Source organism: Lentzea aerocolonigenes (genome assembly GCF_000974445.1).
GTDB classification, from domain to species: domain Bacteria; phylum Actinomycetota; class Actinomycetes; order Mycobacteriales; family Pseudonocardiaceae; genus Lentzea; species Lentzea aerocolonigenes.
On record NZ_BBOJ01000030.1, the window covers coordinates 1 to 105,319 of the forward strand.

103 protein-coding genes and 3 pseudogenes are annotated in these 105,319 nt (G+C 70.1%); 39 read left to right on the top strand and 67 right to left on the bottom strand.

Annotated features, from left to right (window positions below; all coding sequences use genetic code 11):
• The 3 genes from AOM45_RS42535 to AOM45_RS42545 all read right to left on the bottom strand — a co-directional run.
• The coding region (locus AOM45_RS42535; protein WP_236704037.1) for an IS701 family transposase at positions 1–635 on the bottom strand (635 nt) is incomplete at its 3' end.
• A 229-nt stretch (positions 636–864) separates the two neighbouring features.
• A complete protein-coding gene (locus tag AOM45_RS42540; protein WP_059362978.1) occupies positions 865–2,379 on the bottom strand; it encodes a class I adenylate-forming enzyme family protein in 1,515 nt (504 codons plus the stop codon).
• A 9-nt stretch (positions 2,380–2,388) separates the two neighbouring features.
• Entirely contained in the window at positions 2,389–3,198 is an 810-nt protein-coding gene (locus AOM45_RS42545) for an SIR2 family NAD-dependent protein deacylase (RefSeq protein ID WP_051784364.1), read from the bottom strand.
• 17 nt (positions 3,199–3,215) lie between these two features.
• On the opposite strand from AOM45_RS42545, the gene AOM45_RS42550 reads away from it, so the two are divergent.
• From AOM45_RS42550 to AOM45_RS42560, 3 genes are all read left to right on the top strand, one after another.
• Positions 3,216–3,668, top strand: coding sequence for a hypothetical protein (locus tag AOM45_RS42550; RefSeq protein WP_156094221.1), 453 nt, complete (start codon positions 3,216–3,218; stop codon positions 3,666–3,668).
• Positions 3,665–5,188 (top strand): hypothetical protein, encoded by a 1,524-nt coding sequence (locus AOM45_RS52230; RefSeq protein WP_030471558.1) that lies wholly within the window; start codon positions 3,665–3,667, stop codon positions 5,186–5,188. The genes AOM45_RS42550 and AOM45_RS52230 overlap by 4 nt, the downstream gene beginning before the upstream one ends.
• An 84-nt stretch (positions 5,189–5,272) precedes the next feature.
• Positions 5,273–6,577: an FAD-dependent monooxygenase gene (locus AOM45_RS42560; RefSeq protein WP_051784366.1), complete on the top strand. Its 1,305-nt coding sequence runs from the start codon at positions 5,273–5,275 to the stop codon at positions 6,575–6,577.
• Here AOM45_RS42560 and AOM45_RS42565 read toward each other — a convergent pair.
• Genes AOM45_RS42565 through AOM45_RS42575 form a run of 3 tightly spaced genes read right to left on the bottom strand, consistent with a single transcriptional unit; the run spans position 6,497 to position 11,033 of the window.
• Positions 6,497–9,694: a BTAD domain-containing putative transcriptional regulator gene (locus tag AOM45_RS42565; RefSeq protein ID WP_051784367.1), complete on the bottom strand. Its 3,198-nt coding sequence runs from the start codon at positions 9,692–9,694 to the stop codon at positions 6,497–6,499. The two genes, AOM45_RS42560 and AOM45_RS42565, sit on opposite strands and share 81 nt — an antisense overlap.
• Positions 9,694–10,326 carry a hypothetical protein gene (locus AOM45_RS42570; RefSeq protein ID WP_030471561.1) on the bottom strand — a complete coding sequence of 211 codons (633 nt, stop codon included), beginning with the start codon at positions 10,324–10,326 and terminating at the stop codon, positions 9,694–9,696. Before AOM45_RS42570 ends, AOM45_RS42565 begins: the two co-directional genes overlap by 1 nt.
• Positions 10,323–11,033 carry an ATP-binding cassette domain-containing protein gene (locus AOM45_RS42575; RefSeq protein WP_030471562.1) on the bottom strand — a complete coding sequence of 237 codons (711 nt, stop codon included), beginning with the start codon at positions 11,031–11,033 and terminating at the stop codon, positions 10,323–10,325. The genes AOM45_RS42570 and AOM45_RS42575 overlap by 4 nt, the downstream gene beginning before the upstream one ends.
• A 19-nt stretch (positions 11,034–11,052) precedes the next feature.
• Between AOM45_RS42575 and AOM45_RS42580 the strand changes: the two genes are divergently transcribed.
• From AOM45_RS42580 to AOM45_RS42590, 3 genes are all read left to right on the top strand, one after another.
• Positions 11,053–11,466, top strand: a complete 414-nt coding sequence (locus AOM45_RS42580) for a hypothetical protein (RefSeq protein ID WP_030471563.1) — start codon at positions 11,053–11,055, stop codon at positions 11,464–11,466.
• 138 nt (positions 11,467–11,604) lie between these two features.
• Positions 11,605–12,339 carry a DUF4388 domain-containing protein gene (locus tag AOM45_RS42585; RefSeq protein WP_156094222.1) on the top strand — a complete coding sequence of 245 codons (735 nt, stop codon included), beginning with the start codon at positions 11,605–11,607 and terminating at the stop codon, positions 12,337–12,339.
• A 96-nt stretch (positions 12,340–12,435) separates the two neighbouring features.
• On the top strand, positions 12,436–12,861 hold the full coding sequence (locus tag AOM45_RS42590; RefSeq protein WP_030471565.1) for a hypothetical protein: 426 nt from the start codon (positions 12,436–12,438) through the stop codon (positions 12,859–12,861).
• A 51-nt stretch (positions 12,862–12,912) separates the two neighbouring features.
• Here the strand turns inward: AOM45_RS42590 and AOM45_RS42595 are convergent, their stop codons facing one another.
• The gene (locus AOM45_RS42595) at positions 12,913–13,563 is read right to left on the bottom strand and encodes an alpha/beta fold hydrolase (RefSeq protein WP_030471566.1); all 651 of its coding nucleotides are present in this window, start codon (positions 13,561–13,563) and stop codon (positions 12,913–12,915) included.
• 96 nt (positions 13,564–13,659) lie between these two features.
• Between AOM45_RS42595 and AOM45_RS42600 the strand changes: the two genes are divergently transcribed.
• The 4 genes from AOM45_RS42600 (at position 13,660) to AOM45_RS42615 (ending at position 19,633) form a co-directional block, all read left to right on the top strand.
• Positions 13,660–14,517 (top strand): AraC family transcriptional regulator, encoded by an 858-nt coding sequence (locus tag AOM45_RS42600; RefSeq protein ID WP_030471567.1) that lies wholly within the window; start codon positions 13,660–13,662, stop codon positions 14,515–14,517.
• Positions 14,518–14,648: 131 nt separating this feature from the next.
• Complete coding sequence (acnA, locus tag AOM45_RS42605; RefSeq protein WP_236704038.1) at positions 14,649–17,453, top strand: aconitate hydratase AcnA; 2,805 nt, start codon at positions 14,649–14,651, stop codon at positions 17,451–17,453.
• A gap of 170 nt (positions 17,454–17,623) precedes the next feature.
• Positions 17,624–19,078, top strand: coding sequence for a S8 family peptidase (locus AOM45_RS42610; protein ID WP_156094223.1), 1,455 nt, complete (start codon positions 17,624–17,626; stop codon positions 19,076–19,078).
• A 129-nt stretch (positions 19,079–19,207) separates the two neighbouring features.
• Positions 19,208–19,633: a DUF1761 domain-containing protein gene (locus tag AOM45_RS42615; protein ID WP_030471570.1), complete on the top strand. Its 426-nt coding sequence runs from the start codon at positions 19,208–19,210 to the stop codon at positions 19,631–19,633.
• Here the strand turns inward: AOM45_RS42615 and AOM45_RS42620 are convergent.
• Complete coding sequence (locus AOM45_RS42620; RefSeq protein ID WP_051784372.1) at positions 19,582–22,143, bottom strand: ATP-binding protein; 2,562 nt, start codon at positions 22,141–22,143, stop codon at positions 19,582–19,584. The genes AOM45_RS42615 and AOM45_RS42620 overlap by 52 nt on opposite strands.
• A 74-nt stretch (positions 22,144–22,217) precedes the next feature.
• Here AOM45_RS42620 and AOM45_RS42625 point away from each other — a divergent pair, with 74 nt between their 5' ends.
• Positions 22,218–23,423 carry an FAD-dependent oxidoreductase gene (locus AOM45_RS42625; protein WP_030471572.1) on the top strand — a complete coding sequence of 402 codons (1,206 nt, stop codon included), beginning with the start codon at positions 22,218–22,220 and terminating at the stop codon, positions 23,421–23,423.
• Here AOM45_RS42625 and AOM45_RS42630 read toward each other — a convergent pair.
• The 12 genes from AOM45_RS42630 to AOM45_RS51470 form a co-directional block, all read right to left on the bottom strand.
• Complete coding sequence (locus tag AOM45_RS42630) at positions 23,395–24,042, bottom strand: dihydrofolate reductase family protein (RefSeq protein WP_030471573.1); 648 nt, start codon at positions 24,040–24,042, stop codon at positions 23,395–23,397. The two genes, AOM45_RS42625 and AOM45_RS42630, sit on opposite strands and share 29 nt — an antisense overlap.
• Positions 24,043–24,071: 29 nt before the next feature.
• Positions 24,072–24,509, bottom strand: a complete 438-nt coding sequence (locus AOM45_RS42635) for a PH domain-containing protein (RefSeq protein WP_081902557.1) — start codon at positions 24,507–24,509, stop codon at positions 24,072–24,074.
• Entirely contained in the window at positions 24,506–25,003 is a 498-nt protein-coding gene (gene ribH / locus AOM45_RS42640; RefSeq protein WP_030471575.1) for a 6,7-dimethyl-8-ribityllumazine synthase, read from the bottom strand. Before ribH ends, AOM45_RS42635 begins: the two co-directional genes overlap by 4 nt.
• Positions 25,000–26,262: a bifunctional 3,4-dihydroxy-2-butanone-4-phosphate synthase/GTP cyclohydrolase II gene (locus AOM45_RS42645; RefSeq protein WP_030471576.1), complete on the bottom strand. Its 1,263-nt coding sequence runs from the start codon at positions 26,260–26,262 to the stop codon at positions 25,000–25,002. The genes ribH and AOM45_RS42645 overlap by 4 nt, the downstream gene beginning before the upstream one ends.
• Positions 26,259–26,879, bottom strand: a complete 621-nt coding sequence (locus AOM45_RS42650) for a riboflavin synthase (RefSeq protein WP_030471577.1) — start codon at positions 26,877–26,879, stop codon at positions 26,259–26,261. The genes AOM45_RS42645 and AOM45_RS42650 overlap by 4 nt, the downstream gene beginning before the upstream one ends.
• 8 nt (positions 26,880–26,887) lie before the next feature.
• The gene (gene ribD / locus AOM45_RS42655) at positions 26,888–27,871 is read right to left on the bottom strand and encodes a bifunctional diaminohydroxyphosphoribosylaminopyrimidine deaminase/5-amino-6-(5-phosphoribosylamino)uracil reductase RibD (protein ID WP_051784381.1); all 984 of its coding nucleotides are present in this window, start codon (positions 27,869–27,871) and stop codon (positions 26,888–26,890) included.
• Between the two features lie 14 nt (positions 27,872–27,885).
• The gene (rpe, locus tag AOM45_RS42660; RefSeq protein ID WP_174517963.1) at positions 27,886–28,551 is read right to left on the bottom strand and encodes a ribulose-phosphate 3-epimerase; all 666 of its coding nucleotides are present in this window, start codon (positions 28,549–28,551) and stop codon (positions 27,886–27,888) included.
• Between the two features lie 26 nt (positions 28,552–28,577).
• Positions 28,578–29,075 carry a flavoprotein gene (locus AOM45_RS42665; RefSeq protein WP_030471580.1) on the bottom strand — a complete coding sequence of 166 codons (498 nt, stop codon included), beginning with the start codon at positions 29,073–29,075 and terminating at the stop codon, positions 28,578–28,580.
• 698 nt (positions 29,076–29,773) lie between these two features.
• Positions 29,774–31,210, bottom strand: a complete 1,437-nt coding sequence (locus AOM45_RS42670; RefSeq protein WP_030471581.1) for an RsmB/NOP family class I SAM-dependent RNA methyltransferase — start codon at positions 31,208–31,210, stop codon at positions 29,774–29,776.
• Between the two features lie 109 nt (positions 31,211–31,319).
• Entirely contained in the window at positions 31,320–32,246 is a 927-nt protein-coding gene (gene fmt / locus AOM45_RS42675; RefSeq protein ID WP_030471582.1) for a methionyl-tRNA formyltransferase, read from the bottom strand.
• A 2-nt stretch (positions 32,247–32,248) separates the two neighbouring features.
• Positions 32,249–32,797, bottom strand: a complete 549-nt coding sequence (gene def, locus AOM45_RS42680; protein ID WP_030471583.1) for a peptide deformylase — start codon at positions 32,795–32,797, stop codon at positions 32,249–32,251.
• Between the two features lie 47 nt (positions 32,798–32,844).
• Positions 32,845–32,994: a hypothetical protein gene (locus AOM45_RS51470; protein ID WP_156094225.1), complete on the bottom strand. Its 150-nt coding sequence runs from the start codon at positions 32,992–32,994 to the stop codon at positions 32,845–32,847.
• Positions 32,995–33,114: 120 nt separating this feature from the next.
• Between AOM45_RS51470 and AOM45_RS42685 the strand changes: the two genes are divergently transcribed.
• From AOM45_RS42685 to AOM45_RS42695, 3 genes are read left to right on the top strand one after another with little or no spacing between them, the layout of a single operon-like run.
• The gene (locus tag AOM45_RS42685) at positions 33,115–33,717 is read left to right on the top strand and encodes an RNA polymerase sigma factor (RefSeq protein ID WP_236704039.1); all 603 of its coding nucleotides are present in this window, start codon (positions 33,115–33,117) and stop codon (positions 33,715–33,717) included.
• Positions 33,717–34,850, top strand: a complete 1,134-nt coding sequence (locus AOM45_RS42690) for a hypothetical protein (protein ID WP_030471585.1) — start codon at positions 33,717–33,719, stop codon at positions 34,848–34,850. The genes AOM45_RS42685 and AOM45_RS42690 overlap by 1 nt, the downstream gene beginning before the upstream one ends.
• Before the next feature lie 10 nt (positions 34,851–34,860).
• Positions 34,861–35,379, top strand: coding sequence for a DinB family protein (locus tag AOM45_RS42695; RefSeq protein WP_030471586.1), 519 nt, complete (start codon positions 34,861–34,863; stop codon positions 35,377–35,379).
• 46 nt (positions 35,380–35,425) lie between these two features.
• Here the strand turns inward: AOM45_RS42695 and AOM45_RS42700 are convergent, their stop codons facing one another.
• The 5 genes from AOM45_RS42700 to ggt all read right to left on the bottom strand — a co-directional run bounded on the left by AOM45_RS42700 (position 35,426) and on the right by ggt (position 40,953).
• Entirely contained in the window at positions 35,426–35,890 is a 465-nt protein-coding gene (locus AOM45_RS42700) for a GreA/GreB family elongation factor (RefSeq protein WP_030471587.1), read from the bottom strand.
• A gap of 122 nt (positions 35,891–36,012) precedes the next feature.
• Positions 36,013–36,183, bottom strand: coding sequence for a hypothetical protein (locus AOM45_RS52045; protein WP_169774288.1), 171 nt, complete (start codon positions 36,181–36,183; stop codon positions 36,013–36,015).
• Between the two features lie 7 nt (positions 36,184–36,190).
• Positions 36,191–37,450 (bottom strand): NAD(P)/FAD-dependent oxidoreductase, encoded by a 1,260-nt coding sequence (locus tag AOM45_RS42705; RefSeq protein ID WP_030471588.1) that lies wholly within the window; start codon positions 37,448–37,450, stop codon positions 36,191–36,193.
• A gap of 85 nt (positions 37,451–37,535) precedes the next feature.
• A complete protein-coding gene (locus tag AOM45_RS42710) occupies positions 37,536–39,083 on the bottom strand; it encodes a PucR family transcriptional regulator (protein ID WP_030471589.1) in 1,548 nt (515 codons plus the stop codon).
• A 100-nt stretch (positions 39,084–39,183) separates the two neighbouring features.
• Positions 39,184–40,953 (bottom strand): gamma-glutamyltransferase, encoded by a 1,770-nt coding sequence (gene ggt / locus AOM45_RS42715; RefSeq protein ID WP_030471590.1) that lies wholly within the window; start codon positions 40,951–40,953, stop codon positions 39,184–39,186.
• Positions 40,954–41,019: 66 nt separating this feature from the next.
• On the opposite strand from ggt, the gene AOM45_RS42720 reads away from it, so the two are divergent.
• On the top strand, positions 41,020–41,487 hold the full coding sequence (locus AOM45_RS42720) for a hypothetical protein (protein ID WP_030471591.1): 468 nt from the start codon (positions 41,020–41,022) through the stop codon (positions 41,485–41,487).
• A 15-nt stretch (positions 41,488–41,502) separates the two neighbouring features.
• Here the strand turns inward: AOM45_RS42720 and AOM45_RS53300 are convergent, their stop codons facing one another.
• From AOM45_RS53300 to AOM45_RS42735, 3 genes are all read right to left on the bottom strand, one after another.
• Complete coding sequence (locus tag AOM45_RS53300) at positions 41,503–44,025, bottom strand: primosomal protein N' (protein ID WP_236704040.1); 2,523 nt, start codon at positions 44,023–44,025, stop codon at positions 41,503–41,505.
• Between the two features lie 75 nt (positions 44,026–44,100).
• Positions 44,101–46,047 (bottom strand): phosphocholine-specific phospholipase C, encoded by a 1,947-nt coding sequence (locus AOM45_RS42730; RefSeq protein ID WP_030471593.1) that lies wholly within the window; start codon positions 46,045–46,047, stop codon positions 44,101–44,103.
• A 93-nt stretch (positions 46,048–46,140) separates the two neighbouring features.
• Positions 46,141–47,463, bottom strand: a complete 1,323-nt coding sequence (locus AOM45_RS42735; protein ID WP_051784373.1) for a S8 family serine peptidase — start codon at positions 47,461–47,463, stop codon at positions 46,141–46,143.
• Positions 47,464–47,600: 137 nt separating this feature from the next.
• Here AOM45_RS42735 and AOM45_RS51480 point away from each other — a divergent pair, with 137 nt between their 5' ends.
• From AOM45_RS51480 to AOM45_RS42750, 3 genes are all read left to right on the top strand, one after another.
• A complete protein-coding gene (locus AOM45_RS51480; RefSeq protein WP_030471595.1) occupies positions 47,601–48,344 on the top strand; it encodes a calcium-binding protein in 744 nt (247 codons plus the stop codon).
• A gap of 49 nt (positions 48,345–48,393) precedes the next feature.
• Entirely contained in the window at positions 48,394–50,919 is a 2,526-nt protein-coding gene (locus AOM45_RS42745; protein ID WP_030471596.1) for an AfsR/SARP family transcriptional regulator, read from the top strand.
• A 67-nt stretch (positions 50,920–50,986) separates the two neighbouring features.
• The gene (locus AOM45_RS42750) at positions 50,987–51,478 is read left to right on the top strand and encodes a calcium-binding protein (RefSeq protein WP_051784374.1); all 492 of its coding nucleotides are present in this window, start codon (positions 50,987–50,989) and stop codon (positions 51,476–51,478) included.
• Here AOM45_RS42750 and AOM45_RS42755 read toward each other — a convergent pair.
• The 13 genes from AOM45_RS42755 to pyrR form a co-directional block, all read right to left on the bottom strand.
• Positions 51,465–54,344 (bottom strand): AfsR/SARP family transcriptional regulator, encoded by a 2,880-nt coding sequence (locus AOM45_RS42755; RefSeq protein ID WP_030471598.1) that lies wholly within the window; start codon positions 54,342–54,344, stop codon positions 51,465–51,467. The two genes, AOM45_RS42750 and AOM45_RS42755, sit on opposite strands and share 14 nt — an antisense overlap.
• An 83-nt stretch (positions 54,345–54,427) precedes the next feature.
• Positions 54,428–55,630: a methionine adenosyltransferase gene (gene metK, locus AOM45_RS42760; protein ID WP_030471599.1), complete on the bottom strand. Its 1,203-nt coding sequence runs from the start codon at positions 55,628–55,630 to the stop codon at positions 54,428–54,430.
• Between the two features lie 37 nt (positions 55,631–55,667).
• Positions 55,668–56,918, bottom strand: a complete 1,251-nt coding sequence (coaBC, locus tag AOM45_RS42765) for a bifunctional phosphopantothenoylcysteine decarboxylase/phosphopantothenate--cysteine ligase CoaBC (RefSeq protein WP_236704041.1) — start codon at positions 56,916–56,918, stop codon at positions 55,668–55,670.
• Positions 56,915–57,193 (bottom strand): DNA-directed RNA polymerase subunit omega, encoded by a 279-nt coding sequence (gene rpoZ, locus AOM45_RS42770; protein ID WP_045313812.1) that lies wholly within the window; start codon positions 57,191–57,193, stop codon positions 56,915–56,917. Before rpoZ ends, coaBC begins: the two co-directional genes overlap by 4 nt.
• Before the next feature lie 3 nt (positions 57,194–57,196).
• Entirely contained in the window at positions 57,197–57,793 is a 597-nt protein-coding gene (gene gmk / locus AOM45_RS42775; RefSeq protein WP_081902560.1) for a guanylate kinase, read from the bottom strand.
• A complete protein-coding gene (mihF, locus tag AOM45_RS42780) occupies positions 57,790–58,107 on the bottom strand; it encodes an integration host factor, actinobacterial type (RefSeq protein ID WP_030471603.1) in 318 nt (105 codons plus the stop codon). Before mihF ends, gmk begins: the two co-directional genes overlap by 4 nt.
• Positions 58,108–58,403: 296 nt before the next feature.
• Positions 58,404–59,216: an orotidine-5'-phosphate decarboxylase gene (gene pyrF / locus AOM45_RS42785; protein ID WP_030471604.1), complete on the bottom strand. Its 813-nt coding sequence runs from the start codon at positions 59,214–59,216 to the stop codon at positions 58,404–58,406.
• A 100-nt stretch (positions 59,217–59,316) separates the two neighbouring features.
• Positions 59,317–62,619, bottom strand: a complete 3,303-nt coding sequence (carB, locus tag AOM45_RS42790) for a carbamoyl-phosphate synthase large subunit (RefSeq protein WP_030471605.1) — start codon at positions 62,617–62,619, stop codon at positions 59,317–59,319.
• Positions 62,619–63,731 carry a glutamine-hydrolyzing carbamoyl-phosphate synthase small subunit gene (gene carA, locus AOM45_RS42795; RefSeq protein ID WP_030471606.1) on the bottom strand — a complete coding sequence of 371 codons (1,113 nt, stop codon included), beginning with the start codon at positions 63,729–63,731 and terminating at the stop codon, positions 62,619–62,621. The genes carB and carA overlap by 1 nt, the downstream gene beginning before the upstream one ends.
• Positions 63,728–64,234, bottom strand: coding sequence for a PH-like domain-containing protein (locus AOM45_RS42800; protein WP_030471607.1), 507 nt, complete (start codon positions 64,232–64,234; stop codon positions 63,728–63,730). The genes carA and AOM45_RS42800 overlap by 4 nt, the downstream gene beginning before the upstream one ends.
• Entirely contained in the window at positions 64,231–65,511 is a 1,281-nt protein-coding gene (locus tag AOM45_RS42805) for a dihydroorotase (protein ID WP_030471608.1), read from the bottom strand. Before AOM45_RS42805 ends, AOM45_RS42800 begins: the two co-directional genes overlap by 4 nt.
• Entirely contained in the window at positions 65,508–66,440 is a 933-nt protein-coding gene (locus tag AOM45_RS42810) for an aspartate carbamoyltransferase catalytic subunit (RefSeq protein ID WP_030471609.1), read from the bottom strand. Before AOM45_RS42810 ends, AOM45_RS42805 begins: the two co-directional genes overlap by 4 nt.
• On the bottom strand, positions 66,437–67,009 hold the full coding sequence (gene pyrR / locus AOM45_RS42815) for a bifunctional pyr operon transcriptional regulator/uracil phosphoribosyltransferase PyrR (protein WP_030471610.1): 573 nt from the start codon (positions 67,007–67,009) through the stop codon (positions 66,437–66,439). Before pyrR ends, AOM45_RS42810 begins: the two co-directional genes overlap by 4 nt.
• A 257-nt stretch (positions 67,010–67,266) precedes the next feature.
• On the opposite strand from pyrR, the gene bldD reads away from it, so the two are divergent.
• Positions 67,267–67,755, top strand: coding sequence for a transcriptional regulator BldD (gene bldD / locus AOM45_RS42820; protein WP_030471611.1), 489 nt, complete (start codon positions 67,267–67,269; stop codon positions 67,753–67,755).
• Positions 67,756–67,974: 219 nt separating this feature from the next.
• Here bldD and AOM45_RS42825 read toward each other — a convergent pair whose 3' ends face one another.
• Positions 67,975–68,802: a sigma-70 family RNA polymerase sigma factor gene (locus tag AOM45_RS42825; RefSeq protein WP_030471612.1), complete on the bottom strand. Its 828-nt coding sequence runs from the start codon at positions 68,800–68,802 to the stop codon at positions 67,975–67,977.
• Between the two features lie 41 nt (positions 68,803–68,843).
• Between AOM45_RS42825 and AOM45_RS42830 the strand changes: the two genes are divergently transcribed.
• On the top strand, positions 68,844–69,494 hold the full coding sequence (locus tag AOM45_RS42830) for an HD domain-containing protein (RefSeq protein ID WP_030471613.1): 651 nt from the start codon (positions 68,844–68,846) through the stop codon (positions 69,492–69,494).
• On the opposite strand, the gene AOM45_RS42835 is transcribed toward AOM45_RS42830, so the two are convergent.
• From AOM45_RS42835 to AOM45_RS42850, 4 genes are all read right to left on the bottom strand, one after another.
• On the bottom strand, positions 69,475–70,077 hold the full coding sequence (locus AOM45_RS42835) for a dihydrofolate reductase family protein (protein ID WP_030471614.1): 603 nt from the start codon (positions 70,075–70,077) through the stop codon (positions 69,475–69,477). The two genes, AOM45_RS42830 and AOM45_RS42835, sit on opposite strands and share 20 nt — an antisense overlap.
• A gap of 126 nt (positions 70,078–70,203) precedes the next feature.
• Positions 70,204–70,623 (bottom strand): transcription antitermination factor NusB, encoded by a 420-nt coding sequence (gene nusB, locus AOM45_RS42840; protein ID WP_030471615.1) that lies wholly within the window; start codon positions 70,621–70,623, stop codon positions 70,204–70,206.
• A complete protein-coding gene (gene efp, locus AOM45_RS42845; RefSeq protein ID WP_030471616.1) occupies positions 70,623–71,189 on the bottom strand; it encodes an elongation factor P in 567 nt (188 codons plus the stop codon). Before efp ends, nusB begins: the two co-directional genes overlap by 1 nt.
• A gap of 31 nt (positions 71,190–71,220) precedes the next feature.
• A complete protein-coding gene (locus AOM45_RS42850; RefSeq protein ID WP_030471617.1) occupies positions 71,221–72,297 on the bottom strand; it encodes a M24 family metallopeptidase in 1,077 nt (358 codons plus the stop codon).
• Between the two features lie 35 nt (positions 72,298–72,332).
• Between AOM45_RS42850 and AOM45_RS42855 the strand changes: the two genes are divergently transcribed.
• Entirely contained in the window at positions 72,333–72,743 is a 411-nt protein-coding gene (locus AOM45_RS42855) for a B-4DMT family transporter (RefSeq protein ID WP_156094226.1), read from the top strand.
• On the opposite strand, the gene AOM45_RS42860 is transcribed toward AOM45_RS42855, so the two are convergent.
• The 9 genes from AOM45_RS42860 to AOM45_RS42900 form a co-directional block, all read right to left on the bottom strand.
• Positions 72,727–73,341, bottom strand: coding sequence for a hypothetical protein (locus tag AOM45_RS42860; protein WP_201780177.1), 615 nt, complete (start codon positions 73,339–73,341; stop codon positions 72,727–72,729). The genes AOM45_RS42855 and AOM45_RS42860 overlap by 17 nt on opposite strands.
• 25 nt (positions 73,342–73,366) lie before the next feature.
• The gene (locus AOM45_RS42865) at positions 73,367–73,759 is read right to left on the bottom strand and encodes a VOC family protein (protein WP_030471620.1); all 393 of its coding nucleotides are present in this window, start codon (positions 73,757–73,759) and stop codon (positions 73,367–73,369) included.
• Between the two features lie 10 nt (positions 73,760–73,769).
• A complete protein-coding gene (gene aroQ / locus AOM45_RS42870; RefSeq protein WP_030471621.1) occupies positions 73,770–74,198 on the bottom strand; it encodes a type II 3-dehydroquinate dehydratase in 429 nt (142 codons plus the stop codon).
• A complete protein-coding gene (gene aroB, locus AOM45_RS42875; protein WP_030471622.1) occupies positions 74,195–75,310 on the bottom strand; it encodes a 3-dehydroquinate synthase in 1,116 nt (371 codons plus the stop codon). Before aroB ends, aroQ begins: the two co-directional genes overlap by 4 nt.
• Positions 75,307–75,813, bottom strand: a complete 507-nt coding sequence (locus AOM45_RS42880; protein WP_030471623.1) for a shikimate kinase — start codon at positions 75,811–75,813, stop codon at positions 75,307–75,309. The genes aroB and AOM45_RS42880 overlap by 4 nt, the downstream gene beginning before the upstream one ends.
• Complete coding sequence (gene aroC, locus AOM45_RS42885; protein ID WP_030471624.1) at positions 75,810–77,009, bottom strand: chorismate synthase; 1,200 nt, start codon at positions 77,007–77,009, stop codon at positions 75,810–75,812. Before aroC ends, AOM45_RS42880 begins: the two co-directional genes overlap by 4 nt.
• 13 nt (positions 77,010–77,022) lie before the next feature.
• On the bottom strand, positions 77,023–77,475 hold the full coding sequence (locus tag AOM45_RS42890) for a prepilin peptidase (protein ID WP_035912727.1): 453 nt from the start codon (positions 77,473–77,475) through the stop codon (positions 77,023–77,025).
• Between the two features lie 143 nt (positions 77,476–77,618).
• Positions 77,619–78,074 (bottom strand): PTS sugar transporter subunit IIA, encoded by a 456-nt coding sequence (locus AOM45_RS42895; RefSeq protein WP_030471626.1) that lies wholly within the window; start codon positions 78,072–78,074, stop codon positions 77,619–77,621.
• Entirely contained in the window at positions 78,071–78,307 is a 237-nt protein-coding gene (locus AOM45_RS42900; protein ID WP_030471627.1) for a PTS sugar transporter subunit IIB, read from the bottom strand. The genes AOM45_RS42895 and AOM45_RS42900 overlap by 4 nt, the downstream gene beginning before the upstream one ends.
• A gap of 111 nt (positions 78,308–78,418) precedes the next feature.
• Between AOM45_RS42900 and AOM45_RS42905 the strand changes: the two genes are divergently transcribed.
• The 3 genes from AOM45_RS42905 to AOM45_RS52050 are packed head-to-tail and all read left to right on the top strand — an operon-like array spanning position 78,419 to position 80,752.
• On the top strand, positions 78,419–79,174 hold the full coding sequence (locus AOM45_RS42905) for a GntR family transcriptional regulator (protein ID WP_030471628.1): 756 nt from the start codon (positions 78,419–78,421) through the stop codon (positions 79,172–79,174).
• Positions 79,171–80,451 (top strand): PTS transporter subunit EIIC, encoded by a 1,281-nt coding sequence (locus AOM45_RS42910; protein WP_051784376.1) that lies wholly within the window; start codon positions 79,171–79,173, stop codon positions 80,449–80,451. The genes AOM45_RS42905 and AOM45_RS42910 overlap by 4 nt, the downstream gene beginning before the upstream one ends.
• A 34-nt stretch (positions 80,452–80,485) precedes the next feature.
• Entirely contained in the window at positions 80,486–80,752 is a 267-nt protein-coding gene (locus AOM45_RS52050; protein ID WP_162185735.1) for an HPr family phosphocarrier protein, read from the top strand.
• A 192-nt stretch (positions 80,753–80,944) separates the two neighbouring features.
• On the opposite strand, the pseudogene AOM45_RS53305 reads toward AOM45_RS52050, so the two are convergent.
• Positions 80,945–81,481, bottom strand: a pseudogene (locus tag AOM45_RS53305) (phosphatase PAP2 family protein); the annotation flags it as partial.
• Positions 81,482–81,538: 57 nt separating this feature from the next.
• Here AOM45_RS53305 and AOM45_RS42920 point away from each other — a divergent pair.
• The 3 genes from AOM45_RS42920 to AOM45_RS42930 are packed head-to-tail and all read left to right on the top strand — an operon-like array spanning position 81,539 to position 84,202.
• Positions 81,539–82,213, top strand: a complete 675-nt coding sequence (locus AOM45_RS42920) for a response regulator (RefSeq protein ID WP_035912729.1) — start codon at positions 81,539–81,541, stop codon at positions 82,211–82,213.
• A 10-nt stretch (positions 82,214–82,223) separates the two neighbouring features.
• On the top strand, positions 82,224–83,816 hold the full coding sequence (locus AOM45_RS42925) for a sensor histidine kinase (protein WP_035912691.1): 1,593 nt from the start codon (positions 82,224–82,226) through the stop codon (positions 83,814–83,816).
• Positions 83,813–84,202, top strand: a complete 390-nt coding sequence (locus AOM45_RS42930; protein WP_030471633.1) for a hypothetical protein — start codon at positions 83,813–83,815, stop codon at positions 84,200–84,202. The genes AOM45_RS42925 and AOM45_RS42930 overlap by 4 nt, the downstream gene beginning before the upstream one ends.
• Positions 84,203–84,490: 288 nt before the next feature.
• On the opposite strand, the gene AOM45_RS42935 is transcribed toward AOM45_RS42930, so the two are convergent.
• The 7 genes from AOM45_RS42935 to AOM45_RS42965 form a co-directional block, all read right to left on the bottom strand.
• The gene (locus AOM45_RS42935) at positions 84,491–85,309 is read right to left on the bottom strand and encodes a shikimate dehydrogenase (RefSeq protein ID WP_030471634.1); all 819 of its coding nucleotides are present in this window, start codon (positions 85,307–85,309) and stop codon (positions 84,491–84,493) included.
• Complete coding sequence (gene mltG / locus AOM45_RS42940; protein ID WP_030471635.1) at positions 85,309–86,529, bottom strand: endolytic transglycosylase MltG; 1,221 nt, start codon at positions 86,527–86,529, stop codon at positions 85,309–85,311. The genes AOM45_RS42935 and mltG overlap by 1 nt, the downstream gene beginning before the upstream one ends.
• Positions 86,526–87,014: a Holliday junction resolvase RuvX gene (gene ruvX, locus AOM45_RS42945; RefSeq protein WP_030471636.1), complete on the bottom strand. Its 489-nt coding sequence runs from the start codon at positions 87,012–87,014 to the stop codon at positions 86,526–86,528. Before ruvX ends, mltG begins: the two co-directional genes overlap by 4 nt.
• Complete coding sequence (alaS, locus tag AOM45_RS42950; RefSeq protein WP_030471637.1) at positions 87,001–89,670, bottom strand: alanine--tRNA ligase; 2,670 nt, start codon at positions 89,668–89,670, stop codon at positions 87,001–87,003. Before alaS ends, ruvX begins: the two co-directional genes overlap by 14 nt.
• A 58-nt stretch (positions 89,671–89,728) precedes the next feature.
• A complete protein-coding gene (locus AOM45_RS42955) occupies positions 89,729–89,998 on the bottom strand; it encodes a hypothetical protein (protein ID WP_030471638.1) in 270 nt (89 codons plus the stop codon).
• Positions 89,995–90,387 (bottom strand): DUF948 domain-containing protein, encoded by a 393-nt coding sequence (locus tag AOM45_RS42960; RefSeq protein ID WP_030471639.1) that lies wholly within the window; start codon positions 90,385–90,387, stop codon positions 89,995–89,997. The genes AOM45_RS42955 and AOM45_RS42960 overlap by 4 nt, the downstream gene beginning before the upstream one ends.
• 93 nt (positions 90,388–90,480) lie before the next feature.
• Positions 90,481–90,975, bottom strand: coding sequence for a DinB family protein (locus AOM45_RS42965; protein ID WP_030471640.1), 495 nt, complete (start codon positions 90,973–90,975; stop codon positions 90,481–90,483).
• A 153-nt stretch (positions 90,976–91,128) separates the two neighbouring features.
• On the opposite strand from AOM45_RS42965, the gene AOM45_RS42970 reads away from it, so the two are divergent.
• Positions 91,129–91,707: a GNAT family N-acetyltransferase gene (locus tag AOM45_RS42970; protein WP_162185734.1), complete on the top strand. Its 579-nt coding sequence runs from the start codon at positions 91,129–91,131 to the stop codon at positions 91,705–91,707.
• On the opposite strand, the gene AOM45_RS42975 is transcribed toward AOM45_RS42970, so the two are convergent.
• Genes AOM45_RS42975 through AOM45_RS42985 form a run of 3 tightly spaced genes read right to left on the bottom strand, consistent with a single transcriptional unit; the run spans position 91,704 to position 94,136 of the window.
• Complete coding sequence (locus tag AOM45_RS42975) at positions 91,704–92,339, bottom strand: maleylpyruvate isomerase N-terminal domain-containing protein (protein ID WP_030471642.1); 636 nt, start codon at positions 92,337–92,339, stop codon at positions 91,704–91,706. The two genes, AOM45_RS42970 and AOM45_RS42975, sit on opposite strands and share 4 nt — an antisense overlap.
• A 19-nt stretch (positions 92,340–92,358) precedes the next feature.
• Complete coding sequence (locus AOM45_RS42980; RefSeq protein WP_030471643.1) at positions 92,359–92,745, bottom strand: RidA family protein; 387 nt, start codon at positions 92,743–92,745, stop codon at positions 92,359–92,361.
• 41 nt (positions 92,746–92,786) lie between these two features.
• The gene (locus AOM45_RS42985) at positions 92,787–94,136 is read right to left on the bottom strand and encodes a replication-associated recombination protein A (RefSeq protein ID WP_030471644.1); all 1,350 of its coding nucleotides are present in this window, start codon (positions 94,134–94,136) and stop codon (positions 92,787–92,789) included.
• A 99-nt stretch (positions 94,137–94,235) separates the two neighbouring features.
• On the opposite strand from AOM45_RS42985, the gene AOM45_RS42990 reads away from it, so the two are divergent.
• The 4 genes and pseudogenes from AOM45_RS42990 (at position 94,236) to AOM45_RS43005 (ending at position 98,464) form a co-directional block, all read left to right on the top strand.
• Positions 94,236–94,814, top strand: coding sequence for a uridine kinase family protein (locus AOM45_RS42990; protein ID WP_236704042.1), 579 nt, complete (start codon positions 94,236–94,238; stop codon positions 94,812–94,814).
• Between the two features lie 48 nt (positions 94,815–94,862).
• On the top strand, positions 94,863–95,867 hold the full coding sequence (locus AOM45_RS42995; protein ID WP_030471646.1) for a chemotaxis protein CheB: 1,005 nt from the start codon (positions 94,863–94,865) through the stop codon (positions 95,865–95,867).
• A complete protein-coding gene (locus AOM45_RS43000) occupies positions 95,864–96,598 on the top strand; it encodes an ATP-binding protein (RefSeq protein ID WP_030471647.1) in 735 nt (244 codons plus the stop codon). The genes AOM45_RS42995 and AOM45_RS43000 overlap by 4 nt, the downstream gene beginning before the upstream one ends.
• An 11-nt stretch (positions 96,599–96,609) precedes the next feature.
• Positions 96,610–98,464 (top strand): annotated as a pseudogene (locus AOM45_RS43005) (CheR family methyltransferase).
• Here the strand turns inward: AOM45_RS43005 and AOM45_RS43010 are convergent.
• Positions 98,461–98,802 (bottom strand): STAS domain-containing protein, encoded by a 342-nt coding sequence (locus tag AOM45_RS43010; protein WP_051784379.1) that lies wholly within the window; start codon positions 98,800–98,802, stop codon positions 98,461–98,463. The pseudogene AOM45_RS43005 and the gene AOM45_RS43010 sit on opposite strands and share 4 nt — an antisense overlap.
• 102 nt (positions 98,803–98,904) lie before the next feature.
• Here AOM45_RS43010 and AOM45_RS43015 point away from each other — a divergent pair, with 102 nt between their 5' ends.
• From AOM45_RS43015 to AOM45_RS43045, 7 genes and pseudogenes are all read left to right on the top strand, one after another.
• Entirely contained in the window at positions 98,905–99,885 is a 981-nt protein-coding gene (locus AOM45_RS43015; protein WP_030471649.1) for a YciC family protein, read from the top strand.
• On the top strand, positions 99,872–100,471 hold the full coding sequence (locus AOM45_RS43020; protein WP_030471650.1) for a DUF4129 domain-containing protein: 600 nt from the start codon (positions 99,872–99,874) through the stop codon (positions 100,469–100,471). Before AOM45_RS43015 ends, AOM45_RS43020 begins: the two co-directional genes overlap by 14 nt.
• Entirely contained in the window at positions 100,468–101,499 is a 1,032-nt protein-coding gene (locus AOM45_RS43025; RefSeq protein ID WP_030471651.1) for a DUF4350 domain-containing protein, read from the top strand. The genes AOM45_RS43020 and AOM45_RS43025 overlap by 4 nt, the downstream gene beginning before the upstream one ends.
• On the top strand, positions 101,496–102,458 hold the full coding sequence (locus AOM45_RS43030; protein WP_030471652.1) for an AAA family ATPase: 963 nt from the start codon (positions 101,496–101,498) through the stop codon (positions 102,456–102,458). Before AOM45_RS43025 ends, AOM45_RS43030 begins: the two co-directional genes overlap by 4 nt.
• A gap of 1 nt (position 102,459) precedes the next feature.
• Positions 102,460–103,749, top strand: coding sequence for a DUF58 domain-containing protein (locus AOM45_RS43035; protein WP_030471653.1), 1,290 nt, complete (start codon positions 102,460–102,462; stop codon positions 103,747–103,749).
• Between the two features lie 114 nt (positions 103,750–103,863).
• Positions 103,864–104,421 carry a Scr1 family TA system antitoxin-like transcriptional regulator gene (locus AOM45_RS51485; protein WP_030471654.1) on the top strand — a complete coding sequence of 186 codons (558 nt, stop codon included), beginning with the start codon at positions 103,864–103,866 and terminating at the stop codon, positions 104,419–104,421.
• A gap of 473 nt (positions 104,422–104,894) precedes the next feature.
• Positions 104,895–105,319, top strand: a pseudogene (locus AOM45_RS43045) (hypothetical protein); the annotation flags it as partial.

The following is a 105,319-nucleotide window of genomic DNA, read 5'->3' on the forward strand; positions in this document are numbered from 1 at the left end:
TCCTCGTCGGGTATCCCGCACCGGTCGCGCCGCGTCCTGGCGGTCTCGGTGACCGCCTCCACGTCGACCTCGATCTCGGCCCGCTCGCCGGCCGCGGCGGCTCGTGGCGCGTTCTTCAGTGTCTTGCGTCGCTTGGCTTTAGCCGCCTTGACCGCAGCCGGACCGGCCTTGGAGGTGTCCCAGGACTCCGGCAGGAACAACCGCCAGCCCAGCGGACAGGAGGCGGTGTCGGTGACCGCGTGCACACTGACCCCGATCTGGCAGTTGGCGACCTTGCCCAGGGTCCCGGAGTACTGCCGGGCCACACCCGGTGAACTCGTGCCGTCTTTGGGGAAGCCGCTGTCGTCGACCGCCCAGGCCACCGGACCGATCGCCTCCACCGCACGCCGGGCCAGTCGCACTCGCACCGCGTCGGTGTCCCAGGTCGAGGTGGTCACGAACTGCTGCAGCCCTTGGTGATCCACTCCCAGACGTTCCGCCATCGGCTGCATCGACTTGCGCTGCCCGTCCAGCAGCAACCCACGCAGATACGTCTCACCCTTGGCCCGTTGATCGGACCGGGCCAAGGGCTCGAACACCTCCGCCGCGAAGGCCTCCAGGCGTTGCCGCACATGAGCAAGCTCATCAGGGGTCACCGGGACAGTGAATCGCCCAGCCTGTCCCGCGCCCCTACGACACGCCGAGACCTAACAAAGCACTACTAGCGCCTGTATCGAAGTCCGGTTCGATGAGAGTCGAGCTTGAGGTGGTTCCTGGTGGTGCGGCCGGACGGCCCGCATACCGGTGTTGTATGTGGGTCGTCCGGCCGTGCCGCCAGGGGCCGCCTCGGGCCCGGCTGTCGCGGATCGGACTTCGATACAGGCGCTAGTTGACGCCGCGCTCTCGCCCAGCCCAGTACGGTTCGCGGAGCTTGAACTTCTGGATCTTGCCCGTCGCGGTGCGCGGGATCGAGTCGCGGAACTCGATCGACGTCGGCGCCTTGTACCCGGCGAGCCGCTCCTTGCAGTGGGCGATCAGCTCGGCCTCCGAGACCTCCTCGGTGCGCACGACCAACGCCTTGATCGTTTCACCCCACTTCTCGTCCGGCACGCCGATGACCGCGACCTCGGCGACGGCCGGGTGCGAGAACAGGCAGTCCTCGACCTCGATGGACGAGACGTTCTCGCCGCCGGTGATGATCACGTCCTTCTTGCGGTCCGAGATCGTCAGGTAGCCCTCGTCGTCGAAGTGGCCGCCGTCGCCGGTGTGGAACCAGCCGTCCTCGATGGCGTCGGAGGTCGCCTCCGGGTTCTCCCAGTAGCCCTCCATGACCACGTTCGAGCGCGCGAGCACCTCGCCGGTGTCGGAGATCTTCAGCTGCGCGCCCAACGCCGGTGCGCCGGCCCGTGACTGCTTCTTCGCCTTCTCCTCACCGACGGGCCCCGGCTGGGCGCGGTTGAAGGTCAGCAGCGGTGCCGTCTCGGTCAGGCCGTAGATCTGCAGGAACTCCCAGCCGAGCTCCTCGGTCACGCGTTGGATCGTGCGTGAGGGCGGCGGCGCACCTGCGCACACGATCCGTACGCGGTCACGGCCGGGGATGTCGCCTTCCCACGACTGAGCGGCATCCAGTACGGCGTTCCACACGGCCGGTGCACCGCACATCAGCGTGACGCCGTGGTCGCGCACACGGCGCAGGATCTCGGCGCCGTCGACCTTGCGCAGCACCACCTGCGGCACACCCAGCCCGGCCAGGCCGAACGGCATGCCCCAGCCGTTGCAGTGGAACATCGGCAGGACGTGCATGTACACGTCGCCTTCCCACGCGCGTGTGTGCATGGCGAACGTGACCGCGTTCAGCCAGATGTTGCGGTGTGTGAGTTGCACGCCCTTGGGCCGTGCGGTGGTGCCGGACGTGTAGTTGATGGTCGCCGTCGCGTCCTCCGAGGGATCGCTCCACGGCCGTGGCTCCACATCGAACCGGAGCAGCGACTCAGACTCCTCGCCCAGCGTGAACCGGTGCCGCGCGGTGACGTCGTCCAGGGACAGCTCGGGGTCGACGAACAACGCCGACGCACCGCTGTGCTCGACGATGTACTTCACCTCGTCGGGCCGCAGGCGGAAGTTCACCGGCACGCAGATCCGCCCGCTGCCGGGCACCGCGTGCAGCAGTTCCAGCAGCCGCGCCGAGTTGTGGCTGACGACGGCGATCCGCTCGCCCTCGCCGATGCCCAGTGCGTCGAGCCCGGCCTGCCACGCGCGCACACGGGTCGCCATCTCCGCATACGTCGTCGTCTCGACCGGTTTCGCCGGCTGGTCGGGTTCGTCGATGGTCGCGGTCGTCGCCGAGAACGCGAACGACGCCCGGTCCAGGAAGTCCGTGGTGATCAGCGGTACGCGCATGAAACGACACTACGACCAGGTGCTCGGATCTCCCCAGGACGAGAACCGGCCTCCCCCGGATGGAGGAACGGAGCTGAGGTCGGGCAGCACCTCGCCGACCGGTTCGTGCAGGACGACGGCCGCCACGGAGTCGTACGGCGTCGGCTCGTCGTTGCAGATGATGACCTGGGCTCCGGCGCGGGCGGCCAGTGACACGAGGCCCGCGGCGGGTTGCACGGAGAGCGACGTTCCCGCCACCAGCAGCACGTCGCAGTCGAGTGCCGCGAGCCGGGCGCGGCGCAGCACCTCGCCGTCGAGCTCCTGTCCGAACGAGATGGTGGCCGACTTGAGGATTCCGCCGCAGCGCAGGCATTGCGGCTCGGGCTCGCCCTCGGCGACGCGTTTGAGCGCCTCCCGCATCGGGCCCGTGGCACCGCATCCCAGGCACACGGTCGCGTGCATCGTGCCGTGCAGCTCCAGCACCCGGTGCGGATCGGAGCCCGCCTTCTGGTGCAGGCCGTCGATGTTCTGGGTGACGACGGTGCGCAGCCGGCCGGACCGTTCGAGTTCCACCAGCGCCTTGTGCGCGGCGTTGGGCTTGGCCGTCCACACGGGACTGTCGAGCTTCGTCCGCCAGGACAGGCGGCGGAGCTCGGGATCGGCGAGGTAGGCGTCGAGGGAGGCGGCGCGTCCGGCGTCGGCGTCACGCGTCCACAGCCCTTCCGGACCGCGGAAGTCCGGGATGCCCGAGTCCGTGGAGACCCCGGCGCCCGTCAGGACCGTGATCCGGTGCGCGGACGCGACCAGCGCCCGTGCCGCTGCGCACGCCTGAGAAGCCACCGGTTCACACTAGTGCGGTGCGCAGCGCTGTGGGAGCCGCCATCGCGGCAGTGGGCTTGATCACTTCCATCACCGGAACCTTCTTGCCGTGGCTGAAATCCGGATCGACCACGAGGGACAGTTACGAGGTGCTTTCGCTGCGTAGTCTCGCCGGGTTGGACGGGGTGGCGGGCAGCGTCGTCACGGGGGTCTGGGTGAGTCTCACGCCCCTCGCCATGATCGCGGTGGCGCTGTACGTGGTCCGATTTCGACGGTTTGCCGCGTGCGTCGGCCTTCTCTTTGGCACGATCAGTGGAACCGTGGCCCTGTTAGCCACAGTCCAAGGGGATAGCAAGGGTGCATTGGTCGGAATCAGCATCGCCGGACCAGTCGTCACCCTTGCCGGTGCCGTGCTGACGATCGTGGGGGCGATCACGGTGCTCACCTCTACCAGGCGCAGCGCAGTGAGAACTCCAGGAGGGAAACCGTGAGCTACCCAGGTGGTGGCGGCGGCCAGTGGCAGCCGCAGAACAACCCGTACGGGCAGCAGCCCCAGCAGGGCGGCTATCCGCAGCAGCCTCAGCAGGGTGGCTACCAGCAGCAGCCGGGTGGTTACCCGCAGCAGGGCGGCTACCCGCAGACCGGGCCGCAGGGTTTCCCGCAGCAGGGCTACCCGCAGACGGGCCCGCAGGGCTTCCCGCAGCAGGGATTTCCGCAGCAGGGATTTCCGCAGCAGGGCTTCGAGCAGCAGCCGTACGGCTACGCCCCGATGGGTGGCGAGCCGCCGAAGAAGAAGCGCACCGGCCTGGTCATCACGGCCGTCGTCGCCGTGCTGCTGCTGATCGGTGGCGGTGTCACGTTCTTCGCGCTGAAGAAGTCCGACCCGGCGGCGAACGCGGGCCAGGACACCCCGGCCATCGCGGCGAAGAACCTCATCGAGCAGCTGGGCAGCGGTGACGTCGTCGGCATCATGGCCTCGCTGGCACCGGCGGAGGCCGCGCTGTCGAAGGACTACATGGACTCGATGACGAAGGAGATGAAGCGTCTCGAGATCCTCAAGCCCGACGCCGACCCGAACAAGCTCACCGGTGTCGAGTTCAAGAGCGAGAACATCAAGTTCGACGAGGCCAAGGCCGAGAAGATCAACGACCACCTCACGATCAACAAGCTGACCGAGGGCAAGATCACGATCACCTCGGACGTCTCGAAGATCCCGCTCACCGACAAGCTCGTCGACGCGCTCGGCGACAAGGTCAGCCTGACCACGTCGAAGTCCGAGACCTGGGACATCACCGCCGAGGTGCAGAAGCGCGGCCAGCCGATCGGCATCGCGTCGATCAAGGTCGGCGACAAGTGGTACCCGAGCGCGTTCTACACGATCGCCAACGCCGTTCTCGAGGACGAGAAGCTGAAGTGGCCGCAGCAGGGCTTCGCGCCGCAGGGTGCGGGCTCGCCGGAGGACGCCGCGAAGCAGCTGGTCAACGCCGCGCTGGACGCCGACCTGAAGAAGGTCGTCTCGCTGCTGCCGCCGGACGAGGCCGGTGTGCTGCAGGACCTCGGCCCGCTGCTGCTGGAGCAGGCCGGCACGCAGAAGCCGACCGGTGCCAAGCTGAACGCGCTGGAGACCGACGTCAAGGACGTCACCGGCGGCAAGCAGGTCACGGTCAAGAAGCTGTCGATCACCGCCGAGGGCGAGACGGTCACGATCACGCGCGAGGGTGACTGCTACTCGGCGGACATCCCCCGCGAGGGCACGCAGAAGCTGTGCGCGGACGACATCACGCAGCTGTTGCAGCAGCAGGGCGGCAAGAAGATCCCGTCCGAGGCCGTCGAGATCATCGGCCGCGTCGCCGGGTCGGTCATGAAGACCGGTGTCGGTGTCGTCACGACCAAGGTCGACGGCAAGTGGTACGTGAGCCCGGTCCGCTCGTACTACGAGCTGGCGCTGACGCTGTTCCGCGGCTTCGAACCCAAGGACGTCGACGCGCTGATCGAGCTGCTCAAGAAGTAAGTTTTCGCAGGTCGCCCACGGCCCTGTCATCCGCAACAGCGTGATGACAGGGCCGTGGCAGTTCCTGGGCCGACTGTTGGCGCCATGGAAACTCAGGTTCTGATCATCGGCGCCGGCCCGACCGGCCTCACCCTGGCCCTCGACCTCTCGCGCCGCGGTGTCGCGTTCCGGATCGTCGACGCCTCGCCCGCGCCGTTCGCCGGCTCGCGCGGCAAGGGCCTGCAGCCGCGCAGCATGGAGGTCTTCCACGACCTGGGCGTCATCGAGCCGGTCCTCGAGTCCGGCCGCTTCCACATGACGATGCGCACCTACAGCGGCCGCGAGGTGCTGCGGGAGTGGGACGTCCACGAAGGACGGCACCCGACGACCGAACGCCCGTACGCGAGCACGATGCTCATCCCGCAGTTCCGGGTCGAGCAGATCCTGCGCGACGCGTTGCCCGCCGGCACCGTCGAGTACGGCACGCCGCTGACGTCGTTCTCCCAGGACGACGACGGCGTCACGGCGGTAATCGGCTCGGAAACCGTGCGCGCCAAGTACCTCGTCGGGTGCGACGGCGGGAAGTCGTTCGTGCGCAAGCATCTCGGCGTGCAGTTCGTCGGAGAGACACGGGAGGACCAGCGGATGCTCGTCGGCGACGTCCGCGTGTCGGGTCTGGACCGCGACCACTGGCACAGCTGGGGCGGCGGCGTCGACCGGTGGCTCGCGCTGTGCCCGTTGCCCGGCACGGACCTCTTCCAGTTCCAGGCGACCGGTGACGGCGAACCGTCACTGGAGCTGTACCGGCAGATCGTCCGCGACCGCACCGGCCTGGACGACGTGGTCGTGCAGGACGCGACGTGGATGTCGTTGTACCGCACCAACATCCGCATGGTCGACAGGTTCCGCGTCGGCCGGGTGTTCCTCGCGGGCGACGCGGCGCACGTCCACTCCCCCGCCGGCGCGCAGGGCATGAACACCGGCATCCAGGACGCCTACAACCTCGGCTGGAAGCTCGCGATGGAGACGCTGCTCGACACCTACGAGTCCGAGCGCAAGCCCGTCGCGCAGTGGCTGCTCGGCATGACGACCGCGATCATGATGTCCGGCAACCCGTTCGAGCGGCGCGGCGACGAGACGCTCCAGCTCTCGCTCTCCTACCGGACGGCCGACGGCGAAGGTCTGCAGCCCGGCGACCGCATGCCCGACGGCCACACCGACCAGGGCCGGATCTTCGACCTGCTGCGCGGCCCCGACTTCGTGACGCTGGACTTCCCCGACGGCCCGGTGCTGGTCCGCCCGGACGGCTACGTCGCCGCGATCGGCCGGTCAGCGATCGACGCCTACTTCGGCGCGAACCCGGTCACGCAGCTTCACCACCGCCGGGTCGCTGCTCGGACCGCCGCGTAGCCGTTCCGCCTCGTCCAGGGCCTCCTCCGCACCGCGGGGGTCGCCCTGGGCGAGCAGCCAGTCCGCGTACTGCTCCAGCACCATCGCCCGCGCCGGCCCGTCCGCACTCCTGTTGACGGTGTCGAGCGCCTTCCGGTGTTCCTCACCCGCCTGGCTCAGGTGCCCGAGGCGGGTGAGCGCCAGCCCGAGTCCGGCGTGGACGGTCGCGCGGAACTGGTTCGCCCGCTCGTCCGTGGTGTCGAGCGCCTGCCGGTAAAGCCGCACGGCCTGCTCGAAGTCACCGCTGAAGTACGCCACCTCGCCGTGGGCCAGCGCGACCCGTGCCCGATCGAGGTCGAGCGGCGAGGCGGGCACGAGCTCCAGATCCGCGCGGGCCCCGGCGAGGTCACCGATCCTGACCTTGATGCGCGCCGCCTGCATGAGCACCGACATCGGCACCAGCACGCTCTCCGGTTCCCCCAGCTCGGCCGCCACCTGCCTGGCCTCGGACACCGCCTTGAACGCCTCGGCGAACGCCCCGCGGTTGACCAGAACCATGACCAGGCACGACAACCCGAACACGACGGCCCACCGGTCACCCACCGCCCGGAACCCGTCCAACGCCTCGCGGTACGCGGCCTCGGCCTTCGGCGCCGCCCCTTCGCTGAACTCGCCCGCCACGATCCCGCGGATGAGCACCGAGAACGCCCGCATCCACGCGTCGGGCGACCGAGCCAGCCGATCGGCCAGCACCTCGAGCCGCCCGCCCAGGTCGGTCTCGCCCCAGATCTGACCGCTGGTGAGCATCAACGCGCAGAACGCCGTCGGCAGGTCCTCCTGCCACAACCGCTCCGCCGCCACGACCGCTTCGGGCGTGCCGAGCGAGACCAGCACCTCCGACAACGGGTCGTCCGGCACGAGAGGCGCCCAGCGGCGGATCTCCTCGAACCGCTTGGTCATCACCAGCCAGTGCCACGTCCTCGCGGCCATCATCCGCCGCGCGATCCCGTTGTCGTGGTGGACGGCCCACGCCAGCGCCGCGTCGAGGTTGGACCGTTCCGCGTCGAACACCTTGAGGGCTTCGAGCTGCCGGGGACCGCGCAACAGCGGCTCGTTCTGCTCGGCGAGTGCCACGTAACAGGCAGCGTGTCGGGCGGGGTCGGTCTGGTGCTGCTCCAGCGCGTACTCGCGGACGGTCTCCAGGAGGCGGTAGCGCTCACCGGCACGTACGACCAACGACTTCTCGACGAGGGCGGCCAACAGGTCCTCGGTCTCCCAGAGGTCCTGATCTTGTCGGTGGTCCTGAGTACGTTGAGATGCAGGGGTTCCCGGCTCGGGGGTACCCCTGCGCGAGCCTGCCCCGCTCAGGTCTGGCGCGATGTAGCCGCTTGACGAGACCTGCTGGGGTGAGGTGTAGCTGGCCGACGCCACGTGGTGAGGTGAGGTGTAGTCGGCCGACGCGACCTGCTGGGGCGAGGTGTCCTGCTCCGCCGTTCCAGCCTGAGCACCGTGGTTGGGCGCCGCCTCCACTGCCTGAACACCAGGGCTGGGCGCCACCTCCCCAACCTGAACACGAGAACTCGGCGCCACCTGCCCAGCCACAACACCAGAACCGGGCGCCGCCTTCCTAGCCACAACACCAGAGCTGGACACTGCCTCCCCAGCCACAACAGCAGAGCTGGACACAGGAGCCCCGGCCGCGCCCTCCCGCTCCCCCTGAACCCGACCACCCCGATCCGCACGGGTTCCCGGCGCGGCGACACGCAACCCCGCCCCGCACACCTCGTGCACCGCCGCCGCCGTCGCCCCACCCACGAACACCGCCAGCCGCGCCAGCAGCAACCGCTCGGCGTCGTCCAGCAGCTCCCAGCTCCAGTCGATCACCGCCCGCAGCGTCCGGTGCCGCGCCGGTCCGGTGCGTGCGCCTCGGTCCAGCAGCCGCAGCCGGCTGTCCACACGGGACTCCAGTTGCGCGGCCGACAGCGAGCGGGCTCGGGCGGCCGCCAGTTCCAGTGCCAGCGGGATGCCGTCCAGCGCGCCGCACACCCGGCGCACCACGTCCCGGTCCAGCGCCGAACCCACCCGTGCCGCGAACAGCCGCACGGCGTGGTCGAGGTCCAGCGGCGCCACCGGATGCACCACCTCGCCCGGAATTCCCAGGGGCTCGCGCGATGTCGCCAGCACGCGTGCGTCCGGCGCCTCGGCCAGCAGGCGGACGCACAGCGCGGCGGCCGCGTCCACGACGTGTTCGCAGTTGTCGAGCACCACCAGCGACGACCCGAGGCGGGAGAACACCGGTGTGGCCAACGGGTTCGGGCCCAGCGCCGCGTCCAACGCCGCCAGCGGTTCCGCCGCCGAGTCCAGTTCCACGAACCACGCCTGCGGGACCGACGCCGCGTGGGTGAGCGCCAGGCGTGTCTTGCCCACGCCGCCGAAGCCGGTCAGCGTCACCAAACGGTTGTCCCGCAACAACTCGGCCAACGTCACCAAGTCGGCATCGCGACCGACGAACGACCCCACCGGTGCCGGGAGGTTCCCGCGTGAGACGCGCTCCCGCAGCACCGTGAGGTGTGCGGCGGCCAGCGTCTCGCCGGGGTCGACGCCCAGCTCGTCGGCCAGCGCGTCGCGGACTCGCGAGAACACCGCCAGCGCGTCCGAACGCCGGCCCGCCGCGTGCAGGGCCAGCATCAGGCGGGCCTGCACGTCCTCCCTCAACGGGTGCGCGGCCGCCAACGCCTCCAGCCCGGCCAGGTCGTCGCGCAGCAACGCCAGGCGCACGGCCTCGTCGACGGCGAACGGCGCCTCCTCGAACGCCGCCCCGCGCCACAACGCCGCGTCACGGGTGCGCGAGAACTCCTCGACGTCGGTCGACGCCTCCAAGCGGTAGCCCAGGGCGTGCGACGACACCGCGCCGGCACCCAGCGTCCGCCGCAGCCGTGACACCAGCGACTGCAACGCGGCGACGCCGTCGACGGGCGGTTCGTCCGGCCACAGGTCCGCGATCAGCCGGTCCGCGGGCACGACCCGGCCAGGCTCCATCGCGAGCCTGATCAGCAACCACCGCAGCCGCTTTCCGCGCACCTCGACGGGAGCGCCCTCCGCGACGACCTGGAGCGGCCCGAGAACGTTGACACGCATCAGGTTCGCCGCACGCCCACGACGACCGCGGCGGCCACCAGCGCGACGCCGACGACCCCGGCCCACAGCACCGACAGCGAGACCTGGTTGTGCCCCAGCGCGTCCAGCACCCACCCGAGCGGAGTCGCCCGCCCCAGCGGATACGTCAGCACCACCACCGAGAACACCGCCAGCACGGTGCGCCCGATCGAGTCGAACACAGGCCTCGCGAACATCAGTCCCACGCCGACACCCAGCAACGCACACACAGTATGCGCGCCGAGTCCGACAAAAAACTGACCTGCCGTGTACGGGTGGGGGTTCGTCACCACCGGCCACACCGCCGCCACCAGCGCCATGACGAGCGCGATCGACACCGCGACCAGCGCCGCCGCCGTCAGCACCCGCGACCAGCCGCCCGCCGACACCACCGTGATCTCACGCCGCACCACGTCCTCGGACGTCGCCACCACGACGGCCATCCAGGCCGTGACGGGGTAGAGCAACGCCGCGGAACCCGAGTACGCCTCCAGCGGCTGCCCGGCATCGCTCGAGAACAGCATCCCCAGCACGCCGAGGAACACCAGCAACGGCGCCAGGAACCGTTGCCCGCGGAACACGTCAGCCGCGAGGTACCGCACCAGGGAGATCACCGCACGCTCCGCACCGAACACCCGAGCCGCAACGCCTCCGCCAGCACGTGGTCGCTCCGGTCCGGCGCCACCAGCACCTGCACCGACGAGCCGCGGGACGACACCGACCGCACGCCTTCCAACGCCTCCAGCGCATCCAGCCCCACGACGCGGCTGAGCTCGATCGTCACGTGCCCACCGGCCAGATCCACGCGCGTCGCACCGGCGAGGTGTCCCTCGTGGTCGGACACCAGCGCGGTCCGCCCCTGCAACAGCGACACCAGCTCACGAGCCGCCTCCGGGTCGAGACCGGTCCACGGCTCGTCGAGCACCAGCACGTCCGAGGCCAGCAACGCCTGCGCCAGCGCGACCTTCTGCGCGTTGCCCTTCGACAGCTGCGACATCGGCGCCGTCAGCGAGCCCGCGAAACCCAGTCGTTCCAGCACGTCCCCGGCCGCGGCGGCGCGAATCCGGCCCATGTGCGCAAGATAGGACGAGGCGGACATCTTGACGTCCGACGGGAACCGTTCCGGCACGTAGCCGACCGACGCCGGCCGGACCACGCGTCCGGTCGTGGGCTTGAGGATCCCGGCCGCGATCTTGAGCAGCGTGGACTTGCCGGTGCCGTTCGCGCCGGTCAGCACGACCAGGCCGGAGACCTCCAGCGTGAGGTCGCGCAGCACCCACGGCCCGCGCCCGTAACGCTTCGAAACCTGATCGAGGTGCACCACGCCAAGATAACCATCCATGACACCGCTTCCGCTCGCTTTGGCGTGCATCTGGCTCGGCATGGTCCTGGCGATCTCTCTCGAAGCACCGCTGAAGTTCCGCGCGCCCGGCATCACGCTGCCGCTGGGCCTGGGCATCGGGCGGCTCGTGTTCCGCGCCCTGAACGCCTCGGAGATCGTTCTCGCGACGGCCACCGCCGTCACGTTCTCCCTGGCTCCCCGCCCGCTCGCCGCCACCGTGCTGCTCGTCGCGCTGGCCGTGACCCTCGCCGTTCAGGTGGCGGTGCTGCGGCCGCGGCTCGAGGCCAGGGCGCAGCTCATCATCGACGGAGAGACACCTCCCCCGTCACGCGCGCACCTCGCCTACATCGTGCTCGAATGCGCGAAACTGCTGATGCTGGCTGCCTTCGGAATCATTCTCATGTTCGTTTGACGAAACTCTCCGTGACATCAAATGTATACCCAATGAATACAGTCGCCCAACTTTCACACGATCGAGTGAAGCGTGGCGACAAACCGTCACCTGAGCAACAAAGATGAGTTGCCTCAAGCTCAGTTCGACGGAATGCGGGTGACACCCCTGAAAAGCGGTACGCAATTCTCCTTCGACCTGCTCGCGGGCGCGTTGACCGGACGAGATGCGGCACGCGCCACGGGCACGCTGCACGTGCTCGGAAATCCCGGCGGAAGAATTCACCTGCGCGACGGCGGTGTCGTGTGCGCGGAAAGCCCCGGCTCGCCCGGCCCGGACGCGCTCACCGGCACCCGCGGAAGGATCGGCGAAACCGAACTGCACGTGGTGGCGATGATGGCGACGCACGACGCCGCGTTCACCGTCGTCGCAGGAGACGTCGAGGACTGCGTGTTCACCCCGCAGACGCTCGACACGGCGGTCGCGATGAGCGCCGCGGTCGACCCCGTCCGCCTGCTGCAGGAGACGTCACGCCGGATCACCTCGCTGCTCGCGCTGCCGTGCCCGCTCTCCCCGCACCACGACCGCGTCGCCCCCGTTCACGGCGCTGACCTGCACGATCTCAGCCGGCTGCGCGAGGAGATCCTCGCGCACGCCACCGGCAGGCGCACCACCAGGGACATCGCGTTCGCGTCCGGCCGCAGCGTCTACCCGGTCACGATCGAGGCCTGCCGGATGGTGGCCGACGGCCTGCTGACCGTGGTGCCGGCAACCACGGTCATCGCGAGCCCGCGGTTGCCGGTGTGCGAGGACGACGACGTTCCGCTGCCCCGGTCGTTGCGGCACCAGCTGTTGCCGAAACTGTTCAAACAGCCCGAGAAGAAGAAACCCTGAAGCCGACGGCTTTCTGATTCTCTCAGACGTGCCCGAGAAGCTCGAGGGCGCATTCCGTCAACTCCGTCCCCTCCGCCGCCCGAAAAGAAGTGGAAAATGACCAAACCGAAGTTGAGCATGTCCGACCAGATGGTCGCAATGGTCCGGTACCTGCGGCAGGAGGTCCCCAGTTGCGTGGCCGCCGGCGTCGTCGACATGGCCACCGGAATGCTGCTCTCTTTCGAAACGACCGAGAGTCACCCGTCCGAGGTGCTCGATCTGCTCGCCGGCGCGACGCTCGACCTCTTCCAGGGCCGCACGGTCACCATGATCGAGGACGTCTTCAAGGAGCGGCGCGGCATCGCGAGCGCCGAGCACTACTTCCAGGAGGTCCTGGTCAACAGCAGCAACCTCACGCACCTGTTCATCCGCAGCAACCACAACCAGGACGTCGTCGCCGTCGTCGTCTGTCCGAAGTCGGTGAACATCGGCATGCTCTTCGCCGCGGCCCGCCGCGTCGTCAAGGAACACGGCGGCGCGTAGCCTCGCCGCCCTGCGCGGGTAGCCCGGCGCACTCCTCCGGCCCCGGCCGGGCTACCCCTGGGCGATGTCGCAGATCAGCTCGGCGAGCTCGCGCGGCCGCGACAGGAACGGCGAGTGCGAACCGGGCAGGTACCGCACGTCGGCCGCCTTGAGCCGTTCGGTGAACACCCCCGGGAACACGACGTCGTCCGTGCACACGATCGACGTGGTGGGCACGGTCTGCCAGGCCGCCGCGATCACCGGCTCCTCGAACACCCGCGCGCTCTGCGGCCGCAACCGGTCGACCGCCCACGAGGCCAGTTCGTCCGGCACGTCGCCGTAGAGCAGCTCGGACGGCGGCACGTCCAGCATCTTCGAGCCCGGCTCGTACCAGGGCTCGCCGAGCACCGACACGACCGACTCCCCCGGCTCCAGCAGGTGCGCGGCCAGGTAGATGAGCCGGTCCGCGGATCCCGCGGCCTCGCCCACCGGCACTCCGGCGTAGGAGTGGGCCAGCACGGTCACCGGTCCGTTCAACGCCCGCAACGCCTCACGCACGGCCTCGGCGTCCTCGCGCAGACCGTTCGCCGGCGAGCCCGACGTGCTCGGCAGATCGATCGCCGACGTGGTCCAGCCCCGCGACGTCAGCTCCGGCACGAGGCGCTCCCAGCACCACGAGCCGTGCCAGGCGCCGTGCACGAGCAACAGGTTCCCCCGGTCCATCAAGATCTCCTCCTCATCGGTGTGCACGTACGCTAACCAGGCAAGATCACCCGCGACATCGTCGAGAGTCCGCTTTCCTGTCGGGAGAGTCCGAACGTGAACCCGCTGGAGCACGTCCTGTCGGCACTCAGCGTCAAGTGCGCCGTCGCGACGCCCCTGCACGCGGGCGGACGGTGGGCGCTGCACTTCGTCGGGCGGCTCAACCTGCGGGTCGAGGTCGTCCTGCGCGGCCGGGTCCACGTGGTCGTCGGAGAGGAGAGCTTCTGGGCCGGCGAAGGCGACTGCTACGTCATCGCCGGGCGGCGGCCGTACCGCATCGCCAGCGACCCGGACACGCCGTCGGTCTTCGCGGCCCCGGTGTACGAGCACCCCGACGGCACCCCGCGCGAGCTCGGGAGGATCGGCGAAGGCCACGACACGACGTTGCTCGGGGCGGGGTTCACCGCGGGCCCGGAAGCGGACCAGGTGCTCGCCGTCCTGCCGCCGGTCATCCACGTGCGCGGCGCCGAGAGCGGCACGGCCCAGGCGACCATCGAACTCATCTCCCGCGAGATCGAGGGCGGCGGCAGGATGATCCTCGACCGGCTCACCCAGGTGCTGCTGCTGCAGGTCCTGCGGGACCACGCGTTGAGCGCGTCGCTGCACCCGCAGCTCGGACCGGCGCTCAAGGCGTTGCACGGCAACGTGAAGCACCCGTGGACGGTCAGCGAGCTGGCGTCGGTCGCCGCGATGTCGCGGTCGACGTTCTTCGTGCGGTTCAAGGAGATCGTGGGCACGACACCGCTCGACTACCTGCTGCGCCTGCGCATGCAGACGGCGTCCCGCGCGCTCCGCGAGACCACCGACACCGTCGCCACGATCGCGTCGAACGTCGGGTACGGCACGGAGAGCGCGTTCAGCGCCGCGTTCAAGAGGTTCACGGGACGCTCACCCGGCGAGTACCGCGTGACTTAGGGCAACCTTGGTTGAACCGGCTTACAGGACAAGCGTACTGTTTGGGGTCGAGGGGCAGTGGTCGACCGGTTGAGGAAGACTCTCCCCGTACCCCGAACTGACCACTGCGCTGTCACCAGATGGAGTTGCACGTGACTAACAGCCTGGACAGCTTCGGCGCCCGCGGCACGCTCAACGTCGGCGACGCCTCGTACGAGGTGTTCCGGCTGAGCGCCGTGGAGGGCGCCGAGCGTCTTCCGTTCAGCCTGAAGATCCTGCTGGAGAACCTGCTGCGGACCGAGGACGGCGCGAACATCACCGCCGACCACGTGCGCGCTCTCGCCAACTGGGACCCGGCCGCCGAGCCGAACACCGAGATCCAGTTCACGCCCGCCCGCGTCGTGATGCAGGACTTCACCGGCGTTCCGTGCGTCGTCGACCTCGCCACGATGCGTGAGGCCGTCACGCAGCTGGGCGGCGACCCGGCCAAGGTGAACCCGCTCGCGCCCGCCGAGCTCGTGATCGACCACTCGGTCATCGCCGACATCTTCGGCCGCCCGGACGCGTTCGAGCTGAACGTCGACCTGGAGTACCAGCGCAACAAGGAGCGTTACCAGTTCCTGCGCTGGGGCCAGACCGCGTTCGACGAGTTCAAGGTCGTCCCGCCCGGCACCGGCATCGTGCACCAGGTCAACATCGAGCACCTCGCTCGCGTCGTCATGGTCCGGGGCGGCCAGGCGTACCCGGACACCCTGGTCGGCACCGACTCGCACACCACGATGGTCAACGGCATCGGCGTGCTGGGCTGGGGCGTCGGCGGCATCGAGGCCGAGGCCGCGATGCTCGGCCAGCCGGTCTCCATGCTGATCCCGCGCGTGGTGGGCTTCAAGCTCTCCGGTGAGCTGCCCGCGGGCGCCACCGCCACCGACCTCGTGCTCACGATCACCGAGATGCTGCGCAAGCAGGGCGTCGTCGGCAAGTTCGTCGAGTTCTACGGCGAGGGCGTCGGCGCGGTGCCGCTCGCGAACCGCGCCACCATCGGCAACATGTCGCCGGAGTTCGGCTCCACGGTCGGCATCTTCCCGATCGACGGCGAGACCATCGACTACCTGCGCCTGACCGGTCGCACCGAGGAGCAGATCGCGCTCGTCGAGGCGTACGCCAAGGAGCAGGGCCTCTGGCACGACCCGTCCCGCGAGGCCGTCTACTCCGAGACGCTGGAGCTGGACCTGGCGACGGTCGTCCCGTCCATCGCCGGTCCGAAGCGCCCGCAGGACCGCATCGAGCTCACGAACGCCAAGGGCTCGTTCCGCGCCGCGCTGAAGGACTACGTCGCGCACGTCGAGGACGAGAAGTCCGACGTCGACGAGGCGATCGACGAGACGTTCCCGGCCTCTGACCCGATCGCCGTGCACGAGGGCGAGAACGGCAAGGGCGCGCCGCGCCTGCAGACCGCCGCAGAGGGCTCCGAGGGCCGTCCGTCGAACCCGGTCAAGGTCACCGTCGACGGCAACGAGTTCGAGCTGGACCACGGCGCCGTCGCGATCGCCGCGATCACGTCGTGCACCAACACCTCGAACCCGTCCGTGATGCTCGGCGCGGCCCTGCTCGCGAAGAAGGCCGTGGAGCGCGGTCTCGAGCGCAAGCCGTGGGTCAAGACGACCCTGGCGCCGGGCTCGAAGGTCGTCATGGACTACTACGAGCGCGCCGGCCTCATGCCGTACCTGGAGAAGCTCGGCTTCCACCTGGTCGGCTACGGCTGCACCACCTGCATCGGCAACTCGGGCCCGCTGCAGGAGGAGATCTCGGCGGGCGTGCAGGAAGGCGACCTCGCGGTCGTCTCGGTGCTGTCCGGCAACCGCAACTTCGAGGGCCGGATCAACCCGGACATCAAGATGAACTACCTCGCGTCGCCGCCGCTCGTCGTGGCGTACGCGCTGGCCGGTTCGATGGACAAGGACATCACCACCGAGCCGCTCGGCACCGACACCGAGGGCAAGCCGGTGTACCTCTCCGAGATCTGGCCGTCGCCGGCCGAGATCGCCGAGGTCATCTCCTCCTCGATCTCCGCGGAGGGCTTCACCAAGGGCTACACCAACGTGTTCTCCGGCGACGAGCGCTGGCAGTCGCTGCCCACGCCGACCGGCAACACGTTCGAGTGGGACACCGAGTCCACCTACGTGCGCAAGCCCCCGTACTTCGAGGGCATGGAGATGGAGCCGAAGCCGGTCACCGACATCTCGGGTGCCCGCGTCCTCGCGCTGCTGGGTGACTCGGTCACCACGGACCACATCTCCCCCGCCGGTTCGATCAAGGCCGACTCGCCCGCGGGCAAGTACCTGACCGAGCACGGCGTGGAGCGCAAGGACTTCAACTCCTACGGTTCCCGTCGCGGCAACCACGAGGTGATGATCCGCGGCACGTTCGCGAACATCCGCCTGCGCAACCTGCTGCTCGACGACGTCCAGGGCGGTTTCACCCGCAACTTCCTGGAGGCCGACGCCCCGCAGACGACGATCTACGACGCGTCGGTCGCGTACGCGGAGGCCGGCGTTCCGCTGGTCGTGCTGGCGGGCAAGGAGTACGGCTCCGGCTCGTCGCGCGACTGGGCCGCCAAGGGCACCTCGCTGCTCGGCGTCCGCGCCGTCATCGCCGAGTCGTACGAGCGCATCCACCGCTCGAACCTGATCGGCATGGGCGTCGTCCCGCTGCAGTTCCCGGCGGGCGACAACGCCGCGTCCCTGGGCCTCGACGGCACCGAGACGTTCGACTTCACCGGCCTCACGGAGCTCAACAACGGCACCACGCCGTCGACGGTGCACGTGACCGCCACGAAGGCCGACGGCGCCAAGGTCGAGTTCGACGCGGTCGTCCGCATCGACACCCCCGGTGAGGCCGACTACTACCGCAACGGCGGCATCATGCAGTACGTGCTGCGCAAGATGGTCCGCAGCTAGTCAGTTCGATTGAGAAAGGCCGTCCACACACCGTGGGCGGCCTTTTTCACATTCACAGAATTATCCTTTCAGTAATCACGTGAACGCCCATCGCATGTGATGTAACAATTTTCTGACCTGCACAGATGTCCCTGCGAACACCCTTACTACGGGAAGCGGTGAGACATTTGTTGAATCGTCCACGAGCACTGCTGGCCGCCGCCGGTCTCGGGGCGGCTCTGTGTGTCGCCCCGGCGATCCAGGCCGGTGCCGCGACGGAGTCCACCTACGTCGTCCTCTACCGCGAGGGCGCCTCGTCGTCGAACGCCGCGAACACCATCGCGAGCGCTGGCGGCACCGTGGTCGCGAACTACAGCCAGATCGGCGTCGTGATCGCACGGTCGTCGAGCGGTGGGTTCGCCTCCGCGTTGAAGCAGAACGGCAACGTCGAGGGCGTCGCCGCGACGTCGGGCCTCGGCGTGCAGGTCGCACCGGACCAGGCCGACGGCACCGAGGACGTGTCGGCCGCCGCCACGTGGGGCGACTCGCTGTCCGGCCTGCAGTGGGACATGCAGCAGATCAACGTGCCGCAGGCGCACCAGGTCACGCCCGGCAGCAAGCAGGTCGTCGTCGCCACGCTGGACACCGGCCTCGACTTCACCCATCCCGACCTCGCGCCGAACTACGACGCGTCGCGCAGCAGGGACTGCTCCAGTGGCGCACCCACGGAGCTGCTGCCCGGCAACGACCAGAACGGCCACGGCACCCACACGGCCGGCACCATCGCCGCGGCCGCGAACGGCACGGGCATCGTCGGCGTGGCGCCGAACGTGCGTCTCGCGGGCGTGAAGACGAGCAACAACGACGGCTATTTCTTCCCGGAGATGGTCGTCTGCGCGTACGTGTGGTCCGCCGAGAACGGCATCAACGTCACCAACAACAGCTACTTCGCCGACCCGTGGCTCTTCAACTGCCGCAACGACGCCGACCAGCGCGCGATCTGGAAGGCCGAGCGCAGGGCGATCCGGTACGCGCAGTCCAAGGGCGTGCTCGTGGTGTCCTCCGAAGGCAACGACAGCACGGACCTGTCGCACCCGCGCGTCGACGTGATCAGCCCCGACTTCCCGCCCGGCAGCGAGCAGGAGCGGGAGATCACCAACGCGTGCGCGGTCGTCCCGGTCGAGATCCCCGGCGTCGTCGGCGTGACGGCGACGGGCAACAAGCGGTTCAAGTCGTACTACTCGAGCTACGGCATCTCCACGGCCGACGTGGCCGCCCCCGGTGGCGACGCGCTCCTGCAGCTCACCCCGGCCGCCCCGAACGGCCGGGTGCTGTCGACGTACCCGAGCTACCGGCCGTGCACGCGGAAGGTGGTCGAGAACGGTGCGACGTACTGCTACCTGCAGGGCACGTCGATGGCCGGGCCGCACGTGGCCGGTGTCGCCGCACTGCTGCTGAGCAAGCAGGGCAGCGCGGGCGCGGCGGCCAAGCTCCAGCAGGCGACCAACCCGTTGCCGTGCCCGGACACGTCGATCTACGCGGCGTTCCCGCAGAACAGCGGGGAGCCGCAGACGTGCCAGGGCGGAACGGCGCACAACAGCTTCTACGGCTCGGGTGAGATCGACGCCCTCAAGGCCGTGAGCTGACGACGAGGGGCCGCTCACCTGCGGGTGGGCGGCCCATTCGCCGCCGTGATGCCCGCACCCGAACCACCGGTAACAGCTACCTGGTGGCTCGCGATGCCAAGTCACCTTGGATCACGGCGGGAGACCATCATGACCTTGAGCGTGCTCGGCGACCTGAACTGGTCAGCCGTCATCGTGGCCACGATCGCGTACTTCGGGCTGGGCGGCCTGTGGTACGCGGAGTTCGCGTTCGGCAGGGCCTGGCAACGGTCGGCGGGCTGGGATCTCAACCCTCCGGAGAACGCGGGCGCCGGCATCTACGCCGTCCCGCTCGCCACCTGTTTCGTGGCGACGCTCGCCACCGCGATGATCGGTGCCGCGTCGAACACCGACAACATCATGGAAGGCATCCTGCTCGGCCTCGTGGTCGGCATCGGCGTCGCTCTACCGGTGATCTTCGTGACGGGCACCTTCGACATGACCAAGCCCGCTCCCATGACCTTCGCGGCCATCGGAGCGGGTTATCACATTGTGGGGCTCGCACTCGTGGGCGCGATCCTGGGGCTCTGGGTCTGAGTCCCGTTGCGCCGCGCGTACCTGGCCGCCTCCGCCCGGTTCGGCACGCGCAGCTTCCGCAGGACCGACGCCACGTGGTGCTCCACGGTCCGGCGCGACAGGAACAGCTCCTCGGCGATCTCGGTGTTCCGCCGCCCGTCGGCGAGCAGGGTCAGCACCTCGCGTTCGCGCGCGCTGAGGCCGTCGGCGCCGGTCGTGGTGGCACGTCTCGGAATGTCGCGGACGCCGTGCTCGCGCAGGCGTCGTGCGGTGACGTCCCGCATCGGCCGGGCACCGAGCTCGTCGAACACGGCGAGGGCCTCGCGCAGCAGACGTTCGTCGTCGCTGTCGAGCAGGGCGAGCGCCGCCTCGTACGGGCAGCCGATCTCCCTCCACCGCAGCGCGGCCTGTTCGTGGAAACCGTTGAGCTGCAACCGGTACGGCTCGGCCGCGCCCGCCGGAACCGCGGAGACGGGCTCGGTCCGCGACAGCAGGAAAGCCAGCTCGCCGAGGTGCCACGGTTCCTGCGCGACGGCCAGCGCGGGCGTCACGATGGTGCGCACCGCGTCGAGATCGCCCGCGTACCAAGCGGTTTCGGCCAGGGCACGGGTGGCGCCGACCATCCAGCCGACGACGGGTTCGGCGTTGACCATGACCGACCGGACGTGGGTGAGCAGTCCCCGCGCGTCCTGGTCGCCGCGACGGGCCCTGAGCGTGCCGAGCACGACCATGCTGATCATCGTGCGGCCGTCGTCCACTCCGGCTGACCGCAGCACCTCGGAGGCGAGCGACTCGGCCTCCTCCCACGCGCCCTGGTCGAGCAACGCCCGTGCCCGGAACGCGCGCAGCCACTGCCGCCAGATCTCCTGGCCGTGGTCCTCGGTGTACGCGATCGCCTCCCCGTACCACCGGTCGGCCAGCCGGTACCAGCGACGCGTCACGCAGATCAGCTGCGCCCAGAAGTACCCGAGTCCGGCCTCGTCGTGCGCGCCGGCCGACCGGGTCAACCTGATGCAGTCCGCGATGAGGTCGAGACCGGCCGGGTCACCGCTCTGCGCACGACCGACGCCGATCGACAGCGCCGCCAACGCACGGGTGAGCGGGCCGTCGGCGGGCACCCGCTCGCCCCACGCGACGGCCTCGGCGTTGCGGAACCCCATGGCCGCGAACTTCCCCTGCACGGCGCAGGCGAGGGCGAACTCCGGCCCGGACGGCGGGTCGCCGAGCAGTTCGACGGCCTGCTGGCTCGCCCGTTCCCCGAGCGGCACCTCCCGTGCCAGGTGCAACGCGGTGATCGCGAGGCCGACCAGCGCCACGCCCTGACGACGCCGGTCCCCGACCGCCGCCCACGCCGCCACGGCCTCCTGCCACCACCGCACCGCGGCGTCGAGGTCGTCGGACAGGTGGCACTGCCGTCCCAGCCCTTCGAGCAGCTCCGCCCGTTGCGCGCGATCACCGCAGACGTCGAGGGCACGCCGCAGGTGCGCGGCCGCTTCCTTGTGCGCACCGAGAGCGGAGGCCTGCTCAGCGGCCGCCCGCGCGTAGGTGAGCAGCGCCGCGCGGTCGTGAGCGCGCAGGGCGTGACCTGCGAGCCGGGCGGGGTCGGCGTCCGGCCGCAACACCTCCAGCGCGCGCCGGTGCAGCTCCGCGGCGCGCCCCGGTGCGATCGCGTCCTCGACCGCCACCCGTGCGAGCTCGTGCCGGAACGACACCACGCCGCCGTCCGCGACCACGAGGCCCCGGTCCGCGCACTCGTCGAGATCGCCGGGGGAACGTCCGGACACCGCCGCCACCACCCGTGGCGCGGCTCGCGGCCCGAGACACGCGAGCGCGTCCAACGCGTCGCGCGCACCGGGCGCCAGCCGTGCGGCCCTGGCCAGCACCGCGTCCCGGACCGTCGTGGGCACGGACTCCGCCTGGCCGGCCAGCACCTGGGTGACGAAGAAGGCGTTGCCGCCGGTGCGGCGGTGCAGTTCGGCGGGATCCACACCGGACCCCGAGGCGAGCGCGGTCACGGCGGCGAGCGACAACGGTGGCACGGCGAGCCTGCGCACCACCGGGGCGGTCGACAGGTCACCCGCGAGCACCCGCAACGGATGACGCGCTCCGGCCTCGTCCTCCCGGTACGCCACCACGACCATCGCCGGGCACCGCTCGATCCGCCGGCCGAGGAAGCGCAGGAGGTCGAGCGTGCTGTCGTCGGCCCACTGCGCGTCGTCGACCACGACCAGCGTCGCGGTGGCGCGCAGCTCGTCCAGGAACAGGTGGCGGAACTCGACGGGGTCGCCGCTGACCGGGACGTCCATGTCGCGCAGGGGTCCCAACGGCACGGGCGTGGCCAACGGCTCGCAGGTGCCGTGCCACGACCGTCCGTCGACGCACCGGCCGAACTCGCTGATCAGCGCGGTCTTGCCCGCGCCGGCGTCACCACCGACGAGCACCAGCCGGCCGTGCCCGGACACGGCCTCGTCCCACCACGAGGCCAGCGCGGCACGCTCGCGGTCGCGTTCCACCAGCGCGGTCGCGCCCACGAACCGATGGTAGGCAGTGAATTGGGTAGTCACCACGGATGTCCGGTTCGCCCGTCCGGCCGCACGCTCGCCACATGGACTACGACGTGATCATCGTGGGAGCGAGCATCGCCGGGTGCACCGCGGCGACGGCGTACGGACGCGCGGGACTGCGCGTGGCGTTGCTGGAACGGCACCACAACCCTCAGGCGCACAAGACGCTGTGCGGGCACTTCATCCTCGGCGGGACCCACGACGTGTTGCAGCGGCTGGGTTTCTGGCAGCAGATGCTCGACCACGGCGCGGCCGTCACCCAGCGGCTGGGCGTCTGGACCGACGCCGGGTGGATCGTGCGGAGACCCGGCGACGGCGTGCCACCCGCCATCAGCCTGCGCCGCAGCAAGCTCGACCCGCTGCTGCGCGACATCGCCGCCGCCACTCCCGGGGTGGACCTGCTGATGGGTCAGAAGGTCGTCGACCTGGTCGAAGGCGGGGTCGTGACGAACACGGGCACCACCCTGCGCGCCCGCCTGGTCGTCGGTGCGGACGGCCACCGCTCGACGGTCGCGCAGCTCGCCGGGGTGCCGGAGGACCACGCCCCGAACGAGCGGTTCCTGTTCTGGGCCTACTACGAGGGCGCGCGGATGAACGGCCCCGGCGACGGCCAGGTGTGGCAGCTCGACCCGGACGTCGCCGTCTGCGTGCCGGCGGGGGACGGCCTGACGCTGGTCGGCGCCTTCCCCGCCAAGCAACGGCTGGCGGAGTTCGCGGACGACCGGCTCGCCGCGTTCGACAGGTTCGTCGCGCGGCTGCCGGGTGGTCCGTCACTGGCCGGCGCCCGCCGCGCGTCGAACCTGGTCGGCACCACCGACTACCCGTGCGTGCGGCGTGATCCGGCCCCGCGGCCGGGGGTCGCGCTGATCGGTGACGCAGCTACGACCTCCGACCCCGTTCCCGCCGTCGGGTGCGGCTGGGCGTTCCGCAGTGCGGCGTGGCTGGCCGAGGCCACCGCCGGACCGTTGCGCGACGGGACGGACCTCGGTCCGGCGTTGCGCCGCTACCGCCGTGCGCACCGGTTCATCGGCAGGTACGACGACATCGGACGGCGGGACGCGCTCGCGAAGCCGCCCAACGCGCTCCAGCGCACCATTCGTTCCGCTGCCGTCACCGATCCGTGGATCGCCCGCCGGCTGGCCGCGTTCGGGAGCCGGTCCGCGGCACCGTCGGTGCTGCTCAACCCGGTGGTCGTCGCGCGGGCGCTGCTGACTCGAGCTACTTGCGCCAGAACAGGTGGTGGGTGACGCCGCTCGAGCTCGGCACCACGTCGAGGTGGAACCGGTCGAGCAACTCGTCGGGCGAGTCCCACAACCGCAGCCCTGAGCCCAGTTCCAGCGGCGACACCGCGACGTGCATGGTGTCGACGAGGTCGGCGTCGAGGAACTCCCGGATGGTCGTGACGCCACCGCCGAGCCGGACGTCCTTGCCCTGCGCCGCTTCCCGCGCCTGCGCGAGCACGGAGGAGGGGTCGTCGTCGACGAAGTGGAACGTGGTCTCGCCCAGCGTGAACGACGGGCGCAGGTGGTGGGTCAGGACGAACACCGGCGTGTGGAACGGCGGCTCGTCACCCCACCAGCCCTGCCACTCGTGGTCGGTCCACGGCCCGCGCTGGGGCCCGAACTTGTTGCGGCCCATGATCTCGGCGCCGATGTTGTGCGCGAAGTCCCGCGTGAAGTAGTCGTCGAGACCCCGGCTGCCACCGGGGTCCGTGCGGTTGGGCCAGCTCGCCGTCGCGCCCGCCCAGGCGAACAGGCGCTCGGGCGAGACGTCGAGACCGAAGGGGTTCTCGAAGCTCTGGGCCTCGCCGGCGGCGATCCCGTCGCTCGAGACCACGAAGTTCTGCACTCGCAGCAGTTGAGTCACGTCATGAAGACTCGCAGAGCCGGCAGAACTCATCGCTGGCCGTGCGCCGCCTTGTGCAACTCACGCAGCGCACGCACCGACGACACTGCGTACTCGCGATCCACGGCCTGAACAGCCATGACCGAGATGTACTCGTCCTCCGGCAGCTCCAGCCGGGCCCACGCGGCGCCGTCCGGGAAGCTGACCGACAGCACGTCGTTCCACTCGAAGTGGTGAGACGTCACGACGTTGCGCACGTCGACACCCGCGGCGTCGGCGGTGACGCGCGGACGGGTCAGCAGCAGCACCCCGCCCGCCAGCAGGAAGCCCAGGACGATCATCGCGACCTGGTCGGACGTCCGGAAGATCACGCCGGTCGGGGTGTTGCCGAGCAGCAGACCGACGACCGTGAAGACGACGACCAGACCGACCGCGCACGCCCACGCGACGCGGCGGATCTTCTTGGGACGGAACACGATCGTCGTCACTCGAAACCCCGCTCGGTCCACGGCTGACGCAGTCCGCGCAGCACCAGCGCCGTGTCGATGGCGGCCACGGTCGCCTCGTAGCCCTTGTCCTCCACCGAGTCCGGCCAGCCGGCGCGTGCCACGGCCTGCTCCTCGGTGTTGCAGGTGAGCACGCCGTTGCCGACCGGCGTCGACTCGTCCAGAGCGACACGCGTCAGGCCGTCGGTCACCGAGTCGCACACGTACTCGAAGTGCGGGGTGCCGCCGCGGATCACCACGCCCAGCGCGACGACCGCGTCGTGGTGACGTGCCAGCTCCTGCACCACGACGGGAAGCTCGATCGCACCGGCGACGCGCACGACCGTGGTGTCGACGCAGCCCGCGTCGGCGGCGGCCTTCAGCGCACGGTCGAGGAGCTGATCGGTGATCTTGCTGTTCCAGCGCGTCGCGGCGATCCCGACGCTCAGGCCCTTGCCGTCGAGCGGAGTCTGCTCTGGACGGCCCTCGCCACTCATTCCTGGTCCTCCGTAGCGGAAACAACGGCCTCGTACTGCTCCAGCTGGTGCAGCTCGTGGCCCATCCGGTCACGCTTGGTGCGCAGGTACCGCAGGTTCTCCGGGTTCGGGGAGATCGGCAACGGCACCCTGTCGAGCACACGCAGACCGTATCCGGCCTCCAGACCGACGCGCTTGGCCGGGTTGTTCGTCAGCAGCCGCATGGACTTGATGCCGAGGTCGACGAGGATCTGCGCGCCCGTGCCGTAGTCGCGCGCGTCGGCCGGAACGCCCAGTGCGAGGTTCGCGTCCACGGTGTCCGCACCCTCGTCCTGCAGCTGGTAGGCCTGCAGCTTGTGCATCAGGCCGATGCCACGGCCCTCGTGGCCGCGCATGTACAGCACGACGCCACGTCCTTGTGCCGCAACGGCTTCCAGTGCCGCGTCGAGCTGCGGGCCGCAGTCGCAGCGCAGCGAGCCGAACACGTCACCGGTGAGGCACTCGGAGTGCACGCGCACCAGGACGTCCTCGCCGTCGCCGATCTCGCCGTACACCAGCGCCACGTGCTCGATGCCGTCGAGCGTGCTGTCGAAGCCGACGGCGGTGAACACGCCGTGCGCGGTCGGGATCCGTGCTTCCGCGACGCGTTCGACCTGGGTCTCGACGCGGCGGCGGTACGCGATCAGGTCGGCGATCGTGATCAGCGCGAGGTCGTGGTCGGCCGCGAACACCTCGAGCTCGTCGCGCTGGGCCATCTCCTCTTCGAGCTTCTGCGACACGATCTCGCAGAGCACACCCGCCGGGGACAGTCCCGCGAGACGGGCGAGGTCGACGGACGCCTCGGTGTGACCGGGGCGGCGCAGCACCCCGCCGTCGCGGGCGCGCAACGGCACGACGTGGCCGGGCCGGGTGAAGTCGCTTGCCTTCGCGGTCGGGTCGGCGAGCAGCCGGATGGTGCGGGCGCGGTCGGCGGCCGAGATGCCGGTGCCGATGCCCTCGCGCGCGTCCACCGTGACCGTGTACGCGGTGCCGCGCTGGTCCTGGTTCGTGTGGTACATCGGCGGCAGGTCGAGCCGGTCGCAGTCGGAGTCGGTCAGCGCCACGCACACGTACCCGGACGTGTAGCGGACCATGAACGCGAGCAGCTCCGGCGTCGCCTTCTCGGCGGCGAAGATGAGGTCGCCCTCGTTCTCGCGGTCCTCGTCGTCCACGACGACCACGGGGCGCCCGGCGGCGATGTCCTTGATCGCCCGCTCGATGTCGGCGAAGTCGGTGCTCACTGGGTCTCCTCGCCCGCGATGGCCCGCAGGTGCGGGACTGCCAGTCGTTCAACGTACTTCGCCAGCACGTCGACCTCCAGGTTCACCACGTCGCCGGGCAGGCGGTGCCCGAGCGTGGTGAGGTCGAGCGTGGTGGGGATGAGGCTCACGGTGAACTCGTTCTCCGAGACGGTGACGACCGTCAGCGAGACACCGTCGACCGTGATCGACCCCTTCTCCACGACGTACCGGGCGAGCTGAGGAGGCAGTCCGATGTGGACGATCTCCCAGTGCTCGGCCTTCTCCCGCGAGAGAATCGTGCCGGTGCCGTCGACGTGGCCCTGCACGATGTGGCCGCCGAGGCGCTGGCCGACCGCGGCCGCGCGCTCCAGGTTGACCCTGTCGCCCTCCGCGACCTTGGCGAGGCTGCTGCGCATGAGGGTCTCGCGCATCACGTCCGCGGTGAAGGTGTTGTCCTCGACCTCAACGACGGTGAGGCAGACGCCGTTCACCGCGATGGAGTCGCCGTGCTTGGCGTCGCTGGTCACGACAGGTCCTGAGATGCGGATCCGTGCCGCGTCGGGCAGGTCCTGCGTCGCGACCACGTGGCCGAGTTCCTCGACGATCCCGGTGAACACCGCTCCTCCTAAATTTGCGGAACCGCGCTGATCCGCAAGTCCGGTCCGCTCATGGTGACGTCTTCCACGGTCAGCCGGACAGCGTCCGTGATGGTTGACACGCCCGCGTCCACCACCGCCGCGGGACCGTTCCCGAGGATGGCGGGCGCGACGTAGGCGAGCACGCGGTCGATCCTGCCAGCCCGCAGGAACGCACCTGCCACAGTTGCGCCACCTTCGAGCAACACGTCCACGACGCCCCGGCCGGCCAGCGCGGTCAGCACCTCGTCCGGGTCGTGCGTACGCAGGTGTAGCGCGGTGTGCTGGAGTTTGGCTCCACCCGGCAGGTCGCTCATGCCCACGACCACGGGCAACGGCTGGTGGGGCAACGGCATTCCGTCGGCGTCCCTGGCGGTCAGCGCCGGGTCGTCCTTCTTGACGGTGTTCGTGCCGACGATGATCGCGTCGAGCTTCGCGCGCATGTCGTGGACCTGCTTGCGGGAGGTCTCCGAGCTGATCCACTGGCTGGTGCCGTCCTGCGCGGCGATCCGGCCGTCGAGCGACGCCGCGTACTTCCACGTGATGTGCGGACGGCCCGTGCGCGTGTAGTGCAGCCACGCCCTGAGGGGCCCCTTGGCGACCTCGTTCTCCAGCAGGCCGCTCTCGACGGTGATGCCTGCTTCTTCGAGGCGTCTCGCTCCACCGGCGGCCTTGGGGTCCGGGTCGCTCACGGCGTGGATGACGTGCTTGATGCCTGCTTCTATGAGCGCTTCGGTGCACGGCGGCGTACGGCCGTAGTGCGAGCACGGCTCGAGGGTGACTATCGCCGTTCCGCCACGTGCCTTGGTTCCGGCTTCCTTGAGCGCCATGACCTCGGCGTGTGATCCACCGATCGGCTGGGTGCCGCCGAAGCCCACCGCGTGGCCGTGCTCGTCGAGGACGACGCAGCCGACCGGCGGGTTGGGGCTCGTGGTGCCCCGCACCCGTTCGCTCTCCGCGATGGCGAGCACCATCGCGTCCTCGGGAGTCACGCTGTCCTGATTCCCTGAGCGCCGGCCGCCTGGGCACGCAGCGCTTCGACGGCCTTGCCGGGGTCGGCGGCGTCGTACACGGCGGACCCGGCGACGAAGCAGTCCACCCCGGCCTGCGCGGCCTGTTCGATCGTGTCGGCGTTGATGCCGCCGTCGATCTCGACGAGCAGCTTGAGGTGCCCGGTGTCGACGAGGTGACGGGCCTGCCGGACCTTCTCGAGCGTGTCCACCATGAACTTCTGCCCGCCGAAGCCCGGCTCGACCGACATCACCAGCAGCGTGTCGTAGTGCTTGAGCACCTCGACGTACGGCTCCAGCGGCGTGCCGGGCTTGATGCTCAGCCCCGCCTTGCTGCCCGCGGCCCTGAGGTCCTTGGCGAGCTTCACCGGGTCGTTCGCCGCCTCGACGTGCACGGTGACGTTGTAGGCGCCCGCCTCGGCGTACCCGATCGCCCAGCGGTCCGGGTCCTCGATCATGAGGTGGCAGTCGATCGGGATGTCGGTGACCTTCAGCAGCGACTTCACCACGGGCAGGCCGAGCGTCAGGTTCGGCACGAAGTGGTTGTCCATGACGTCGACGTGGATCCAGTCCGACGTCGGCACCGCGGCGAGCTCGTCGGCGAGCCGCGCGAAGTCGGCGGACAGGATGCTGGGGGCGATCATCGGCGTGTGGACCACAAGGGTGAAGTCTAGGTGTCCAGCAGGTCGAGCAGCCTGCCGGGAGCCTCGTCGGTGACCACCACGACACCCGCGTCGGTGAGCGTCGTGACGTGCGTCTCCCACAGGGGGTGACGGCGCTTGTCCGCACTCGCCTGGGGCATGACGACGACCTTGCAGCTCTCGACGCCGATGGCCTCGTTCAACGCGGTGAGCGCCTGGTTGTCGCCGATGCCGAGAGCCAGCTTGGCCACGGAGTTCGCGCTGGCGGGGGCGAAGATGAACGCGTCGGGCGTCGGGTAGGGCTTGGGCTGGCTCGGCAGCCGCGGGTTCCACCGGATCTCCAGGTCGGTGAGGGCCTGGAGCTCGTCCAGCTCATTCGCCTCTTCGAACCACGGGACGACCGTCGGCGTCAGCGTGATGGCCAGCCGCCACCCTCGTCGTGTCGCGGGCTCGGCGAGCTCGGTGCGGAACCAGGTCTCGACGCCGCCGCAGCCGCTTGCGACCAGTCCGAGCAGCCCACGTGTCATGGAGTCGATCTTAGGCGTCCTGGGTCGGCCACGAGGGCGGAGCGGCAGTCGCAGCGCTCGCTGGAGAGACCGATGTCGCACGCCTCGGGGTTCGCGCACCGGGGATTCCGTGCGTGTCCCGGCGGTCGAGGCGTGTCCAGCTCCGCCGGCGTCCCGACTTCAGCACCACCGGCGTCGCGACCTCAGCACCACCGGTGTCCCGACTTCAGCGCCACCCGCGTCCCGACTTCAGCACCAACGGTGTCCTGGCGACCACGATCTCCGTAGCGCTGTTGTTCTTGGACCACCATCGAGAACACCGCACCATCGGTGTGCCCCCATGCGTCCCGCACCCCCGGAACCACACGGTGTGGCGATCTTCGCCACGACCGACGAGGCCGGTCCCGGCCCTGCCAGGGACGGAATCCAGGCGATCCAGCAATCGCCAGGGTCCCTGCCCTACCGGCGGCGGGACCCACGCGATCCACCAATCGCCACCCGATCAGGGCCCCAGCGGCCACGATCAGGGCACCAGCCGCGCCCCGATCACCCTCGGCCACCACACGGCTCAGGTACGGCCGATGTGCACGTGACCGTGAACATCACCGATCTGGGCGACGAAACCGTAGACGTCACCGACCGTGTCACTGTCCCGGTCCCCCGCGCTCATCGGCCGCCCAGAACTGTCAGACCCCGTCCCTACCGTCGTTCACGAGCGCTCAGGAAGGGCGTCGCAGCACCGCGCAGAACATCGCATCGGTTCCGTGCAGGTGCGGCCAGAGCTGAACGTGCGGCCCGTCCCCGAGGTCCGGAACTCCGGGGAAGAGCTCGCGCGTGTCCAGCACCTCGGCTCCGGTTCGCCGGGCGACGTCGGTGACGACCCCGACTGTTTCGGAGAGATGAGGTGAACACACGACATAACCCACGACGCCGCCAGGACGCACCAGTCGCAACGCCTCGGTGAGCAGCTCGCGCTGCAGCTTCGTGAGCGTGCCGACGTCGGCGGGCTGGCGCCTCCACCGCGCCTCCGGGCGCCTGCGCAGTGCACCGAGACCGGTGCAGGGCGCGTCGACCAGCACGCGGTCGAACGCCCCTTCGACGAAGTCGGTCTCGCGGCCGTCGGCCACGTGCACGGTTACCGGCAGGCCTGAGGTGATCTTGCGCACGAGCTCGGCGCGGTGAGGTGCCTTCTCGACGGCGATCAGCTCGCCGCCGTCGAGGCCGACCAGTGCGGCCAGCAGGGCGGCCTTGCCGCCGGGGCCCGCGCACAGGTCGAGCCAGCGGTCGTCAGTGCCCTCGAGCGGCGCGCGGGTGAGGGCGAGTGCGCAGAGCTGGCTGCCCTCGTCCTGCACGTTGGCGAGGCGTTCCCGGACGGGCTCGAGATCGCCCGGGTCGCCCGCCCCCGCCTCCAGGTGCACGCCGTAGGGCGAGTACGGCGCCACGTCGCCGCCGGTGATGGCGGCGAGCTCGTCGGCGCTCACCTCGCCTGGACGTGCCACGAGGTGCACGGCCGGCCGTGCGTCGTCGGCTTCCAGGGCGCGCTTGAGCGGCTCGTCCCGGCTGCCGAGGGCCTCCGCGAACGCCTGCGCGATCCAGCGCGGGTGGGCGTGAGCGAAGGCCAGGTTGCCGATCGGGTCGGTGTCCGGGTCGGGTGCGAGCTCGTCGACCCACGCCGCCTCGTCCTGTTCGGCGACCCGGCGCAGGACGGCGTTGACGAAGCCCGCGATCCCGGAGCCGAGCTCGGCCCGGACGAGGTCGACGGTCGAGGCGACCGCCGCGTGCGACGGAATTCGGGTGCGCAGCAGCTGATACGCACCGAGCCGCAGCGCGTCGAGCGCCGAGCCGTCCACTTCGGACAGCGGGCGGTCGGAGCACGCCTCGATGACGGCGTCGAGCAGGCCCTGCGCTCGCGCCGCGCCGTAGGTGAGCTCGGTGGCCAGGGCTGCGTCGCGACCGGTGATGCGACGGTCGCGAAGCAGTTGCGGCAGCACGAGGTTCGCGTACGCGTCGCGCTGCCGCACCGCGCGCAGCGTCTCCAGCGCGGCGAGGCGTGCCGGATCCTCCACTGGCGGCCTGGTGGGTCCGGTGCGACGGCGCGGCGGGTGAGGCCTCTGCGGGCGGGACGGCTTGGAGGCTCCTCGCGAGTGGCTGGTCATGCGGTGTGCCTCACTGTCTCTGGCTCCCCTGCGGCGCCACGGGTCACGCGCGCCGCGTTGCTGTCCTGCCACTCACGGGCGACGGTTTCCGGGCTGGGTCGGGAGCACGTCATGCGATGCGCTCCCCTGCCTCGATGCGCACGCCGCGGGCCCAGTCGGTCGCGGCCATGCGCTTCTTGCCCTGCGCCTGGACCTCACCGAGGGCCACGGCGGTGGTCGCCGTGCCCACGAGCACGCGCTTGCGTTCGACCAGCACCTCGCCGGCGGGCAGGGTGACGTCGTCCACGGGCGTCACGGGACCGAGCTTCAGGCGCTCGCCCCGGAACTCGGCCCACGCGCCGGGTTCGGGCGTCACGGCGCGGGCCAGGCGGTCCACGGCCGCGGCGGGCGCGGTGAAGTCGAGGCGCGCGTCCTCGACGGTGATCTTGGCGGCGTAGGTGACGCCGTCGGCGGGCTGGTCGACGGCGCGCAGGGTGCCGTCCTCGATGCCATCCACTGTGGACAGAAGGAGGTCTGCCCCTGAGGTCGACAGCCGGGTGAGGAGGTCGCCGGAGGTGTCGCGGTCGCGCACCTTCTCGGTCACCACGCCGAACACCGGGCCGGCGTCGAGCTCCTTGACGATCCGGAACGTGGAGGCGCCCGTGATGTCGTCGCCGTTGCGCACGGCGGCCTGCACCGGCGCGGCACCGCGCCAGGCGGGGAGCACGGAGAAGTGGAGGTTGACCCAGCCGAACTTGGGCACGTCGAGCGTGCGCTGCGGAAGCAGGCTGCCGTAGGCGACGACCGGGCAGAGGTCGGGTTCCAGGGCGCGCAGGCGCTCCAGGAACTCGGGGTCTCCCGCCTTGGCGGGCGTGAGGACCTCGATGCCGTGCTCGTCGGCGAGCGCGCCGACCGGGGAGCGCTCCAGCTTGCGGCCGCGGCCGGAAGGGGCGTCGGGGCGGGTGACCACGGCGACGACGTCGTGGCGAGGGGAGTCGATGAAGGCGCGCAGCGAGGGAAGTGCGACCTCGGGCGTGCCGGCGAACACGAGTCGCATGGTCAGCTGGACCTGCCGAAGAGTGGGTGCGGGCTCTGCTTCAAGGTGGGGACCGTACCGTCGAACCACTCGGACTGCCGGATTTCCTTCATGGCCCGCTTGCGGGTGTCGGCGTCGAGGCGGTCGAGGAAGAGCACGCCGTCGAGGTGGTCGGTCTCGTGCTGGATGCAGCGCGCCAGCGTCTCGGTGCCCTCGACCTCGATGGGCTCACCGTGCATGTTCCAGCCCTTGCCCACGACGTGCAGGTGGCGCTTGCAGTCCCACGACATGCCGGGAATGGACAGGCAGCCCTCGGGCCCGTCCTGCATCTCCTCGCCGACCACTTCCCAGGTCGGGTTGACGAGGTGTCCCGCGAAGCCGTCGCAGTGGTAGGTGAAGACACGCAGTCCAACGCCGAGCTGCGGCGCGGCGAGTCCCGCTCCGCCCGCGTCCTGCATCGAGTCCCACAGGTCCTTGACCAGGGTGCGCAGTTCCTTGTCGAAGTCGGTGACCTCGACGGCGGGGGTGCGCAGCACCGGGTCGCCGAACAGACGGATGGGTTGGACGGTCACGCAGTGCTCCTCGTGGTGGACTGGAGGTCAGTCTACGAGGAGCGCGGTCAGTGCTCGGACGCGCTGCCGAGGAAGATCACGCCCACCAGCGCCACGACGAAGTGGCCGGTGAAGCGCAGCGCCGTCAGCACGGGGCGCAACAGCGCGTGGAAGTTGAGGTGGGCTGCCGGTGCGCCGGTCAAGGTGGTTGTCGTCATGCCACACACTGTGCCGTTCGCGCAGGTCAGCCCACATCAGCTCGGGGTATCGAGCCTCCATCGGCCCGAGGTAGGAAGATCGGGTGCAACACTCGGCCGGAAGGTGGACACCTCCAGGTCATGAGGCTGATGCGACCGAGCTGGGAGGGGGCGGCCGCTGTGCCCGACGACGCCCCGTCGGACGCCGAACTGTGGGCACGTGGTGACGAGCGCGCCTTCGGGGAGCTCTACGACCGTTATGCCGAGGCGGTGTGGAACCACGCCTACCGGCTGACCGCGTCGTGGTCGACCGCGGAGGATCTGACGTCGGCGACGTTCCTGACGGCCTGGCGCCGCCGCGCGGAGATGACGCTCGTGCGGGACAGCGCGCTGCCGTGGCTGTTCACCGTCGCGGGCTTCCTCGCGCGCTCGGAGTTCCGGCGCAAGGCGAGGTTCACCCGGCTACTGTACCGCGTGCCCAGGCAGGACGTGCAACGCGACCACGCCGACGAGGTCGTCTCCGCCCTCGACCACGAGGCTCGGTTGCGCCGGGTGCTGGAGGCCGTCGAGGCCCTTCCCCGCGCCGAACGCGAGGCCGTGGAGCTGGTCCTGCTGGGCGAGCTGTCCGTCGCTCAGGCGGCCGAGGCCCTGGGCGTCGCCGAGGTCAGCGTGCGTTCCCGCATCTCGCGCGCCCGCACCCGGCTGCGCAAGCAACTCTCCGACGACACCCTGGAGGTGGAGTGATGCCTCTCGACCTGCCACATCGCCGCGCCCTTCCCGAGGACGTCAAGGAGCGCATGCGCCCGGCCTTCACCCAGTCCCGCGTCCGAGGCAGGCGCGCTCCGCTGGCCGTGGCCGCCGGGGTGCTCCTGATCGCGGGCGGTGTGGTCGCCGCCCAGATCGTCACCCAGCCCGTTCACGAGGTGGACTCGGGTCATCTGCAGGTCGTCGCTCCGTCCAGCCGGGACCTGGACAGGTGCCGCGCCGCCCTGAACGACCAGAACTGGCGCTCCACCCGGATGGTCGTCTTCGACCTGCGCAAGGTCCTGGTCGGCGAGGACGGGCGCTTCTGCGAGCTCACCCGCACCCGAGCACGGGTCGCGGCCGAGGACTTCAAGCCGGCCGCGCTGGAAGAGGGCTCGATCGCCTTCCGCTCCACCAAGATCATCGCCGGTGTGCCCCCAGCCGGCGCGCGAACGGTGCACGCCGTCAACAGCGGCTACACCCACTCCCCGCTCGGCCCCGGTCCCGAGGGGGTCGTCACCCCGGGCTTCTTCGTCGTCGAGACCCCCGGCGTGGCCTCGGAGCTGGTGTTCGACGACCGGACCATGCGCATGCCGACCATCTCCCCGAAGCCGGCGACGGTCACGGACAGCTACGAGAACAGCGACACCGACCCGTGGTCGGAGGAGAGCGTCCTCGCCCGTTGCGTCGACATCGCCTCCGACGGCGGCAGGAGCGCGGAGGAGCTGGGCGGGTTCGAGCCGCTGATGGTCACCGGACTCGACAAGCACCACGGCATGATGATCGCCCACCGCGAGCACGAGAAGTGGGCGTACTGCAGCTTTTCCGGAGGTACGAACGGCGGCCTGCAACTGCTGAACGTCATGGAAGACGACCCTGACAAACCGTTCATGTTCACCGGCGACAAGACCGGATCGGACTACTCCGTCGTCGGGCGCGTCGACCGTGCCGCGAAGAGCGTCCAGGTGTCCGATGGCGACCACCCACCGGTGTCCGCGGAGATTGCCGACGGACACTTCCTCGCCGCGGTCCCCATGACCGACGACGAAGCCAAGACGATCCCGACGGACCGCCTGCACCTGGTCGTGCGCAACGACAAAAATCAGATCATCTACGAGGGCGGCTTCGGCTGATCATGGAGTCATGACCTGGACGGCACCCGCAGTGGACCTGACCCACGAACCGCTCATCGGAGCGGAGCGCCCGATGCTGGAGGCGTGGCTCGACCGCCATCGAGCCACGTTCCTGCGCAAGTGCGCAGGCCTGACCGGCGAGCAGCTGGCCGAGGCCACCGCTCCCCCGTCGAACCTGACCCTGCTGGGCCTGATCCGCCACCTGGCCGACGTCGAACGCACGTGGTTCCGCATCCGCATCGCAGGCCAGGACGTCAAGGCCCGCTACGTCGTGCAGGGCAGCCAGGACGCGGCCTTCGAGAACCTCGACCCGCTTCGCGCCGAGGCCGAGTACGCCGACCTGGTCGCGGAGATGGCCGAGGCCCGTGCGGCCGGCGCCACGCGGGACCTCGACCACACCTTCGTGCACGCGCGGTGGGGCGAGATGTCGGTGCGGTGGGTCTACATCCACATGATCGAGGAGTACGCGCAGCACAACGGCCACGCCGACCTGATCCGCGAACGCATCGACGGACACACGGGCGAATAGGCGCCACCACACACACGGCGCAGGCCGGGTACCCCCAATTTCTAGACTAGTGACGGGGTCTGACACTGCTGTAGGGCACCGCGTCCAGCAGCGTGATCCGCACCGTGGCGCCGCTGGGCACCCGGTAGGCGCGTTGCTCACCGCGAAGGGCTCCGTTCACCGCGGCTCCCAGTGGTGAGTCCGGGGAGTAGACCTCGATCGTGCCGTGTTCCGCTCCGCGCACGCCGAGCAGGAACGTCTCGGTGTCACCGGTGTCGTCGAAGCGGACGGTGAGCACCATGCCGGGTTCGGCGACGCCGTCGTCCGGTGGGTCCTCGCCGACGACGGCGTGGGAGAGCAGGTCGTTGATCTGGCGGATGCGGCGTTCTCGTGCCTGGTCTCCGACGATTCCCGGATCGCCGGTCTCGTCGTCGGGCCGGGTGCGGGCCGGTGCGAGCAGTGCGGTCAGTTCGTTGCGGAGCCTGTGGTGTGCCTGCGGTGTCAGCCACACGCGTGGGGTCGTGCTCGTCATGGTGCCTCCGTTGCGGGAGTAGTGCCGTCAGGGCGGTTCGGGGGGAGGTACCGCCCTGACGGCGGGGGCGTCCGTGCAGGCCGGGTTCGGTCGGCCCGCGACCCGCACGGACAGGGAGAGGGTCAGTGGCGGGGAGCGCCGGTGCGGCGGAGCATCGCCTCTACGTCGTGGGCGTAGCCGGTGGCGACGCGCAGGAGGATGTCGCGTTGGACGCGGAGGAAGTCGTTCTCCCTCCGCAGCCAGGCGAGTTCGGCTCGCTCGTCGTCGGTCAGCGGTGTCTGGTCGGTTTCCACGTCGCACTCACCGGAGCGGGTCGAACTCGCGCAGGGCGGCGGGTTGCTTGCCGGTGGTGATCTGCTCCGCGAGCAGCCGTCCGGTGATCGGCCCGTGTGTCAGACCCCACATGCCGTGTCCGCCGGCGACGTACACGCCGGGCGTCCGGGTCGCGCCGATCAGCGCACGGCCGTCCGGTGTGACCGGACGCGGGCCGACCCAGACGTCGGTGCGGTCCGCCCACCACACCCCGTCCAGCAGCGGGCGCACGGAGGCGATGATCGCGTCGACGCGTGCTTTGTCCGGTGGCGCGTCCGGGTCGCGGAACTCCATCGTGCCCGCGACTCGAAGACCGCCCTGGTGAGGCGTGCACGCCACCCGCACCTCCGGCAGGTAGAGCGGACCGTGGACCGGCTCCCGCACGGGCACGGTGAAGGAGTAGCCGCGGCCTGCTCGCACCGGCGTGCGGACGCCCTGTCGTGCCGCGAGCCGCGGCAGCCAGGCGCCGGTCGCGAGGACGGCCGCCTCGGCGGAGATGGCGTTGCCGTCCTTCGCGCGCACGACGACACCGGCGTTGTCCGCGTGGACGTCGACCACGTCGAACGTGCGGATCGTGGCTCCCCTGGCGACCACGGCTCGGCCCAGCGCCTGCACGAAACCGCCGGGATCGACGAACCGCTGCCCGTCGACGCGCACGCCCGCGGTGAGGGCGGGAGCGGCCAACGGGACCTGGTCCCGGAGGTCCGTTGTGGACAGTGCGGTGTGGTCGACGGGTTGCCCGGCCGCGGCCATGCGGCGCAGCTCGCGCAGAAGTCCCTGTGCCTGCCCGGCGGAGGTGAACGCGGCGGTGATCGGCGCGGCGACGGTGGGGGCCTCGACGCCGTTGGCCGTGAGCACGTCGTAGGCCTCGACGCTCTCCTCGTTGAGCGGGAGGTTCGCCCTGACCGCCCTGGTCCACGACGGCCACCTGCAGTGGGCGGCGAACCGCGCCAGGAACGCCCACAGCTTCGGATCGGCGGTCAGCGGGATGTGCAGCGGCGCGGCCGGGTCGAACAGCGACCGCAGGCCGTAGCGCAGGACTGCGGGCTCGTTCAGCGGGATCGCGAGTCCTGGCGCGATCCAGCCCGCGTTGCCCCACGACGCGCCGGCCGCGACACCCGTCCGGTCGACCACTGTGACCTCGACGCCGCGCTCCTGCAGGAACCACGCGGTCGACAGCCCCACCACGCCTGCCCCGACCACCACCGCGGAGCGCGGACCGCCGTCAAGGCGCTCGACGCCGACCATTCCGACCTCCTGTCATCGCTCGTCTCGATGCCAGGATGCGGTGGGCGCGGAACGAACCGGATGTCCGTTCCGCACAATTGAAGGGTCAGTGGTTGTCGGTTTCCGACACCGTCGCGGCGAGATCGATCATCATCGCGACCCGTTTGCCGGCGTCGTCGAGGTCGAGGCTGGTCACCTCGCTCATCTTCCGCAGCCGGTTGCGGACGGTGTTGCCGTGCACGCCGAGCCGCTCACCCGCCACCGCCAGGTCGCCCTGCGCCTCGAGCCACGCGCGCAGCGTCGCCACGAACGCCGTGCCGTGCTCGGCGTCGTGCCTGCGCAGTTCCGCCACCGGTCCTCGCGCGGGGGTGCGGCCGACGCGTGCCGCGGTGCGCAGGCGTTGCAGCAGGATCTCGTCCCACGACTCGTCGTACACGGGTGGCGCGGCGTCAGCGGGCTGGGTCTCGTGCAACGCCAGGCACTCGTCCGCCTCCTGCCTGCCCGCGGGCAGGTCCGCTGCCGCGGCGACCCCGCTGATGCCCGCCGCGACGGTCACGTTCGCGGGCAGTGCCGCCCTCAGCGCCGCCAGCCAGTCGCGTGCCGCGGCGACCTTCTCGCCGGGCAGGATCGTGTAGATGCTGTTGCCCGCCAACGCACTGCGGCCCGGCCTCGACCAGCCGAACCCGGTAGTGGCCTGTTCGAACGCCAGCAGCACGGCCGCGTGCCGCTCGGCGCCGACGTGGGCGCGGACCGCGACGACCCTGGCAGGGCCCGGCGGCAACCCGAGCTGACTGGTCACGGTCGCGGCGTCGGCCGTGCCCTCCAGCAGCCGGATCACCAGCTCCGACTCGACCTGGCGCTCCAGGTCGGCACTGGCCCGCAACCGCAGCAGGTGCAGTGCCACGGTCCTGGCGCCGTCGGTCAGCGCGGTGCGCCGAGCACCTTCCAGCGGCCCTCGGCACGCCACCCAGACCGCCCCCAGCAGTTCCCGGCCCACCCGGACCGCGACGACCATTCGCCCGGTGAGGCCTCGTTCAGGTACCCCGGCGACGAAGAGCGGCTCGTCGGAGGCCACCAGGTGCGCCCGCACACCCGCCGCGTCGAACAGCTCGCGCACCCAGGCGGGCACCTGCCGTCCCATGATGGTCTCCAGCCGGGCGGCATCGACCTCCTGCTGCGGGCCCGAGTAGGCCAGCACCCGCGACAGCGGGTCCTCGATGGTCACCGCCCCGCCCACGGCGTCGGCGAGGCTGTCGGCCAGCGCGAACAGGTCGGTGGGGCCGCGCCCGGACTCGGTCTCCCGTCCCTCCAGCACCAGGCCGTAGACCACGCCCGCGAGCTGACTCCACGACAGGGCAGGATCGGCGAGCATCACCGCGACACCCTCGGCTTCCCCGACCGCGACGGCGTCCGCCAGGAACTCCTCGGCACCCCGGACCAGCACGACGACGGCCCGCGCCGCCACCGCCCCGCGCACCGCTTCGGTCACGGACTCGGCGCCGACGGCCAGGAAGACGTCACCCACCTCGGCCCGGTCGTCCGTGACGTCCCGCAGCACCACGCCGCGCAGCTCGGCCGACCGCGGCACCGGGCAGCAGCACAACCTCACGCCGTAGCCACCCAGCACGTTGACCAGCCGGTCCAGCCTCACCATGAGGTCACCGTAACCACCGCGTGCGCAAAGCCGCCGTCCCGCGAGCAACGCGTCGAGGGCGTGCTCGCGGGACGGCGGCGGACTGGTGTTCCCGGCAGGCTCAGCCCACCTTCACCACGCGGGCCGCACCACCGCCGCGCCGCGTCGGTTCGGCGACGGCACGCCAGCGGCCGTTCGAGGCGCGCTCGACGGCCGTGGCCGCGCCGATCTCGGCGTTCTGGCTGAACTTGTGCCCGATGGCCTGCAGGCCCGCCGTGGTCGCGGCGGCGATGAACTCCGCCTCGGCCGGGGTCGTGGCCGCGTTGCGCTGGGAGGCGCGCGGGGCGGCGACGGCGTCGAGCAGGGACATGTTGCGGTCCAGCCGCGCGGTCAGGATCTGGGTGACCGTGGTGATGATCGTGGAACCGCCCGGCGAGCCCACGGCCAGGAGGACCTTGCCGTGGTCGAGGACGATCGTCGGCGCCATGGACGAACGCGGGCGCTTGCCGGGGCCGGGGAGGTTCGGGTGCGGGACGCCCGCGGTCGGGGGCACGAACTCGAAGTCGGTGAGCTCGTTGTTGAGCAGGAACCCGCGACCCGGCACGACGATGCCGCTGCCGCCCTCCGCCTCGATGGTCAGCGTGTAGGCGACGACGTTGCCCCAGCGGTCGGCGACCGTCAGGTGCGTGGTGCGTTCCGCGTCCTCGCGCAGCGCCGACATCCCGGCGGTGGCCTCACACGCCTGCGGGTTGTTCGGGTCCGCAGCGGGCTGCGGAGCCGGCAGCACGGCGTCGGGCTTGATCAGGCACGCGCGGCTGTCGGCGAACTTCTGCGAGAGCAGGCCCTCGGTCGGCACGCGCGAGAAGGCCGGGTCGCCCACCCAGCGCAGCCGGTCGGCGAACGCGAGCTTGGTCGACTCGATGAAGCGGTGCAGGTACTGGACGTCGGAGACCTTCGACAGGTCGGTCGACTCGAGGATGTTCAGCGCCTCACCGACGGTCGTGCCACCGGACGACGGCGCCGCCATGCCGTAGACGTCGAGACCTCGGTACCGCGTGTGCGTCGGGTCGCGGCGCTCGACCTGGTAGCGGGCCAGGTCGGAGATCTCCATGGCGCCGGCACGCACGTTGCGCGTCGAGCCGGGGACGACCGGCGGCTGCTGCACGGTCTTCACGAGGTCGCGTCCGACGGCCCCGCCGTAGAGAGACGCCAGCTCGGTGCGGGCGAGCTCGCGGTAGGTGTCGGCGAGCTGCGGGTTGCGGAACGTGCTGCCCACCGCCGGCGGCTGGCCGCCGGGCAGGTAGAGATCGCGGGTCGAGGTGAAGTCGGCGAAGCGGGCGGCGTTGTTCGCGATCTGCGTGTTGAACGTCTTGTCGACGACGAAACCACGCCGTGCCAACGCTTCCGCGGGCGCCATGGCCTCGCGCAGGTTCAGCGTGCCCCACTTGCGCAACGCCTGCTGCCACGTCTTGGGCGTGCCGGGCACGCCGACGGACAGACCGCTGGTCATCGCCTCGGCGAACGGCAGCGGCTTGCCGTTCTCCACGAAGAGCTGGTCGGTGGCCGAACGCGGCGCGGTCTCACGCCCGTCCAGAGTGGACACACGACCGGAGTGTGCGTCGTAGTAGACGAAGAACCCGCCGCCACCGATGCCCGCGGAGAACGGGTCGGTCACGCCGAGCGCGGCGGCGGTGGCGACGGCGGCGTCGACGGCGTTGCCACCGCGGCGAAGCACGTCGACACCGATCTGGGACGCGTCGGGGTCGACGCTGGAGACCGCGCCGCCCCAGCCCACCTGCTCGGGTACGCGGGGCGCAGGTTCCGCCGCGCCTGCCGTGGCAGGGGCGACCAGTACGACGGAGAGCGTCAGTGCGGCAACCGTTCGCAACATGGGCAGAACTTCTACTCCGCCGCGACTGGTTGGCAACACTCCTTGAGGAAGGCCTAAGGTGCGGAGGTGTCGATCGATCTTGACCAGTTGCGAACGGATTTCGCGAACACCCCGCTCGACGAGGCGGACCGCGAGGAGGCGCTGCACCTCCTGCTGCGCGACCGCCGCGAGGGCGACGCCGACCTGCTGCGCCACCTCCTCGCCGAGGAAACCGCCGCCCACCACGAGGGCTGGGGCCTGAGCGAGACGATGGTCCTCGCGGCGCTGCTGCTCGCCGAGTGCGGCCGCGAGGAGGACGTCTGGACCCTGTGGGAGGCCAAGAACGCCTCGTTCGACACGATGGCGGGCCTCGACGGCTTCCTGCTGTTCCCGGCGGGCATCTCGGGCACGACCGCGCACGTGATCGCGAGCGAGCAGCACCCCGAGCGCGGCGACCTGATGACCTACATGAGCGAGTACCTCGAGTACGAGAAGCTCACCGACGAGGACATCCGCGGCCACATCGCGAGCCTGCGGTCCCACTTCGAGGCCTGAGCCGGCGCCAACCGTTCAGAGGACCTCCAGCGGGTCGAGCTTGATCCGCACCAGCTCCTGTTCCTTCCGCGCCGTCCGCACGGCCTGGGCCTCGGCCAGCACGGCGGCCAGCTGCCGGCCCTCGCCGCGCGCGACCCGCACCAGGGCCCGTTCCTTGGTCTCGTCGTCGTTCAGCGGCACCGGCCCGAGGACCTCGCCGGTGGAAGGCAACCGCAGCTCGTCCAGCAGGGCGTTCACCGCGTCCGGCGTGCCGTCGACCGTCGCCATCCGCACGGCCGGCGGGAACCCGAGCTCGGTGCGCGCGGCGAGCTCCGTGGCCGCGTGCCACACCGGATCCCACCGCACCAGGGCCTGCACGGGCGTCAGCGCGGAGTCCGCGATCACCACCACGCGCCCGTTGCCGGGCCGCACCAGCCCCGCCGCCGTCATCCACCGCCGCAACGCCTCCTCGGAGGCGCGCAGATCGGCCCGGCCGAGCAACGCCCACCCGTCCAGCAGCAGCACCGCGCCGTACCCGCCCTCGGCCACGGGCTCGGCCCCCGGCGTCGCCACCACCAGCGAGGGCTTGCCGGGCACCTTGGTCAGCACCTCGTCGGCCCCGCTGGTCCGCACCGGATGCCCGGGAAACGCGCGCCCCAGCTCCTCCGCCGTGCGCCGGGCCCCGATGATCTGCCCGCGCAACCTCCGCGACCCGCACGTGGGACACCGGAACGCGGCCTCCGTGGCCGCACACCACCGGCAGTACGCGGGCTTGGGCAGCCCGTCCTCGGTGCCACCCGGCAACGCCAGCGGCCCGGCACAACGCCGGCACCGCGCAGGCCCGCGACACTGACCGCAGGCGAGCGCGGGCACGTACCCGCGGCGCGGCACCTGGATCAGCACCGGCGAGTCGGCAAGCGCGAACCGCGCGGCGTCGAACGCGATGGACGGCAACCGAGCCGTGCGGGCCGCCGGGTCTTTGACGTCCTGCCACTCGTTGTCGCCCACGGACACCACGCGAGGCGCGATGGCCCGCAGCGTCTCGCGCGAGGCCACGATCTCGTGCGCCCACCCGGTCTCGACGAGCAACTGCGCCTCAGCCGTGCGCGCGAACCCACCGATCAGCAACGCCGCACCGCTCATGTGCGCGCGCTGCACCAACACGTCCCGCACGTTCGGATACGGCGCACGCGGCTCGACGTGCAGGTCGTCCCCGTCGTCCCACACGACGAGCAGCCCGGGATCCTTGACCGGCGCGAAGGCGGTGGCCCGCGTGCCGACCACGACCCGCGCCACCCCACGCCGCACGGCGAGCCAACGCTTGTAGCGCTCTGACGGCCCGAGGTCGGCCGACAGCGTGACGACACCCTCGATCAGCCTGCCGCACGCCTCGGCGACGCGGGCCAGGTCGCGGTGGTCGGGCACGACGATGACGACCCCGCGCCCGGACGAGGCGACCGCGGCCGCCGCTTCGGCCAGCCGGGCGGGCCAGTCCTCGGAGGGCAGCGCCTGCCACACGGCGTGGGCGGGCCGGCCTTCGCGGAGGGCTTCGAGGTACTTGGGGCCGCGGGGATAGCGGGACCAGGCGTCGGCGGGGACGGGAGGGAGCTGGGAGCGCGTGGGCCCAGCGGCTGGCGGGGCGGCTGAGGGATCGGCCGGGGAAACGCCGGGCGCGCCAGGCGAAACGGGAGGAGCGGCTGGTGGAGCCGCTGAAGGATCGACAGGAGCGGCGCCGAACGCGGGCGTCGAGGCAGGAGGAGCCGCCGCAGGATCGACCGGACTGACACCGGAGGCCGGCGGCGAGACGGGAGAAGTGGCTGGTTGGGCCGCGACCGGATCTGTGGGCTGCCCCAGCGCGCCTCGGGAGGTTGAAGGCGAGGCGAGCAAGGCCGTCGGAATCGACTCCGCGGACAAGGCAGCGCCAGCCGCCGGTGAGGCGGCCTGAGCACCCGACGAGGACCCCGCTGAGGGGTGTGCCGATGAGTCGCTGGACGTGCGAGGCGTGGCCGTCGCCGCATCAGCCGGCGACTCACCAGCCGCGGGCGGCTCCCCCGCGGGCTGCTGCGGCTCGGACGGCATCCCCCCACCGCCGGTCGCCTCCACCTGCGCGGTGGGCCTCTCCTCCACCCACGCCGGGACCTGCGGCAGCGGGGACGGCTCGCCCGAGGCGGCGGCCTCCGCTCGGGCGTGGCGGGGTGGGATGGCCAGGCGCAGGACGTCGATCATGCCGCCCGCGTACCTGTCGGCTATCGCGCGGGCCAGGGTGGCGATTTCCGGGGCCAGCACCGGTTCGGGTGAGACGACCTTCTCGATGAACGACAGTTTCTTGCCGTACTCCGAGGTGGCCACGCGTTCGAGGAGGTAGCCGTCGACGAGCTGGCCCGCGAACCTCACCCGGACTCGGCAGCCCTCGACCGCCGTGGCGTCCAGTTCGGACGGAATCAGGTAGTCGAAGGGGCGGTCCAGGTGGGCCAGCGGCACGTCCACCACGATGCGGCCGACCGGTAGCGTCGCTGCGGGGACCCGTTCCCCTTTTCTCGCTCCGGTCTTCGCGTTCATGCCTCCTGGTGTATCAGACACCCCCGACAGTCACGCGCCGCGCCTCACCGAACTGGTGACACCCGACACGCGGATTCAGCCGGAGATCGACTCCTGGCCGTTCTCGATGTGCCCGCACAGCCGCCGGCGGAACCGCGGTTCCTCCTCCACCGTCACGGTCAGGTCGTACCAGCCGGAGTTCATGGCGGTCAGCCACGGGATCACGTGGCGGTGGCCCGGGCGCACCACGTACTTGCGGCGTCCCAGGACGAACGTCAGGCGTGACGAGCCGGAGTTCTCGAACGTCAGCGTCAGCACACGGCTGTAGCCGCGCACCGACGACGACACGCGCGCACGGTCGGATGACGACCCGGCGAACTCGCGGCGGAAGCCGTTGGGACCCAACAACACGAGGTCGTGGTCGCCGGCAACCTCAAGAGATGCCGATGAGGCCACGTCGAAGTGCTGTGGCTGCGCGAACTGGCCCGAGTACGGGTACAGCGCGAGGTGCACGGAGGCGGAACCCGAGTTCGACATCTCCAAGAGAGAGCCGCGCAACGACGCGTCGGGCTGGTACGGCAGGGGGCGCGCACGTCGTCGTCCGGCTTCCTGTTCGGGCATCTTCTGCGACGAAGGGGGCGCTGGACGCCAGCGCGGGGTCGCGGGCGGGACCGGTGCGGGCTCGCCGACGTCGGGCCACGTCCGGCGCCGGTCGAAGTCGAACGTCGAGGTCAGGTCGCCTGTGACGGTCCTGCGCCACGCGGAGATCTCCTCCGAACGCACGCCGGTCCACCGTTCGAGGAACTGCGTCATGGACGTGTGGTCGAACACCTGCGAACACACGTAACCGCCGACGGACCACGGCGAGACGACGGTCATCGGTACGCGCGCGCCGAGTCCCAACGGGCGGTCGCCCACATACTCGTCGGACACGGACAACGGCGGGCGCGGCGGCGGCACGTGGTCGTAGAAGCCGTCGTTCTCGTCGTACGTGATGAACAGGACCGTCGACTCCCACACCTCCTGGTTGGACGCCAGCGCGTCCAGCACCTGGTAGGTGATCGACGCGGACGCGGCGGGCGACGAGGCGCCGGGGTGCTCGGAGTCCACAGAGGACGGAACGAGGTACGACACGGCGGGCAACCGGCCAGACGCCACGTCGGCGCGGAAAGCCTCCCCCAGGCCACCGGGCCGGACGCGGTGCAGTCCTCTGTCGTACAAGGACTTCTCGGCGGCGGTCAGCTTCGACAAGTCCAGCGAACCGATCAGCGCCGGGTCGCCGGTCCCGTAGAGCTTGTCCAGCGACTTGAACCCCGCGGGCAGCACCTTGCGCGCGATCTCCTTGAACCGCACGAAGAACTCCAGGTTGTTGTCCTGGAAGTTGTCCCACTCCTGGTACACCCGCCACGACTTCCCCGCCGCCTCGAGGCGTTCCGGGTACGTCTTCCACGTGTACCCGGCGTGGTTGTCCTCGTTGTAGGCCGCGTTGCCGGTCGCGCGGGCACCCGACGGCTCGAACCCCGTGTACCCGGACACCCAGTAGTTGCGGTTCGGCGAGGTCGAGGACGGCACCGAGCAGTGGTAGGCGTCGCACAGCGTGAAGGTGTCGGCGAGCTCGTAGTGGAACGGGAGGTCCTGGCGCGTGTAGAACGCCATCGTCGCCGCGGTCTTCGCCGGCACCCAGTTGTCGTTCCACCCGCCGCGCAACGCCGCGTGCCCGCCGTTCCAGCTGTGGTCCAGGTCGCCGATGTACTGGATGTCACGGCCAGACGCCGCCTCACGCACCGGGAACGGCAACACGCCCGACTGGTTGAACACGCCACGAAGAGCGTTGCGGTCCGAGAACCCTCTCACGCCGCGCAGGGTTCCGTAGTAGTGGTCGAACGAACGGTTCTCCTGCATCAACAGCACGACGTGCTTGATCGCGCGCAACCCTCCCGCACGAGGCTCACGTGCCAACGCGGCGTACACCGACGGCGGCAGCAACGTGCCCGAAGCAGCAGCAGCGACAGCGGCCATGAACCCACGGCGAGAGAGCGACATGAACCGAGTTTCTAGTCTCACCACGTGACGCGGAACCGACCCACGTATGAACAAAGGCCCCGGATTCACCGGGGCCTCGTTCACAACTGACACTCAGGGTGCGGCGATGGCGGCCTGCACGCTCGCACGAGCGTCGAGCAGACCCTTGCCGCACTGGGCGGCCGGAGGCATGACCTTTGCCTTCAGGTGCAACAGCACCTGCGCGGGCGTCAGCAACGCCTTCCCGTTCTGGACCCTCGCGTGCTGCATCAGAGCCACGACACCGGCGACGTGCGGGGTCGCCATGCTGGTGCCCTGGTAGTGCTTGTAGATCGACGCGGCCGGCACGGTCGGGCCGTTGTTCAACGTCGACAGCACCCCGTTCGCCACCACCGGCGACGTCTCACCGCCCGGCGCGCAGATCTCGACCGTGGCACCGAAGTTCGAGTACGAGGCGCGGTTGGCCGACCGGTCGGTGGCACCCGTGGTGATCACGCCCACGCAGTTCGCCGGGGTCGTGCCGGACGCGTTGGCCGCGGCGTTGCCCGCCGCGACGACGACGGTCGCGCCGAGCGCGTTGCGGGCCGTGTTGATCGCGTTCTGCAACGTCACCGGGCACGCCGCGGAAGGACCGCCGAGCGACAGGTTCAGCGTCCTGGCCGGGTTCGGGTTCGCCGGAACGCCCGGCACGGCGCCACCGGCCGCCCACACGATGCCCGCCGCGATGTCCGCCAGCGTGCCGCCGCACGTGCCGAGCACCCGCACCGGCACGACCTTGGCGAGCGGTGCCACGCCCGTGCCGCCGGTCGCGTTGTTGCGCAACGCCGCCACGGTGCCCGCGACGTGCAGCCCGTGCCAGCTCGACGGCCGTGCGGGCACACCGGGACCGCACTGCCCGGCCAGCTGCCAGTCGCCCTGGTCAGTCGGGTTGGCGTCCCGGCCGTTGCCGTCCTTCGCGAAGCCCGCGTTGCTGATGAAGTCGTAGCCACCGATGTAGTTGGCGGACAGGTCCGGGTGCGCGGTGCGCCCGGTGTCGATCACCGCGACTCGCTGGCCCAGCCCTGACGGCCCGAGGCCCCACGCGAGCGGCAGGTCGATGCCGCCGGGCGACTCCCAGTAGTGCCACTGCGACGGCCACAACGGATCGTTCGGCGCCATGGTCTCGAGCACGATGTTCGGCTCGGCGTACTCGACGTCGCCGCGCGCCATCAGCACCCGGATCGACTCGGCGGCGTCCCGCGAGGCGAGGACCTCGGCACCGTCCGTGGCGTCCGCGACGGCCCGCGTCCGCGACTTCTCCAGCGCGTCGGCCCGCGAGGCGCCCTCACGGAACTTGACGATGATCTCCTGCTCGGGTTCCTCCTGCGCCGCGGCGGTCAGCGGCACCACCGCCAGCGCCATCACCGCACCGAGCAGTGCTGCCAGGCCAGTTCTCATGATCTTTCCTCCCCGTCCAGAGGGATTGACGACGAGAAGGAGAGACCCGTGCGGTTGTGGCCCGGCTGCGGTCGCCACAACCGATCCACAACAGGCCCCGCGTACTCACGTGCACAACTTCAGCAAGGGGGCCGAAAATGCTTCAGATCGTCGTCGCGGCAGCACTCGTCGCCGCAGGAACCGCCGCCCCACCCGAATCCGTCACCGTCGCACGGGTGGAGGCGGGCAACCTCGTGATCACCGGAGCGCCGGGGCGTACCGCCAGGATCCACGTCTCCGGCACCACCATCAGCGATGCCGGCACGATGCGGGCCGGGACCGGGTGCACGCGCCTGTCGGCCTCGCGCGTCCGGTGCGGGCAGGTCCAGAAGGTGGTGATCCACCTGGGCAACCGCGACGACACGGTGCTCTACGACAGCGCGGTGCCCACCGAGCAGCACGGCGGCGACGGCGACGACTCGCTGCACGGCGGTTCCGGCCCGGACGTCCTGGAGGGCGGCGACGGCGACGACACCCTGACCGGCGGCATGGGCGCCGACCAGCTGTTCGGCGGCGACGGCGACGACGTGCTGGACGAGCCTTCGACCGACTCCGGTGGCAACGTCCTGCAGGGCGGCCCCGGCAACGACAAGATCGACGGCGCGAAGCCGGACATGCGCGACCGCGTGGACTTCAGCGACCACACCGAGGGCATGACGATCGACCTCACCGCGGGCACCGCGACCGGACCGGGCGAGATCGACGAGCTGACGAACGTCCAGGACGTCTACGGCACCGCGGGCGACGACACGTTGAGCGGCAACGTGTGGCACAACTGGATGTACGGCTTCGAAGGCACGGACACGTGCACGGAGGGTCCAGGAGACATGTGCGTTCCGTGAGTTCGCCCGCCTGATGTATCAGGCAAAGCCGTAAAACCTCCGCAGGTGCGTGGACCCACTCGACGTCCGCCTGCTCGGACCCCTCGAAGTCACCGGGCCGGGCGGCGTGCTGCGCCTCGCCGGCACGCGACAGCGCTCCCTCCTGGCGCTGCTGGCGTTGCGCGCACCCTCGGTGCTCCCCGCGACGCGTCTGATCGACGCGTTGTGGGGCACCGAGCCCCCACCCACCGCATTGCGCACGCTGCACAGCCACATCGCCCGTGTCCGTTCGGCGTTGGCCGCGATCGGTCTGCCAGACGTCGTCGTCACCACCACTGCGGGCTATGCGTTGCAGATCGATCCATCGCACGTGGACGTCACACGGTTCGAGCGCGCTCCCTCACCCCGTGCGGCGTTGGCGTTGTGGCGCGGCGATCCCCTCGCCGACTGCGACGTCTCCGAGTGGGCGTCCGCCGAGATCACCCGTCTGCACGAGGCCCGTCTCGCGGCTGAGGAAGCGTTGGCGCAACAGGACATCAGCCGTGGTGCGTGCGGAACTGCGGCCGCTCAGCTGGAACGGCTCGTGGTGGCCCATCCGTTGAGAGAACGCTTCTGGGAGCTGCTCGCCGACGCACAACTACGTGGCGGCCGACGGGCAGACGCGTTGAGCACGGTCCGAAGAGCGCGCAAGGTGCTCGTCGACGAACTGGGCGTCGATCTGGGGCCAGGGCTCCGCGCGATCGAGTCCGAAGCGCTGGCGTGCCCACCTCCCGACACGAACACCGGCCTCGTCGGACGGCAGCGCGAGACCCAGGACGTCGTGCGGCTGCTGGAGAAGACCCGGATCGTCACCCTCACCGGACCGGCGGGCTGCGGCAAGTCGAGACTGGCCCAGCACGTCACGCCCTCGGCCACGGTGGTCGACCTGACCTCGGCGACCTGCGTCGACGACGCGGTGGCAGCGGCGTTCGCGATCACCACCCGCGAACTGAGCACGCTCGGGAACACCCTGCTGGTGCTGGACAACTGCGAACACCTGCGGGCGCAGTGCGCGGCGTTCGCCGAAGCCCATCCCCGGCTGCGCGTGCTCGCCACCAGCCGTGAGCCGCTCACCGCACGAGGTGAGGCCGTCTACCCGCTCCCGCCGCTCGCGGTGCCCGACCCGGACGTCCCGCGCTCGCTGGCCGAACTGGCCGCCTACGACGCCGTGCGGCTGTTCCTGGACCGCGCCGCCCACACCTACACCGACGCGGACGCCCCGGCGATCGCCCACCTCTGCGCCGCGCTGGACGGCCTGCCGCTCGCGCTGGAACTCGCCGCCGCCCGCACCTCCGTGCTCACGCCCGCCCAGATCGTGCGGAGGCTGCGCGACAGGTTCGGCCTGCTGGGACCGCTGCGCGCCGCCATCGCGTGGAGCCACGACCTGCTGACGTCCCCGGAACGCACGCTGTTCGCCGACCTCGCGGTGTGCGCGGGCGGTTTCCCCGCCGACCTGGTCGAGGCGCTGGCAGGCACGCTGGACGCGCTGACGGGCCTGGTCGCCAAATCGCTCGTGCGGGTGTCACGGGTCGCCGGTGAGACCCGGTTCTCCATGCTGGAAACCGTCCACGCGTTCGCTCTGGAACAGCACTCTTGCGCACACGCCCGTGCGGCAGACTTCTTCTTAGGTCTGGCCGAACGCGCCGAGGCCGATCCCACCGGCACGTTGCTCAACGAGTTGCGTGTGGAGCACGCGAACCTGCAACGCACCATGGACTGGTTCACCACCACCGGCGACACGGACAAGGTGCTCAGACTGGTCGTCGCGTTGAACCGCTACTGGCACCGCACCGGCAACTACCGCGAAGGCCGGACATGGCTCGCGGTGGCGCTGAAGGGCTCAGGACCGTTGCGCGGCAAAGCCTTGGCGTCCGCGGCAGCACTCGCGATGCTCGAATGCGACTACGGGGAGGCCGTCCGGTACGCCCGCGACGGCCTGGAAGCCGACCCGTCACTCGCCGGACGGCTGCACCGGCTGCTGGGCTCGGTCGCACGAGAACGCGGCTACTACGAAGCGGCACTGCACCACTACCAGGAAGCAGCGCGCGCATCGAATCCCGTCAACGCCGCCTACGCCCGTCAGCTCGCGGGCGCCACATCCTGGCTGGCAGGTGACCTGGTGGTCGCGGAGGCCGATCTTCAGGCATCACTGAAGTCACTGCGAGAGCTGGGCGACCAGCGCGGCGCCACCTCCTCGCTGGCCTACCTGGGCGCGGTCGCCTGGTACCGGGGCGATGCCGCCCAGGCCCGCGAGCTGCTCGACGAAGCGCTGGACACGTTCGGCGAGCTGGAGTTCAAGGAGGGCATCGCCTGGGCGCTGAACCTGCTCGGCGTCGTCGAGCACGGCACCGGCCACCCGGCCGCCGCGCGGTCGTTGCTGGAGCGCAGCCTCACCCTGCACCGCGAGCTCGGCGACCGCTGGAGGGAGGCGAGCGTGCTGGAGGCGCTCGCCCGTGCCGCAGGACGACCGGAACTGCTGAGCGAGGCGGCGGCGATCCGGGCCAGGATCGGAGCCCCGGTCCCGGCCGTGGAACGGGACATGGCGCGCTCTGGTTAGCGTTCGGGCAACGCGCGGTTGTGACTCTTCTGTTCGTAGGCAAGACACGGAACGAGGGGAAACAACCATGAGACTGCGCATCGCAGCTGCGGCACTCACCATCGGCCTGTGCACCGCCGGTGTCGCCGCAGCGGATGACATCCCGCCGGACTTCCAGAACAGACCGACGATCGCGGACTGCTACAACGCCGTGCCCACGATCGGCGGCGCGGGCGTCATCATCGGCGGCCCCGGCGACGACGTGATCGTCGGCAGCAACGGGCCGGACGACATCTGGGGCATGGGCGGCGACGACGTCATCCTCGGTCTCGACGGCGACGACGTCATCCACGGCGGCGACGGCAACGACCTGATCTGCGCCGGCCGGGGCGACGACCTGGTCCAGGGCGGTCCTGACCACGACACCGTCCACGGCGAACCCGGCGACGACAAGATGCGCGGCGGCGACGGGCGGGATCTGCTGTCCGGCAACGCCCACGTGCACCATGACGAGGGCGACGGAGAGGCAGGCGTCGACGTCTGCACCGCCAGCACCGAAATCCCGGTCAGCTGCCTGTGACCGACTGCCGCAACAGGATCTCCGTGGCGGGATCGGGCCTCACCCCGAGCTGCCGCAACGAGTCCAGCACGCGCGCACGCGTCTCCACGGTCCGTTGTGGATTCCGTGCGCGCAACGCTGCGGCGAGCGCCAACCGGTGTGCGCGCGGCTCGAACGGTTCCAGCGTCAACGCCCGATCCGCCAGACGCCACGCTTCTGCCGGATCCGCTGACACGAGCCGAAGTTCACCCAGTACCAACAGGTTCTGAACGTACCGCGCCCGGACGTGACCGATCTCCGCCTCGCACTCCTCGATCAGGTCCGGGAGCGGTTCGCCCCGCCACAACGCCACGGCCTCGCTCAACTGGCCCACGTCGCTCAGCTCGTGGAACGACCACAGGTCCGCGGTCAGCGCACCGCCGCGCACCAACCGGATCGTGTCGCCGTTACCGCGCAGGCAGTAGCTCGCCTCCCCACCGGCGCGGTCCGGTTCGAGCAACCGGCGCAGGTGCGTCATCGTCACCCGCAGGTTCCGCGCGGCACTCGCGGGATCGAGGCCGGGCCAGAGCAGGTCCACCGCCTGCTCGCGGCCGAGCACGGGCCGCAGCACCAGCAGCCCGAGCAGTTGCCGCACGCGCACCCGGCGCAGCTGCGGCGCGTCCACGGCGACCCCGTCACGGGTCACCCGCATCGGCCCGATGACCTCGATGCCGATCGAGTGCTCCGGTGGCGCGGGCACGGTGGCGAGCAACTTGGCGGCGCCCGCGGCGAGGCCGGGATCACGCGCCAACTCGCGGAACTGGCGATGCACCGGGAGACCGACGCGATCCGCCAGCCAGGTGCCCAGTGTCGTCCTGCCCGCCACTGCGTAGCGGACGGCCAGTTCGACCGACCACGGCAACGGCAGGAAGCACAGCGCGTGTTCTGCGGGCAGGTCCGTGCGGAGATCTCCTTGCCTGGCTTGGAGGAACGCGCGCCCAGCCGCCCGTGCCCGTTGGTGCGACGGCCCCAGATCGGCGCTGTCCCAGCGTTCTCTGAGCTCGTCGCTGAGCACGTAGCCCAGCGTCAGGAACCGGCGCAGGTGCCGTTCGGCGAGCTTGATGTCGACCGGCCACCGCGCGAGGTGCTGCTTGTAGATGTCGCGCGCAAGGTCTTCCTCGCCGCGTGTGACCGCAACCGCCGCCTGCGCCGCACACGCCAGCACGGCGTCACGCGGGTTGTCCTGCTCGGTGAACGGCTCTGTCGTCGTCTCGCCGAACGACGCGGCGATCACGGTGTGCAGCGCACGCGCCACGAGCTCTCCTCGCGCCGTACTGTCCGCGTCACTCCCATGGAACTCAACGGCTTCACCGTCGAACCACCGAGCAGCGGCGGCGTGGCGGCGCGCCAGATCGTCGTCCAGCATCCGTTCGGCGAGCTCGGCGGCCTCCCTGCCCCGCCCGCACATCGACAGGCAGTGCACGTGGAAGCGGATCGTCGACACCGCCAGCGCTTGGGGCACCTCGCTCGCCGGCGCCCGGGCGAGGTGGACGAGCGCCTGCTCGGGATCACCGGCCAGCTCGGCGACCACCGCGGCCACGCTGTGCCGCAACAACCTCAGCACCGGCGTCGAGGCGTCGAGCCGCTGCGCCTGGTGCGCGACCGTCGCGAGCCTGACCAGATCGCCCCTGGAATGCGCGGTGATCACGGCCTGCCCCAGCGCCACCGCCGCCCCGTCGTGGTCACCGGCTTCGAGCAGCTGTGCGCAGGCCCGGTCCACCAGGCAGTCGATGGACGGATCCGTGAAGTCGCGCGCGTGCACGACCGCGGCCCTGAGCAACAGGAACGCCGGCTCGTCCGCGTGCTGCGCAGGCACCGCGTCGAGCCACCTCTGCGCCGTTGCCCAGGGCAGCACCGACAACGTGGTGCGCACCAGCTCGACCGCCAGGCGCGCCAGCAGTTCCCAGTCACGTGCCCGGCACGCCACCCGCCCTGCCGCGGCCAGGTCTCCCCGCGCGTACAACACTTCGACGGCCCTGTCCCGCAGGTGATCGGTCGGCAGCAGATTCGCCCACAGGTCGTGCGCCCGGTACCGGCCGTCGTCCAGCCGGTCGACCAGCGGAACTTCCAGTTGCTCCACAGGTGTCCCGGCGACCGTGCTGATCTCGTCACCGGTCGCGCACCCGAGCGCCACCAAGGCGGTCAACGCGTCGCGCACGGGTTCGGTGAGCCTGCTCAGCACCTCTTCCGCGGCGTAGCGCCACGATGCCGCAGGCCCTGCCGTCAGCGACAGCCGGACGAGCGCGGGCCAGCCGTTCAGGTCCTCTGGCAGCTCGCGCCCGAACCTGCGGGCGAGCGCGGCGGTCTCGGCACCGCTGAACGCCAGGTCCGCGGTCCCGATCGCGGCCACCTCCCCCGCCGCTTCCCTGCGAGCCAGCGGAAAACCCGGCGCGCACCGCCCCGACAACACCAGGTGCGCGGTGTCCGGCAGGCCGCGGGCAACGGCTCCGAGCAAGGCCGCGCCGGGTGAACCGGCGGGGATCTCGTGCACGTCGTCGAGCAGGAGGCACACGTCGAGCGGCGCGCGTCGGCGCAGGGCCGCGAGGACTTCCGGTGCTCCGGGGTCGGGACTCGGGCTGTCCAGCGCGTCGAGGATCGCCTGCGCCAGCCGGGAGGCGTCCTCGTGGCCGGGACCACACGTCACCCACACGTCGACGCCGCGTGGTTCGAGGAGGTTCGCGCGGACCGCCTGGGCGAGCGCCGTCGTCTTGCCGAAACCGGCGCCCGCGACGACCAGCGTGACCGGGCGGCACCAGCGCGCGCGAAGACGGTCGACCAGGCGCAGCCGAGGCAGCTCGACGTCCAGCGGACGCGGCACCGCGCGCAGACCCGTCGTGTCCTCCCCCACGCAGGACGGAGACCGTCAGAGGCCCCGAAATACGCGAAACGGCCCGCCTCCCCGAGGGGAAACGGGCCGTCCGAACCGTGAAATCAGGCGCCGGCGGCGTTGCGCAGGGCCTCCGCGCGGTCCGTCGACTCCCAGGGCAGGTCGACGTCCGTGCGGCCGAAGTGGCCGTACGCGGCGGTCGGCGCGTAGATCGGGCGCAGCAGGTCGAGGTCGCGGATGATCGCGGCGGGCCGGAGGTCGAACACCTCGGTGATGGCCTGCTGGATCTTCTGCGGGTCGACGGTCTCGGTGCCGAAGGTCTCGACGAACAGACCGACCGGCGCGGCCTTGCCGATCGCGTAGGCGACCTGGACCTCGACGCGGGTGGCGAGGCCAGCCGCGACGGTGTTCTTGGCGACCCAGCGCATCGCGTACGCGGCCGAGCGGTCGACCTTCGACGGGTCCTTGCCGGAGAACGCGCCACCACCGTGACGGGCCATGCCGCCGTAGGTGTCGACGATGATCTTGCGGCCGGTCAGACCGGCGTCACCCATCGGGCCACCGATGACGAAGCGGCCGGTCGGGTTCGTCAGCAGGCGCACGTTCGTGGTGTCGAGGCCCAGCTCGTCGATCTCGGGGGCGACGACGTGCGTGCGGAGGTCGACGCCGAGCAGCTTCTCGAGGTCGATGCCGTCGGCGTGCTGCGTGGAGATGACGACGGTGTCGAGCCGTACCGGCTGGTCACCCGCGTACTCGATGGTGACCTGCGTCTTGCCGTCCGGACGCAGGTACGGAACCGTGCCGTCCTTGCGGACCGCGGTCAGCCGGCGCGACAGGCGGTGCGCCAGCGCGATCGGCAGAGGCATGAGCTCGGGCGTGTCAGTGCACGCGTAGCCGAACATCAGGCCCTGGTCGCCCGCGCCCTGCTTGTCGATCTCGTCCGCCGCACCCTCGACGCGGTTCTCGAACGCCGTGTCGACACCCTGCGCGATGTCCGGGGACTGCGCGCCGATCGCCACGTTCACGCCGCACGAGTGGCCGTCGAAGCCCTTCGCGGACGAGTCGTAGCCGATCTCGAGGATCTTCTCGCGGACGATCGTGGGGATGTCCGCGTAAGCCTCGGTGGTCACCTCACCCGCGACGTGGACCTGGCCGGTCGTCACCATCGTCTCCACCGCAACGCGGGAGCGCGGGTCCTTGGCCAGCAACGCGTCCAGGATGGAGTCACTGATCGCGTCGCAGATCTTGTCGGGGTGTCCCTCGGTCACCGACTCACTGGTGAACAGCCTGCTGCTGTGCTGGCTCACGGACACTCCTTCTTCACGGACTGGTCTGAGGAAAAGTCTACTGACTCGTAGTCAACCGAGCGGTAACCGCGTCCCACACCACGGACGCCACTTGCGTTTTCGGCCCGTGGGGTATAGAAGCCTCGGCGCCTTCTCTCGACAGCAGCCAGCCGGCGTTGTCCTCCTGCTCGAACGCCTTGCCGTCGCCGACCGCGTTCACCACCAGGAGGTCGCAGCCCTTGCGCCGGAGCTTGGCGCGGCCGTAGTCGAGCACCGACGTCGTCTCGTCGCCGGTCTCCGCGGCGAATCCTACGATCACCTGGCCCTGCCGACGCGAGGAAACGAGCTCCACGAGAATGTCGGGGTTCTTGGTCAAGACGATCGGGTCGGGATCCGAGTCGGTCTTCTTGATTTTGTGTCCGGTCAGCGAGACGGGCCGGAAGTCGGCCACCGCCGCGGCCATGACGACCACGTCCGCGTCCGCGGCGACCTTGTGCATCGCGTCGCGCAGCTCCACGGCCGAGCCGACGCGGACCAGGTCGACCCCGGAGGGAGTGGCGAGGTCCGCCGTGTTGCCGGCGACGAGCGTCACCCGCGCGCCGCGCTGGGCGGCGACCCGTGCGAGCGCGTAGCCCTGCTTGCCGGACGAGCGGTTGCCGATGAACCGCACCGGGTCGAGCGGTTCACGCGTGCCACCCGCGGAGATCGCGACGTGCACGCCTTCGAGGGTCCTCTCGAGAGCGTCACCGCGCACCAGCAGCAGCCGGGCGAGCTCGACGATCTCGGCAGGGTCCGGCAGACGGCCCTTGCCGGTGTCCTTGCCGGTCAGCCGGCCGCTCGCGGGTTCAGCGACGATCACACCGCGGCTGCGCAGCAGCTGCACGTTGTGCTGGGTGGCCGGGTGCTCCCACATCTCGGTGTGCATCGCGGGCACCAGCAGGACCGGGCAGCGCGCGGTCAGCAGGGTGTTCGTCAGCAGGTCGTCGGCGAGGCCGTGCGCGGCCTTCGCGATGAGGTTCGCGGTCGCCGGGGCGACCACGACGAGGTCGGCGTTCTGCCCGAGCTTGACGTGCGGCACCTCGTGCACGTCGTCGAACGGGTCGGCGGACACGACCTCGCCGGACAGCGCCTCGAACGTGGCGGCTCCCACGAACTTGAGCGCGCCCTCGGTCGGGACGACCCGCACGGAGTGGCCGGACTCGGTGAGCCGCCGCAGGACCTCACAGGCCTTGTACGCGGCGATGCCCCCGCCAACCCCGAGGATGATCCTGGGCTTGATGGGGGCATCAGCGTCAGATGACGCGGTCACTCGCCCTCGGTGTGCTCAAGGAGACCAGCGTGGATCTCCCGGAGAGCGATGGAGAGCGGCTTCTCGCGCGGGCCCGGCTCGACGAGCGGGCCGACGTACTCGAGCAGGCCCTCGCCGAGCTGCGCGTAGTAGTCGTTGATCTGGCGGGCACGCTTCGCTGCGTAGATCACCAACGCGTACTTCGAGCTCACCTGCTCCAGCAGGTCGTCGATCGGCGGGTTGGTGATGCCCTCCGGGGAACCGGTCAGGTGACCGAGCTCGGTGTGGGTGATCACTCGTCAATCTCCTGAAATTCGTGGTCCGACCATCAAGGATAGCAAGTCGGCGGCGGCCGACTGCACGTCGGCGTTCACGACGACCTCGTCGAACTCCTTTTCGGCCGCCATCTCCTCACGGGCGATGGCCAGCCGGCGTTCGACGACGTCCGGATGTTCGGTGCCCCGGCCCGTCAACCGGTCGACCAGGTGCTCCCAGGACGGGGGCATCAGCATGACCAGCTGGGCCTCGGGCATGGCCACGCGGACCTGCCGCGCGCCCTGCAGTTCGATCTCCAGGAGCGCGGGACGGCCCGCAGCCAGAGCTTCTTCGACGGGCCGGCGAGGAGTTCCGTAGCAGTTCCCGGCGAACTCGGCGTGTTCGAGGAACTCGCCGGCGTCCACCATCTGCTGGAACTTCTCGCGGTCCACGAAGTGGTAGTGCACTCCGTCGACCTCGCCCGGCCTCGGCTTCCTGGTGGTCGCCGAGACGGAAAAGTAGACATCGGGCTGCTGCCTGCGCAGCTCCGCCAGAACGCTGGATTTCCCAACCCCTGACGGCCCGGACAAGACGGTGAGGCGGGAACGGGCAGAACCCGTTCCCGCCTCGGTGCCAATCACTCTCCGCTGAACTCGGAGAGCAGGGCCTTGCGCTGGCGGTCACCGAGACCGCGCAGGCGACGGCTGGGAGCGATCTCGAGGCGCTCCATGATCTGCTGCGCGCGAACCTTGCCGACGCCCGGGAGGGCCTCGAGCAGCGCGGACACCTTCATCTTGCCCAGGACCTCGTCGCTCTCGGCGGCCTTGAGCACGTCCGTCAGGGTCGTGCCGCCGCGCTTGAGGCGCTCCTTGAGCTCAGCCCGAGCGCGACGAGCGGCAGCAGCCTTCTCCAGCGCTGCGGCTCGCTGCTCCTCGGTAAGCTGGGGAAGAGCCACGATTTCCTCCGTGGTGTGGATTCTTTTCGGATCGGTGCCGCGACCGTACCGACCGCAATTGCCTGGGGACAACGTGACCCAGTCAGGTAAATCTTCAGCGGTCATGAGTGATGCGGCGGGTGGTAGTAGTACCAACACCCTCCGGCGGCCTGATCACTGCCCTCCGGGAACTCGTCGCCCACGTTACGTGTGCTATGAGGCCGGTGACCAGCGGGGCAGCCGGTGGCGTGGACCCTACCAACACATGTTTGCCCTGGTGAGCGCGCCACACCCCAAAAGTTGCGGCGCGCACCACCTCAGAGGCTCTCCTGAACCCTTCGCACGGCGCTGACCAGCGACGATACGTCCGGCCCATGCCTGAGAACATCTCGTGAAGAAGTCGGAAAGACGTTGCGCATGTCGGGCCCGAAGAGCCGTTTTAGATCCGCCACCGAGCCGCCCTGAGCACCGAAACCCGGGGCCAGGATCGGCCCGTTGAACCCCGCGAGGTCCACATCCGTTTCCCCGATCGTGGCACCCACGACGAGACCAACATCGCCGCACGGGGAAATGCCGGAATTCCGAGCGGTGGCGAAATCGATGATCGTCTGCGCCACGGTTCGCCCGTCCGGAGCAACCGTGCGCTGAACTTCGGCACCCTCCGGGTTCGACGTCAGCGCCAGCACGAACACCCCGCGGCCGGTCGCCCGTGCCGTGTCGAGCGCGGGCTGGAGCGATCCGAAGCCGAGGAACGGCGACAGCGTCACCGCGTCACCGGCCAGCGGCGAACCGTCGCCCAGGTACGCCTCGGCGTAGGCGGCCATGGTCGAGCCGATGTCGCCGCGCTTGGCGTCGACCAGCACGAGCGTCCCCGAGCCGCGCAGCTCCGCGATCACCCGTTCCAGCACGGCGACGCCACGCGACCCGTAGGCCTCGAAGAACGCCGCCTGCGGCTTCACCATCGCCACCTTGCCGCCGAACGCCTCCACGGCCGTCAGGGCGAACCGTTCGAGGCCCTCCACGGTCCTGGAGAGGCCCCAGGCGTCCAGCAGGCTCGGGTGCGGGTCGATCCCGACGCAGAGGGGGCCGTACGCGTCGACGGCCTTCGCGAGCTTCTCCCCGAACGTCACGCGCCCTCCCCCGGAGCCGGCCGGAGCGCCTGGACCTGGCCGAGCCCGCCGCACGGAGACCCGTGCGGCGTCACGACCTTCGTGAGCTTCTCCCCGAACGTCACGCGTCTCCCCTCAGAGCGGCCTGGAGCGCCTGCAACGGCTGCACGCCGATGTCACCGCGGATGAGCGCCTCGATGCCGTGCACGGCCGCGGCAGCGCCCTGGATCGTGGTGACGCACGGGATGTCCTTCGCCACGGCGGCGGTGCGGATCTCGTAGCCGTCCACGCGCGGGCCGCTGTTGCCGTAGGGCGTGTTGAAGATCATGTCGATCTCGCCGGCCAGGATCATGTCGACGACGTTGCCCTCGCCCTCGAAGTGCTTGCGCACCTCGGTGCACGTGATCCCGTTGCGCTTCAACACCTCCGCGGTGCCGGAGGTCGCGAGGATCTCGAAGCCCAGGTCCGCGAGGCGCTTGACCGGGAAGATCATCGCGCGCTTGTCGCGGTTCGCGAACGACACGAACACCTTGCCCGCCGTCGGCAGCGAACCGTAGGAGGCCGTCTGCGACTTCGCGAACGCCTTGCCGAACGACGAGTCGATGCCCATGACCTCGCCGGTGGACTTCATCTCCGGGCCCAGCAGCGAGTCGACGCCGTGGCCCTCGGGCGTGCGGAAGCGGTGGAACTGCATGACCGCTTCCTTGACCGCGACCGGCGCGTGCTCGGGCAGCCGGGCACCGTCACCGGTGGCCGGCAGGATGCCCTCGACCCGCAGCTCCGCGATCGTGGCGCCGAGCATGACCCGCGACGCCGCCTTGGCCATCGACACGGCCGTCGCCTTGGACACGAACGGCACCGTGCGCGACGCACGCGGGTTTGCCTCCAGGACGTACAGCACGTCGTCCTTCAACGCGTACTGGACGTTCAGGAGGCCCTTCACGCCGATGCCGCGGGCGATTGCCTCGGTGGAGCGGCGGACGTTCTCGATGTCCGAGGCGCCCAGCGTGATCGGCGGCAGCGCGCAGGACGAGTCGCCGGAGTGCACGCCGGCTTCCTCGATGTGCTCCATGACACCACCGATGAACACCTCGTCGCCGTCGCACAGCGCGTCGACGTCGATCTCGATGGCGTCGTCGAGGAACCGGTCGACCAGCACCGGGTGCTCGGGCGTCACCTCGGTCGCGCGGGCGATGTAGCCCGACAGCGACTCCTCGTCGTACACGATCTCCATGCCGCGGCCGCCGAGCACGTAGGAGGGGCGCACGAGGACCGGGTAGCCGATCTCGTCCGCGATCTCCTTCGCCTCGTCGAACGACGTGGCCGTGCCGAACTTCGGCGCGGGGAGCCCGGCCTCGGTCAGCACCTTGCCGAACTGGCCGCGGTCCTCGGCGAGGTGGATCGCCTCGGGCGTCGTGCCCACGACCGGCACACCGGCGTCGGCCAGGCGCTGCGCCAGGCCCAGCGGAGTCTGGCCGCCGAGCTGGACGATCACACCCGCGACCTCACCGGAGCGCTGCTCGGAGTGCACGACCTCCAGCACGTCCTCGAACGTCAGCGGCTCGAAGTACAGGCGGTCCGACGTGTCGTAGTCCGTCGACACCGTCTCCGGGTTGCAGTTGACCATGACGGTCTCGTACCCGGCCTCCCGCAACGCCATCGCCGCGTGCACGCACGAGTAGTCGAACTCGATGCCCTGCCCGATGCGGTTCGGCCCGGAGCCCAGGATCAGCACCTTCGGCTTCTCCCGCTGCTCCGCCACCTCCGACTCGGCCTGGGGGTCGAGCTCGTACGCGGAGTAGTGGTACGGCGTCTCGGACTTGAACTCCGCCGCGCACGTGTCGACCGTCTTGTAGACCGGCCGCACGCCCAGGCGGTGCCGCAGCGCGCGCACGCCGTCCTCACCGGCGAGCTCCGGCCGCAGCACGGAGATCTGCCGGTCCGACAGACCAGCGCGCTTCGCCTTGCGCAGCAACGGCTCGTCCAGCACGGGAGCCTCCAGCAGCTCCGTGCGCAACGTGCCGAGCCAGGCGATCTGCTCGATGAACCACGGGTCGATCTTCGACGCGTTGTACACGTCCTCGATGGACGCGCCGAGTCGAAGAGCACGCTCGACCGTGTAGAGGCGGCCGTCGTGACCGCGCTCCAACTGCTTCAGAGTCGACTCGAGCGTAGCGCCCTCGGGGTCGGCCTGAGTCCAGAAACCGACCGATTTCGTTTCCAGCGAACGCAGCGCCTTGCCCAGCGCCTCCACGAAGTTCCGGCCGATCGACATGGCCTCGCCGACCGACTTCATCGTGGTCGTCAACGTCGGGTCCGCGCCGGGGAACTTCTCGAACGCGAACCGCGGCGCCTTCACGACCACGTAGTCGAGCGTCGGCTCGAACGACGCCGGGGTCTCCCCCGTGATGTCGTTGGTGATCTCGTCGAGCGTGTAGCCGATGGCGAGCTTCGCGGCGATCTTGGCGATCGGGAAGCCGGTCGCCTTGGACGCCAGCGCGGACGACCGCGACACGCGCGGGTTCATCTCGATGACGACCATGCGCCCGTTGTCCGGGTGGATCGCGAACTGGATGTTGCAGCCACCGGTGTCGACGCCGACCTCACGGATGACCTGGATGCCGACGTCGCGCATGTGCTGGTACTCGCGGTCGGTCAGCGTCATCGCGGGCGCGACCGTCACCGAGTCACCGGTGTGCACGCCCATCGGGTCGATGTTCTCGATCGAGCAGATGACGACCACGTTGTCGTTGCGGTCGCGCATCAGCTCGAGCTCGTACTCCTTCCACCCGAGCACGCTCTCCTCGATGAGCACCTCGGTGACCGGAGACTCCTCGAGCCCGATGGCCGCGAGGCGCTCCAGCTCCTCCTCCGTGTACGCCATGCCGGAACCCAGGCCGCCCATGGTGAACGACGGCCGGATGACGACCGGCAGACCCAGCTCGGCGACGGTCTTGCGGACCTCGTCCATCGTGTTGCAGACGGCCGAACGCGGGACCTCGGCGCCGATCTTGCGCACGATGTCCTTGAACATCTGCCGGTCCTCGCCGCGCTGGATCGCGTCGACGTTGGCACCGATGAGCTCGACGTTGTACTTCTCCAGCACGCCGCGCTCGTGCAGCGCGATGGCGGTGTTCAGCGCGGTCTGGCCGCCCAGGGTCGCGAGCACCGCGTCCGGGCGTTCCTGCGCGATGACCTTCTCCACGAACTCGGCCGTGATCGGCTCGATGTAGGTGGCGTCGGCGAACTCGGGGTCGGTCATGATCGTCGCCGGGTTGGAGTTCACCAGGCTGACCCTGATGCCCTCCTCGCGCAGCACGCGGCACGCCTGCGTGCCGGAGTAGTCGAACTCGCAGGCCTGACCGATGACGATCGGGCCAGAGCCGATGACCAGGATGTGCTTCAGATCTTCACGCTTGGGCATCAGCGGGCCTCATTCATCAGCGTCACGAACTCGTCGAACAGGGGCGCCGCGTCGTGCGGACCGGCAGCCGCCTCGGGGTGGTACTGCACGGAGAACGCCGGCGCGTCGAGCAGCCGGACGCCCTCGACGGTGCCGTCGTTCGGGCAGTAGTGCGACAGCACGGCGCGGCCGAACTCGGAGGAGAACTCCTCCCCCGGCGTGCCCTCCAGCGCGAACCCGTGGTTCTGCGAGGTGATGGCGACCTTGCCGGTGGCCACGTCGATCACCGGGATGTTGATGCCGCGGTGGCCGTAGCGCATCTTGTACGTCCCGCGGCCGACCGCGCGGCCCAGGATCTGGTTGCCGAAGCAGATGCCGAACAGCGGCAGCTTGCGGCCCAGCGCCTCCTTGGTCAACGCGATCGCGTGGTCCTGCGTGGCCGGGTCGCCCGGGCCGTTGGACAGGAACAACCCGTCCGGGCTGACCTTGAGGATGTCCTCGAACGTGCTGGTCAGCGGCAGCACGTGCACCTCGATGCCGCGTGCCGCCATCATCCGCGGGGTGTTCGACTTGATGCCCAGGTCGAGCGCGGCGACGGTGAACTTCTTCTCGCCGATGGCCTCGACCACGTACGGCTTGTCCGTCGTGACGTCGACCGCGAGGTTCGCGCCGAGCATCTGCGCCGAGGCCTTGACCTGCTCGACCATCGACGCGTCGTCGGTGAGCTCGGAACCGGAGAACACCCCGGCCCGCATCGCGCCCTGCTCGCGGATGTGACGGGTCAGCGTGCGGGTGTCGAGGCCGGAGATGCCGACGACGCCCTGGTTCGCCAGCTCCTCGTCGAGGCCTCGCTTGGACCGCCAGTTCGACGGCGTGCGCGCGGGGTCGCGGACGACGTAGCCGGCGACCCAGATCTTCGACGACTCGTCGTCCTCGTCGTTCCAGCCCGTGTTGCCGATCTGCGGCGCGGTCTGCACCACGATCTGGCGGTGGTAGGAGGGGTCGGTCAGGGTTTCCTGGTACCCGGTCATGGCCGTGGAGAACACGACCTCGCCGAGCGAGACGCCGGTCGCTCCGTACGCCTCACCGCGGAAGACACGACCGTCTTCCAGCACCAATGCCGCGTTCGTCACGCCTTGCCTCCGTGTTCAATGGCCTTCTGGCTGAGAGCCGCAACCCATTCGTCGTAAACGTCTTTGTCATCGCCACGGAAACCCGTGTCGAACAGGTGGCCCTGGTTCTCCCACTGGACCACCAGCAAACCCTCTTCGCTGAACATGACCTTCCCGGCGAGGCCGCGGTCGGTCCGGGCGTCCCGGATGGACTCGGCCGGGATGAAGATCGGTGTGGCGCCGACGCGTTCGATCGCGACGCCCTCCGGCACGAGGCTCAGCGTCGCCTCCGCGCGGTGGCCGATGTCGCCGACCTGGACGCGGTCCTGCCAGTTGCCCGCGTTCGTCGTTCCGATGTAGACGCCCGTGGTCTCCAGAGTCGCCGCACCGAGCGTCGACGGCGTCGCCGGGAACGCGGGCAGGCTGGCCTGCTTGGCCTGACGCCGCTTCCAGCCGTGCCACATCCCGTACACGCACAGTGCGAAGAACAGGAACACCACCAGGACGAGCAGCACGCGGGTCATTCGGCAATCCTTCCCGCCAGTGCGGTCACGCGCCCGCGCAGGACGGTCGCCGTCACCGCGCCGGTCAGCTCCATGCCCTCGAACGGGGTGTTGCCCGCGATGCTCGCGAGCTCCGCGCCGGTCACGGTCCACGTCGCGTCCGGGTCGACCAGCACGAGGTTCGCGGGCTCGCCGACCGCGATCGGGCGGCCCTGGTCGGTCAGGCCGGCGATCTCGGCGGGCTTCTCGCTCATGACCCGCGCGACACCGCGCCAGTCCAGCAGGCCGGTCTTCACCATCGTCTCGACGACGATGCCGAGCGCGGTCTGCAGCCCGAGCATGCCCGGCCGGGCGGCCGACCACTCGCAGTCCTTGTCCTGCACGGCGTGCGGGGCGTGGTCCGTGGCGACGCAGTCGATGGTGCCGTCCGCGAGCGCCCGGCGCAGCGCGTCGACGTCGTCCTGCGTGCGCAGCGGCGGGTTGACCTTGTTGACCGGGTCGTAGGTGGAGAGCCGGTCGTCGGTCAGGATCAGGTGGTGCGGGGTGACCTCGGCGCTGACCTTGGTGCCGCGCGCCTTGGCCCACTTCAGGACGTCCGCCGTGCCGGTGGTGCTGACGTGGCAGACGTGCAGCTTCGCGTCGACCTGCTTCGCGAGGATGCAGTCGCGGGCGACGATCGACTCCTCGGCCGCCGCGGGCCAGCCCTGCAGGCCCAGGCGGGAGGCGTTCTCGCCCTCGTGCGCCTGCGCGCCGACGGTGAGCTTCGGCTCCTCGGCGTGCTGCGCGATGACGGCACCCAGCGCCTTCGAGTACTCCAGGGCGCGCCGCATGATCAACGGGTCGTGCACGCAGTGGCCGTCGTCGGAGAACACCCGCACGTTGGCCTTGGACTTGGCCATCGTGCCGAGCTCGGCGAGCTTCTCGCCCTTGAGTCCGACGGTGACGGCGCCGACCGGGTGGACGTCGACCAGGCCGACCTCCCTGCCGCGGCGGGCGACGTGCTCGACGATCACGGCGTTGTCGGCGACGGGGTCGGTGTTCGCCATCGCGAAAACGGCGGTGTAGCCACCGAGGGCGGCCGCACGCGAACCCGTTTCGATGGTCTCGGTGTCCTCGCGACCCGGCTCACGCAGGTGGGTGTGCAGGTCCACGAAACCCGGCAGCAGAACCGCGCCGTTGCCTTCGATGATCTCGGCGTCGTCATCCGCACCTTCTGCGATCACGCCGTCGCGGATCAGCAGGTCGATCGGTTCCCCCTCGCCGTAGGGCCTAACTCCCTTGAGCAGCAAGGGTTTCACGCGTTCTCCTCCTCGTGGGCGAGCAAGTGGTACAGCACGGCCATGCGCACGTGGACACCGTTGCGGACCTGCTCGGTGATGGCGGCCTGCGGGCTGTCGGCGACGACGGAGGCGATCTCCATGCCGCGCAGCATCGGGCCGGGGTGCAGCACGACGGCGTGCTCGGGCAGCAGCTTCAGGCGCCGCTCGTTGAGGCCGTAGGCGATCGAGTACTCGCGCGAGCTCGGGAAGAACCCGCCGGTCATCCGCTCGGCCTGCACGCGCAGCATCATGACGGCGTCCTGCGACGCGAGCTCGGCGTCGATCTCGTGCGAGACCGCGACCGGCCACTTCTCGACGCCGACCGGCAGCAGGGTCGGCGGCGCGACGAGAGTGACCTCGGCGCCGAGCGTCGTGAGCAGGTGCACGTTCGACCGCGCCACGCGGCTGTGCAGGACGTCGCCGACGATCGCGACGCGGCGGCCGTCGAGGCTGCCGAGGCGGTCGCGCAACGTGGCGGCGTCGAGCAGCGCCTGCGTCGGGTGCTCGTGCATGCCGTCGCCCGCGTTCACCACGGACGTGCTGGTGTGCTTGAGCCAGCCCGCGAGGCGGTGGGCCGCGCCGGACGCCGGGTGCCGCACGATCACGCAGTCCGCACCGGCGGCCTGCAACGTGAGCGCGGTGTCCCGCAGCGACTCGCCCTTGCTGACGCTGGAACCGGAGCTGCTGACGTTGATCACGTCCGCGGACATCCACTTGCCGGCGATCTCGAACGACACGCGCGTCCGCGTGCTGTTCTCGTAGAACATCGTGATCACGGTTCGGCCGCGCAGCGTCGGCAGCTTGCGGACCTCGCGGCCGAGCAGCGCCTGCTTCAGCCGGTCCGCGGTGTCGAGGATCGCGAGCGCCTGGTCGCGGTCGAGGCCGTCGGTGGAGAGCAGGTGCTTCACTTCAGCACCACTCCGTCGCGGCCGTCGAACTCCTCGAGCATCACCACGACGTCCTCGGTCTTGGACGTGGGCAGGTTCTTGCCGACGTAGTCCGCGCGGATCGGCAGCTCCCGGTGCCCACGGTCGACCAGCACGGCGAGCTGCACCGCGCGGGGACGGCCGTGGTCGCGCAGCGCGTCGAGCGCGGCGCGGATGGTGCGACCGGAGAACAGGACGTCGTCCACGAGCACGACCAGCTTGTCGTCGATGCCGCCCTCGGGCAGCTTCGTCGCCTCCAGCGGCCTCGTCGGGCCTCTGCGCAGGTCGTCGCGGTAGAGCGTGATGTCGAGCGTGCCCTCGTGCACCGTGCGGCCGGAAAATTCGGCGATCTTAGCGGCGAGACGCCGTGCGAGGGGGGCTCCCCGGCTGGGAATACCCATCAAGACGACATCGGGTGCGCTGGGTGCATCGAGAGCGGTCTTCTCGATGATCTGATGGGCCATTCGGGCGACAGTGCGCGCGACGTCACCGGCCGACAGGATCTCGCGATCCCCGGCCGGATCCGTCGCGCCACGTTGACGTGACGCCACGGCTGGACCTCCTTCCCCGCCTCACTGGACGGGTCCTTAAAGGACGTCGGACACCCGGTTGCAGCCGGGCTGACCTGCACCGTATCACCTGTGGACGGTCAGCCGTCCGAGTGGTGTCCCGTGCGTGGCGAGCGTCTCTCCCTGAGATCAGCTTGACCTGCCGACCACGGCGAGTAATCATTACTCTGCGTATCGATCTAAGCCTCCCCGCAGCACCGCCGTACTGCTGACGGGGCGAATGAACGGAGAACCGCCACATGGGCGACTACGCCAAGGCGCTGGGGGCCAAGCTCCGCGCTATCCGCCAGCAGCAGGGTCTGTCCCTGCACGGCGTCGAGCAGAAGTCCGGCGGTCGCTGGAAGGCCGTGGTCGTCGGCTCGTACGAGCGCGGTGACCGCGCGGTGACCGTGCAGAAGCTGGCCGAGCTGGCCGACTTCTACGGGGTTCCCGTCGCCGAGCTCCTCCCCGAGGGCCGCGTGCCGTCGGGCGCCGAGCCGGCCACCAAGATCGTGATCAACCTCGAACGACTCCAGCAGCTGCCGGTCGAGAAGGTCGGCCCGCTGGCCCGCTACGCCGCGACCATCCAGTCGCAGCGCGGTGACTACAACGGCAAGGTCCTCTCCATCCGCACCGAGGACCTGCGCTCGCTCGCGATCATCTACGACATGACGCCGGGCGAGCTCACCGAGCAGCTCATCGACTGGGGTGTGCTGCCCCCCGAGGCCCGTCCCGCCAAGGAAGACTGAGCCTTCCCGTTCGGAGCAGTGGCTCCCTCACGTCCTGTTAGTCGCCCTGAGGACGTCGAGGGGGCCACTGCTGCATTCAGGGGACCCGGCGTTGCCGGTCGGGTGGCGTCCGCGGCTGCCGAACCGCGCAGCAACTCGGTCAGGTCGTGACGCTCCGCGTGCTCGCCGGTCGCGTTCGGTCTCCTGCCCGGCCGCGGCCGTCGCGGGACGTGGCCTTGCTCACGAAACGAGCCGGGCGAGCTGCTTCTCGTCCTGGATGACGTGGATCGCGGCGATCTGTCCATCCTGGACGGTGAACGCCATCGCCGAGAACAGCACGCCGTCCACCCACGACACGAAACCGGCCTCGCCACCGATGAGCGCGAACCGGACCTCCGCCATCGTCGCGAACCTGCGGAACGTGCTGGCGCGTCCCGCCACCGCACGCCCGCCGATGACTTCCAGGGCACCGGCGCGCAGCACGACCTCGGGGTGCAGCACCGACACCAGCCCTTCCAGGTCGCCCTCGCGTGACGCCTTCAGGAACGCGTTCACCGCTTCCCGCTGCTTCGGCAGGTCGTCGCTCGTCCGCGGCCGTTCCTGCACGCGTTTGCGCGCACGGGACGCGAGCTGACGGGTCGTGGCGGGCGTCTTGTCGATCAACGGCGCGATGTCGTCGAACGGCACGGCGAACATGTCGTGCAACACGAACGCAAGGCGCTCATCGGGCTTCAACGTGTCCAGCACGATCAGCATCGCGAGCCCGACCTCGTCGCCGGCCACGGCCTGGTGCTCGGGTTCCTCCCTGACGTCGATCACCGGGTCCGGCATCTCGAACGCGTGCTCACGCCTGTCGCGCAACATGTTCAGGCACACCCGGCCCACCACGGTCGTCAGCCAGGCGGCGGGGTTCTCCACCTCGCTGGTGTCCGCCCGCTCCACCCGGATCCACGCCTCCTGCAACGCGTCGTCCGCCTCCGTGAACGACCCGAGCATCCGGTGGGCGACAGCGCGCAAACGCGTGCGCTCCTGCTCGAACTGCGCGATCAAGACTCCCCCTGTGGTCACGACCTCTCGTTCGCGAGGGTAATCGGTAGGCTCCTGGCAACGTGACCAACTTCGACGCGGGCCTCCTCGCCGACCGAACGCCGCTGCCGTCCGGTCTGGACTCCCGGCTGCTCCGCCACTTCACGTTCCTGATCGAGGTCGACAAGCTGAAAACCGTGCTGCGCGCGTCCCCGCTCGCCGCGGCGGACCGGCGCGAGAACGACGCGGAGCACTCCTGGCACCTCGCGCTCATGGTCCTGGTGCTCGCCGAGCACGCCGACGAACCGATCGACGTCGGCCACACCATCAAGCTCGTGGTCGTGCACGACCTCGTCGAGATCTACGCGGGCGACACCCCGATCTACGACACCGAGGCGGGCAAGGACCAGCGCGAACGCGAGGAGGCCGCCGCGGACCGGCTGTTCGGTCTCCTGCCGGAGGACTCGGGCCGCGAGTTGAGGGCGTTGTGGGACGAGTTCGAGGCTCGTGCGACCCCGGAAGCCCGGTTCGCGAAGGCGATGGACCGGCTGCAACCGTTGCTGCTCAACTGGATGGCCGAGGGCGGGACCTGGCGCACGCCCGGCGTGACGGCGGACGGTGTGCGGTCGCGCAAGGCGGTCATCGGTGAGGCTTCGGCGACGTTGTGGGACGCGGCGCGGCACCTGATCGACGAAGGTGAGCGCCGCGGCTGGGCTAGGTCACACGGTAGGTGACGTGGGTGAACCCGTTGCCCGCCCTCGACTCGACCTGTTCCAGGTTCAGGCCGGGCACGCCGTCGAACAACCGCGTGCCGGCGCCGAGCGTCACCGGCACGATCCGCAGCCGCAGCTCGTCGATCAGGCCCGCGGCGAGGTACTGGTTGACGGTGGTCGCGCCGCCGTGGACGGAGATGTTGCCGTCACCGGCGGCTTCACGGGCGAGCTCGAACGCGGCCTCGACGCCGCCGGTGACGAAGTGGAACGTGGTGCCACCCTCCATCGGCTGCGGGTCGCGGGCGTGGTGGGTGAGCACGAAAACCGGCGCGTGGTACGGCGGGTTGTCGCCCCACCAGCCGTTCCACGGGCGGTCCCACTCGCCGCGGACGGGGCCGAACATGTTGCGGCCCATGATGAACGCCTTGGTCTCGGCGAGCCGGTCCAGCTGCCACTGCCGTTCAGCGGGGTCGTCGAACCACGCGTGCAGCCTGCTGCCCCAGCCGTCGCCGCCGTCGTCGCCGAACGGGCGGTCCTCCGCCTGGTTGTGCCCGGCCGCGAAGCCGTCGAGGGAGATCGAGAGGTCGCAGGTCACCTTGGTCATGTGCACCAGCCTGAGGCCGAGGCGGCATGACGTCCACCGAGCCTGGCCGCACTTGCTCAGGTCTCCGAAAATCGATGAAGGGCTCCTTCATCCACCTCACGTGGATCAAGGAGCCCTTCATCGAGCTCAGAGGACGGCGCGCAGCTGGTCCGCGATCACCGCGATCCGGCCGAGCACGCCGTTCACGAACCGCGGCGAGTCGTCCGTGGACAGGCCCTTGGCGAGCTCCACGGCCTCGTCGATGGCCACCGCGTCCGGCACGTCGGCCGCCCACAGCAGCTCGTACAGGCCGATGCGCAGGACCGCGCGGTCGACCGCAGGCATGCGCTGCAGGGTCCAGCCCTCGGCGTGCTCCGAGATGAGGTCGTCGATCCGCGCGCGGTTGGCGTGGACGCCCTCGACCAGCGAGACGGTGTAGTCGTTCACCGGGGGAACGTCCGGCGAACCGACTCGTTCGGCCAGCAGCGTCACCGGGTCGGTGCCCAGCAGGTCGGCTTCGTAGAGGAAGTCGACCGCGCGCTTGCGGGCCTTGCTGCGTGCGCCCATTACTTGTCGCTGATGCGGCCGAGGTAACGGCCGTCGCGGGTGTCGACCTTGATCTTCTCGCCGGTCGTCACGAACAGCGGGACCTGGATCTCGGCGCCGGTCTCCAGGCGGGCGGGCTTGGTGCCGCCGGTGGAGCGGTCGCCCTGCAGGCCGGGGTCGGTGTGCTCGATCACGAGCTCGACCGAGGTCGGGAGCTCGACGAACAGCGCCACGCCCTCGTGCATCGCGACGACGGCCTCCTGGTTCTCCAGCATGTAGTTGGCGGCGTCGCCAACGGTGTCGCCGGGGACCGGGATCTGGTCGTAGGTGTCGCCGTCCATGAAGATGAAGTCGGCGCCGTCCTTGTAGAGGAAGGTCATGCCGCGCTTGTCCACGGTGGCGGTGTCGACCTTGGTGCCCGCGTTGAAGGTCTTGTCGACGACCTTCCCGGTCAGCACGTGCTTGAGGGTCGTGCGCACGAAAGCGCCACCCTTGCCGGGCTTGACGTGCTGGAACGCGGTGACGGTCCAGAGCTGGCCGTCGAGGTTCAGCACCAGGCCGTTCTTCAGGTCGTTCGTGGTGGCCACGGGGGAATTTCTCCTGTGATTGGACGGGGTGTCAGACGACCACGAGTTCCTTCGTGGTCAGGGTGAGGAGCTCCGGCCCGCTTTCGCGCACCACGAGGGTGTCCTCGATGCGGACCCCGCCCCGCCCCGACAAGTACACGCCGGGCTCGACGGTGACCGCCATACCGGCCGAAAGTGTACCGTCACCCGCCTTCGACAACGCCGGAGCCTCGTGGATCTCCAGCCCGACCCCGTGGCCGAGGCCGTGCAGGAAGTCGTCGCCGTGCCCGGCTTTCTCGATCACCTCACGTGACGCGCGGTCGACGTCGCTCACGCTCACACCCGGCCGCAGCGCCGTGCGTCCGGCGGCCTGCGAGCGCGCGACCAGGTCGTACAGGTCGCGCTGCCAGTCGGCGGGCTTGCCGAGGACGAGCGTGCGGGTCATGTCCGAGTGGTAGCCGTCGACCAGCGCGCCGAAGTCGAGCTTGATGAAGTCGCCCACGTGCAGGACCGCGTCCGTCGGCGCGTGGTGCGGCACGGCCGAGTTCGCCCCGAACGCCACGATCGAGGAGAACGACGGCCCCTCCGCGCCGTGGTCGAGCATGCGGCTCTCCAGCTCGCGCGCGACCTCGCGTTCGGTCGTCCCTGCCCGCAGCCCGCCGTGCCCGATCAACGCCGCCAGCGCCCGGTCCGCCGCCGCGCACGCCATCCGCAGCGCCTCGATCTCGACCTCGTCCTTGACCAGCCGCAGCTTCTCGACCAGACCACCCGCCCGGTGCAGCTCGGCCTTCCCCGCGGCCTCGGTGAGGGCTTCGAGCCCGTCGACCGTGACGTGGTGGCTCTCGAACCCGAGCCTGCCCTCGGCCTTCTCCGCGAGCGCGAGGTCGCACGGCCGGTCGATGAGCCGCTCCAGGTCCGGCACCTGCTTGGCCGACTGGGTCAGATATCGGCCGTCCGTGCAGAAGACCGACGTGTCGTCACCGTTCGCGTCGATCAGCACGGCGGCGTTCGATCCGGTGAATCCGGTGAGGTACCGGACGTTCAGGAGGTTCGTGACGAGCAACGCGTCCAGGTTCGTGGCCTGGAGCTCTTGGCGCAGTGCGGTTCGGCGTGCGGCGTACGACGACATGTCTCGCAGCGTACGGCCAGTCCTAAGCTGTGCGCATGCGTCCTTGGTTCGTCCGTGCGTTGTGGATGGGGCTCCTGCACGGGGCCGTGCAGACCGGCGTGGCCGCCGTGGCCGTGCGCAGCCCCGAGGCGACGTCGGTCGGCCCGATCGCGATCGGCCTGCTGATCGCCGCCGCGCTCATCTGGGGCGCGGTCGACACGCTGCGCGACCTGCCGTCGCGCGGCATGCAGTGGTTCATCGCCGCGCTGATCGCGGGCCCGTTCGCGGGTGCCCTGGGCGTGGTCGGGTCCGCGGTGCTGGTCGACCAGACCGGGCAGGAGGCGCTGTGGGTGGCGCTGACGGGCGGCGCGGCGTTCACCGCGTTGCTCGTGCTGGCTCCTGCCGGGCTGGGGATGCTCCTGGGTGGCTTCCTCGTGCCGAAGGACTCCGCTAGTCCCCACCCGTGATGGTGAGCTTGTAGTGCGCTGACGTGCTGAAACTGCCCGCTTCGCCCTCGATCAGCAGGTCGTGCTCGCCCGGCGTGAGCGGCGGGATCCACGCCCACAGCCCGCACGCCTGAGCCGCCTGCTTGCCCCCGCGCTCCCCGATCGCGTTGTCCCGTGCGACCTGGAAGGTGATCTCGACCGGGTCGATCCTGCGCAGCTCCACCGGCTGCCCGTCCAGCGTGACCGTTCCCTTCACCCCGGTCATGAAGTCGCGGCAGTGCGCCGTGTTCGCGCTGTACCGGTTGACCGCGGGCGCGGCGAGCGGACGACCGGCGGGCACCCGGCACGTCCGATCCACGGCGCCGCCGAACGTCCCGGCGAGGAACCACACGTCCTTCGGCTGGTCCTCGGCGCAGAACTTCCCGGTCTCGTCGGCGACCGGGTTGCGCTCCTCCGGGCTCGCGAGCGCCCACGTCCACCACCGCGCCTGGAGGTCCTGATCAGACAGTCTTTCGCCTGCGGCCAGGGTCGGCTCGGAGGTCTTGGTGGCGGTGCGGGGTTGCGGGATCGCGCACCCGGTCAGGAGCACCGCGAGGGCGGCGATGAGCAGTCTTGACACGCGCGGCATCGTCGCAGATCAGCGATCACCGCGCCGCTGGATTCGCCACCAGTTCGATCTCGAAACCGTCCTCGTTCTCGAGGAACGCCGCGTAGTGGTCCTGGCCGCCCGCGAACGGGTGCCGGTCGGCGAACATGAGCCGCCAGCCGTGGTCCTGCGCTTCGCTCGTGAGGCGGTCGACGGCCTCGCGGGTGCCGGCGTGCAGGGCGAGGTGGTTGAGGCCGGATTTCATTCGATCGTGTGGTCCGGTGACCGCCGGGGACTGCTCGACGACGACGTAGGTCTCGCCGAGCTTCCAGCTGACGCCGGCGGGCCAGCGCTGGAACTCGGTCCAGCCGAGGGCGGGGAAGAGCCAGCCGAAGGTGGCTTCGGCACGGGCGAGGTCGGGCACCCACAGCTCGACGTGGTGAAGGGTCACTTCGCCTGGGTCACTTCTTGAGCGCCAGCCAGCGCAGCGCCAGCAGGTAGCCCTCCACGCCCAGCCCCGCGATCACGCCGTTCGCGACCGCTGAGATGACGCTGTGGTGCCGGAACTCCTCGCGCTGGTGGATGTTCGAGATGTGCACCTCGACCAGCGGCGCGGTCAGCTGGGAGCACGCGTCGCGCAACGCGATCGAGTAGTGCGTCCAGGCGGCACCGTTCAGCACCACCGGGATCGACGCGTCGGCGGCCTCGTGCAGCCACCCGACCATCTCGCCCTCGTGGTTGGTCTGGCGGACCTCGACCTCGAAGCCGAGCTCCTTGCCCTCGGCGACGCACATCTCGGCGAGGTCGGCGTGGGTGGTGCTGCCGTAGATGAGCGGCTCGCGGGTGCCCAGGCGGTTCAGGTTCGGGCCGTTGAGGACGAGGACCTTCACAGCAGCACCTTCCCGGAACCGGAACCCGGCGTCGGCTCGGCGGCCACCGCGGAGTACGCGGCGGCGATCAGGGCCGGGTCCGGGCCTTCGAGGCGGCCCGGCTTGGCGAGGCCGTCGAGGACCACGAAGCGGAGCACGCCCGCCTTGTTCTTCTTGTCGACCTTCATGCCCTCCATCAGCTGCGGCAGGGCGTCCGGGTCGTAGGACGTCGGCAGGCCGAGGAGCTCCAGCACGCGGCGGTGGCGGTCGGCGGTCTCGTCGTCCAGGCGGCCGGCGAGGCGGGCCAGTTCGGCGGCGAAGACCAGGCCCACGCTGATCGCGGCGCCGTGGCGCCAGCGGTAGCGCTCGCGGCGTTCGATGGCGTGGCCGAGGGTGTGGCCGTAGTTCAGGATCTCGCGCAGGGACGACTCGCGCAGGTCGTTCGTGACGACGTCGGCCTTGATCTGGATCTTGCGGCGGACCAGCTCTGCGAGCACGGAACCGGTCGGGTCCAGCGCGGCCTGGGGGTCGGCCTCGATCAGGTCGAGGATGACCGGGTCGGCGATGAAGCCGCCCTTCACGATCTCGGCCATGCCGGCGACGAGCTCGTTGCGCGGCAACGTTTCCAGGGTGGCCAGGTCGACGAAGATGGCGTCCGGCTCGTAGAACGTGCCGACGAGGTTCTTGCCCGCGTCGGTGTTGATGCCGGTCTTGCCGCCGACCGCCGCGTCGACCATGCCGAGCAGCGTCGTCGGGATGTTGACCAGGCGCACGCCGCGCATCCACGTGGACGCGACGAAGCCCGCCAGGTCCGTCACGGCGCCGCCGCCGAGGCCCACGACGACGTCGGCGCGCGACAGGCCGATCTTGCCCAGCACGTCCCAGCAGAAGCCGGCCACGGCCAGGTCCTTGCCGTCCTCGGCGTCGGGGACCTCGACGCGGTGGGCGTCGGCGCCCACGGCCTTGAGCTCGTCGACCAGCACCTCGGCGGTCGCGGCGAGCGTCGGCTGGTGCACGATCGCGATCTTCGCGGTCCCGCGCAGGAACTCGACGATGTCGCCGAGCAGGCCGCGCCCGATCACCACGTCGTAGGGCTTCTCCGCGGCGACCCGGATGCGGACGGGCTCGGTCATTCTTGCGCTCCCTTGATCACCGCGTCGGTCACCTGCTCCGGGTCCAACGAGTCGGTCAGCACCTCGATCGTCGCGACCTCGCGGTACAACGGCAGGCGCGCGTCGAGCAGCGCCTTGAACGTCGCGCGCGGGTTCACGCCGGACAGCAGCGGACGCGCCGACGACAGGCCGGTGCGGCGCACGCCCTCGGCCATGCCCACGTTCAGGAACACGACCGTGTGCGCCTTCAGCCGCTCACGCGTCGTGGCGGACAGCACCGCTCCCCCGCCCAGCGCGAGCACACCGTCGTGCTCGTCCAGTGCGCGAGCGACCGCTTCCTCTTCGAGGGCGCGGAAAACCGGTTCGCCGTCGTCGGTGAAGATGTCCGAGATCGGCTTGCCCGCCGTCTCGACGATGTCCGCGTCGACGTCGCGGAAGGCGAGGTTCAGTCGCTTGGCCAGCAGCTCGCTGACCGTGGTCTTGCCCGCGCCGGGCGGGCCGACCACCACGTAGCGAGGGCTCACATGCCCTCCCAGCGGGCTTCCAGGGCCTTGAGGTACGCGTGGGCGTTGCGGCGCGTCTCGTCGAGCGAGTCGCCGCCGAACTTCTCCAGCGCGGCCTCGGCCAGCACCAGCGCCACCACGGACTCCAGCACGACACCGGCACGCGGCACCGCGCACACGTCCGACCGCTGGTGGATCGCGACAGCGGGCTCACCGGTGCGCACGTCCACAGTGGACAGTGCACGTGGGACGGTCGAGATGGGCTTCATCGCCACGCGCGCACGGAGGATCTCGCCGTTGGTGATGCCGCCTTCGAGGCCACCGGCGCGGTTCGAGCGGCGCGTGACGCCGACGGGGCCACTGCCGCGGTCGATCTCGTCGTGCGCCTGCGAACCCCACCGGCGCGCGGAGGTGAAGCCGTCACCGATCTCCACGCCCTTCATCGCCTGCACGCCCATCAGGGCGGCGGCGAGACGCGCGTCGAGGCGGCGGTCCCAGTGCACGTGCGAGCCGAGGCCCGGCGGCAGCCCGTACGCGAGCACCTCGATCACGCCACCGACGGTGTCACCGGCTTCCTTCACGGCCTCGACCTCGGCGACCATGGCCTCGGTGCCGCGCGGGTCGAAGCAGCGCGTCGGCGACTCGTCGATCGCCGCCAGGTCGTCCGGCGTGGGCAGGCCCGCGTCCTCCGGCGTCTCCGCCTTGCCGATCGACACGACGTGGCTCAGGATCTGCACGCCCAGCAGCTGCTGCAGGAACTGCCGCGCCACGGTTCCCAGAGCGGTCCGCGCGGCGGTCTCACGGGCGGAAGCGCGCTCCAGCACCGGACGGGCCTCGTCGAAGCCGAACTTCTGCATGCCGGGCAGGTCCGCGTGACCGGGGCGCGGGCGCGTGAGGGCCTCGTTGCGCCCGGTCGGCTTGAGCAGGCTCGGGTCGACGGGATCGGCCGACATGACGGTCTGCCACTTCGGCCACTCCGAGTTGCCGATGGTGACCGCGATCGGCCCGCCCTGGGTCTTGCCGTGGCGGACGCCGCCGAGGATCTCGACCTCGTCCTGCTCGAAACCCATCCTGGGCGAGCGACCGAACCCGAGCCTGCGGCGCCCCAGCTGGGCGACCAGGTCGTCGGTGGTCACCTCGACACCGGCGGGCATGCCCTCCAGGACGGCGACGAGAGCGGGGCCGTGTGACTCTCCAGCGGTGATCCATCGCAGCACGCTCACAATCCTTTCACAGCGTCGTCAACGCCCAGGTGGCGGCCAGCAACCCCGGCCCGTGCGGCACGGCGCGCGCCCGCCGGACGGCCGCCAGCAGCACCGTGAGGGCGCTGGACAGGATCGCCGCAGGTAAGAGCGACGACAGCGCGAGCGGCGCGCCGAGCCCGAAGGCGAGTTTCACGTCGCCGCCGCCCATCCACGCGGGCCGCAGGCGCCGGACGGCGAGATGAGAACCACCGAAGATCACCGCGGAGAGCGCCGCCGCTCCCAGCCTGTGGAACTCCAGGAGCAGCAGCAGGGCGCCCAGCGGGAGGGTCAGCGCGTCCGGCAACCGGTGGTGCCGCAGATCGATCATCGCGAGCACGACGCCGGAGCACGCCAGCACGTACGAGGAGGGCGGTGCGTCCAGGACGTCCGCGACCGTCCACGACGCCCCCAGGACGAACGCGAGCAGGACCGTGGTCATGAGCACCACGGTCCTGCCCGGCACGGCTCGGGACCAAATCCCGCCCTGTCGTGAACGGTCCGTTCACGACAGGGCGGAGTGCACGCGGGGAGCTTTCGTTCGCTCTGACCGCACGGAAGGGCCCCGCGTGCAGTCAGGAAACGTCAGCGAGACCAGTCGAACAGGGCGTCGTTCGCGGCCACGTCCACGTCCACCGCGAGGTCGCCGAGCACGTCGGCGGACGCGTCCAGCGCGATCACCGGGCAGATCGGCGCGAACCCCGCCGCTTCGACCTCGGCCGGGTCCCAGGTCACGATGCGCTGACCCGCCCGCACCTCCTCGCCCTTCACGACGTGCAGCTCGAAGCCCTCGCCCTTGCGCTTCACGGTGTCGATGCCGAGGTGCACCAGCACCGCGGCGCCGTCACCGGTGGCGATCACGAACGCGTGCGGGTGCAGCGTCACGACGGTGCCGTCCAGCGGCGAGACGACGTCGGCCTTCACCCGTGCGGGCTCGACGGCGACGCCGGGGCCGACCATCGCCTGCGAGAAGACCGGGTCCGGCACGGCGGAGAGCGCGACCACCCGGCCGGCCACGGGGCTGCCGACGCGCAGGCTCACAGGAGGTCCTCGATGTCCTGGGCGATGGTGTCCGCCTCGGGGCCGACGATGACCTGGACGACGCTGCCCGCACGCACGACACCCATGGCTCCGGCGGCCTTCAGGGCCGGCTCGTCGACCAGCGAACCGTCGTTGAGCTCGCAGCGCAGGCGCGTGATGCACCCCTCGATCTCGATGATGTTGTCCGCGCCACCAAGCGCGGCGAGGATCTTCTCCGGCCTCTCGTCAGCCACGTCCGTACCTCTCGTTCCCGTAACAGCGGTTGACACCCGCTTGGTGTGCGGAGCATTCTCCCGCACCAACTGGTCTAGACCGGAAAGTACCACTAGCGAGGAGGTGAGCGAATGCACGAGATCGTGGACGGGCCCAAGCCCAAGCACGCGCAGCTGCGCGAGATCCTGCGCCGTCTCGCCGAACAGGACCTCGCACCCGGCTCACCGATCCCCTCCGAGCGAGACCTGGCGGAGCGGTACGGGGTCTCCCGCATCACCGTGCGGGCCGCGGTCGGCCAGCTGGTCGCCGAGGGCCTGCTCACGCGGGCCAAGGGGCGCGGGACGTTCACCGCCAAGCGCCGCTACGACCTGCAGCTCTACCTCGACTCGTTCACCTCGGTCATGCAGACGCGTGGGCTAGAGCCCAGCACCGAGGTGATCAGCTGCGGCCAGGCGGCACCCGGTTCGAAGGCCTCGCTCGGACTCGAGGACGACGAGTACGCGTACCGCGTCGTGCGGCTGCGCAAGGCCGACGGGGCACCGCTGGCGCTCGAAGCCGGCTGGTACAGCCCGCACGTGCTCCCCGAGCTCGACAGGTGCGATCTGACCGGATCGATCTACGAGATCATCGCCACCCGTTACGGGGTGCAGCTCGACCACGCGCGGCAGACCGTGTGGGCCGAGACCGCCGACGCGGAGACCGCGAAGGCGCTGGGCGTCCGCAAGGGCAGCCCGTTGCTCGTGTTCCGCAGAGTGGCCAGCTCTCAAGGGCGGCCGTGCGAAGACGTGACTTCCTGGTACCGGGGCGATCTCTACCAGGTGACCATGCAACTGGACCGGACCGTCCCGGGGACCGGACCGAACTCCGCCAAGGGAGGTACCCGATGAGCACCAACGCCGCACAGACAGGCGGTCGTGAGATCAAGGGCCTCGCCACGTTGCAGCGCTTCGGTCGCAGCCTCATGCTGCCGATCGCCGTGCTGCCCGCGGCAGGTCTCCTGCTCCGCTTCGGTCAAGACGACTTGCTGGGCAAGGACGGTCTGGGCTGGAACAAAGTCGCCGCGGTGATCGGTGCCGCAGGCGACGCGCTGTTCAGCAACCTCGCCCTGCTGTTCGCGGTCGGCATCGCCGTCGGGTTCGCCCGGCGTGGTGACGGTTCCACCGCCCTCGCCGGCGTCGTCGGCTACACCGTCCTGACGAGCGTCTTCAAGGCCATGTCGCCGTTCGTCCTCGACCAGCCGACGGACCCCGCGGCGAAGCCCGCGCTGATCAACTACGGCGTGCTCGGCGGTATCGTCGTCGGTATCACCACGGCCCTGCTGTGGCAGCGCTACCACCGCATCAAGCTGCCTCCGTACCTGGCCTTCTTCGGCGGCCGCCGGTTCGTGCCGATCATCGTCGCCGGCGTCATGGTGATCTTCGGCGTCCTGCTCGGCCTCGTGTACCCGTTGTTCAACGCGGGCCTCACCGCGGTCGGCGAGTGGGTCACCGGCAGCACGATCATCGGCGCGTTCATCTACGGCACGGTCAACCGCCTGCTGATCCCGCTCGGCCTGCACCACATCGTCAACAACGTCGTGTGGTTCCAGTTCGGCACCTACAACGACAAGACCGGTGACATCCCGCGCTTCCTCGCGGGTGACCCGTCGGCCGGTACGTTCCAGACCGGCTTCTTCCCCATCCTGATGTTCGCTCTGCCGGCCGCCGCCCTCGCGATCGTGCACACCGCACGGCCGAACCAGCGCAAGATCATCGCCGGCATCATGGGCTCCGCCGCCCTCACCGCGTTCATCACCGGTGTGACGGAGCCGCTCGAGTTCGCGTTCATGTTCGTCGCGTGGCCGCTGTACGTCATCCACGCGCTGCTGACCGGTACCTCGCTGGCGATCTCGAACGCACTGGGCGCCCACGACGGGTTCTCGTTCTCGGCCGGTGCGATCGACTTCATCCTGAACTGGAACATCGCGACCAAGCCGTGGCTGCTGATCATCCTCGGTGTGATCTACGGTGCGATCTACTACTTCCTGTTCCGCTTCGTCATCACCAAGTGGAACCTGAAGACGCCGGGTCGCGAGGACGACGAGTCGCCGGAGGCCGACGAGAGCGTGGTCGGCGCGAGCGGTGACACGGCGGTGCGCGAGAAGCCCGCCAAGAACGAGAAGTAGCCCAGCACAACCAGCTCTACCGGGAGGAACCATCATGGCCGAGCGACGGGTCACCGTGGCCAGCAAGGTCGGACTGCACGCCCGGCCTGCCGCACTGCTGGCGAAGGCCGCCGCCGACCAGCCGGTCACGGTCACCATCCGCAAGGACGGCGGCGAAGCCGTGGAAGCGGCGAGTGTGCTGGGTCTGATGACCCTCGGCGCCATGCACGGTGACGAGGTGGTGCTCAGCGCCGAGGGAGACGGAGCGGATGCCGCTCTGGACGCCATCGCCGAACTGATCGCCACCGACCACGACGACTGAGTCGTGCTCGGGCTGTGAGCGGTCTGCGCGCAGGCCGCCCACAGCCCATCCGAAGTGCAGGACGACACCCGCGGTCACGACGCCGGCCAAGGTCGACGGCGTGGCCTGCGGGTACGTCACCATCAGCCAGACCCCGCCCGCGGCGATCGCGGACGACACGACCAGTCCCGCGGTCCACCTGCGCAGCACCAGGAACGCGAGCGTCGAGACCAGCAGCGCCGCGCCGAGCGTGTCGCTGAAGCGGTGCCAGCCCAGCGACACCGTCTCCGCCGCGACGGCCCCCGCGCCGATCGCCCCGGGTATCGCCACGAACAGCGCGAACCGCCGTGGCACCGCCATCGTCACCGCGATCACCGACGCCACCGCGGCCGCCGTGTGTCCACTCGGGAAGCTGTTGTGCACCAGCACGGCGTCGTCGTCCAACGGCGGGCGCACCAGCACGTAGAGCTTCAGGACCTGCGCCAGCAGCACCGAACCGCCGAGGACGAGCAACGGCGGGAAAGCCTTCTTGCGCGCCAACAGCACGACGAGGATCGCGGCGACGATGATCGCCATGTCCACGTTGGACGCCCACGACCGTTGGAGTGAAAGCTCGGGCAACGCGGCGTTCTCCGCCTTCTGCCCGAACGACGTCCACACCAGTGCGAAGTACGTGAAGAGGAATCCCAGCAAGCTTCCGGCCATGCGGTCGAGACTCCGCGAGCCGCTCAACGGGAGCGTCCACGCCATGTCATGGTTCCGCTACAGATCCGGCACAGGTGCCGTGACCCGCCGATAATGGATCTCGTGGCGATGGTCTTGCTGGTCGAGGACGACCCCGCGGTGCGTGAAGGACTCGGATTGGCGTTGCGCCGCCAGGGACACGACGTCCGGGCAGCGGGAACGGGCGAGGAGGGCGTCGACAGGCTGCGCGAGTCCCGGCCCGACATCGTCGTCCTGGACATCATGCTGCCCGGCATCGACGGCTTCGAGACGTGCCGCCGGATGCGCGTGCAGGCCGAGGTGCCGATCATCATGCTCACCGCGCGCGGCGACGACTTCGACGTGGTCGCGGGCCTGGAGGCGGGCGCGGACGACTACGTGGTGAAGCCGGTCGAGCCGCGCGTGCTGGAGGCGCGGATCCGGGCCGTGCTGAGGCGGACCGTCTCCGAACCGTCGACCGTGGAACGCCACGGCTCGTTGCTGATCGACCGAGCGGGCCTCCAGGTGCTGAAGAACGACGCGAAGGTCGCGCTCACCCCCACCGAGCTGAAGCTGCTGCTCGAACTCTCCCGCACCCCCGGCCGCGTGCTGACCAGGCAGCAGATCCTGGAGGCCGTCTGGGAGCACGACTACCTCGGCGACTCCCGCCTGGTCGACGCGTGCGTCCAGCGGCTGCGCGCGAAGATCGAGGACGTCCCCTCAGAACCGCGTTACGTCCACACCGTCCGCGGCTTCGGCTACCGCTTCGGCCCGCGATGAGGTTCGCGAGGTGAGGGCACTGTTCCGCGGCCTGAAACCCAGGCTGATGGCGGCGTTCCTGCTCCTGACGCTGCTGGGCGCGGTCGCGGCGACGGGCGCCTCGTACGCGACCGCCCGCAACCTGCTGCTGGAGGACGCCCAGAACGGCTTCATGAACCCGCTCGTGGACGACGTCCGCAACGCCGCGGAACGCCTGAAGGTCCCGCCGGCGCAACAGGACCTCGACGAATTCCAGGCCTCCCTGCGCAGCCCGGCGGTCGTGATCTTCGACGGACTGCGTTCCCGCAACGGCCCCGACCCCTCGGCCGCGCCCGCCGAGATGCGCGAGATGGTGAAGTCGAGCAGGACGATCATCTGGCAACGCCGCACGGACCTCGTCGAACCGTACGTGGTCATGGGCATCCCGCTGCTGCGCCCCGACGGCACGTCCACCGGTGTCGAGGTGTGGGCGTGGGGAACCCTCGGCGGCCCGCAGCGCGCCATCGACAGCTTCTCGACCGCCGCCTGGGTGGGCGTGAGCCTCGTGCTGCCGCTGGCCCTCGGACTGGCCCTCTTCACCGCACGCGGGGTGCTGCGGCCAGTTCGCCGCCTGGGAGCCGCGGCCCGCGCTCTCGGCTCGGGCCGTCTCGACACCCGCGTCGACGAACGAGGCTCCGACGAGCTCGCCGACCTGGCGCGGACGTTCAACAGGGCCGCGTCGCAGCTGGAAGCCTCGCAGGCCGCCGCCCGCCGCTTCGTGGCCGACGTGTCCCACGAGCTCCGCACGCCACTGACCGCGATGAGCGCCGTGACGGCCGTCCTGGACGAGGACGCCGCCTCGCTCCCCGAGGACACCGCAGTGGCGGCGCGCCTGGTCTCGGCCGAGACCCGCAAGCTCACCCGCCTGGTCAACGACCTGATGGAGATCTCGCGCTTCGACGAGGGCCGCAACGTCCTGGAGCTGGACGAGTGGGACATCAGCACCGCCGTCCGCGACACCCTGGCCGCCCGCGGCTGGACCTCGTCCGTCGAGGCCTCGCTGCCCGACGGCGTGGTGGGCAGGGTGGACCGCCGCCGCCTGGACGTGATCGTGGCGAACCTCGTGGGCAACGCCCTGAAGCACGGGGTCGCGACCGCGCGGCCAAACGGCAACGCTCCGGCACACGACGGCAGGGCTGCGCGGCCCGACGGCAACGCGCCCGCACACGACGGCGCCGGGGACCACGTGACGGCGCGGCCAAACGGCGACGCGCCGACACACGGCGGCGCCGGTGGCCACGTGACAGCGCGGCCCGACGGCAACGCGCCCGCACACAGCGGCGCCGACGGCCACACGACAGCGCGGCCAGACGGCGACGCGCCGACACACGGCGGCGCTCTCGTCCGCGTGACGGTGCGGCCCGACGGCATCGAGGTGGCCGACAGCGGCCCCGGCATCCCGGAGGAAGCCCTTCCCCACATCTTCGACCGCTTCTACAAGGCAGACACGGCCCGCTCCCGTTCCGAGGGCAGCGGACTGGGATTGGCGATCGCATGGGAGAACGCACGCCTGCACGGCGGGACGATCGAAGCGGCCAACGCACCATCGGGCGGCGCGGTCTTCACCTTGCGCTTGCCCTGGTGACGCTGTCGGCCTGCGGTGTGCGCCCGACCCCGATCCTGACCGGCGCCGACGCCCCGACCGTGTCGTCGCACGAGCTGACCGTCTACCTGGTGAAGGCGGAGCGGGACGGCCTGGTGCGGCGAACGCGGTCGTACACCGGGACCGTGGACACCGCCACGGCGATCAACCTGTTGGTAGGAGGGCTGACCGACGAGGAGAAGAAGCTCGGCCTGGTGACGGAGGTGCCTGCCACGTCGTCGCGGGTGTTCGCGGTCTCGAACGTGATCGTGCTGCCCGAGGACATGGGCCCGCTGTCCAAGTGGGCACAGTTCCAGCTGTACTGCACGGCGATCGCGAGCCGGGCGAAGGTGGAGGGCGTACCGGCGTCAGGCATCGACTGCCCGTGACAGGTCCGAGGCCAAACAACGCCAAAGGCGACCGACCCAAGGCCGAGGCCGAAGGCGAGGCGATGCGATGGCGCAGCCGAACCCCACGCCCTACGCAACGCGCAGCCGCCGTAAGCAACAGGCGTGCCATCAACCCGCGCGCGGCGCTGGCCGGTCTTTGATCAGATTGGCGGGGTCTGGGGCGGCGCCCCAGAAATCTTGAAACAGGAACGGCCCCACCCAACAAGACCCACCACGGGAACCGCCGTCAGAAAGTCAGCGGCAACAACAAAGCCAGCAAAGAAGACCCTACGACCGCGAGGCGAGCTCCGCGGCCAGCGCCTCCCGCATGACCTCCTGCGGCGCCGGCTTCCCGGTGAACTGCTCCACCTGCCCGAAAGCCTGGTGCAGCAACATGTCCAGCCCGGTCGCCAGCCGCGCGCCCGACTCCTCCACCGCCGCGGCGACCGGGGTCGGCCACGGGTGGTAGATCACGTCCAGCACGTACGGGGCTCGGGCCAGTGCGGCGGCCAGCGGGACCGTTGCCGAGGCCGGGACCGTGGACACCACCACGTCCGAGGCGCCCGCGAGCACGGCCAGGTCCACAGAGGACAGTGACAGCACCTCGGCCTTGATGCCGACGCGGGACGCCGTCTCCAGTGCCTCCCAGGCGCGCGACGGATCCCGCACCACCAGGGACACCGACGAGATGCCCAGCTCGGCGAGGCCTGCCAGCGCGGCGGTGGCCGTGCCGCCCGCGCCGATCACGACGCCGTGCGTGCCGTCGGAGAAGCCCTTCTCCCGCAACGCTCCTACGACACCGTCCACATCGGTGCAGTCGGCGTGCCAGCCGGAATCGGTGCGCACCAACGTGTTCGCGGCACCGACGGCCGTGGCGCGCTCGGTCACCGAGGACGCGAACGCCAGCGCCGCCCGCTTCGTCGGCATCGTGCACGACAGTCCTACCCACTCCGGGCCCAACGACGAGACCAGAGCTGGTACTTCGGACTCGGTGCACTCCAGCCGCGTGTAATCCAGGTCGAGACCCAGGGCGGCGTAGGCGGCGTTGTGCAGCACGGGGGAAAGGGAGTGCTCGATCGGCGAACCGATCACCGCCGCGCGCAGCACTAGTAGACGCCTTCCTTCCGGGCCTTCGCGACCAGCGCGTCGTGCTCGTCGTTCGTCCTCGAGAAACACGTGGTGCCGTCCTTCTGGCACTTCACGAAGTACTTGATGTCGCCGCCCTCGGGCTTCATCGTCGCCGCGACCGCCTGCTGTGACGGCGAGCCGATCGGCGTCGGCGGCAGGCCCAGGTTCACGTAGCTGTTGTACGGGCCGGCCTTCTCGCGGTCCTCGTCGGACGTGCGGATGTGCGGCTGGTTGAGCTGGTAGTTGATGGTCGAGTCGAACTGCAGCGCCATGGGCTCCTTCAGGCGGTTGTAGATCACCTGGGAGACCTTGGTGAAGTCCTTCTCGATGGCTTCCTTCTCGATCAGCGAGGCCATGACCAGGACCTCGTACGGGCGGAAGCCGGTGTTCGCGGTGCCACCGGGAATGCCGAGGCTCTGCAGCTTCTGCGCCGAGGCCACGACCACGCTGCGGATCAGCTCCACCGCGCTGACACCCGGCTTGACCTGGTAGACGCCGCGCATGATCAGGCCTTCGAGGCGGTGCACGGGCTCGGCGCGCTTCACGTCGGCCAGCGCCCAGTCAGGCACACCGAGGGCGACAGGATCGGTCTGCTCGGCCGCCGCCTTGATCTCGTCGCCGGTCAGGCACGTCTTCTTGCCGTCCTTCTCCGTGCAGCTCGCGTCGGCGAGCTGGGAGTAGATGCCCTTGACGGTCTTGCCGTCGGCCTGGATGTCGGTGAGCTTGACGCCGCCGACGATCTGGACGGCGGGCACCCGGGTCTTCGGGTCGATCATCCGGGCCACGGCCTGCTGGCCCGACATCTTCGTCTTCATCAGGTAGAAGCCGGGCTGGATCGACGTCACGCGGGCATCGGTCTTGCTGGCCTCGGTGAAGGCGCGCACGGACGCGATGACCCCGTTCTCCTGGAGGGTCGACGCGATCTGACCACCGACCTCGCCGTCCTTGACCTCGACGATGACGTCGGCCTCGCCGGCGCCGGCGAAGTCTTCGTACGAACCGATGCCCCGCAGCTCGCGGTAGCCGTAGTAGGCACCGCCCAAGCCCACGGCGAGGACCAGCGCGACGACGAGCCACATGACCGTCTTCTTGCGCTTCTTCGCCTTGATGCGGGCGCTGTTGTCACGCCCGCGCTCACGCTTGAGCGGACGTCGTTCATCCACGTCGGGGTCGGTGAACAACCCGAGATCGTCGCTCACACCTCGTCCTTTCGGGCGGCCACAGAGCGTGCCCGTGCATCCAGCCAAGACTGCAGGATCTCGACAGCGGCAGCCTGGTCGACCACGGCACGCTGCTTCTTGCCCTTCACACCGCGCTGCGCCAGCACGCGGCTCACCACGACCGTCGTCAGCCGTTCGTCGCTGAGCCGCACCGGAACAGGTGCGATGCGGCCGGCCAACGCGGCAGCGTACGCGGTCGCCGCTTCCGCTGCCGGGCCGTGCCGACCGGCCAGTGTTCTGGGCAGACCGACCACGACCTCGACGACGTCATGCTCGGCCACGAGACGTACGAGCTCGGTGAGGTCCGAGCCGCGCTTCTCGTCACGCTGGAGGGTAACCAGCGGAGTCGCCAGAAAAGCACCCGGATCGCTGAGAGAAATTCCCACACGAACCGACCCGACGTCGACGCCGAGCCTCCTGCCGAGGCCCGGATCGTCGACTCCGGCGACATCAGCGCTGCTCAAGCACCTTGTCCAGTTCGTTCGTGAGGGCCGTGATGGCCTCGGGCACGCCGGCCGGGTTCGTGCCGCCGCCCTGGGCCAGGTCCGGCTTGCCACCACCGCGGGCGGCGATGGACGGGCCGAACACCGGCACGAGCTTGCCGGCGGCCAGGCCCAGGTCGCGGGCGGCGGCCGTGGTGGCGACCACGAAGCTCACCTTGTCACCGTCGACCGAGAACAGGGCCACCACGCCGGGCTTGTTGCCGAGTCGGTTGCGGACCTCGCCACCGAGCGTGCGCAGGTCGTTGCCCGACACGCCCTCCAGGCCGAGGGCCACCAGCGACAGACCGCGCACGTCCAGGGCCTTGTCGGCGAGCGACCCGGCGTTGCCGAGCAGCTGGGCGGCGCGGACCTTCTCGAGCTCCTTCTCGGCGGACTTCAGCCGCTCGACCAGGGACTCGATCCGCTCGGGCAGGCCCTCGGAGCCGACCTTCAGCATGTCGGAGAGGTTCTGCACGATGGCGCGTTCCTTGGCCAGGAACCGCATGGCCTCGATGCCGACGTAGGCCTCCAGGCGGCGCACGCCGGAACCGACCGAGGATTCACCCAGCAGGGTGATCGGGCCGATCTGCGACGAGTGCTCGACGTGGGTGCCACCGCACAGCTCACGCGACCACGGGCCACCGATCTCGATGACGCGCACGGTCTCGTCGTAGGTCTCGCCGAACAGGGCCACGGCACCCATGTCCTGGGCACCGGCCATGTCGGTGTAGACGATGCTGACCGGCAGGTCCTTGCGCACGGCGAGGTTCGAGACCTCCTCGATCTCGCTCTTGGCCTCGGCGGACAGACCACCGGTCCAGGCGAAGTCGAGCCGCAGGTAGCCGGGCTTGTTGTACGAACCGCTCTGCAGGGCCGACGGGCCGAGCACCTGGCGCAGGGCGGCGTGCACGACGTGCGTGCCCGAGTGACCCTGACGGGCACCGACGCGCCACTCCGGGTCGACGCGGGCCTCGACGTGCTCGCCCTCGCTGATCTCACCGGACCGGACGCGCACCTGGTGCACCCACAGCTTGCGGGCGACCTTCTGCACGTCGAGGACCTCGAGCTCGGCGTTGCCCGTCACGATCGTGCCGGCGTCGGACTCCTGGCCACCGGACTCGGCGTAGAGCGGCGTGCGGTCGAGGACGACCTCGACGATGTCGCCTTCCTTGGCCGACTTGATCCGCTGACCGTTCAGCACGATGCCGCGCAGCGTGGCCTCGGAGGCCAGCTCGGAGTACCCCGTGAACTCGGTCGGGCCCTGCTCCAGCAGCTCGCGGTACACGGACTGGTCGCCGTGGCCGGTCTTCTTGCCGGCGGCGTCGGCCTTGGCGCGGGCGCGCTGCTCGGCCATCAGCTTGCGGAAACCGTCCTCGTCCACCGAAAGACCGGCCTCGGAGGCCATCTCCAGCGTGAGGTCGATCGGGAAGCCGTACGTGTCGTGCAGCTGGAAGGCCTTGTCACCCGGCAGGGTGGCGCGGCCGTCCGACTTCACCTCGGCGGCGGCGTTCTCGAAGATCCGCGAACCGGCGTCGAGCGTGCGCAGGAACGTGTCCTCCTCGGCCTTGAGCACCTGCTGGATGCGGGCGAAACCGCTGACCAGCTCGGGGTAGGCCTCGCCCATCGAGTCGCGGACGACCTCGGCGAACTGCTGCAGCACCGGCTCGTTGACGCCCAGCAGGCGCGACGAGCGGATGATGCGGCGCAGCAGGCGGCGCAGCACGTAGCCGCGAGCCTCGTTGCCGGGCGTGACCCCGTCGCCGACCAGCAGCACACCGCTGCGGGCGTGGTCGGCGATGACGCGGAACCGGACGTCGTCGACCTCGCTGGCGCCGTACTTGCGGCCGGACAGCTCCTCGGCCTTGTTGATGACGGCGCGCACGAGGTCGGTCTCGTAGACGTTGTCGACGCCCTGCAGCAGGTAGGCGACGCGCTCGACGCCCATGCCGGTGTCGATGTTCTTCGACGGCAGCTCGCCGAGGATCGGGTAGTCCTTCTTGGCGCCACCCTCACCGCGGATGTTCTGCATGAAGACGAGGTTCCAGATCTCCAGGTACCTGTCCTCGTCGACGATCGGGCCACCCTCCTCGCCGTACTCGGGGCCGCGGTCGTAGTAGATCTCCGAGCACGGGCCGCACGGGCCGGGCACGCCCATCGACCAGAAGTTGTCCTCGATGCCGCGGCGCTGGATGCGCTCGAGCGGCATGCCGGCGACCTTCTGCCACAGCTCGATGGCCTCGTCGTCGTCCAGGTAGACCGTCACCCAGATGCGCTCGGGGTCGAAGCCGTAGCCGCCCTCGTCCTGGGACTTGGTGATGAGCTCCCAGGCCAGGCGGATGGCGTCTTCCTTGAAGTAGTCGCCGAGCGAGAAGTTGCCGGCCATCTGGAAGAACGTCAGGTGGCGCGTGGTCTTGCCGACCTCGTCGATGTCCGGCGTGCGCACGCACTTCTGGATGCTCGTCATGCGCGGGGCGGGCGGCGGGGCCTCGCCGAGGAAGTACGGCTTGAACGGCACCATGCCGGCGTTGACGAACAGCAGGTTCGGGTCGTCGAGCAGGAGCGAGGCGCTGGGGATGTACTTGTGCCCGGCGTTCTCGAAGTGCTCGCGGAAACGCTTGATGATCTCGTGGGTCTGCACGGGAATGTCCTTGCTATTTCAGAAAGTTGTCAGGGCGCACAAATGAGGCGAACGGTGCTCAGTGCTTTCCGTTCGCCCTGGGCGCTCGACGCCCCGGCGTGAAGCCCGTCTGACGTTCCACGGTCTCCTGCAACTCCTGTTCCCGTTCGGCCATGCCCGCGCGCACCTCGGCCCCGAAGGAACCGATCGCGCCGGCGAGCTCACGCAGGCCTTCACCCACGTTAGCGCCGATACCGGCGGGAGTCGCCTGCTTTGTGACCTCGGCGGCCTTCTTCGCGACGAAGAGACCGGCGGCGGCACCCAGTCCGAACCAGAAGAGGCGGCTCATCGCGAACCTCGCTTCGGACGGCGCTTGGCGTGCTTGTTCGGCTGCTCCGCGGCCTTGCGGCGGGCCTTGACGGCCTTGCTCACGCCGTAGGACAGCGCGGCGGCCTTGACCAGCGGACCGCCGAGCGTGGCGGTGAACAGGCTGGTGAGCGCGGAGACGTTGCCGGTGACGGCGCGCGCGTTCGCCGTGATGCCGTCGACGCGTTCGAGCTGCGTGTTCACGTGCGTGAGCGTCGTGTTGGCCTCGGTGAACAACGGGTCCGTGTTCTCGTGTGCCTTGCGCATCGCGATCGTGGCCTCGTCGAAGAACCGTGCCGCCTTGATCCCCACGAACACCAGCACGATCACGAGCAGCACGAAGGCACCGGCGGCGAGCCACCCTGGCGACACAGATCCTCCTGGTGAACAGGCGTTCAGGCTTGGTTGCGGGTGAGATTACCGGGTGGGTCCGACACTCAGCCGATCGGCACCTTCAGTTGATCTTCAACGGCCCGTGGCGCCGTCGATCTGCTCCCGGAGGATGTCGGCGTGGCCCGCGTGCCGGGCGGTCTCGGTGGTCATGTGCGCGAGGATCCAGCGCAGCGACATGCGGTTGCCGTCGATCGGAATCGCCATGAGCGCCTCGGGCCCGCCGGCGTTCTCGATGGCCCGGTCACTGTCGGCGATGGCCGCGCGGTAGCCCTCGATCACCTCGTCGGCGGACGTGGTGGCGGGCACGGCCATGCCGAGCTCCTCCTCCTCGTCCCAGTGGTCGCCACCGAGGTGGTGGTAGAACCACATGCGCTCGGCCTCGGTGAGGTGCTGGACCAGGCCGAGGATCGACGTCCCGCTAGCGACCAGCGACTGGCGCAGCTGCTCCTCGGTGAGCCCCTCCGCCTTCTTCAGCACGCAGTGGCGCTGGAACTTCAGGAACGCGTGCGCGACGTCGAGCTCGTCGGTGTCCACGCGCGGCACCGGCTCGCGCTGGGTCTCGAACATGACCCGAACGTACGGGAAACCACCGGCAATCCAAATGAAACGGACCACTCATTGACTCGCGACCGTCACTGCCTGTGAAATACCCGTCACACAGGGCTTGACACCGGCGGTGCCGCCCGTTGAAGTAAGGCAACCCTAAGTCTGGAGGCCGGAGTGAAGCCGGTGTCGCACCTGGACTCCTACCGCAGGCACGCCACGGCGGGCGCGCCGCCGGTCCCGGAGCTCACCGCCCCGTGGGAGGCCCGCCTCCCCCGGCCGGACGGCTACGACCTGCACCTCGTCCACCGCTGGAACTCCGCACCGCACGTCGCGGCGTTCTCGCGGCAGGCGTGGCCCCTGCCGCGCTGGGAGGAGCAGCTGCGGACGCACCTCGGCGGCGACGACGTCCGGCCGTTGCTGATCAGCTGGCACGGCCGCCCGGTGATCTACGCGGAGGTCTACCGGGCGGCCCGCGCGGCCGTCGCCCGGTGCTACCAGGCGCGACCGCACGACCTCGGGCTGAACGTCGCGGTCGGCGAGCTGGCGATGACCGACCAGGGCCTGGTGCGGTCGCTGCTCCCCCGGCTCACCGACGCGTTGTTCGAGGCCGACCCGCACTGCACGCGGATCGTGGTGGAACCGGACGTGCGCAACGCACGCGCCATCAGGTCGTTCGAGGCCGGCGGGTTCATGGCCGCGGACGAGGTCATGCTGCCGAACAAGCTCGCACTGCTGATGGTCTGCAAACGCTAAAAAGCCGTGATGTCCTGCGGTGCGCGTTCCTTGCGGCTGAGCGCGCGCACCAGGTCGATCGCCTTGTGCCGGTTGAGCGACATGCGGGTCAGCAGGTCGATCGCCGTCTCGTTGACGCGGCGCGGGAACTCCGGCGTGTCCACCCCGACGCTCACCGCGAGGTCGTCGGCGTGCACGACCAGCTCCATCACGCGGCTGACCAGGTACTCGTCCAGCGCGACGGCCCACGGGCCCCAGTGCGGCATGCGGACGCCGCGGTTCTCCGCGCCGGGCAACGTCTTCTCGAGTTCGTCGAGCGTCTGCTCGACACGCGCGCACAGCGCTTCCGGGCCCTCCGCCGCGAGTTTCTCGCCACCCGCCCGGATGTTGGTGTGCATCTCCGAGTCGATGTCGAGCTCCGTCCAGTTCGCCCGCTTGTAGTGCTCCATCAGCGGAACGACCTCCTCGTCGCCGAGGGGCAGGGCGAGCATCGCCGGCAACGGCAACGCCTGGTAACCGAGGTGACCCGCGAGCCCGCTGACGCGGTACTCGGCCAGCGCGCTGGGCTCGGTCCACTGCGCGGCCACCTGAGGGTCCCGCAGGAGGTCGAGGGCGATGCGGGCGGAGGTCAGAAAGTCGTCCCTGATCGTCACGTCGCCGAACGTACTCGGCTCACCCGGCGGCGATCACCTCGATTTCGACCAGCCAGTCGCTGACCAGCGTGGTGGCGACGATCGCGGTGGTCGGCACGGGCCGGCCACCCAGCGCCTCGACGCGTGCGGCGGCGTTGGCCTCCGCGTACGAGGAGTCGCGCAGGTAGCTGGTCAGCCGGACGATGTTGGCGACGGTCATGCCCGCGGAGGCGAGGATCGTGCGGATGTTCGACCAGATCAGGTCGAGCTGCTCGGCCAGGTCGGCGCCTGGCCTGCCCGCCGGGTCGAGACCCATGGTCCCGGCGACGAACAACAGCCGTGAGGCGCCGCGGACTTCCATGGCGTGCACGTAGTCGTCGGAGGCCGGGTACACGCCGTCGGCAGGGTTGTGCGGCACGAGTTCCATGAGGCGATCATGCGACACGGCCTCAACCGAAATACCGGCTCTCACTCGCCCCTGATCACCCGGCGCAACCGCGGCAACCGCTCGGCGACCGCCCGTTCGGCACCCCGCCCGGTCGGCTCGTAGTAGTCGCGGCCCACCAGGTCGTCCGGCGCGTACTGCTGCGTGAGCACGCCCTCCGGAACGTCGTGCGGGTACCGGTATCCCTGCGCGTTCCCCAGTTTCGCCGCGCCCGCGTAGTGCCCGTCGCGCAGATGCGCCGGCACGGCACCGATAGCGCCCTTGCGCACGTCCGACATCGCCGCGTTGATCGCCGTCGTGACAGCGTTCGACTTCGGCGCCGTGGCGAGGTGGATCGTGGCCTGCGCGAGGTTCAGCGCGCACTCCGGCAACCCGATCAGCTGCACGGCCTGCGCCGCCGCCACGCACGTCTGCAGGGCGGTCGGGTCGGCCATGCCGATGTCCTCGCTGGCGTGGATCACCAGCCGCCGCGCGATGAACCGCGGGTCCTCGCCCGCCTCGATCATCCGCGCCAGGTAGTGCAGCGCGGCGTCCACATCGGACCCGCGGATCGACTTGATGAACGCCGAAGTCACGTCGTAGTGCTGGTCGCCGTCGCGGTCGTACCGCACCGCCGCCTTGTCCACGGTGGACTCCAGCAGCTCCAGCGTGATCACGCCGGAGTTCGACGCCACCGCCGAGTCCGCCGCCGCCTCCAGCGCCGTCAGCGACCGGCGCGCGTCCCCGCCCGCCAGCCGGATCAGGTGGTCCTCGGCCTCGGGCTCCAGCACCACGGACCCGCCCAGCCCGCGCTCGTCCGACACGGCGCGGCGGATCACCGCGCGCACGCCGTCGTCCGTCAGCGACTTGAGCTGCAACACCAGCGACCGCGACAGCAGCGGCGACACCACCGAGAAGAACGGGTTCTCCGTGGTGGCCGCGACGAGCAGCACGATCCGGTCCTCGACGGCCCCCAGCAACGCGTCCTGCTGGGTCTTGGAGAACCGGTGCACCTCGTCGATGAACAGCACGGTCGACTCGCCGGACCGCACCAGGCGCCGGCGGGCCTCGTCGATGACCGCCCGCACCTCCTTGACGCCCGCCGACAACGCCGACAGCGCCACGAACCGGCGCCCGGTCGCCTTCGACACGAGCGTCGCGAGGGTCGTCTTGCCGGTGCCGGGAGGGCCGTAGAGCATCACGGACGCGGGAGTGGCGCCCTCGACGAGACGGCGCAGCGGCGCGCCCGGCCCGAGCAGGTGGTCCTGGCCGACGACCTCGTCCAGCACCGCCGGACGCATCCGCACGGCCAGCGGGGCGTTGGCCGCGATGCGCTCGGCCTTCTCCTCGTCGGTCGCGCCGAAGAGGCCCTCGTCGAACAGACCTTCGCTCATGCGTTCGAGCCTAGCGCCTGCTTCGCGGGTCCACGTTCGCGACAGCCGGGGCCTGAGGCGGCCCCTGGGGGCGCTGGTCGTGTGCGAGGATTGCGTTCCGTGCCCATCCCCCGTGCCGTGCTCCTCGCCGGTCCCTCCGGCTCCGGCAAGTCGACCCTCGCCGCCCACCTCGGCTGGCCGGTGCTGCGCCTGGACGACTTCTACCGCGACGGCGACGACCCGCTGCTGCCGAAGGACGAGCACGGCCGCGCGGACTGGGACGCCGTGAACTCCTGGAACGCGGACAAGGCGTTGCAGGCCGTCATCGAGCTCTCCGAGAACGGCAAGGTCGAGGCACCGGTCTACTCGATCAGCGAGGACCGCGCGGTCGGCACGCAGACGATCGAGCTGGGCGACGCACCCGCGTTCATCGCGGAAGGCCTGTTCGCGGACCTGCTGGTCCAGGGCGCGAAGGACGCGGGCGTGCTCCGGGACGCCATCGTGCTCGCGCCGAGCCCTCCGGTCACGTTCGTCCGCCGGTTCGCCAGGGACGTCGCGGAGGCGCGCAAGCCCGTCCCGACGCTGATCAGGCGCGGTCTGCGGCTGATGCGCGAGCAGCCTCAGGTCGTGCGGCGCTGCGTCGACGCGGGCATGCGCCGCACCACCCCTTCGAAGGCCAGGGCTGACCTGTCCGTGTGAGGCCTGTGACCACGGGTACCCGAAGCGCACGCGAGTTGAGGAGTTCCGGTGCGCAAAGACCTGGTGGTCGTCGGCGCCTCCGCGGGAGGTGTCGAAGCGCTGCGACAACTGGTGGCCGCGCTGCCGAGGGATCTGCCCGCCGCGGTGGTCGTCGTCCTGCACATGCCCGCGGGTGGTTCGTCGGCGCTCCCGGCGATCCTCGCCCGCAGCGGCCCGTTGCCCACGGCGACCGCACAGGACGGCGCCGACCTGCGCAACGCCCACGTCTACGTCGCACGTCCCGACCACCACGTCGTGGTGCAGGACGGCGTGCTGCGCCTCTCCAGAGGTCCGACCGAGAACGGCCACCGGCCGGCCATCAACACGTTGTTCCGCTCCGCCGCACTCGCGAGAGGTTCTTCGGTGATCGGCGTGATCCTGTCCGGAGCGCTCGACGACGGCACCGCGGGCATGGCCGCGATCAAGAGCCGGGGTGGCCTCGCGGTCGTGCAGGACCCCGCCGACGCGATCTACCCCGGCATGCCGGAGAGCGTGCTGCAGCACGTCGAGGTCGACCACGTCCTGCCGGTGGTGCGGATCGGTCCGTTGCTGGCCCGCCTCGCCGGGCAGCACGCGGACGCGATCGCCCCGGAACCGGCGTCCGACACACTCCTCACGGAGGTTGCCGTGTCCCAAGACGACTCCGGAGCGGCGTACGGTGACATCCCGCGGATCGGCTCCCCCACGAACTTCACCTGTCCTGACTGCTCCGGTTCTCTCGTGGAGATTCCCGGTGAAGGCGTTCAGTACCGCTGTCTGGTCGGGCACGCCTGGACGGCGGACGCACTCATGGACGCATACGGTGGCACCCTGGAACGCGCGATGTGGACGGCGTTGCGCACCCTCGACGAGAAGGCCTCCCTCGCTCACCGGATGGTCGGCGTGTCGCGGGGCGCCGGCCGGGAGCTGGTGGCCGAACGGTACGTCCGGCAGGAGGAAGAAGCGCTGGCCGCGGCCGACGTCCTCCGCAAGTACCTGCTGCGAGGCGGCGTGCGTGAGGAGACCGGGGCATGAACATCGAGACGACGGACCTCGCGGGTGTCTTGGTCGCGACCCCGGCGGGACGGCTCGACCTCACCTCCTACACCCCGTTGCGCGACGGCCTGCTCAAACTGGCGGCGGACGCGCCACTCGCCCTGGTCGTCCGGCTCGGTCCCGGCTTCGAGGTCCCGAGCGCGACGATGCTGTCGGTGTTCACGACCGTCGGGATGAGGATCTCGCAGTGGCCGGACATCCCGCTGGTGCTGCTCGCCGAGACCAGCGAGCACGGCGATCAGCTGCACACCAGCGGCGTCGCACGGTTCGTCCGCACCACGGGTGACATCGAGGAGGCGCTGGACGCGGTCGAACGGCCGCCGCTGCGCAGGTTCCGGAGCGTGCCGCTGCCCAACTCCCCGGCGGCACCGATCATGGCGCGTGCCGTCGCGCGGGAGGTCTGCGAGCTGTGGGACGTCCCGAGGCTCAGCGACGACGCGGTGCTGGTGGTGAGCGAACTGGTGGAGAACGCCGTGCGGCACGCGCACTCGGAGTCGGTGCTGAGGGTCGAGCTGCGTCCGTCCGGTCTGTCGCTCGCCGTCAAGGACTTCGCCCCGGAGGTACCGGTGCGGGAGTCGCCGGAACCGGACGTGCCGGGGCATCGGGGAGTGCAACTGGTGGACAAGATCAGCGTCGCGTGGGGCTGCACGCCGTCATCCGACGGGGGCAAGATCGTGTGGGCGGTCCTCGGTCTCCGCGGAAGCGAGTAGGTTCTTCAGGCGTGAGTGAAGGTCAGCCGATCCCCGACCAGGACTTCGAAGAGGTGCTCCAGTACCTCAAGGAGTCGCGCGGTTTCGACTTCACCGGGTACAAGCGCACGAGCCTCATGCGGCGCGTGAGGCACCGGATGAGTCAGATCGGCGTCGAGGACTACGGCGACTACATCGACCAGCTCCAGGTCAACGCCGACGAGTTCAGCGTCCTGTTCAACACGATCCTGATCAACGTCACGGCGTTCTTCCGCGACCCGGAAGCGTGGGACTACCTGCGCCAGGACGTCATCCCGGCGCTGCTGGCCGAACGTGGGCCGGAGGACCCGGTCCGGGTGTGGAGCGCGGGCTGCGCGTCCGGTGAGGAGGCCTACAGCCTCGCGATCGCGCTGGCCGAGGCGATGGGCCCCGAACGGTTCCGGCAGCAGGTCAAGATCTACGCCACCGACGTCGACGACGAGGCGCTCTCCCACGCCCGGCACGCGAGCTACGTGGAACGCGACCTCCAGTCCCTGCCGCCCGAGCTCGCCGCGAAGTACTTCGAGCAGCAGAACGGCCGCTACAGCTTCCGCAAGGACCTGCGCCGCTCGGTCATCTTCGGCCGCAACGACCTGGTCCAGGACGCGCCCATCTCGCGGATAGACCTCCTGGTGTGCCGCAACACGCTGATGTACTTCAACCAGGAGACGGCAGGCCCGCATCCTCGGCCGGTTCCACTTCGCGCTGGTGCCCAAGGGCGTGCTGTTCCTCGGCAAGGCGGAGATGCTGCTCAGCCACAGCCGCATCTTCGACCCCATCGACCTCAAGCGCCGCCTCTTCCGCAAGACCGCCACGGGTCCGCACCCGTCGGCGAACTTCGTATCGCACACGATGGTGCACGATCGCAGGGTGGACCTGCGCGGTATGGACGAACTGCGGGAACACGCCTTCTCCGCGAGCCCGGTGGCTCAGATCGTGGTGACGGCGGAAGACGTCGTCGCGCTCCTCAACCGGCAGGCGGAGACCACGTTCGGCCTCTCGTCGAAGGACGTCGGCCGGCCGTTGCGCGACGTCGACATCTCCTACCGGCCGGTCGAGCTGCGCGGCTACGTCGAGCAGGCCCGGCTGGAACGCAAGTCTTTGCGCATCAAGGACATCGAGTGGCTGCGCGGCCCCGGCGAGTCGATGTGGTTCGAGGTGCACGTCAACCCGCTCGTCGGCGCGGACAACACCATCCTGGGCGTCTCGGTCGTCTTCCACGACGTGACGGCCGCGCGCCGGCTGCTGGAGGACCTCGAACACGCGAACCGGCAGCTGGAATCGGCGTACGAGGAGCTCCAGTCCACGAACGAGGAGCTGGAGACCACGAACGAGGAGCTCCAGTCGACGGTCGAGGAGCTGGAGACCACCAACGAGGAGCTCCAGTCCACCAACGAGGAACTGGAGACGATGAACGAGGAGCTCCAGTCCACCAACGACGAGCTCCAGACCATCAACGACGCCCTGCGCGAACGCACCGGCGAGCTCGACCGGGTCAACGAGTTCCTGGAGTCGATCCTGACGTCGCTGCGGGCGGGCGTGATCGTGCTCGACGTGCAGATGCGGGTGCTGGCGTGGAACCGCGGCGCCGAGGAGCTGTGGGGTGTCCGGCGCGACGAGGCGGAGGGCGAGCACCTGCTCAACCTGGACATCGGGCTGCCGGTCGCCGACCTGCGCCCGGTGGTGCGGGCGGCGCTCAGCGACGGCGCGTTCATGGAGGAGGTCAAGCTCTCGGCGGTGAACAGACGCGGCCGCGAGGTGGTCATCCGGGTGGTGTGCAGCTCGTTGCGCGCGAACGGGGGCGAACCGGACGGCGCCATTCTCGTGATGGAGCAGCAGGAGGGCTAACCGGTCGCGTTCTCCCCGCGCAGGAAGAACCCGCTGAGGCCGCTGAGCTCGAACGTCCGCAGCACGATGAACGAGCACTCGGCGAAGACCAGGTCGATCCCGCGGCGGTCGCACTCGGCACGCACCGCGAGCAACGTGCGCAGACCCGCCGAGCCGATGTGGTTCACGCCGGACATCTCGACCATGAGCACGGCGTGCGTCTGGTCGAGCTGTTCGAGCAGGAAGGCCTGGAGCTTCGGCGCCGTGACGAGGTCGATCTCGCCGGCCACGCGCACCACCGTCGACACACCGAGGTGGTCGGCGCTGAGCTCGAGCTGCGTGGCGTCCACCCGTCCCATGCTCCCACATCTGACCGGACACCGTTTCGTGATCGGGTTGCCCTGTGGCGGTGGGGCTGGTCTGGCAGGATGCCGCTCACACCACGACGGGGGTAAGCCGCGATGACCGAAACGCCCGGCTGGTCCTCACCCGACCAGCAACCGAACCAGCCGCAGCAGCAGCCGCCTCCCGGCTACTACGCGCCGCCGCCTCCGATGCCGCAGCCGTCGATCAAACCGGGCGTGATCCCGCTGCGGCCGCTGGGCGTCGGCGAGATCATCGACGGCGCGATCACGACGATGCGCCGCTACCCGAAGCTGATCATCGGCGCGGCCGCGGTGGTCGCGGCGATCACCCAGATCATCGGCCTGCTGGTGCAGCTGCCGTTCCTGCGCGACCTCACCGCGGCGGTCTCGGTCGACCCGAACACGGTGTCGCAGGAGCAGTTCGTCCAGCGGCTCACCGACTCCATGGTCGGCTTCCTCGGCGGTGCGGCGCTCAGCGGGATCCTGGCGCTGCTCGGCACGGTGTTCCTGTCCGGCTACGTGACCGTGATCGTGGGTCACGCGGTGCTCGGCGAGCCCGTCACGTTCGCGCAGGCGTGGGACGAGTTCAAGCCGCGCCTGCTGCGGCTCCTCGGCGCGTCGCTGCTGTCGACTCTCGTGATCGCCATCGGCGTGATCTTCTGCTTCGTGCCCGGCGTCTGGCTCGGCGTGATGTTCTCCCTCGTCACGCCCGCGCTGGTGCTGGAGCGCTGCGGCGTCGGCACGGCGTTCGGCCGCTCGCGGGCCCTCGTGAACGGCGCCTGGTGGCGCACGTTCGGCATCCTGCTGCTCGCCTACATCATCGGCGCGGTCATCAGCATGATCATCGCGCTGCCGTTCAGCCTGCTCGGCAGCGCGGCCACCGGCTTCAGCGACGACCCGGCGGTGGCGCTGAGCGCCGGTTCCCTGGTCCTGTCCGCGATCGGCGGCATCATCGCGTCGACGATCACGCTGCCGTTCAGCGCCGCCGTGACCGTGCTGGTCTACGTCGACCGCCGGATGCGCGCCGAGGGCATGGACATCGAACTCCAGCGGGCCGCAGGACATGGCGGTATCTGACGTACCGGTAGATCTCGGCCGCGACGACGCGCGCGACGCCGCGGCACGGGAGCTCAGCAACCCGGCGTACGTCTCCGACGACCCGAACCCGCTGGAACGGGCGATCGGGTGGATCCTGGAGCGCCTCGGCGAGCTGTTCGCCGGGGCCGGGGGCATGAGCGGCATCACCGCGGTCACGGTCCTCGTGGTGCTGGCGGTGATCATCGTGATCGTCGTCCGGCTCCGGACCGGACGCACCGGCCGCGCACTGCGTTCCGGCGGCAAGGTGTTCGGCTCGACCGTCCTGACCGCCGACGAGCACCGTGCCGCCGCCGACCGCGCCGCGGCGGCCGGTGACCTGGCCGAGGCCGTGCGCGAACGCTTCCGCGCGGTGGTGCGGGAACTGGAGCAGCGCGGTGTGCTCGACCCGCGGGCCGGCCGCACCGTGGACGAGGTGGCGGTGGAGGCGGGCACGGCACTTCCGGTGCTGGCGGACGACCTGCGCGGTGCCGCCGTGCAGTTCGACGACGTCTGGTACGGCGGCAGGCCCGCGACGGCGGAGGGCTACCGGCAGCTGGTCTCCGTGGACGACAGGGTGCGCGGATGACGGCGGTCTCCCCCGACGCCGGGCGGATCTGGACGGCCGCGCGCGGCCCGGTGCTGATCGGCGTGATCATCCTGTTCGCCGCCGTCGTGATCACGTTGCTGCGCGGCAGCGGTGAGGGCGGCTCGCTCGATCCGCGTTCGTACCAGCCGGACGGCAGCCACGCGGTCGCGCGGTTGCTGGAGCAGAACGGTGTGCGCGTCGAACTGACGGACACCGCGTCCTCAGTGGACGGTGCAACGCTGTTCGTGCCGCAGCCGAACCTGATCGACCCGCAGCGGCTCGCGGACCTGAGCCGCCGGGCCTCCTCGACGGTGCTGCTGGCTCCCGCCGGTGGAGTGCGCCGGGTGGAGATCGAGACCCGGCAGCCGGGCTGCCCGCTCGCCTCCCGCGCCGGTGCCGCCACGACCGGAGGGTTCGTCTACGAAGGCGAACAACGTTGCTACGACTCGACGTTGGTGCGCACCGGCACGGTGACGACGATCGGCAGCGGCGCGATCTTCACCAACCGCTCGCTGGACGAGGAGGGCAACGCGGCGCTCGCGTTGTCGTTGCTGGGCCAGCACGAACGCCTGGTCTGGTACCTGCCGTCGGCCGCCGACCGGTCCGTGCAGAAGTCGTTCACGGACCTGGTCCCGGACGGCTGGAAGTTCGGCGCGCTGCAGCTCGGCATCGCGGCCGTGCTGATCGCGCTGTGGCGGGCGCGGCGGCTGGGCCGGGTGGTGCCCGAACCGCTGCCGGTGGTCGTGCGCGCCGCCGAGACCGTCGAGGGCAGGGCGCGGCTGTACCGGCGGTCGCACGCGGCTTCCCACGCGGCTTCGGTGCTGCGCCAGGCGACTCGTGACCGGCTGACCCCGCTGCTGGGTGTGCCGGCCGGTGAGGACCCGTCGGTGGAGATCGCCGTCCGGACGACGCGTTCCGCTTCGGACGTGCGGACTCTGCTTCATTCGCAGGAGCCGGTGGACGACCGGGGGTTGGTCGCGCTGGCAGCTGAGCTGGACGCTCTGGAGGACGAGGTGCGCAAGGCATGACGGCAGTGGTCACCACAGAGGAAGCACGCACGGCGCTGGTGGCGTTGCGCACGGAGATCGGCAAGGCCGTGGTGGGCAACGACGCCGCGGTGACGTCGTTGATCCTCGCGTTGCTGTGCAAGGGACACGTGCTGCTGGAGGGCGTGCCGGGCGTCGCGAAGACGTTGCTCGTGCGCGCGATGGCCCGTGCGCTGGACCTGTCGACCACGCGCGTGCAGTTCACGCCGGACCTGATGCCCGGCGACCTCACCGGTTCGCTGGTCTACGACTCGCACAACGCGGCGTTCTCGTTCCGCGAAGGCCCTGTCTTCACGCACCTGCTGCTGGCCGACGAGATCAACCGGACGCCGCCGAAGACGCAGTCCGCGCTGCTGGAGGCGATGGAGGAACGGCAGGTCTCCGCGGACGGCAAGACCCGGCCGCTGCCGTCGCCGTTCATCGTCGTGGCCACCCAGAACCCGGTGGAGTACGAGGGCACCTACCCGTTGCCCGAGGCGCAGCTGGACCGGTTCCTGCTGAAGGTGACCATGCCGATTCCCCCGCGCGAGCAGGAGATCGACGTGCTGACCCGGCACGCGTCCGGCTTCGACCCGCGCGACCTGTCGGCCATTTCGCCGGTGGCGGGTGCCGCGCACCTGGAGGCGGGTTCGGCGGCGGTGCGTTCGCTGACCGTGGCACCTGAGGTGATCGCCTACGTCGTCGACGTGTGCCGTGCGACCCGTCAGTCGCCTGCGGTCCGTTTGGGTGTGTCTCCGCGTGGCGCAACGGCTCTGCTTGCGGTGGCGCGCGCGTGGGCGTGGCTGTCCGGCCGTGACTACGTGACGCCGGACGACGTGAAGTCCCTGGCCCGCCCTGCCCTGCGCCACCGCCTGGAGCTGCGCCCGGAAGCCGAGCTGGAGGGCGTGACGGCCGACGGCGTGCTGGACGGTGTGCTCGCCGCGGTCCAGGTGCCGCGCTGACGTGGCACTCACGGGCCGCGCGGGCCTGCTCGCGCTCATCGGGGTACTCGTCGTCGGACTCCTCATGCCGTCGTGGCAAGGAATTCTTGTGTTCCTTGCAGTACTGGTCGTGTGTGTTGCGGTCGACTTGTTGTTGGCGGCGAGTGTCCGGCGTTTGACGTTCTCGCGCGCAGGAGCGACGTCTGTCCGTACAGGCGAGGTGTGTGAGGTCCAGCTGACCGTGCACAACCCCGGACGTCGGCTGCGTGGCGTTCTTCGTGACGCATGGGCACCTTCTGCCGGTGTGGTCACCGACCGGGTTTCGGTCGATGTACCCGCAAGTGGCTCACGTGTGTTTGCGTTTGAATTGCGCCCGTTGCGCCGCGGCGACCGCATGGCCGACCGTGTGACCGTGCGCTCCCTCGGCCCGTTGGGCATCGCCGCGCGCCAGGGCTCGCACGAGGTTCCGTGGACCGTGCGCGCGCTGCCCCCGTTCCACAGCCGACGCCACCTCCCGCCGTTGCTGGAACGCCTGCGCGAACTCGACGGCCGTCGCGCCTCCCTGATCCGCGGCGCCGGCACGGAGTTCGACTCGTTGCGCGCCTACGTCATCGGCGACGACGTCCGTTCCATCGACTGGCGAGCCTCAGCCCGTTCGTCCGACGTGGTGGTGCGAACGTGGCGCCCGGAACGCGACCGCCAGGTGACGATCGTGTTGGACACCGCCCGCACAGCCGCCGGCCGAGTCGCCGGCGCCCTGGGCGGCCTGCCCCGCCTGGACACGTCGATGGACGCGGCGTTGTTGTTGTCCGCCTTGGCATCGCACGCCCGCGACCAGGTCGACTTCCTCGCCTTCAGCCACAAGGTCCGTGCCTCCGTGCCCCGCGCCACGCTGCCCGTGCTGGTGCAGGCCATGGCACCACTGGAGGCCGAACTGGTGGAGTTCGACGCCCGCGGCGCCGTGGCGGAGGTGCTGCGCCGGGCGAGTCGCCGTTCGTTGGTCGTGCTGTTGACGTCGTTGGAGCCGTCGATCGAGCACGGTTTGCTGCCGCTGTTGCCTTCGCTGGCTTCGCGGCACCGGTTGCTGATCGCGTCGGTGTCCGACCCGGCGGTACACGCGATGGCAGCCGGACGCGGAGACCTGGAGTCGGTTTATGCCGCTGCTGCTGCGGAACGGACATTGGCCGAACGCCGCCGTCTGACCGCTTTGCTTGCACGGCACGGAGTTGACGTTGTGGACGCACTGCCGGATGATCTGCCACGCGCGCTTGCGGACCGCTATCTGGCGTTGAAGGCCGCAGGCAAACTCTGAACTTGTACCGGCTCCAAGAGGTACTTCCTTCGGGGAGATCCGGTCGGAAACGCTGGAGTGGAAGAGCTCCATGCTCCTAGCTTCTTGACCATGCCACGACGAAGCTCAAGCGTGGTGGGCAGGGAATTCGGCAAGGGCGTGCGCTACGCCATCGAGCAGACCCAGATGACCCATCGCAAGATCTCCGAAATGCTCGGCTGGGACGAGTCCAAATTTTCCGACCTGATCCGGGGCAAAGGCGGTGTCAGCGAGGCAGAGGTGCTGCAGCTGCTCGCCTTCTGCCGGGTGCCCCCGGCCGAGGTCCACAGGCTGCTTGCCCTGTTCCGCGAGTCCCGGGAACGGGGCTGGCTGGTGTTCTCCGACAGCGTTCAGCACGGGGTCCGCAACCTGGTCGAGCAGGAACGCCTCGCCAACAAGATCATCGCGTGGTCGATGAACCTCATCCCTGGTCGACTCCAGACCGCTGACTACATGTGGGGGCTCTATGAGGGGGCTGCCCGTCACGACGAGATCGACTACAAGGCACTCATCGCCGAAAGGCTCGCTCGAAGGGACGTCTTCCACGGGAGCCGCGAGTTCGTGTTCTACATCCACGAAGTGCGCCACGAGGCGCTTGATGTTCGAGTGAGGGTGAGAGGCCCTTGCCGTCTGGTCGTCGCAGCGGCTGGGTGAAGCTGGGAGCAGTCTGACCTGGGGAACGCCGGGGAGGGCGGGAAGCAGCTCTGACAACGCCGGGACGTGCCAGCACTGCCAGATGGTGCGGGTCCGGCTAGCGAGGCCCGAGGGTGCAGCGTGAGCGAACCAGTGGTTGACGCCCCGTAAGAGTGGAACCGGCTCCAATCTGGCGGATATGGGCCGGGGTGCAGTGCGCGGCTGTTGTTTCGTGAAACAGCCGACTCCATGGCCGTTTCTCATGGTCGGCGTGGAGGCCTCGCTGAAGGTCTGCGGCGTAGGCGTGGCGATGCTGCCGGGGTAGAGCTGGGTGCCTGCCGGGCTGATCGAACATCGAGTGAACGTGGGAACCATCCGTGGCCGCCCCGGCTTCAGGTATCCAGCCTGGAGGCTGGGGCAGGCTCGTTGCCGGCTGAGGGTCACCGGATGGGGCGGAGGTTCCGTAGTAGTCCGAGCACGCGAGAGGCGTGCACATGGCGAAGGGGACCAGTGATTCTGCAATCGGAGGATGCTGGAATGCCGGGAGGGCGCGGGTGAATACCCGTGAACCGGACGAGCTGACCCTGTTGAGGGCGGAGCGCCGGGTACTGGAGATCCAGGCCAAGTTGCACCGTTGGGCGGCCGAGGAACCTGGTCGCCGGTTCGATGATCTGTTCAATCTCGTGGTCGATCCCGCGTTCGTGCTGGTGGCGTGGGAAAGGGTGCGCGGCAACAAAGGCGCACGCACCGCTGGTGCGGACGGAGTGACCGTCGCCTGCATCCGTGACGGTCAGGGAGTCGAGGTGTTCCTCGACGCGCTGCGGTCGCAGGTGAAGGGCGGCGGTTTCCGTCCGGTTGCGGTGCGGGAGCGGATGATTCCCAAGCCCGGTGGCAGGTTGCGCCGGTTGGGCATCCCGAC

Coding starts and splice junctions, on each gene's coding strand:
- ggt (WP_030471590.1), bottom strand. CDS start 40,953: ATGTTGCGAACGGTTGCCGCACTGACGCTCTCCGTCGTACTGGTCGCC.
- AOM45_RS42710 (WP_030471589.1), bottom strand. CDS start 39,083: ATGGTGAGGCTGGACCGGCTGGTCAACGTGCTGGGTGGCTACGGCGTG.
- bldD (WP_030471611.1), top strand. CDS start 67,267: ATGGGCGACTACGCCAAGGCGCTGGGGGCCAAGCTCCGCGCTATCCGC.
- AOM45_RS42595 (WP_030471566.1), bottom strand. CDS start 13,563: ATGGACCGGGGGAACCTGTTGCTCGTGCACGGCGCCTGGCACGGCTCG.
- AOM45_RS43025 (WP_030471651.1), top strand. CDS start 100,468: ATGACGGCGGTCTCCCCCGACGCCGGGCGGATCTGGACGGCCGCGCGC.
- AOM45_RS42695 (WP_030471586.1), top strand. CDS start 34,861: ATGACCTGGACGGCACCCGCAGTGGACCTGACCCACGAACCGCTCATC.
- AOM45_RS42665 (WP_030471580.1), bottom strand. CDS start 29,075: ATGACACGTGGGCTGCTCGGACTGGTCGCAAGCGGCTGCGGCGGCGTC.
- AOM45_RS42625 (WP_030471572.1), top strand. CDS start 22,218: ATGGACTACGACGTGATCATCGTGGGAGCGAGCATCGCCGGGTGCACC.
- fmt (WP_030471582.1), bottom strand. CDS start 32,246: ATGCGACTCGTGTTCGCCGGCACGCCCGAGGTCGCACTTCCCTCGCTG.
- AOM45_RS42855 (WP_156094226.1), top strand. CDS start 72,333: ATGCGTCCTTGGTTCGTCCGTGCGTTGTGGATGGGGCTCCTGCACGGG.
- AOM45_RS52050 (WP_162185735.1), top strand. CDS start 80,486: ATGGCCGAGCGACGGGTCACCGTGGCCAGCAAGGTCGGACTGCACGCC.
- AOM45_RS42980 (WP_030471643.1), bottom strand. CDS start 92,745: ATGGAACTCGTGCCGCACAACCCTGCCGACGGCGTGTACCCGGCCTCC.
- AOM45_RS42615 (WP_030471570.1), top strand. CDS start 19,208: ATGACCTTGAGCGTGCTCGGCGACCTGAACTGGTCAGCCGTCATCGTG.
- ribD (WP_051784381.1), bottom strand. CDS start 27,871: ATGGTGCTCGCCATCGCGGAGAGCGAACGGGTGCGGGGCACCACGAGC.
- aroB (WP_030471622.1), bottom strand. CDS start 75,310: ATGACCGAGCCCGTCCGCATCCGGGTCGCCGCGGAGAAGCCCTACGAC.
- AOM45_RS42835 (WP_030471614.1), bottom strand. CDS start 70,077: ATGACCAAGGTGACCTGCGACCTCTCGATCTCCCTCGACGGCTTCGCG.
- AOM45_RS51470 (WP_156094225.1), bottom strand. CDS start 32,994: ATGACGACAACCACCTTGACCGGCGCACCGGCAGCCCACCTCAACTTC.
- AOM45_RS42750 (WP_051784374.1), top strand. CDS start 50,987: ATGAGACTGCGCATCGCAGCTGCGGCACTCACCATCGGCCTGTGCACC.
- AOM45_RS42690 (WP_030471585.1), top strand. CDS start 33,717: ATGCCTCTCGACCTGCCACATCGCCGCGCCCTTCCCGAGGACGTCAAG.
- ribH (WP_030471575.1), bottom strand. CDS start 25,003: ATGAGTGGCGAGGGCCGTCCAGAGCAGACTCCGCTCGACGGCAAGGGC.
- AOM45_RS42705 (WP_030471588.1), bottom strand. CDS start 37,450: ATGGTCGGCGTCGAGCGCCTTGACGGCGGTCCGCGCTCCGCGGTGGTG.
- AOM45_RS42730 (WP_030471593.1), bottom strand. CDS start 46,047: ATGTCGCTCTCTCGCCGTGGGTTCATGGCCGCTGTCGCTGCTGCTGCT.
- AOM45_RS42685 (WP_236704039.1), top strand. CDS start 33,115: ATGAGGCTGATGCGACCGAGCTGGGAGGGGGCGGCCGCTGTGCCCGAC.
- AOM45_RS42890 (WP_035912727.1), bottom strand. CDS start 77,475: ATGACCACGGTCCTGCTCGCGTTCGTCCTGGGGGCGTCGTGGACGGTC.
- AOM45_RS42670 (WP_030471581.1), bottom strand. CDS start 31,210: ATGACCAGCCACTCGCGAGGAGCCTCCAAGCCGTCCCGCCCGCAGAGG.
- rpe (WP_174517963.1), bottom strand. CDS start 28,551: ATGATCGCCCCCAGCATCCTGTCCGCCGACTTCGCGCGGCTCGCCGAC.
- AOM45_RS43010 (WP_051784379.1), bottom strand. CDS start 98,802: ATGGGACGGGTGGACGCCACGCAGCTCGAGCTCAGCGCCGACCACCTC.
- AOM45_RS42560 (WP_051784366.1), top strand. CDS start 5,273: ATGGAAACTCAGGTTCTGATCATCGGCGCCGGCCCGACCGGCCTCACC.
- nusB (WP_030471615.1), bottom strand. CDS start 70,623: ATGGGCGCACGCAGCAAGGCCCGCAAGCGCGCGGTCGACTTCCTCTAC.
- AOM45_RS43000 (WP_030471647.1), top strand. CDS start 95,864: ATGAACATCGAGACGACGGACCTCGCGGGTGTCTTGGTCGCGACCCCG.
- AOM45_RS42965 (WP_030471640.1), bottom strand. CDS start 90,975: ATGTTCGAGACCCAGCGCGAGCCGGTGCCGCGCGTGGACACCGACGAG.
- AOM45_RS43020 (WP_030471650.1), top strand. CDS start 99,872: ATGGCGGTATCTGACGTACCGGTAGATCTCGGCCGCGACGACGCGCGC.
- AOM45_RS42985 (WP_030471644.1), bottom strand. CDS start 94,136: ATGAGCGAAGGTCTGTTCGACGAGGGCCTCTTCGGCGCGACCGACGAG.
- AOM45_RS42910 (WP_051784376.1), top strand. CDS start 79,171: ATGAGCACCAACGCCGCACAGACAGGCGGTCGTGAGATCAAGGGCCTC.
- AOM45_RS43015 (WP_030471649.1), top strand. CDS start 98,905: ATGACCGAAACGCCCGGCTGGTCCTCACCCGACCAGCAACCGAACCAG.
- AOM45_RS42580 (WP_030471563.1), top strand. CDS start 11,053: ATGACACCGCTTCCGCTCGCTTTGGCGTGCATCTGGCTCGGCATGGTC.
- AOM45_RS42905 (WP_030471628.1), top strand. CDS start 78,419: ATGCACGAGATCGTGGACGGGCCCAAGCCCAAGCACGCGCAGCTGCGC.
- AOM45_RS43030 (WP_030471652.1), top strand. CDS start 101,496: ATGACGGCAGTGGTCACCACAGAGGAAGCACGCACGGCGCTGGTGGCG.
- AOM45_RS51480 (WP_030471595.1), top strand. CDS start 47,601: ATGCTTCAGATCGTCGTCGCGGCAGCACTCGTCGCCGCAGGAACCGCC.
- AOM45_RS53300 (WP_236704040.1), bottom strand. CDS start 44,025: ATGAACGCGAAGACCGGAGCGAGAAAAGGGGAACGGGTCCCCGCAGCG.
- AOM45_RS42955 (WP_030471638.1), bottom strand. CDS start 89,998: ATGAGCCGCCTCTTCTGGTTCGGACTGGGTGCCGCCGCCGGTCTCTTC.
- AOM45_RS42565 (WP_051784367.1), bottom strand. CDS start 9,694: ATGCGTGTCAACGTTCTCGGGCCGCTCCAGGTCGTCGCGGAGGGCGCT.
- AOM45_RS42590 (WP_030471565.1), top strand. CDS start 12,436: ATGACCAAACCGAAGTTGAGCATGTCCGACCAGATGGTCGCAATGGTC.
- AOM45_RS42700 (WP_030471587.1), bottom strand. CDS start 35,890: ATGACGAGCACGACCCCACGCGTGTGGCTGACACCGCAGGCACACCAC.
- AOM45_RS42800 (WP_030471607.1), bottom strand. CDS start 64,234: ATGACCCGCGTGCTGCTCGTCCTGGTGGTGTTCCTGTTCTTCGCACTG.
- AOM45_RS42735 (WP_051784373.1), bottom strand. CDS start 47,463: ATGAGAACTGGCCTGGCAGCACTGCTCGGTGCGGTGATGGCGCTGGCG.
- AOM45_RS42850 (WP_030471617.1), bottom strand. CDS start 72,297: ATGTCGTCGTACGCCGCACGCCGAACCGCACTGCGCCAAGAGCTCCAG.
- AOM45_RS42540 (WP_059362978.1), bottom strand. CDS start 2,379: ATGCGCGTACCGCTGATCACCACGGACTTCCTGGACCGGGCGTCGTTC.
- carB (WP_030471605.1), bottom strand. CDS start 62,619: ATGCCCAAGCGTGAAGATCTGAAGCACATCCTGGTCATCGGCTCTGGC.